Annotated in this window: 110 protein-coding genes, 2 tRNA genes and 1 riboswitch (2 of these 113 cut by a window edge); of the genes, 58 read left to right on the plus strand and 54 right to left on the minus strand. The window is 66.5% G+C overall.

What is annotated here, in order from left to right; genetic code table 11:
- Nucleotides 1-1,351, minus strand: the 5' portion of a protein-coding gene (gene thrS / locus E5P3_RS21285) for a threonine--tRNA ligase (protein WP_162587786.1). The gene continues 557 nt to the left of window position 1, outside the view; only the first 1,351 of its 1,908 coding nucleotides appear in the window; its start codon is at nt 1,349-1,351; its stop codon lies beyond the left edge, outside the window.
- A gap of 217 nt (nt 1,352-1,568) precedes the next feature.
- Nucleotides 1,569-1,880 (minus strand): putative quinol monooxygenase, encoded by a 312-nt coding sequence (locus tag E5P3_RS21290; protein ID WP_162587787.1) that lies wholly within the window; start codon nt 1,878-1,880, stop codon nt 1,569-1,571.
- Between the two features lie 114 nt (nt 1,881-1,994).
- Here E5P3_RS21290 and E5P3_RS21295 point away from each other — a divergent pair, with 114 nt between their 5' ends.
- Complete coding sequence (locus E5P3_RS21295; protein ID WP_162587788.1) at nt 1,995-2,957, plus strand: GlxA family transcriptional regulator; 963 nt, start codon at nt 1,995-1,997, stop codon at nt 2,955-2,957.
- Between the two features lie 59 nt (nt 2,958-3,016).
- Here the strand turns inward: E5P3_RS21295 and aceA are convergent, their stop codons facing one another.
- Both aceA and E5P3_RS21305 read right to left on the minus strand, forming a co-directional pair.
- Nucleotides 3,017-4,336 carry an isocitrate lyase gene (aceA, locus tag E5P3_RS21300; RefSeq protein WP_068675380.1) on the minus strand — a complete coding sequence of 440 codons (1,320 nt, stop codon included), beginning with the start codon at nt 4,334-4,336 and terminating at the stop codon, nt 3,017-3,019.
- Nucleotides 4,337-4,554: 218 nt separating this feature from the next.
- Nucleotides 4,555-4,968: a gamma-glutamylcyclotransferase family protein gene (locus E5P3_RS21305; protein ID WP_232073252.1), complete on the minus strand. Its 414-nt coding sequence runs from the start codon at nt 4,966-4,968 to the stop codon at nt 4,555-4,557.
- 29 nt (nt 4,969-4,997) lie between these two features.
- Between E5P3_RS21305 and E5P3_RS21310 the strand changes: the two genes are divergently transcribed.
- Together E5P3_RS21310 and E5P3_RS21315 are read left to right on the plus strand one after the other, a co-directional pair.
- Entirely contained in the window at nt 4,998-5,924 is a 927-nt protein-coding gene (locus tag E5P3_RS21310; protein WP_162587789.1) for a DMT family transporter, read from the plus strand.
- 193 nt (nt 5,925-6,117) lie between these two features.
- Nucleotides 6,118-6,534 (plus strand): SWIB/MDM2 domain-containing protein, encoded by a 417-nt coding sequence (locus E5P3_RS21315; protein ID WP_068675343.1) that lies wholly within the window; start codon nt 6,118-6,120, stop codon nt 6,532-6,534.
- Nucleotides 6,535-6,617: 83 nt separating this feature from the next.
- Here E5P3_RS21315 and E5P3_RS21320 read toward each other — a convergent pair whose 3' ends face one another.
- Nucleotides 6,618-8,342, minus strand: a complete 1,725-nt coding sequence (locus tag E5P3_RS21320) for a thiamine pyrophosphate-binding protein (RefSeq protein ID WP_162587790.1) — start codon at nt 8,340-8,342, stop codon at nt 6,618-6,620.
- Nucleotides 8,343-8,439: 97 nt separating this feature from the next.
- Here E5P3_RS21320 and E5P3_RS21325 point away from each other — a divergent pair, with 97 nt between their 5' ends.
- From E5P3_RS21325 to E5P3_RS21400, 16 genes are all read left to right on the plus strand, one after another.
- A complete protein-coding gene (locus tag E5P3_RS21325; RefSeq protein WP_162587791.1) occupies nt 8,440-9,090 on the plus strand; it encodes a TetR/AcrR family transcriptional regulator in 651 nt (216 codons plus the stop codon).
- Between the two features lie 133 nt (nt 9,091-9,223).
- Entirely contained in the window at nt 9,224-10,192 is a 969-nt protein-coding gene (locus E5P3_RS21330; RefSeq protein WP_443083291.1) for a tripartite tricarboxylate transporter substrate binding protein, read from the plus strand.
- Nucleotides 10,193-10,243: 51 nt separating this feature from the next.
- Nucleotides 10,244-11,407: a Gfo/Idh/MocA family protein gene (locus E5P3_RS21335; protein WP_162587792.1), complete on the plus strand. Its 1,164-nt coding sequence runs from the start codon at nt 10,244-10,246 to the stop codon at nt 11,405-11,407.
- Between the two features lie 7 nt (nt 11,408-11,414).
- Nucleotides 11,415-12,602: a dihydrodipicolinate synthase family protein gene (locus E5P3_RS21340; RefSeq protein WP_162587793.1), complete on the plus strand. Its 1,188-nt coding sequence runs from the start codon at nt 11,415-11,417 to the stop codon at nt 12,600-12,602.
- A 25-nt stretch (nt 12,603-12,627) separates the two neighbouring features.
- Nucleotides 12,628-13,650 (plus strand): NAD-dependent epimerase/dehydratase family protein, encoded by a 1,023-nt coding sequence (locus E5P3_RS21345; protein WP_162587794.1) that lies wholly within the window; start codon nt 12,628-12,630, stop codon nt 13,648-13,650.
- A gap of 3 nt (nt 13,651-13,653) precedes the next feature.
- Nucleotides 13,654-14,727 carry a dihydrodipicolinate synthase family protein gene (locus E5P3_RS21350; protein WP_162587795.1) on the plus strand — a complete coding sequence of 358 codons (1,074 nt, stop codon included), beginning with the start codon at nt 13,654-13,656 and terminating at the stop codon, nt 14,725-14,727.
- Between the two features lie 39 nt (nt 14,728-14,766).
- Entirely contained in the window at nt 14,767-15,777 is a 1,011-nt protein-coding gene (locus E5P3_RS21355; RefSeq protein ID WP_162587796.1) for a Bug family tripartite tricarboxylate transporter substrate binding protein, read from the plus strand.
- Complete coding sequence (locus E5P3_RS21360) at nt 15,774-16,349, plus strand: tripartite tricarboxylate transporter TctB family protein (RefSeq protein WP_162587797.1); 576 nt, start codon at nt 15,774-15,776, stop codon at nt 16,347-16,349. Before E5P3_RS21355 ends, E5P3_RS21360 begins: the two co-directional genes overlap by 4 nt.
- Nucleotides 16,350-16,365: 16 nt before the next feature.
- Nucleotides 16,366-17,892 carry a tripartite tricarboxylate transporter permease gene (locus tag E5P3_RS21365; protein ID WP_162587798.1) on the plus strand — a complete coding sequence of 509 codons (1,527 nt, stop codon included), beginning with the start codon at nt 16,366-16,368 and terminating at the stop codon, nt 17,890-17,892.
- Nucleotides 17,893-17,903: 11 nt separating this feature from the next.
- Complete coding sequence (locus E5P3_RS21370; protein WP_162587799.1) at nt 17,904-18,752, plus strand: sugar phosphate isomerase/epimerase family protein; 849 nt, start codon at nt 17,904-17,906, stop codon at nt 18,750-18,752.
- Nucleotides 18,745-20,169 carry an enolase C-terminal domain-like protein gene (locus tag E5P3_RS21375; RefSeq protein ID WP_162587800.1) on the plus strand — a complete coding sequence of 475 codons (1,425 nt, stop codon included), beginning with the start codon at nt 18,745-18,747 and terminating at the stop codon, nt 20,167-20,169. Before E5P3_RS21370 ends, E5P3_RS21375 begins: the two co-directional genes overlap by 8 nt.
- A gap of 40 nt (nt 20,170-20,209) precedes the next feature.
- Nucleotides 20,210-21,088 carry a sugar phosphate isomerase/epimerase family protein gene (locus E5P3_RS21380; RefSeq protein WP_162587801.1) on the plus strand — a complete coding sequence of 293 codons (879 nt, stop codon included), beginning with the start codon at nt 20,210-20,212 and terminating at the stop codon, nt 21,086-21,088.
- Nucleotides 21,089-21,112: 24 nt separating this feature from the next.
- Nucleotides 21,113-22,204, plus strand: a complete 1,092-nt coding sequence (locus E5P3_RS21385) for a DNA glycosylase AlkZ-like family protein (protein ID WP_162587802.1) — start codon at nt 21,113-21,115, stop codon at nt 22,202-22,204.
- 129 nt (nt 22,205-22,333) lie between these two features.
- Nucleotides 22,334-22,531: riboswitch (FMN riboswitch) on the plus strand.
- A gap of 89 nt (nt 22,532-22,620) precedes the next feature.
- Nucleotides 22,621-23,133 (plus strand): 6,7-dimethyl-8-ribityllumazine synthase, encoded by a 513-nt coding sequence (locus tag E5P3_RS21390; RefSeq protein ID WP_162587803.1) that lies wholly within the window; start codon nt 22,621-22,623, stop codon nt 23,131-23,133.
- 61 nt (nt 23,134-23,194) lie between these two features.
- Nucleotides 23,195-23,869, plus strand: a complete 675-nt coding sequence (locus E5P3_RS21395) for a glutathione S-transferase family protein (RefSeq protein ID WP_162587804.1) — start codon at nt 23,195-23,197, stop codon at nt 23,867-23,869.
- A 109-nt stretch (nt 23,870-23,978) separates the two neighbouring features.
- On the plus strand, nt 23,979-24,437 hold the full coding sequence (locus E5P3_RS21400) for a hypothetical protein (RefSeq protein WP_162587805.1): 459 nt from the start codon (nt 23,979-23,981) through the stop codon (nt 24,435-24,437).
- Here the strand turns inward: E5P3_RS21400 and E5P3_RS21405 are convergent.
- Together E5P3_RS21405 and E5P3_RS21410 are read right to left on the minus strand one after the other, a co-directional pair.
- Nucleotides 24,430-25,194, minus strand: a complete 765-nt coding sequence (locus E5P3_RS21405; protein ID WP_162587806.1) for a sulfite exporter TauE/SafE family protein — start codon at nt 25,192-25,194, stop codon at nt 24,430-24,432. The two genes, E5P3_RS21400 and E5P3_RS21405, sit on opposite strands and share 8 nt — an antisense overlap.
- 91 nt (nt 25,195-25,285) lie before the next feature.
- The gene (locus E5P3_RS21410; RefSeq protein WP_162587807.1) at nt 25,286-26,530 is read right to left on the minus strand and encodes an MFS transporter; all 1,245 of its coding nucleotides are present in this window, start codon (nt 26,528-26,530) and stop codon (nt 25,286-25,288) included.
- A gap of 89 nt (nt 26,531-26,619) precedes the next feature.
- On the opposite strand from E5P3_RS21410, the gene E5P3_RS21415 reads away from it, so the two are divergent.
- The gene (locus tag E5P3_RS21415; protein WP_162587808.1) at nt 26,620-27,492 is read left to right on the plus strand and encodes an AraC family transcriptional regulator; all 873 of its coding nucleotides are present in this window, start codon (nt 26,620-26,622) and stop codon (nt 27,490-27,492) included.
- Between the two features lie 133 nt (nt 27,493-27,625).
- Nucleotides 27,626-29,356 carry a SulP family inorganic anion transporter gene (locus tag E5P3_RS21420; RefSeq protein WP_162587809.1) on the plus strand — a complete coding sequence of 577 codons (1,731 nt, stop codon included), beginning with the start codon at nt 27,626-27,628 and terminating at the stop codon, nt 29,354-29,356.
- Here E5P3_RS21420 and arfB read toward each other — a convergent pair.
- The 7 genes from arfB to E5P3_RS21455 all read right to left on the minus strand — a co-directional run bounded on the left by arfB (nt 29,325) and on the right by E5P3_RS21455 (nt 37,770).
- Nucleotides 29,325-29,738 (minus strand): alternative ribosome rescue aminoacyl-tRNA hydrolase ArfB, encoded by a 414-nt coding sequence (gene arfB, locus E5P3_RS21425; protein WP_162587810.1) that lies wholly within the window; start codon nt 29,736-29,738, stop codon nt 29,325-29,327. The two genes, E5P3_RS21420 and arfB, sit on opposite strands and share 32 nt — an antisense overlap.
- Nucleotides 29,739-29,787: 49 nt before the next feature.
- A complete protein-coding gene (locus E5P3_RS21430) occupies nt 29,788-31,578 on the minus strand; it encodes an alkaline phosphatase D family protein (RefSeq protein ID WP_162587811.1) in 1,791 nt (596 codons plus the stop codon).
- 184 nt (nt 31,579-31,762) lie between these two features.
- A complete protein-coding gene (locus E5P3_RS21435) occupies nt 31,763-32,095 on the minus strand; it encodes a hypothetical protein (protein WP_443083258.1) in 333 nt (110 codons plus the stop codon).
- An 11-nt stretch (nt 32,096-32,106) separates the two neighbouring features.
- The gene (gene clpB / locus E5P3_RS21440) at nt 32,107-34,728 is read right to left on the minus strand and encodes an ATP-dependent chaperone ClpB (RefSeq protein ID WP_162587813.1); all 2,622 of its coding nucleotides are present in this window, start codon (nt 34,726-34,728) and stop codon (nt 32,107-32,109) included.
- A gap of 95 nt (nt 34,729-34,823) precedes the next feature.
- Nucleotides 34,824-35,726 carry an alpha/beta hydrolase gene (locus tag E5P3_RS21445; RefSeq protein WP_162587814.1) on the minus strand — a complete coding sequence of 301 codons (903 nt, stop codon included), beginning with the start codon at nt 35,724-35,726 and terminating at the stop codon, nt 34,824-34,826.
- A 78-nt stretch (nt 35,727-35,804) separates the two neighbouring features.
- Nucleotides 35,805-36,845: a Bug family tripartite tricarboxylate transporter substrate binding protein gene (locus E5P3_RS21450; protein WP_162587815.1), complete on the minus strand. Its 1,041-nt coding sequence runs from the start codon at nt 36,843-36,845 to the stop codon at nt 35,805-35,807.
- 10 nt (nt 36,846-36,855) lie between these two features.
- On the minus strand, nt 36,856-37,770 hold the full coding sequence (locus E5P3_RS21455; RefSeq protein ID WP_162587816.1) for a diiron oxygenase: 915 nt from the start codon (nt 37,768-37,770) through the stop codon (nt 36,856-36,858).
- A gap of 127 nt (nt 37,771-37,897) precedes the next feature.
- On the opposite strand from E5P3_RS21455, the gene E5P3_RS21460 reads away from it, so the two are divergent.
- Nucleotides 37,898-38,791, plus strand: coding sequence for a LysR family transcriptional regulator (locus tag E5P3_RS21460; protein WP_162587817.1), 894 nt, complete (start codon nt 37,898-37,900; stop codon nt 38,789-38,791).
- 109 nt (nt 38,792-38,900) lie between these two features.
- A complete protein-coding gene (locus E5P3_RS21465; protein ID WP_162587818.1) occupies nt 38,901-39,893 on the plus strand; it encodes a Bug family tripartite tricarboxylate transporter substrate binding protein in 993 nt (330 codons plus the stop codon).
- 5 nt (nt 39,894-39,898) lie between these two features.
- Here the strand turns inward: E5P3_RS21465 and E5P3_RS21470 are convergent, their stop codons facing one another.
- Nucleotides 39,899-40,375 (minus strand): molybdenum cofactor biosynthesis protein MoaE, encoded by a 477-nt coding sequence (locus E5P3_RS21470; protein ID WP_162587819.1) that lies wholly within the window; start codon nt 40,373-40,375, stop codon nt 39,899-39,901.
- 248 nt (nt 40,376-40,623) lie between these two features.
- Here E5P3_RS21470 and dapA point away from each other — a divergent pair, with 248 nt between their 5' ends.
- The gene (gene dapA / locus E5P3_RS21475) at nt 40,624-41,514 is read left to right on the plus strand and encodes a 4-hydroxy-tetrahydrodipicolinate synthase (RefSeq protein WP_174263087.1); all 891 of its coding nucleotides are present in this window, start codon (nt 40,624-40,626) and stop codon (nt 41,512-41,514) included.
- Here the strand turns inward: dapA and E5P3_RS21480 are convergent.
- Genes E5P3_RS21480 through E5P3_RS21505 form a run of 6 tightly spaced genes read right to left on the minus strand, consistent with a single transcriptional unit; the run spans nt 41,501 to nt 47,611 of the window.
- Entirely contained in the window at nt 41,501-41,752 is a 252-nt protein-coding gene (locus tag E5P3_RS21480; protein WP_162587820.1) for a MoaD/ThiS family protein, read from the minus strand. The two genes, dapA and E5P3_RS21480, sit on opposite strands and share 14 nt — an antisense overlap.
- 2 nt (nt 41,753-41,754) lie before the next feature.
- The gene (locus E5P3_RS21485; protein ID WP_232073253.1) at nt 41,755-43,002 is read right to left on the minus strand and encodes a molybdopterin molybdotransferase MoeA; all 1,248 of its coding nucleotides are present in this window, start codon (nt 43,000-43,002) and stop codon (nt 41,755-41,757) included.
- Nucleotides 42,995-43,618, minus strand: a complete 624-nt coding sequence (gene mobB, locus E5P3_RS21490; RefSeq protein ID WP_269474009.1) for a molybdopterin-guanine dinucleotide biosynthesis protein B — start codon at nt 43,616-43,618, stop codon at nt 42,995-42,997. The genes E5P3_RS21485 and mobB overlap by 8 nt, the downstream gene beginning before the upstream one ends.
- The gene (gene thrC, locus E5P3_RS21495) at nt 43,609-45,024 is read right to left on the minus strand and encodes a threonine synthase (RefSeq protein WP_162587821.1); all 1,416 of its coding nucleotides are present in this window, start codon (nt 45,022-45,024) and stop codon (nt 43,609-43,611) included. The genes mobB and thrC overlap by 10 nt, the downstream gene beginning before the upstream one ends.
- The gene (locus E5P3_RS21500) at nt 45,024-46,346 is read right to left on the minus strand and encodes a homoserine dehydrogenase (protein WP_162587822.1); all 1,323 of its coding nucleotides are present in this window, start codon (nt 46,344-46,346) and stop codon (nt 45,024-45,026) included. Before E5P3_RS21500 ends, thrC begins: the two co-directional genes overlap by 1 nt.
- Nucleotides 46,347-46,387: 41 nt before the next feature.
- Nucleotides 46,388-47,611, minus strand: a complete 1,224-nt coding sequence (locus E5P3_RS21505; RefSeq protein ID WP_162587823.1) for a pyridoxal phosphate-dependent aminotransferase — start codon at nt 47,609-47,611, stop codon at nt 46,388-46,390.
- 68 nt (nt 47,612-47,679) lie between these two features.
- Between E5P3_RS21505 and E5P3_RS21510 the strand changes: the two genes are divergently transcribed.
- From E5P3_RS21510 to E5P3_RS21530, 5 genes are all read left to right on the plus strand, one after another.
- Entirely contained in the window at nt 47,680-48,063 is a 384-nt protein-coding gene (locus E5P3_RS21510; protein WP_162589784.1) for an Mth938-like domain-containing protein, read from the plus strand.
- Nucleotides 48,064-48,243: 180 nt separating this feature from the next.
- The gene (locus E5P3_RS21515) at nt 48,244-48,714 is read left to right on the plus strand and encodes a peroxiredoxin (RefSeq protein ID WP_162575924.1); all 471 of its coding nucleotides are present in this window, start codon (nt 48,244-48,246) and stop codon (nt 48,712-48,714) included.
- A gap of 199 nt (nt 48,715-48,913) precedes the next feature.
- Entirely contained in the window at nt 48,914-50,653 is a 1,740-nt protein-coding gene (locus E5P3_RS21520; protein ID WP_162587824.1) for a PhoH family protein, read from the plus strand.
- 184 nt (nt 50,654-50,837) lie between these two features.
- Nucleotides 50,838-51,293, plus strand: a complete 456-nt coding sequence (locus tag E5P3_RS21525; RefSeq protein ID WP_162587825.1) for a GyrI-like domain-containing protein — start codon at nt 50,838-50,840, stop codon at nt 51,291-51,293.
- 101 nt (nt 51,294-51,394) lie between these two features.
- Nucleotides 51,395-52,105, plus strand: a complete 711-nt coding sequence (locus E5P3_RS21530; protein ID WP_162587826.1) for a helix-turn-helix transcriptional regulator — start codon at nt 51,395-51,397, stop codon at nt 52,103-52,105.
- A 3-nt stretch (nt 52,106-52,108) separates the two neighbouring features.
- On the opposite strand, the gene dnaB is transcribed toward E5P3_RS21530, so the two are convergent.
- The 7 genes from dnaB to ppsA form a co-directional block, all read right to left on the minus strand.
- Nucleotides 52,109-53,512 (minus strand): replicative DNA helicase, encoded by a 1,404-nt coding sequence (gene dnaB, locus E5P3_RS21535; RefSeq protein WP_068683066.1) that lies wholly within the window; start codon nt 53,510-53,512, stop codon nt 52,109-52,111.
- Between the two features lie 189 nt (nt 53,513-53,701).
- Nucleotides 53,702-54,154 carry a 50S ribosomal protein L9 gene (gene rplI, locus E5P3_RS21540; RefSeq protein WP_162587827.1) on the minus strand — a complete coding sequence of 151 codons (453 nt, stop codon included), beginning with the start codon at nt 54,152-54,154 and terminating at the stop codon, nt 53,702-53,704.
- A gap of 13 nt (nt 54,155-54,167) precedes the next feature.
- Nucleotides 54,168-54,449: a 30S ribosomal protein S18 gene (gene rpsR, locus E5P3_RS21545; protein WP_007830781.1), complete on the minus strand. Its 282-nt coding sequence runs from the start codon at nt 54,447-54,449 to the stop codon at nt 54,168-54,170.
- A gap of 18 nt (nt 54,450-54,467) precedes the next feature.
- Nucleotides 54,468-54,770: a primosomal replication protein N gene (priB, locus tag E5P3_RS21550; RefSeq protein ID WP_232073255.1), complete on the minus strand. Its 303-nt coding sequence runs from the start codon at nt 54,768-54,770 to the stop codon at nt 54,468-54,470.
- 4 nt (nt 54,771-54,774) lie between these two features.
- The gene (gene rpsF, locus E5P3_RS21555) at nt 54,775-55,149 is read right to left on the minus strand and encodes a 30S ribosomal protein S6 (protein WP_068683060.1); all 375 of its coding nucleotides are present in this window, start codon (nt 55,147-55,149) and stop codon (nt 54,775-54,777) included.
- Nucleotides 55,150-55,275: 126 nt separating this feature from the next.
- Complete coding sequence (locus E5P3_RS21560; protein WP_162587828.1) at nt 55,276-55,806, minus strand: hypothetical protein; 531 nt, start codon at nt 55,804-55,806, stop codon at nt 55,276-55,278.
- 218 nt (nt 55,807-56,024) lie between these two features.
- Nucleotides 56,025-58,418 (minus strand): phosphoenolpyruvate synthase, encoded by a 2,394-nt coding sequence (gene ppsA, locus E5P3_RS21565; protein WP_162587829.1) that lies wholly within the window; start codon nt 58,416-58,418, stop codon nt 56,025-56,027.
- Between the two features lie 191 nt (nt 58,419-58,609).
- Here ppsA and ppsR point away from each other — a divergent pair, with 191 nt between their 5' ends.
- The gene (ppsR, locus tag E5P3_RS21570; protein WP_068683054.1) at nt 58,610-59,431 is read left to right on the plus strand and encodes a posphoenolpyruvate synthetase regulatory kinase/phosphorylase PpsR; all 822 of its coding nucleotides are present in this window, start codon (nt 58,610-58,612) and stop codon (nt 59,429-59,431) included.
- Nucleotides 59,432-59,495: 64 nt separating this feature from the next.
- Here the strand turns inward: ppsR and ahpF are convergent, their stop codons facing one another.
- Nucleotides 59,496-61,085: an alkyl hydroperoxide reductase subunit F gene (ahpF, locus tag E5P3_RS21575; protein ID WP_162587830.1), complete on the minus strand. Its 1,590-nt coding sequence runs from the start codon at nt 61,083-61,085 to the stop codon at nt 59,496-59,498.
- Nucleotides 61,086-61,169: 84 nt separating this feature from the next.
- Entirely contained in the window at nt 61,170-61,742 is a 573-nt protein-coding gene (ahpC, locus tag E5P3_RS21580; RefSeq protein ID WP_162581782.1) for an alkyl hydroperoxide reductase subunit C, read from the minus strand.
- A gap of 239 nt (nt 61,743-61,981) precedes the next feature.
- On the opposite strand from ahpC, the gene bfr reads away from it, so the two are divergent.
- The 6 genes from bfr to hemP all read left to right on the plus strand — a co-directional run bounded on the left by bfr (nt 61,982) and on the right by hemP (nt 65,131).
- Nucleotides 61,982-62,458 carry a bacterioferritin gene (gene bfr, locus E5P3_RS21585; protein WP_162587831.1) on the plus strand — a complete coding sequence of 159 codons (477 nt, stop codon included), beginning with the start codon at nt 61,982-61,984 and terminating at the stop codon, nt 62,456-62,458.
- Nucleotides 62,459-62,605: 147 nt separating this feature from the next.
- Nucleotides 62,606-62,878, plus strand: a complete 273-nt coding sequence (locus E5P3_RS21590) for a (2Fe-2S)-binding protein (protein WP_162589786.1) — start codon at nt 62,606-62,608, stop codon at nt 62,876-62,878.
- Between the two features lie 98 nt (nt 62,879-62,976).
- A complete protein-coding gene (locus E5P3_RS21595) occupies nt 62,977-63,669 on the plus strand; it encodes an energy transducer TonB (protein ID WP_443083292.1) in 693 nt (230 codons plus the stop codon).
- A 19-nt stretch (nt 63,670-63,688) separates the two neighbouring features.
- Complete coding sequence (locus tag E5P3_RS21600) at nt 63,689-64,402, plus strand: MotA/TolQ/ExbB proton channel family protein (RefSeq protein WP_162587833.1); 714 nt, start codon at nt 63,689-63,691, stop codon at nt 64,400-64,402.
- 8 nt (nt 64,403-64,410) lie between these two features.
- Nucleotides 64,411-64,824 (plus strand): ExbD/TolR family protein, encoded by a 414-nt coding sequence (locus E5P3_RS21605; RefSeq protein ID WP_162587834.1) that lies wholly within the window; start codon nt 64,411-64,413, stop codon nt 64,822-64,824.
- 94 nt (nt 64,825-64,918) lie between these two features.
- Nucleotides 64,919-65,131: a hemin uptake protein HemP gene (hemP, locus tag E5P3_RS21610; RefSeq protein WP_162587835.1), complete on the plus strand. Its 213-nt coding sequence runs from the start codon at nt 64,919-64,921 to the stop codon at nt 65,129-65,131.
- A gap of 180 nt (nt 65,132-65,311) precedes the next feature.
- Here hemP and E5P3_RS21615 read toward each other — a convergent pair whose 3' ends face one another.
- Complete coding sequence (locus tag E5P3_RS21615) at nt 65,312-65,719, minus strand: GlcG/HbpS family heme-binding protein (protein WP_162587836.1); 408 nt, start codon at nt 65,717-65,719, stop codon at nt 65,312-65,314.
- Between the two features lie 177 nt (nt 65,720-65,896).
- On the opposite strand from E5P3_RS21615, the gene E5P3_RS21620 reads away from it, so the two are divergent.
- Nucleotides 65,897-66,598: a Bax inhibitor-1/YccA family protein gene (locus E5P3_RS21620; protein WP_162587837.1), complete on the plus strand. Its 702-nt coding sequence runs from the start codon at nt 65,897-65,899 to the stop codon at nt 66,596-66,598.
- 42 nt (nt 66,599-66,640) lie between these two features.
- Here E5P3_RS21620 and rlmD read toward each other — a convergent pair whose 3' ends face one another.
- From rlmD to surE, 5 genes are read right to left on the minus strand one after another with little or no spacing between them, the layout of a single operon-like run.
- The gene (gene rlmD, locus E5P3_RS21625; RefSeq protein WP_162587838.1) at nt 66,641-68,071 is read right to left on the minus strand and encodes a 23S rRNA (uracil(1939)-C(5))-methyltransferase RlmD; all 1,431 of its coding nucleotides are present in this window, start codon (nt 68,069-68,071) and stop codon (nt 66,641-66,643) included.
- A 43-nt stretch (nt 68,072-68,114) separates the two neighbouring features.
- The gene (locus E5P3_RS21630) at nt 68,115-69,146 is read right to left on the minus strand and encodes a sigma-70 family RNA polymerase sigma factor (protein WP_162587839.1); all 1,032 of its coding nucleotides are present in this window, start codon (nt 69,144-69,146) and stop codon (nt 68,115-68,117) included.
- Nucleotides 69,147-69,154: 8 nt separating this feature from the next.
- On the minus strand, nt 69,155-70,090 hold the full coding sequence (locus tag E5P3_RS21635) for a peptidoglycan DD-metalloendopeptidase family protein (RefSeq protein WP_162587840.1): 936 nt from the start codon (nt 70,088-70,090) through the stop codon (nt 69,155-69,157).
- An 11-nt stretch (nt 70,091-70,101) separates the two neighbouring features.
- Nucleotides 70,102-70,875, minus strand: coding sequence for a protein-L-isoaspartate(D-aspartate) O-methyltransferase (locus tag E5P3_RS21640; protein ID WP_162589787.1), 774 nt, complete (start codon nt 70,873-70,875; stop codon nt 70,102-70,104).
- 2 nt (nt 70,876-70,877) lie between these two features.
- Complete coding sequence (gene surE, locus E5P3_RS21645) at nt 70,878-71,642, minus strand: 5'/3'-nucleotidase SurE (protein WP_162587841.1); 765 nt, start codon at nt 71,640-71,642, stop codon at nt 70,878-70,880.
- A gap of 123 nt (nt 71,643-71,765) precedes the next feature.
- Between surE and E5P3_RS21650 the strand changes: the two genes are divergently transcribed.
- Nucleotides 71,766-72,752, plus strand: a complete 987-nt coding sequence (locus E5P3_RS21650; protein WP_162587842.1) for an NADPH:quinone oxidoreductase family protein — start codon at nt 71,766-71,768, stop codon at nt 72,750-72,752.
- Nucleotides 72,753-72,812: 60 nt separating this feature from the next.
- Here the strand turns inward: E5P3_RS21650 and E5P3_RS21655 are convergent, their stop codons facing one another.
- The 7 genes from E5P3_RS21655 to E5P3_RS21685 all read right to left on the minus strand — a co-directional run bounded on the left by E5P3_RS21655 (nt 72,813) and on the right by E5P3_RS21685 (nt 77,959).
- Nucleotides 72,813-73,151 (minus strand): H-NS histone family protein, encoded by a 339-nt coding sequence (locus E5P3_RS21655; protein WP_162587843.1) that lies wholly within the window; start codon nt 73,149-73,151, stop codon nt 72,813-72,815.
- 119 nt (nt 73,152-73,270) lie between these two features.
- Nucleotides 73,271-73,346: transfer RNA gene (locus E5P3_RS21660), tRNA-His, on the minus strand.
- A 31-nt stretch (nt 73,347-73,377) separates the two neighbouring features.
- Entirely contained in the window at nt 73,378-75,306 is a 1,929-nt protein-coding gene (locus E5P3_RS21665; protein WP_162587844.1) for a peptidylprolyl isomerase, read from the minus strand.
- Between the two features lie 62 nt (nt 75,307-75,368).
- Nucleotides 75,369-75,444: transfer RNA gene (locus E5P3_RS21670), tRNA-Val, on the minus strand.
- A gap of 16 nt (nt 75,445-75,460) precedes the next feature.
- Nucleotides 75,461-75,733: an HU family DNA-binding protein gene (locus E5P3_RS21675; RefSeq protein ID WP_007830705.1), complete on the minus strand. Its 273-nt coding sequence runs from the start codon at nt 75,731-75,733 to the stop codon at nt 75,461-75,463.
- Nucleotides 75,734-75,976: 243 nt separating this feature from the next.
- Entirely contained in the window at nt 75,977-77,065 is a 1,089-nt protein-coding gene (locus E5P3_RS21680; RefSeq protein WP_162587845.1) for a tartrate dehydrogenase, read from the minus strand.
- Nucleotides 77,066-77,083: 18 nt separating this feature from the next.
- A complete protein-coding gene (locus E5P3_RS21685; protein WP_162587846.1) occupies nt 77,084-77,959 on the minus strand; it encodes an alpha/beta fold hydrolase in 876 nt (291 codons plus the stop codon).
- Nucleotides 77,960-78,035: 76 nt separating this feature from the next.
- Between E5P3_RS21685 and E5P3_RS21690 the strand changes: the two genes are divergently transcribed.
- The 9 genes from E5P3_RS21690 to E5P3_RS21730 all read left to right on the plus strand — a co-directional run bounded on the left by E5P3_RS21690 (nt 78,036) and on the right by E5P3_RS21730 (nt 87,904).
- Nucleotides 78,036-78,998, plus strand: a complete 963-nt coding sequence (locus E5P3_RS21690; protein WP_162587847.1) for a LysR substrate-binding domain-containing protein — start codon at nt 78,036-78,038, stop codon at nt 78,996-78,998.
- Between the two features lie 212 nt (nt 78,999-79,210).
- Complete coding sequence (locus E5P3_RS21695) at nt 79,211-79,597, plus strand: type IV pilin protein (protein ID WP_162587848.1); 387 nt, start codon at nt 79,211-79,213, stop codon at nt 79,595-79,597.
- Complete coding sequence (locus E5P3_RS21700) at nt 79,591-80,142, plus strand: prepilin-type N-terminal cleavage/methylation domain-containing protein (protein ID WP_162587849.1); 552 nt, start codon at nt 79,591-79,593, stop codon at nt 80,140-80,142. The genes E5P3_RS21695 and E5P3_RS21700 overlap by 7 nt, the downstream gene beginning before the upstream one ends.
- Complete coding sequence (locus E5P3_RS21705; RefSeq protein WP_162587850.1) at nt 80,139-81,308, plus strand: PilW family protein; 1,170 nt, start codon at nt 80,139-80,141, stop codon at nt 81,306-81,308. Before E5P3_RS21700 ends, E5P3_RS21705 begins: the two co-directional genes overlap by 4 nt.
- A complete protein-coding gene (locus E5P3_RS21710; RefSeq protein ID WP_232073257.1) occupies nt 81,305-81,856 on the plus strand; it encodes a pilus assembly PilX family protein in 552 nt (183 codons plus the stop codon). The genes E5P3_RS21705 and E5P3_RS21710 overlap by 4 nt, the downstream gene beginning before the upstream one ends.
- 40 nt (nt 81,857-81,896) lie before the next feature.
- Nucleotides 81,897-85,010 carry a pilus assembly protein gene (locus E5P3_RS21715; protein WP_162587851.1) on the plus strand — a complete coding sequence of 1,038 codons (3,114 nt, stop codon included), beginning with the start codon at nt 81,897-81,899 and terminating at the stop codon, nt 85,008-85,010.
- The gene (locus E5P3_RS21720) at nt 85,007-85,555 is read left to right on the plus strand and encodes a GspH/FimT family pseudopilin (RefSeq protein ID WP_232073258.1); all 549 of its coding nucleotides are present in this window, start codon (nt 85,007-85,009) and stop codon (nt 85,553-85,555) included. Before E5P3_RS21715 ends, E5P3_RS21720 begins: the two co-directional genes overlap by 4 nt.
- Nucleotides 85,556-85,671: 116 nt before the next feature.
- Nucleotides 85,672-86,508 carry a DUF6502 family protein gene (locus tag E5P3_RS21725; RefSeq protein ID WP_162587852.1) on the plus strand — a complete coding sequence of 279 codons (837 nt, stop codon included), beginning with the start codon at nt 85,672-85,674 and terminating at the stop codon, nt 86,506-86,508.
- A gap of 10 nt (nt 86,509-86,518) precedes the next feature.
- Complete coding sequence (locus tag E5P3_RS21730; RefSeq protein ID WP_162587853.1) at nt 86,519-87,904, plus strand: DUF5666 domain-containing protein; 1,386 nt, start codon at nt 86,519-86,521, stop codon at nt 87,902-87,904.
- A 33-nt stretch (nt 87,905-87,937) separates the two neighbouring features.
- On the opposite strand, the gene E5P3_RS21735 is transcribed toward E5P3_RS21730, so the two are convergent.
- Genes E5P3_RS21735 through uvrC form a run of 3 tightly spaced genes read right to left on the minus strand, consistent with a single transcriptional unit; the run spans nt 87,938 to nt 91,398 of the window.
- Complete coding sequence (locus E5P3_RS21735; RefSeq protein ID WP_162587854.1) at nt 87,938-88,825, minus strand: DMT family transporter; 888 nt, start codon at nt 88,823-88,825, stop codon at nt 87,938-87,940.
- On the minus strand, nt 88,822-89,388 hold the full coding sequence (gene pgsA / locus E5P3_RS21740; protein WP_162587855.1) for a CDP-diacylglycerol--glycerol-3-phosphate 3-phosphatidyltransferase: 567 nt from the start codon (nt 89,386-89,388) through the stop codon (nt 88,822-88,824). Before pgsA ends, E5P3_RS21735 begins: the two co-directional genes overlap by 4 nt.
- Nucleotides 89,389-89,433: 45 nt before the next feature.
- Entirely contained in the window at nt 89,434-91,398 is a 1,965-nt protein-coding gene (gene uvrC / locus E5P3_RS21745; RefSeq protein ID WP_162587856.1) for an excinuclease ABC subunit UvrC, read from the minus strand.
- 64 nt (nt 91,399-91,462) lie between these two features.
- Between uvrC and earP the strand changes: the two genes are divergently transcribed.
- The 3 genes from earP to E5P3_RS21760 all read left to right on the plus strand — a co-directional run bounded on the left by earP (nt 91,463) and on the right by E5P3_RS21760 (nt 94,267).
- Nucleotides 91,463-92,533 (plus strand): elongation factor P maturation arginine rhamnosyltransferase EarP, encoded by a 1,071-nt coding sequence (earP, locus tag E5P3_RS21750; RefSeq protein ID WP_162587857.1) that lies wholly within the window; start codon nt 91,463-91,465, stop codon nt 92,531-92,533.
- Nucleotides 92,534-92,664: 131 nt separating this feature from the next.
- Nucleotides 92,665-93,219: an elongation factor P gene (gene efp / locus E5P3_RS21755; protein ID WP_068683006.1), complete on the plus strand. Its 555-nt coding sequence runs from the start codon at nt 92,665-92,667 to the stop codon at nt 93,217-93,219.
- A 181-nt stretch (nt 93,220-93,400) separates the two neighbouring features.
- Nucleotides 93,401-94,267, plus strand: coding sequence for a TIGR00730 family Rossman fold protein (locus tag E5P3_RS21760; RefSeq protein ID WP_162587858.1), 867 nt, complete (start codon nt 93,401-93,403; stop codon nt 94,265-94,267).
- 82 nt (nt 94,268-94,349) lie between these two features.
- On the opposite strand, the gene E5P3_RS21765 is transcribed toward E5P3_RS21760, so the two are convergent.
- The 5 genes from E5P3_RS21765 to pncB are packed head-to-tail and all read right to left on the minus strand — an operon-like array spanning nt 94,350 to nt 100,491.
- Nucleotides 94,350-95,510: an MFS transporter gene (locus tag E5P3_RS21765; protein ID WP_162587859.1), complete on the minus strand. Its 1,161-nt coding sequence runs from the start codon at nt 95,508-95,510 to the stop codon at nt 94,350-94,352.
- Complete coding sequence (locus E5P3_RS21770) at nt 95,507-96,856, minus strand: DNA recombination protein RmuC (protein WP_443083259.1); 1,350 nt, start codon at nt 96,854-96,856, stop codon at nt 95,507-95,509. The genes E5P3_RS21765 and E5P3_RS21770 overlap by 4 nt, the downstream gene beginning before the upstream one ends.
- Nucleotides 96,857-96,863: 7 nt before the next feature.
- Entirely contained in the window at nt 96,864-97,850 is a 987-nt protein-coding gene (locus tag E5P3_RS21775; protein ID WP_162587860.1) for a 2-hydroxyacid dehydrogenase, read from the minus strand.
- A gap of 2 nt (nt 97,851-97,852) precedes the next feature.
- Nucleotides 97,853-99,283, minus strand: a complete 1,431-nt coding sequence (locus E5P3_RS21780; RefSeq protein WP_162587861.1) for a sodium:proton antiporter — start codon at nt 99,281-99,283, stop codon at nt 97,853-97,855.
- Entirely contained in the window at nt 99,280-100,491 is a 1,212-nt protein-coding gene (pncB, locus tag E5P3_RS21785; RefSeq protein ID WP_162587862.1) for a nicotinate phosphoribosyltransferase, read from the minus strand. The genes E5P3_RS21780 and pncB overlap by 4 nt, the downstream gene beginning before the upstream one ends.
- A 189-nt stretch (nt 100,492-100,680) precedes the next feature.
- Here pncB and E5P3_RS21790 point away from each other — a divergent pair, with 189 nt between their 5' ends.
- Nucleotides 100,681-100,914, plus strand: a complete 234-nt coding sequence (locus tag E5P3_RS21790; protein WP_068682991.1) for a CsbD family protein — start codon at nt 100,681-100,683, stop codon at nt 100,912-100,914.
- 25 nt (nt 100,915-100,939) lie between these two features.
- Entirely contained in the window at nt 100,940-101,347 is a 408-nt protein-coding gene (locus E5P3_RS21795; protein WP_162587863.1) for a hypothetical protein, read from the plus strand.
- Nucleotides 101,348-101,398: 51 nt separating this feature from the next.
- On the opposite strand, the gene E5P3_RS21800 is transcribed toward E5P3_RS21795, so the two are convergent.
- Together E5P3_RS21800 and E5P3_RS21805 are read right to left on the minus strand one after the other, a co-directional pair.
- A complete protein-coding gene (locus E5P3_RS21800) occupies nt 101,399-101,848 on the minus strand; it encodes an acyl-CoA thioesterase (RefSeq protein ID WP_162587864.1) in 450 nt (149 codons plus the stop codon).
- A 67-nt stretch (nt 101,849-101,915) separates the two neighbouring features.
- Nucleotides 101,916-102,857: a histone deacetylase family protein gene (locus tag E5P3_RS21805; RefSeq protein WP_443083260.1), complete on the minus strand. Its 942-nt coding sequence runs from the start codon at nt 102,855-102,857 to the stop codon at nt 101,916-101,918.
- Nucleotides 102,858-103,042: 185 nt separating this feature from the next.
- Between E5P3_RS21805 and E5P3_RS21810 the strand changes: the two genes are divergently transcribed.
- On the plus strand, nt 103,043-103,603 hold the full coding sequence (locus tag E5P3_RS21810; RefSeq protein ID WP_162589791.1) for a phasin family protein: 561 nt from the start codon (nt 103,043-103,045) through the stop codon (nt 103,601-103,603).
- Between the two features lie 143 nt (nt 103,604-103,746).
- Entirely contained in the window at nt 103,747-104,505 is a 759-nt protein-coding gene (locus tag E5P3_RS21815; RefSeq protein WP_162587866.1) for a 3-hydroxyacyl-CoA dehydrogenase, read from the plus strand.
- Here the strand turns inward: E5P3_RS21815 and E5P3_RS21820 are convergent.
- Complete coding sequence (locus E5P3_RS21820; RefSeq protein ID WP_162587867.1) at nt 104,453-105,406, minus strand: YihY/virulence factor BrkB family protein; 954 nt, start codon at nt 105,404-105,406, stop codon at nt 104,453-104,455. The genes E5P3_RS21815 and E5P3_RS21820 overlap by 53 nt on opposite strands.
- Before the next feature lie 91 nt (nt 105,407-105,497).
- On the opposite strand from E5P3_RS21820, the gene dnaG reads away from it, so the two are divergent.
- The 4 genes from dnaG to E5P3_RS21840 all read left to right on the plus strand — a co-directional run.
- Nucleotides 105,498-107,378 carry a DNA primase gene (gene dnaG / locus E5P3_RS21825; protein ID WP_162587868.1) on the plus strand — a complete coding sequence of 627 codons (1,881 nt, stop codon included), beginning with the start codon at nt 105,498-105,500 and terminating at the stop codon, nt 107,376-107,378.
- 313 nt (nt 107,379-107,691) lie between these two features.
- Entirely contained in the window at nt 107,692-110,031 is a 2,340-nt protein-coding gene (gene rpoD / locus E5P3_RS21830) for an RNA polymerase sigma factor RpoD (protein WP_162587869.1), read from the plus strand.
- 114 nt (nt 110,032-110,145) lie between these two features.
- Nucleotides 110,146-111,384 carry a multidrug effflux MFS transporter gene (locus tag E5P3_RS21835; protein ID WP_162587870.1) on the plus strand — a complete coding sequence of 413 codons (1,239 nt, stop codon included), beginning with the start codon at nt 110,146-110,148 and terminating at the stop codon, nt 111,382-111,384.
- A gap of 2 nt (nt 111,385-111,386) precedes the next feature.
- Nucleotides 111,387-111,775, plus strand: partial view of an HPP family protein gene (locus E5P3_RS21840; protein ID WP_162587871.1) — the 5' end (the start) only. Its footprint extends 775 nt past the window's final position; the window shows 389 of its 1,164 coding nt (coding positions 1-389); its start codon is at nt 111,387-111,389; its stop codon lies beyond the right edge, outside the window.

A 111,775-nucleotide genomic window follows, 5' to 3' on the forward strand; every position in this document is an offset into this window, starting at 1 on the left:
ACTCCACGCCCGAGCGGCGCAGCGCCTCCATCAGTGCGCTCTCGGCCTTGTCCCAGAGCTCATCGGAGCCGATGCGGTTGTCGGGCCGCGTCGCCACCTTGTAGAGAATGTCCTTGAAGCCGAAATCGGCATACACCTTGAGCAGTTGGCCCGTGTAGGCCACGCACTCCTCAAGGATATGGTCTTCCGTGCAGAAGATGTGGCCGTCGTCCTGCGTGAAGCCACGCACCCGCATGATGCCGTGCAGGCCGCCCGAGGGTTCGTTGCGATGGCACTGCCCGAATTCGCCATAGCGGATCGGCAGGTCACGGTAGCTGCGCAGGTCGCTCTTGAAGATCAGCACATGGCCCGGGCAGTTCATGGGCTTGAGCGCGTAGTCGCGCTTCTCCGACTCCGTCGTGAACATGTTCTCGCGGTAGTTCTGCCAGTGGCCCGTCTTCTCCCACAGGCTCTTGTCGAGGATCTGTGGCCCCTTCACCTCCTGGTAGCCCGTGTCACGGTACACCTTTCGCATGTACTGCTCGACCTGCTGCCAGATGGCCCACCCCTTGGGATGCCAGAACACCACGCCCGGCGCCACCTCGTCGATGTGGAACAGGTCCAACTCCTTGCCGAGCCGGCGGTGGTCGCGCTTTTCGGCCTCTTCGATGCGCCGGATATAGTCGTCGAGCTGCTTCTTGTCGGCCCATGCCGTGCCGTAAACACGCTGCAGTTGCTCATTGTGAGCGTCGCCGCGCCAATAGGCGCCAGCCAGCTTCGTCAGCTTGAAGACCTTGAGAAAGCGCGTGTTCGGAACATGCGGGCCGCGGCACATGTCGACGTATTCCTGGTGGTAATACAGGCCCATCGCCTTCTCGTCGGGCATGTCCTCGACCAGTCGCAGCTTGTAGTCCTCGCCGCGGGACTTGAAGACCTCGATGACTTCGTCGCGCGGCGTCATCTTCTTGACCACGTCGTAGTCCTGCGCGATCAGCTCGCGCATGCGCGCCTCGATCGCCTCCATGTCCTCGGGCGTGAAGGGGCGCTCATACGAGATGTCGTAGTAAAAGCCCTCCTCGATCACCGGGCCGATCACCATCTTGGCCGTCGGAAAGAGCTGCTTGACGGCATGGCCGACCAGATGCGCCGTGGAGTGGCGGATGATCTCTAGACCTTCCTCGTCCTTGGGCGTGATGATCTGCAGCTTGGCGTCCTGTTCGATCAGGTCGCTCGCGTCGACGAGCCGGCCATCGACTTTGCCGGCCACCGTCATCTTCGCCAGGCCAGGGCCGATGGACTTGGCAACGTCGGCCACCGAAACCGGGCCGGGGAACTCGCGGCGCGAGTTGTCGGGAAGCGTGATCTGGATCATGAAAAAACCTCGGCGAGAAAACAAAAAGCGCGGTCGTCGGACCGCGCTTGGGCTGAGTGAGGGCGCTGGAAACTTCCAGCATGCGCGGCCTACCGGCCTTCTCCTTCAAAGAAAAGGCCGCTCGTTCCTTGTGGGGTAGTTCGCGGTGTCATAACCAGGATGCCTTTCTCGCCCTTGTTGCTGCTCTGACGGAAGCTTGCGATTCTAGCCGTTGAGTTCAAGATGCGAGCGCGGCGTTCTTGAGGCCCAGCACCTCGATCGGTTCGATGGCCGGCGGCTTGGCGAACAGTTCGGGCGCCTTGGCCATGAGGGCCTGGGCGATCGGGCCGTTCAGATGCGCCTGGCGACCGGCCTCGTCCTCGAAGGCATCGAAGACGCCGAAGGTGGTCGGCGACAGACGCAGGGCGAACCAGATCGGCGTGGTCTTCTCGTCGCGCGCCATCGCCAGGCCCGCCTCGAGGAACTGCTGCACCTCGGCTTCCTTGCCCGGCTTAGCTTCGAGGCGGGCGAACAATGCGTACTTGATCATGAGGGTCTCCAGTGAACCAGGCCGCGCGGGATTGCGCGTCCATGGTCGTAACTCTAGGCTTCCCCCGGGAATCGACCTATTGGCATTCTTGACATCTTCGCTATCGTTGTTGCCATGAAGGTCAACCTGCTCGCGCTCGACGGCGTGTTCGACACAGGCCTGGCCACGGTGCAGGACGTCTTCAGTACGGCCAACGAGCTCGCCGGCATGCTGGGCGTCGACATTCCGCCCTTCGAGCTCCGAGTCACGGGCGTTCGCAGAAGGGTTCACACCTCGCATCGCCTGCGCGTGCCGATCGTCTGCGCACCCGATGCAGGCCAGCCCGATTGGATCGTCGTGCCAGCCATCGGCGAAAAGATGCCCGAAGGTCTGCAGACCGCACTGCGGCGGCGCGACGTCGCGGAGGCCGCAGCCACGCTGCGCGCCCAGGCCGGCCAGGGCGTCCGCATCGCGGCCGCCTGCATCGGCACCTTCGTGCTGGCGGAGTCGGGCCTGCTCGACCAGCGGCAGGCCACCACCACCTGGTGGCTCGCTTCGCTGTTCCGCCAGCGCTATCCGGCCGTGAAGCTCGATGAGTCACGGATGTTGGTGAGCTCGGGCCCCTTCGTCACCGCCGGCGCGGCGCTGAGCCATATCGACATGGCGCTGCTGCTGGTGCGCCAGGCCAGCCCCGAGCTCGCGGCCACAGTGGCCAAATACCTGATCGTCGACTCGCGTTCCTCGCAGTCCGCTTACGTCATCACCGACCACCTCACCCACTCCGACCCCCTGGTCCAGCGCTTCGAACGCTGGGCGCGTGGCCGGCTGGCCGACGGCTTCTCGCTCGACGCCGCCGCCGTGGCGGCCGGTACCAGCAAGCGTACGCTGGCACGGCGCATACAGCAGGTGCTGGGCAAGACGCCGTTGTCCTATTTCCAGGATCTGCGCGTGGAGCGCGCCGTGCATCTGCTGAAGACAAGCGACAAGAGCCTCGAACAGATCGCCAGCCTGGTCGGCTATGCCGAGGGCGTGACGCTGCGCGCCTTGCTGCGGCAGCGGCTGGGCCGCGGGGTTCGCGAGCTGCGCATGGTCGACTGAGACGAAAAAAATCCCCGCGGATTGCTCACGCGGGGACCAAACTCAGTGACAGCGGGATATCAATGGAATTGCTCTTCCTCGGTGGAGCCGGTCAGCGCCGTGACGCTCGACTTGCCGCCCTGGATCACCGTGGTCACCTCGTCGAAGTAGCCGGTGCCGACTTCCTGCTGGTGCGACACGAAGGTGTAGCCGCGATCGCGCGCCGCGAACTCGGGTTCCTGCACCTTCTCGACATAGGCTGACATCCCGCGCTGAACGTAGTCCTGCGCCAAGTCGAACATGTTGAACCACATCGAATGGATGCCGGCCAGCGTGATGAACTGGTACTTGTAGCCCATGGCGCCCAGCTCCCTCTGGAACTTGGCGATGGTGGCGTCGTCGAGATTCTTCTTCCAGTTGAAAGACGGCGAGCAGTTGTAGGCCAGCATCTTGCCCGGATGCACCTTGTGCACGGCCTCGGCGAACTTGCGCGCGAACTCAAGGTCCGGCGTACCGGTTTCGCACCACACCAGGTCCGCGTAGTGAGCGTAGGCGATCGCGCGCGAGATGGCCTGGTCGATGCCCTTCTTCGTCTTATAGAAGCCCTCGGCCGTGCGCTCGCCGGTGAGGAAGGGCTTGTCGTTCTCGTCGTAGTCGCTGGTCAGCAGGTCTGCCGCCTCGGCATCGGTGCGCGCGATCACCAGCGTCGGCGTACCGCAGACGTCGGCCGCCATGCGCGCGGCGATCAGCTTCTGCACCGCTTCGGTGGTCGGCACCAGCACCTTGCCGCCCATGTGGCCGCACTTCTTGACCGAGGCGAGCTGGTCTTCGAAGTGCACGCCGCCGGCGCCGGCCTTGATCATGGCCTTCATCAGTTCGAAGCCGTTCAGCACGCCGCCGAAGCCCGCTTCCGCATCGGCCACGATGGGCGCGAAGTAGTCGACATAGCCCTTGTCGCCGGGGTTGGTGCCCTTGGACCACTGGATCTCGTCGGCGCGGCGGAAGGTGTTGTTGATGCGCTCGACCACCGTCGGCACCGAGTCCACGGGGTAGAGCGACTGGTCGGGGTACATGGCGGCGTAGCTGTTGTTGTCGGCCGCGACTTGCCAGCCGGACAAGTAGATCGCCTTGATCCCGGCCTTGACCTGCTGCATGGCCTGGCCGCCAGTGAGCGCCCCCAGGCAGTTCACGTAGGGCTCGTTGTTCACCAGGTCCCACAGCTTCTCGGCGCCGCGGCGCGCGATCGTGTACTCGATCGGGAAGGAGCCGCGCAGGCGCACCACGTCGGCCGCGCTGTAGCCGCGCTTGATGCCCTTCCAGCGCGGGTTGGTCGCCCACTCTTTTTCGAGGGCAGCGATCTGCTGTTCGCGGCTCAATTGTTCGGTGATGGTTTGAGGCATGGTCACTCCAAGGGTTGATTGAGATGTGGGCGCTGAGGCCTTGGGGGCAACTTTACGCCAGGGCCACTGTCTTATGTCTTATAGAAGACATATTTTTTGGCCCAGCAAATCAACCACTTAGCTGAGATTTTCTCAATGCGGAATGATTTTTCTCGTATCGAGAAAATATACTGCGGCGCAGCATGCGAGGATTCCGCAATGCGCAACGATCTCTTCGGTCATGAAAACCGGGCTGCCCGGTCAAACCAGTTGCCCGATGGGATCACACCCCGGCCTGCGATACGGTCCGGATGTATCTCGTACACCAGGCAAAGGAGTTCCGTCGTGCCCGCCTGCACCCGAACCTCCCGCTTGATGTACTCGCCGCTGCCGTCGGGCCGCACCTCCTCGAGCTGGTCGAGCTGCGCCTCGAGGGATGGCGCGATGGCGTAGACCTCGCCGACCAGCAGGCCGCTGCCGCCGAGCACCGCGCCCGGATAGCTGCCCAGGTCGTACAGCGTGCCTTGGATGCGCGCGTCGGCCACGTAGCGCGGCACCGGCCGGAAGCGTGCAATGTCGTTGCGCCCGCCGCGCCGCAAGGTACCGTAGACGAACACATGGCGGGGCTGGGAGGGGGAATGGGGCATCATCATCGGCTCGTCCTCGCAACAGCACCAGTCTATTGAACTCCGCCCTCGCTGCGCCCAGCCGCCTCGTTGCCTATGGGTGCCTGGCCCTCAGCATGTCGCTGGTCGGCAGCTACGTCGCCCTCTCCAAACCTCTGGTCGTCGCCTTCCCGGTGTTCCTGCTTGCCTGGCTTCGCTTCGGCATCGCCGCGCTCGCGATGCCGCACTGGCTGCGCCGTCCGCCCGACGAGCCAGCGATGACGGCGCGCACGCGCGGCCTGGTCTTCCTCGAGTCCTTCCTCGGCAACTTCCTGTTCTCGATCTGCATGCTGTTCGGCGTGAGCCTGACCAGCGCGGTCTCGGCGGGCGTGATCATGGCCTCGATCCCCGCCGTGGTCGCGGTCGGCAGCCGGGTCTTCCTGCGCGAGAGCATCACGCTGCGGACCGCGCTCGCCATCGCCTGCGCGGCCGGCGGCATCGGCCTGCTCGCGCTCGCGCCCGCGCAGCCCTCCGCGCACACGGGCGGCACCGCCGCCGTCTCCATGCCCTGGCTCGGCAACCTCCTGGTGTTCTGCGCGGTGCTCTGCGAGGCGGCTTACGCGGTGATCGGCAAGTCGCTCACGGGCAAGCTCGGGCCCAAGCGCATCTCGTCGCTGATCAACCTCTGGGGATTCGCGCTCTCGACCCCGCTGGGGTTGTGGTTCGCGCTGCGCTTCGACTTCGGCGCTGTTCCGACGGGCCTATGGGCCCTGCTGGTGGTTTATGCATTGGCCGCCAGCATCTGGACGGTGTGGCTCTGGATGACGGGCCTGAAGGGGGTGCCGGCCTCGCAGGCGGGCGTGTTCACCGTGATGCTGCCCGTGAGCGCGGCCATGGTCGGCGTGTTCGTCCTGGGCGAGAACCTGTCACTGCTGCAGGTGTGCGCCTTCGCGTTTGCGCTGCTCGGCGTGGTGCTCGCGACCTGGCCTTCACGCCGCGCCTGAAGCACGGCAGCGTGGCCCGAAGGCTCTCCAGAGTGCGAAGCACTCCCTTCTCTCCTCTGAAAAAACAACAGCTCCCAATGAAAAAGTCCCTTTTTCCCTTGGAAACGCGTTTCTTCTCCTTTAGCATCCGCAATGCCAGTGGAGACACCGTTTTCATTGGTGAAAAGTGACCAATCCAAAAAGGAAATCAACCATGGCAACTGCAAAGAAGGCTCCGGCCAAGAAAGCGCCTGCAAAGAAGGCTGCTCCCGCGAAGAAGGCCGCACCGGCCAAGAAGGCTGCTCCGGCGAAGAAGGCAGCACCGGCCAAGAAGGCTGCTCCCGCGAAGAAGGCTGCTGCGAAGAAGGCTCCCGCCAAGAAGCGCACGCCCAACGCTGCGTTCATGAAGGCCCTGACCCCCAGCCCGGCGCTCGCCGCCGTCGTGGGTTCGACGCCTCTGCCGCGCACCGCCGTCGTCAGCAAGCTGTGGGACTACATCAAGAAGAACAACCTGCAGGACAAGGCCAACAAGCGCAACATCAACGCTGACGCCAAGCTGAAGGAAATCTTCGGCAAGCCGCAAGTGTCGATGTTCGAGCTGGCCTCGCTGATCGGCAAGCACGTGAAGTGAGCCCCGGGGCGCCTCAGGTGCTTCATTGAAAAAGCCGGCGCAAGCCGGCTTTTTTCTTGCAGCGGCCCAGTGCTTGCGGCGGCTCAGTGGGCGCCTCGCGCCAGCGCCGCCTTGGTGATGACCGACAGCGTGCCGCGCGTCGTGATCACCTCGGGGTCGAGCGGGATCTCGATCAGCGTGCCCGTATCGGCCGCCAGCGCGCGCAGAAGCGCGGCCTCGAACTGCGCGGTCTCGGTGACGCGTTCGGCCGCATAGCCGTAGGCGCGGGCCAGCGCGCAGAAGTCCGGATTGGCCAGCGCCGTGCCGCTCACCTTGGCCGGGTACTCGCGCTCCTGATGCATGCGGATGGTGCCGAACATGCCGTTGTTGAGCAGCACGATGATGCTCTTGCCGCCATGCTGCGAAGCCGTGGCGAGCTCCTGCCCGTTCATCAGGAAGTCGCCATCACCCGCGATGGTGAAGGCGATGCGGCCGGTCGCGATGTTCGCCGCGATGCCCGCCGGCACGCCGTAGCCCATGGCACCGCTGGTCGGCGCCAGCTGCGTCTTGTGGCCCTTCGCGAGGCCGTGGTAGCGGAAATACCGGTGCACCCAGCTGGCGAAGTTGCCGGCCCCGTTGGTGATGGCCGCATCCGCGGGCAGGTGCTGCTGCAGGGTGCGAACCACCGCCGCCATGTCGACCGCGCCGCGCGGCGACTCGGCCGGCAGCCCGGCAAGTGCCTGCGGCTCCAGATTGGCGAGGTAGTCGGCATGCAACTGCGCGGCCCACGGCTCCCATGGCACTTCGGCCGGGGGGCTCAGCACCTCGAGGCTGCGGGCAGCCGCGCTCATGCCGGCGTTGATGGCGAGGTCGGCCTGGTAGACGCGATTGAGCTCCTCGGCACTCGCATGGATGTGAACCAGCGTCTGCACCGGCCGGGGTGCCTCCAGCAGCGTGTAGCCGCCTGTCGTCATCTCGCCCAGCCGCGGCCCGATCGCCAGTACGAGGTCGCTGTGCTTTACGTGCTCGGCCAGCTTGGGACTGATCGCGATGCCCACGTCGCCGGCGTAGAGCGGGTGATGATTGTCGAAGGTGTCCTGGAAGCGGAAGGCGTTTGCCACCGGCAGCTTCCAGCTCTCGGCAAAGCGCTGCAGCGCCTGCGCCGCCTGCACGGTCCAGCCGCCGCCGCCGGCGATCACCAGCGGGCGCTGCGCCTTCACGAGCAGCTCGCGCAATGCCCTCAGCGCACCGGGATCGCTCCAGGGCTGCACGGCCTCCACACGCGCAAGCGGCCGCGCCGTCGTCGTGCTGCGCAGCATGTCCTCGGGCAGTACCAGCACGACCGGGCCCGGGCGGCCGTTCATGGCCGTCGCGAAGGCGCGCGCTACGTACTCGGGAATGCGGTCGGCATCGTCGATGCGCTCCACGCGCTTGGCGAAGCCCTTGGTGCTGGGCCCGAAGAAGCTGCCGTAGTCGACCTCCTGGAAGGCCTCGCGGTCGCGGAAGTCGCTGCCGACGTCGCCGACGAAGAGCACCATCGGGGTCGAGTCCTGGAAGGCGTTGTGCACGCCGATCGAGGCATTGGTCGCCCCCGGGCCGCGCGTCACGAAGCAGATGCCGGGCCGGCCACTCAGCTTGCCGTGCGCCTCGGCCATGAAGGCGGCCCCGCCCTCCTGACGGTTGACGATGAAGCGGATGCGTTCGGCAAAGGTGTGGAAGCCGTCGAGCACCGCCAGGAAGCTTTCGCCCGGCACGCCGAACGCAAGCTCAACGCCTTGCTCGATGAGGCACTCGACGATCAGGTGGCCTGCGGGTTGCGACGAACTCATGGACGGGCGCCTCTCTGCTGCAATATCGAAGGAAGCGGCGATTATCCGCACACGCACGAACGCTTGCCTTAATTCTCCAATTGGTTAAATTGCACCCATGAAGACGCCGCCGCCGACCGCGCCCATCGAACCCCGCTCGCGCGACGCCGACCGGTCGCAGCTCGCGATCCTCGACTCGGCCCGCGAAGAGTTCGCGCAGCGCGGCCTGGCCGGCGCACGCATGGACAGCATCGCTGCGCGCGCCGGGCTCAACAAGCGCCTGATCTACTACTACTTCGGCAGCAAGGACGACCTGTTCCTGGCCGTGCTCGAGCGCACCTATGCCGACATCCGCGCTGCCGAGCAGCAACTGCACCTGGACGAGGTCGAGCCGGTGGAGGCGATCCGGCGCCTGGTCTCCTTCACCTGGCACTACTACCTCGACCACCCCGAGTTCATCACGCTGCTCAACAGCGAGAACCTGCATCGCGCCGCGCACCTCAAGCGCTCCGGGCGCATCCAGGAAATGAACTCGCCGCTGGTCCAACTGCTCGACGGCGTGCTCGAGCGCGGCCGGCGCGACAAGCTCTTCCGCGCCGGCATCGATCCGGTGCAGCTCTACATCTCGATCGCCGCGCTCTGCTACTTCTACCTGTCGAACAACGACACGCTGTCAGCCATCTTCGGCCGCGACCTGCGCGCACCCAAGGCGATGGCACAGCGCTTGTCGCACATGACCGACCTCGTGCTGGGCTACGTCCTGCACTGATACGGGTATCTCCTAGGGCCGAGCCGTTGACGAGCTCGCGAACGGCTTCCTAGAATCGACAATTCACTTTTCGGTGAATTGCAGTTCCAGCTCCGCCGTTCAGTCCACGCATTCAGGAAGAGACACCGTGCCCATCGCCACCCGCCGCCATGCCCTCGTCGCCACACTGGCCTTCTGCACCGCGCTCGGCGCGGTTGCGCAGGGCGCCTATCCGAACAAGCCTATTCGCGTGATCGTGCCCTTTGCGGCCGGCAGCACCACTGACATCATCGCCCGCGCCATCGCCGACAAGATGGGCGCCAGCATGGGCCAGACACTGGTGATCGACAACCGCGGCGGCGCCAGCGGCACCATCGGCCAGCAGGCCGTGGCGACGGCGGCGCCAGACGGCTACACGATCATGATCCACTCGTCCTCGCACACGGTCAGCCCCTCGACCTTCGCCAAGCTGCCCTTCGACACGGTGGGCGACTTCGCCGGCGTCACGCCGATCTCCTCGCTGCCCAACGCGCTGGTGATCTCGCCGTCGAAGAACATCAAGACGCTGAAGGACCTGGTCGCGAGTGCCAAGGCCAAGCCCGGCACGGTCAACTTCGCCTCCGCGGGCCAGGGCAGTGCGACGCACCTGAACGCGGAGAAGTTCAAGATGGCCGCCAACATCGATGCCACCAACATCCCCTTCAAGGGCTCGGCCGAGGCCGTGACGGAGGTGCTGGCCGGCCGCGTCGACTACTACTTCTCGCCCATTGCCCCGGTGATCGGCCAGATCAAGGAGGGCCAACTGCTGGCGCTGGCCGTCGGCTCGCCCAAGCGCGCCGCCGCCCTGCCTGACGTGCCCACCACCGCCGAGGCCGGCGTGCCCGGTTCGGAGTTCAACTTCTGGATCGGGATGATGGCGCCGGCCAAGACGCCGCGCGACATCGTCAACCGCCTGCACGACGAGGTGGCGAAGGCACTCGCCAGCCCCGAGGTCAAGGAGCGCTTCCTCAAGCTGGGCGCCGATGCCTGGACGCTCAAGCCGGAACAGTTCGACGCCTACATCAAGGAAGAGATCGCCAGCAACGCCAAGCTGGTGAAGGCCGCCGGCCTGGCGCCCCAATGAGCTCCCGCGCATTTCCCTCGACCCCCTTCTTCAATCGGCAGACCTTCTGACATGGCTACGCAACGACTCGGACTCATCATGCACGGCGTCACCGGACGCATGGGCATGAACCAGCATCTCATCCGCTCCATCTGCGCGATCCGCGCGCAGGGCGGCGTCACCCTTGCCAATGGCGACCGCGTGATGCCCGACCCGATCCTGATCGGCCGCAACGCCGAGAAGATCGAGGCGCTGGCCAGGGCGCACGGCATCGAGCGCTGGGGCACCGACCTGGACGCCGCGCTGGAGAACAAGGACGACACCCTGTTCTTCGACGCCGGCACCACCCAGATGCGCCCTACCCTGCTGGCCAAGGCGATCCGCGCCGGCAAGCACGTCTACTGCGAGAAGCCGATCGCGACCAACCTCAACGAGGCGGTCGAGATCGCGCGGCTGGCGCAGGGCTCGGGCCTCAAGCACGGCGCCGTGCAAGACAAGCTTTTCCTGCCCGGCCTGCGCAAGCTCGACATGCTGCGCCGCGCCGGCTTCTTCGGACGCATGCTCTCGGTGCGCCTGGAATTCGGCTACTGGGTGTTCGAGGGCGACCTGCAACCGATCCAGCGCCCCTCGTGGAACTACCGCAAGGAAGACGGCGGGGGCATGATCCTGGACATGATGTGCCACTGGCGCTATGTGCTGGACAACCTGTTCGGCGAAGTGCAATCGGTGTCATGCATCGGCGCGACGCACATCCCGAAGCGCTGGGACGAGAACGGCCAGCCCTACGAGGCCACCGCGGACGACGCGGCTTATGCGACCTGCGAACTGCGCGGCCACGCCGGCGAGCCGGTGATCGCCCAGCTCAACATGAGCTGGGCCACGCGGGTTCGGCGCGACGACCTGGTGACCTTCCACGTGGACGGCACCGACGGCTCCGCGGTCGCGGGCCTGTCGTCATGCCGGGCGCAATCGCGCGTCGCCACGCCGCGGCCGGTGTGGAACCCGGACGAGAAGCAGACCATGAACTTCTTCGACCAGTGGCAGGACATCCCGGACTCGCAGGTCTACGACAACGGATTCAAGATCCAGTGGGAGCACTTCATCCGCCATGTGGTCGAGAACGCGCCGTACAAGTGGACGCTGCCTGAGGGCGCCAAGGGCGTTCAGCTGGTCGAAGCCGCGCTCGAATCGTGGCAGGACCGCCGCTGGGTCGACGTGCCGGAACTGAACATCTGAGGCGCCGATGTCCCTTTCGCTGACCCTCCCCGCCGCCGGCGGCACGCTCGCCACCTACACGTTGCGCGGCATGACGCCCGTCAAGCCGCCACGTGGTGTCAGCTTCAACCGCATCGCCTACTCGGCCGCGCACGTGGTGGCCGACCCGCTGGCCGCGATCGACCCGTGGCTGCAATGCGCCATCGATTGGGACACCACCATCGCCTACCGCCGCCATCTCTGGTCGCTCGGGCTGGGCGTGGCCGAGGCCATGGACACGGCGCAGCGGGGCATGGGCCTGGACTGGCCGACCTCGCTGGAGCTGATCCGCCGCTCGCTCGACGCGGCCAAGGACGTGCCCGGCGCCCTGGTCGCATCGGGCTGCGGCACCGATCACCTCAGCCTCATCGATGCGAAGAGCGTCGACGACGTGATCCGCGCCTACGAGGAGCAGATGTCCGCCATCGAGGCGCTGGGCGGCAAGCTGATCGTGATGGCCAGCCGCGCACTGGCCCATGTGGCAAGAAGCCCGGGGGACTACGAACGCGTCTACGACCGGATCCTCTCCCAGGCGAGGCAGCCCGTGGTCCTTCACTGGCTGGGCGACATGTTCGATCCGGCGCTGGCGGGCTACTGGGGCACGACGGATGTCGACGCCGCCATGGACACCGCGCTGGGCATCATCGCGGCCCATCCCCACAAGGTGGACGGCATCAAGATCTCTCTGCTGGACAAGGACAAGGAGATCGCAATGCGCCGCCGGCTGCCGGCCGGGGTGCGCATGTACACCGGTGACGACTTCAACTATGCCGAGCTGATCGCCGGCGACGGGCATGGCAGCGAGCCGACGCACGGCAGGAGCGACGCGCTGCTGGGCATCTTCGATGCCATCGCGCCGGCGGCCAGCGCCGCGCTGGGAGAACTGGCCCAGGGAAACAACGAGAAGTTCCACGCCATCCTCGGCCCCACCGTGCCGCTGTCGCGCCACATCTTCGCGGCGCCCACGCGCTTCTACAAGACGGGTGTGGTCTTCATGGCCTGGCTCAACGGCCACCAGAAGCATTTCACGATGGTGGGCGGGCAGCAGAGCACGCGCTCGCTGCAGCATCTGGCCGAGCTGTTCCGGCTGGCTGACGCGGCCAATCTGCTGGAGCAACCGGAGCTCGCGGTCGCGCGCATGAAAACGCTGCTGGCCTTGCACGGCATCGCGGACTGAAGCACAAACCCAGGGAAATCGCACCATGCAGTTGCCCGAACGCATCGAAGACCTCGAACACCTCGAGGAACTCCTGTCCCGGCCCTCCGAGGCGCTGGTGCAGACCCTGGAACGGGTCGAGGGCGACGTCCTGGTACTCGGCGTGGGCGGCAAGATGGGCCCGACGCTGGCGCGCATGGCCAAGCGCGCGAGCCCCGGCCGGCGCGTGATCGGCGTGGCGCGCTTTTCCGAGGCGGGCTTGCGGGAGCGCCTGGAAGCGCAGGGCATCCACTGCATCGAGGCCGACCTGCTGTCGCGCGAAGCGCTGGCCGGCCTGCCGGATGCGCCCAACGTGGTCTTCATGGCCGGGCGCAAGTTCGGTTCCTCGGGCAGCGAATGGCTGACCTGGGCCATGAACGCCCACGTGCCGGCGCTGGTGGCAGAGCGCTTTCGACGCTCGCGCATCGTGGCCTTCTCCACCGCCTGCGTGTACCCCTTTGCCGATGTGCGAGGCCCGGGCGCGCGCGAAGAGGTGCCGCCCACCCCGCCGCCCGGCGAGTACGCGAACTCCTGCGTCGCGCGCGAGCGCCTGTTCGAGCATTTCTCGCACCTCCACCAGACGCCGGGCCGGCTCATCCGCCTTTCCTACGCTATCGACATGCGCTACGGCGTGCTGCACGACCTTGCGCAGAAGCTGGTCGCGCGCGAGCCCATCGACCTGACGATGGGCCACGCCAATATCATCTGGCAGGGCGAGGCCAACGACTGGACGCTGCGCGCGCTGGCGCACTGCGACACGCCCACTTCTGCTCTTAACCTCAGCGGCCCGCCCATTGCGATCCGGGAGGCAGCGCAGGGGCTGGCGCATCGCCTCGGTGTCGAAGCGGTCTTCACCGGCCGCGAGGCCGACACGGCCTGGCTGATCGATTGCACCCGCGCGTTCGAGCTCTTCGGCCCGCAACAGGTCACGCTGCCGCGCATGCTGGACTGGACGGCCGACTGGGTACAGCGCGGCATGGCCAGCCTGAACAAACCCACCCACTTCGAAGCCCGCGACGGCAAATACTGAGCCATGCGCCACTCGGAAATCCCGCTCGCCTCGCTCGCCCTGCTGCGCCGCGGCGCGGCGATTCCTGCGCACTTGCTCGCGCTCGACGCCGGCCGGCGGCTGGACGAGCGCCGCCAGCGCGCGCTGAGCCGCTACTACCTCGACGCAGGTGCGGGCGGCATGGCCGTCGGCGTGCATTCGACCCAGTTCGCGATTCGCGAAGCCGGCCTCTACGCGCCCGTGCTCGAGCTCGCGATGCACGAGGCCCTGACCTGGAAGCCGCTGGATGGCCGCCGTCCTCTCTTCATGATCGCCGGCCTGGCCGGCCCGACCGCGCAGGCCCGGGCCGAAGCCGAGACCGCGCAGTCACTGGGCTACCACGCCGGACTGCTGAGCCTGGCAGCGATGAAGGGCGCCGGCGAGGACGCGCTGATCGACCACTGCGCCGCCGTGGCCGAGGTCATGCCGCTGGTGGGCTTCTACCTGCAGCCTGCCGTCGGCGGCCTCCACCTGCCGGCCAGCTTCTGGCGCCGTTTCGCTGCCATCGACAACGTGGTCGCGATCAAGATCGCGCCCTTCAACCGCTACCGCACGCTGGACGTCGTCCGCGGCGTGGTCGAGGCCGGCGCCGAAAGCCGCGTGACGCTCTACACGGGCAACGATGACCATATCGTGCTGGACCTGCTGACGCCCTTCGTCCTCTTGCGCGAGGGCCTGCCCGTCACCGTGCGCATCAGGGGCGGGCTGCTCGGCCATTGGAGCGTGGGCACGCGGCGCGCGGTGCAGCTCCTCGCGCGCATCCATGAAGCCGTTGCCGCCGACAAGGTGCCGACGGACCTGCTGGCCCTCGATGCGCAGGTGACCGACTGCAACGCCGCCCTCTTCGACGTCGCCCACGACTTCCACGGCTGCATCGCCGGCTGCCACGAGGTGCTGCGGCGCCAGGGCCTGCTGGATGGCACCTGGTGCCTGGACCCGCAAGAGGGCCTGAGCCCGGGCCAGGCCGACGAGCTCACGCGGGTGCACGACACCTACCCCGAACTCCACGACGATGCCTTCGTCGCCGCCCATCTCCCGCGCTGGCTCAGCCAGCACTAGGGGCCCGTTTCCCAGTCCAACGCATCACAAGGAGACACCATGCAGAAGCGCCACTTGATCCGAAGCATCGCCTTCGCTGCCGCCCTCGCCGCGCTGGGCGCGCCCGCCCTCGCGCAGGAATGGAAGCCTTCGCGCCCTGTCACCATCATCGTGCCCTGGGCGGCCGGCGGCTCCACCGACCAAGTGACGCGCGTGACCGCGGCGGAGATCGAGAAGACGCTGGGCCAGAAGGTGGTGATCGTCAACCAGCCCGGCGCCTCGGGCTCCATCGGCAGCAAGAGCGCCCTGGACGCACCCAAGGACGGCTACACCTGGACCGCCGGCGCGGCGCAGGACCTGGGTTCCTACGAGACCCTGGGCATGCTCAAGACCAGGATCAGCGACTGGCACCTGTTCCTCAACGTCGCCAACGTGCAGGTCATCGGCGTCAACGCGGCGGCCCCCTACAAGAACGCGAAGGAACTGCTGGATGCGATGAAGGCCAAGCCGGGCCAGATCAGCGTCGCCACGGCGGGCGTCACCTCGGCCGGCCACAACGCAATGGAACTCATCGCCAAGAGCACCGGCGTCAAATATCGGCACGTCACCTACGACGGCGGGAACCCGGCCGTGGTGGCCACGGTGGCCGGCGAAACCGAGGTCACCACGCAGCTCGCGGTCGAGCAGGCCGACATGATCCGTGGCAAGCGCATCCGCCCGCTTGCGACGGTGAGCGACAAGGCTTTGGAACTGGAAGGCTTCGGCACCATCGAGCCCCTGTCCAAGACGCTCGAAGGCTTCAAGGCGCCGACCAACTACTTCGGCATCTTCATTCCTAAGGGCGTGCCTGACGAGGTGGTGAAGACGGTCGAGAAGATCTGGGTCGACAACATCGCCAAAAGCGAGGTGCTGCAGAAGTACGCCACCAGCCGCGGCGCCCTGTTCGCGCCGCTGTACGGAGCCGAGGCGCAGGCGGCGGTGACGCCGGCCATCCAGGCCAACGCCTGGCTGCTCTTCGACAGCGGCAAGGCCAAGGTGTCGCCCGAAACGCTGGGCATCGCACGGCCGTGACGACCACGAGCACGGACGCCGACCTCGAGGCGGCCGAGGCGCAGGCCGACGCCGCTGCGTTCGAACGCAGGACTTCGCCGCGCTCGGACCTGAGGCAGGCGCTTGGATGGATTGCGCTCGGGATCGTGACCACCATCGGCGCCCTGAACATGGACCGGCTCGAGAAGCAGGACATCAACCCGTACACCGCGCCGGGCCTGCTGCCCGGCCTGCTCGGCGGGGTGATCGTCTTCTTCGGCCTGCTGCTGCTCTATCGGTCCTGGCGGCGTTTATCGGGCTCTACCCAGGTCCTGCACACGCGCACCGCGGCCGACCGCACGGAAGCGCGCCGGATAGGAACCGTGCTCGCACTGTGCATTGGGTTTGCCGCAGGCCTGGTCGGCCATGGGCTGCCTTTCTGGCTTGCCACCACATTGTTCGTTTCGGTGACCATCGCCATCCTGCAGTTCACCGAGCGCACTGCGAAAAACCGGCGCCTGCGCGGCTTCGCCTTCGCGTTGGCGGTGGGGCTGGGGACAGGCGTAGCGACCACCTTCGTCTTCCAGGAGCTTTTCCTGGTCCACCTTCCCTGAGTTCGCGGGAGCGCACATGTTTGACGGTCTGCGGATGCTGGGGGAGTCCTACCTGGGCTTCCTGAACTTCTGGTCGCTGGTCTACGGCCTGGGCGGCGCGTTGCTGGGCATCATCGTCGGCGTGCTCCCGGGGTTGTCCGCCACGTTGTGCATCGCGCTGCTGACCACGCTCACGATCAAGCTGGCGCCGAACGACGCCATCCTGATCCTCATCTGCTCGTACGTCGGCGCCATCTATGGCGGCAGCCGGACCGCGATCCTTCTGAACATTCCCGGCACCGCCGCCAACGCGGCGTCCTGTGCCGACGGATTTGCGCTCGCGCGCAAGGGCGAAGCAGGTCGCGCCATCGGCATCGCAACCTCCGGCGCTTTCACCGGCACGCTGTTCGGCGTGCTGTGCCTGGCGATGTTCACCCCTGCGCTCGCGGAGCTCGCACTGTCCTTCGGCGCCTTCGAGTTCTTCTGGCTGGCACTGTTCGGCGTAGCCATGTCGGGCAGCATCGTGGGCGAAGACCCGCTCAAGGGCTGGCTCATGGGCCTGCTCGGCCTGCTGGTTGCCCAGATCGGGCAAGAGGGGCTCTACGCCTACGATCGCTTCACCTTCGGCTGGGACGAGCTCTCGGGCGGCATCGCGCTCATTCCAGCGCTCATCGGCGCCTTCGGCTTCGCCGAAGTCCTGACATCGCTCGCCGATCCGATCGAACGCAAGCTGATCGACATGCGAGACTCGGTGCTGCCGAGATTCCGGGAGGTGGTGAGGTACTGGCGAACGGTGCTGCGCTCGGGTGTGATCGGCGTCGTGACGGGCATCCTGCCCGGCGTCGGCGAGGACTCGGGTGCATGGATGTCGTATGCGGCTGCCAAGGCGGCCAGCCCGGAGCGCGATCAGTTCGGCAAGGGTTCCATCGACGGCCTCATGGCCGCCGAGACGGGCGACATGTCCGCCATCCCTGGCGGCATCATCCCGGCGCTGGCGCTCGGCATCCCCGGTTCTGCACCTTCGGCGGTGCTGATGGCGGCCATGATCATCCACGGGATCCAGCCGGGCCCCATGCTGATGATCAAGACGCCGCATTTCATCTACGACGTCGTCGCGATGACCACGCTCGCAACCCTCAGCATCCTCTTCTTCGGCCTGTTCCTCGTCCGTCCGCTGATGCTCGTGCTGCGCGTGCGCCGCTCCGTCCTGATGCCGATCGTCTTCGTGCTGTGCACGGTCGGCGCCTATGCGATGGCCTCGCGGCTCTTCGATGTCTACGCCATGCTCGCGATCGGCGTGGGCGCCTTCTTCCTGCGGCGGCGCGGCTACGAAATGGCGCCTTTCGTGCTCGGCCTGGTGCTGGGCGACCTGCTGGACAAGAGCCTGCGCCGGGGACTTGTGCTGTCGGATGGAAGCCTGGCGCCGTTCTTCACGCGGCCCATCTGCGCCGCGCTGGCCGCCGTCACCATCCTGACCATGCTGATGTACATCCCCGCTGTCAACGTGCGCGTACGCCGGGCCTGGGCAGGGGCGAAGCGCTTCGTGTTTCATCGCAGTGCCTGAGGAGCCGGCCCGTGAAGTTCGCTCTTTGCAACGAGGTGCTGAAGGACCTGCCCTTCGTGGAGCAATGCCGCGTCGCAGCCGCGCTCGGCTACGACGCCCTGGAGGTGGCGCCCTTCACTCTGGCCGACGATCCGATGACCCTCGACGACGCGCAGGCCCGCACGTTCGGCCGCATCGCGCGCGAGCATGGAGTCGAGATCAGCGGCCTGCATTGGCTGCTGGTGGCGCCGGCCGGCCTCTCGATCGTGAGCGCCGACGCCGCCCTGCGCCAACGCAGCACGGCGGTGATGCAGCGCCTCGTGGAGCTCTGCGCCTTGATGGGCGGGCGTTACCTGGTGCATGGCTCCCCGAAGCAGCGCTCGGTGCCGCCGGGCGAGACGCGCGCGGCAGCGCTGGAGCGCGCGCGCGAATGCCTGGCCGCCGCGGCACGGAGCGCGGAACAATGCGGCGTGGTCTATTGCATCGAGCCGCTCTCCACCGCCGAGACGGACCTCCTCAACACGGTGGAAGAGGCCGTCGAACTGGTGCAGGCCGTCGGCTCGCCGGCGTTCAGGACCATGATCGACTGCAGTGCCGCGGGCCAGATGGAGCGCGAGGACATCCCCGCGCTCATGCGCCGATGGATCCCCACCGGGCAGATCGCCCATGTGCAGGTCAATGACCCCAATCGCCGCGGCCCCGGACAGGGCAACATGCGCTTCGCCCCAATCCTCGCGGCGCTGCGCGAGATGCAGGCGACCGGGAACTACCACGGCATCGTCGCGGTGGAGCCCTTCGACTATGTGCCCGACGGCATGGGTTCGGCGGCGCGGGCCATCGGCTACCTGCGCGGGCTCGAGGAGGCTTCAGGACATGCATGACGCACCACGCTTCGCCGTCCGCGAGATCGCCCTATTCGAGCGGCCGGTGGTGCTGCGCCTGCCGTTCCGCTTCGGGGTGGTCACGCTGACCGAATGCCCGCAGGCCTTCGCGCGCGTACGAATCGAATTCGCCGACGGATCGAGCGCCTGGGGCGCCGCTGCGGAGCTGATGGCGCCGAAGTGGTTCGACAAGAACCTCGCGCTGAGCAACGAAGACAACTTCGACCAGTTGCGCCGCGTCACCGCGCTCGCGCGCGAAGCCTACCTGAGCGACGCCGCGCCCGCGACCGCCTTCGGCCACTTTGCGCGGCACCACGATCCGCACCGTGTGGCCGCAGCAGGGCTCGGCTTCAACCCCCTGCTGGCGAGCTACGGACCCGCGCTGCTCGACCGGGCAGTTCTCGATGCACTGTGCCGTGGGCTGCAGGCATCCTTCTACGCCGTCATGCGCAGCAATGCCGCGGGCATCGGTCCGGTCCGGCCCGAGTTCGATGGGCTGGGGATGGACGAGTTCCTGGCGAGCCTGGCTCCCGCCGCAAGCATCGAGGCGCGCCACACGGTCGGCATGCTCGACGCGATCACCGCGGCGGACCTGAAGCAACCCGTGGCCGATGGCCTGCCGGAGACGCTCGAAGAGGTGGTGCGCGTCTACGGCCACCGCTACTTCAAGCTCAAGGTGGGCGGCGACATCGCGTCGGACCTGGCACGCCTGCGCGCCATCGAGGACGTGCTGGACCGCATGGGCGGGCCCTACTTCGTCTCGCTCGACGGCAACGAGCAGTACGCCGACGCTGCCGGCATCGCGGAGCTGATGGCGCGCATGCGCGAAACGCCCTCGCTGGCGCGCCTTTATGCGTCGATCCTCTTCGTCGAACAGCCGATCGCGCGCAGTTTCGCGCTAGAGCGCGACCTTCGCGACGTGCGCAGCGCAAGCATCGGCAAGCCGGTGATCATCGACGAGTCGGACGGCGAGCTCGACAGCTTCGTGCAGGCGCGCGCGCGCGGCTACGCCGGCGTGTCCTCGAAGACCTGCAAAGGCTTCTACAAGTCGGTGCTCAACGCGGCGCGCTGCGCGAAGTGGAATTCGGAGCAGGCGCAGACGCGCTACTTCATGTCGGCCGAAGACCTGACCACGCAGGCCGGCCTGGCCGTGCAGCAGGACCTGGCGCTGGTCAGCCTGCTGGGCATCGCCCACGTCGAGCGCAATGGCCATCACTACGTCAATGGCATGGCCGCGCTGCCACTCGCGGAGCAGCAGGCCTTCCTCGAGGCGCACGGCGATCTCTACGAGCGTTCGCACGGCGCGGTGCGCCTGCGCATCCGCGAGGGGCGCATCCGGCTCGCCTCGCTGGATTGCGCCGGCTTCGCGAGCGCCGCCATGCCCGATTTCGATGCGATGCAGCCGATGGCTTGCTGAGCTCTTCCTTCGTCTTTTCGTTCTCCTCAACTCCAGTTCCATGCGCGATTTCACCCAAGGCCACGAGTGGCTCTCCATCAACACCGCCACCATCCGCAAGCAGCAAGGCGCCGAGGTGCCGCTGGACCGCCTCATCGATCAGTGCGCAGCGCAGGGCATCCGTGCCATCAGCCCCTGGCGCGACCAGGTCGCCGCGGTCGGGATCGAGCGCATCGGCAAGCAGTTGCGTGCCCACGGCATCGGCCTCTCGGGCTACTGCCGCGGCGGCTTCTTCCCGGCACCCGATGCCGCCGGGCTGAAGGCGGCGCTGGAGGACAACCGCCGCGCCATCGACGAAGCCAAGACGCTCGAGGCGCCCTGCCTGGTGCTGGTGGTCGGCGCGCTGCCCGGCGCGCTCGAGGGCCGGGCGCACTACAAGGACATCGGCCGCGCGCGCGGCGAGGTACGCGACGGCGTCGCCGCTTCGCTCGAATATGCGCGCGAGGTCGGCATGCCGCTCGCGATCGAGCCCCTGCATCCCATGCAGGCCGCCGACCGGGCCTGCATCAACACGCTCGAGCAGGCGCTGGACCTGTGCGACGCGCTGGACGCGCAGCGTTCGGGCATGCTGGGCGTGGCGGTCGACATCTACCACGTGTGGTGGGACCCGAAGCTGCAGCAGCAGATCGCGCGCGCGGGCAGGGAGCGCCTGCTGGCTTACCACGTGTGCGACTGGCTCACGCCCACGCGCGACCTGCTGAACGACCGCGGCATGATGGGCGACGGCGTGGTCGAGCTGCGCAAGATCCGCGGCTGGGTCGAGGCCGCGGGCTTCGCCGGCTTCAGCGAGGTCGAGATCTTCTCCGCGCTCGACTGGTGGCAGCGGCCGGGCGAGGAAACGCTGGCCACCTCCATCGAGCGCCACCGCAGCGTGGTATGAGCCGGCTGTGCTGCAATTCGCCGCATGGCTGACCCGACCCTCGACGACCTGCGCCGCTATGCCGTGGCGCGCACCCTCTTCAAGGCCACGACCTTGCCGGGTGCGATCCGGCGCCTCGGCTTCGTGCAGGCCGATCCCATCCGCGCCCCGGCGCGCGCACAAGACCTGACCCTGCGCCACCGGGTGAAGGACTACCGCGCGGGAGATCTGGAGCGCCGCTACGCCAGGCTGGCAATCGAGGAGGACTGCCTCGTCAACTACGGATTCCTGCCGCGCGAACACCTCGCGCTGATGCATCCGCGCGAGGCCCGCCGCGCGTGGGACGCCGAGACCCGGCGCAAGGCGGCCGAGGTGCTGGCCTTCGTCCGCGAGCACGGGCAGGTGCATCCGCGGCAGGTCGAGGCGCATTTCGCGCATGGCCGGGTGAAGAACTACTGGGGCGGCTCGAGCAACGCCACCACGCACCTGCTCGACGGCATGCACTACCGCGGCCTGCTGCGCGTGGCGCGGCGCGACAGCGGCACGCGCATCTACGAGGCGGTGGCCCATGCGCCCGGCGACGACAGCCCCGCCGGCCGGGCGCGGCGTGCCGCGGCGCTCGTCGACCTGGTGGTGCGCAAGTACGCGCCGCTGCCGGCCACGAGCCTGACCTACCTCGTGCGCCTGCTGGGCTACGGCGCGCCACAGCTCGCGCCGCAGGCGCAGGCGGCCTTGCGCCACGCACGCGAGCAACTCGCCAGTTGCCGGATCGAGGGCACGACCTGGTACTGGCCCGCCGATGAGAACCCGGCTTCGCGCCGCCATGCCCCCGACGAAGCGGTGCGCCTGCTCGCGCCCTTCGACCCGGTGGTGTGGGACCGCCGGCGCTTCGAGCTGCTCTGGGGCTGGCGCTACACCTTCGAGGCCTATGTGCCCGCGCCGAAGCGCCGGCTCGGCTACTACGCGCTGCCCCTGCTGTGGCATGACCGCGTGATCGGCTGGGCCAACGTCTCGGCGCGCGAAGGCCGGCTGCAGCCGGCCTTCGGCTACGCGCAGCGCAAGCCGCGCGACGCGGCCTTCGGCGCGGCGCTGGATGACGAGCTGGAGCGCATGACGCAGTTCATTGCCGGTCGTTGAGCATCGTGCTTCTCGGTGCTGCTGTTCACGCGGAAGCCCCGTGTGCCGCGAGGTCTGCCGCCCGCGCGACAACGGCCGTGCCGCGGCAGTCCTAGAATCGCTGGGCCGCCGCGCGAAAGCGCAGCGGCAAAGCGTTCTCAGGGCGGGGTGGAATTCCCCACCGGCGGTGATGGCGACCTGTTCGCACGAGCCCGCGAGCGCCCGCGGCGCGCCATGCGCCGCGGGGTCAGCAGACCTGGTGAGATCCCGGGGCCGACGGTTCAGGGCTTGTGTTGCCGTCAGTGGCGGCAAGACAAGACCTCATAGTCCGGATGAAAGAGAGCGCGGTCCCGTCGCCGGGCGGGCGCATCCACATGCGCCTGGCTGCTGCGGGCTCGTGCGCCCTGATTCAGGCAACCCTTCTTCAAAGGCAAACCATGAGTCAGATCAACGACCTTCCCCTCTCCGCCGTCGGCACGCCCGGCGACTCGCGCGGCCGGCGCATTGCCTTCGTGCAGGCGCAGTGGCATTCCGACATCGTCCACCAGGCGCGCGACGCCTTCCTCGAAGAGATGGAACGCCAAGGCGTGCCGCGGGCCGACATCGACATCTTCGACGTACCCGGCGCGTTCGAGATCCCGCTCCATGCCAAGCGGCTGGCCCGGTCCGGGCGCTATGCGGGCATCGTCGGCTGCGCGCTGGTGGTGGACGGCGGCATCTACCGCCACGAGTTCGTCGCCACCACGGTGGTCAACTCGCTGATGGCCGTGCAGTTGGAAACCGATGTGCCCGTCTTCTCGGCGGTGCTCACGCCGCACCACTTCCACGAACATGTGGAGCACCGCAAGTACTTCCACCGCCACTTTGCGGTCAAGGGCACCGAGGTGGCCGAGGCCTGCGTGAAGACGCTGGAGGCGCTGAAGCGCGTCGATGCGCTGGTGGCCGCCTGAAGAAAGCTTGAAGGAGGGCCCGGCCCTTCATCGCCGCGCCCCACGGGTGTAGGCTTGCGCGATGGACAACCACGCTCCCGCCTACACCCTGTACGGCGCGCCTGGTTCGGGCGCGACGACCGTCCATGCCGCGTTGACCCTGATCGGCGCTCCCGCGAAGGCGATCGACATCGCGCCCTGGGAAGGCGAAGCCGAGCGCGAGAAGCTGAGCGCGGTGAACGCCATGCGGCAGGTGCCGGTGCTGGTCCTGCCCTCGGGCGAACTGATGACCGAAAGCGCCGCGATCCTGATCTGGCTGGGCGACCGCTACCCTGAGGCCGGGCTGGCACCCGGCATCGACGACCCGCGCCGCGCACAGTACCTGCGCTGGATGAGCTTCATCCCCGCGGCCATCTATTCGATGTACTGGGTGCGTGACGAGCCCTCGCGCCTGGCGGCCGATGCCGCGGCGCAGGCCGTGATCCAGGAACGCACGGCCGAGCGCATCGCCGAGTGCTGGCGTCGGATGGATGCGCAGATGCCGCGCGGCACGGCATGCCTGCTCGGCGAGCGCATCGGCATGCTGGACCTCTACGTCACGGTAGTCTCTCGCTGGACGCCGGGGCGCACGCGCTTCTACCGCGAGGCGCCGCGCATGGCCGAAGTGGTCCGCCGCGTTGATGCCGAGCCGCGCTTGGCCGAGTTCTGGGCTGCGCGCTACCCGTTCACGCCGGGGTGGGAGGACTCGAAGTCCTGAAACTCACCGAGGCGACCAAGGGTTTGCGCTGACAAATTGGGGGTCGAACCGGCGTCCAGGGGCCGTAAGAATTTCGTAAGATTCGCGCCCCACGCCATTCAGAATCTTCATGCTCGACATCGATTTGCCAGCGCCTGCTGTGGCGGTTCGCAGCGTTCTAGCCAGCCGCGGGGTCGCCCCGGCGCTGGCCTTGCTCAACGACCGGACCGACTACCGGTTCACCGCGATCTACAAGCTCGACGGCGAGGTGATGCACGCGGCGCATGCCTTCGACCGCACCTCCGAATACCGCACCTGGCTGAAGGTCGTGCCGCTCGGCAGGAGCTTCTGCCAGTACGCCATTGAGCATGGCGAGTTCGTGACCCGCCACGCGTCCCAGGACCAGCGCCTCACGAATCGCCCGTACGCCGGCTTCGTCGAGTCCTACTACGGCCAGTTGCTCACGCGCGAAGATGGCACGCCTTACGGCACCTTCATTCATTTCGATCTGGAGCCGTGCGGAATCCCGGCGTCCGAGATCGCCTTCCTCCGGGAAGTGATTCCGACTTTCCTCGACTACCTCAATTGACCGGCCCCCGCGCCAGCAATACCGGCACCGAGGACACCAGCAGCGCCACGCCCGAGAGCGTCAGCAGGCCCAGCACGATCTGGCGAAAGGCCGCCTCGCTGATGCCGACGTAGAGCCGCGCGCCGAGCAGTACCGGCACCAGCACCGCGAGAGCGACGATGCCCAGCAGCGGCAGCATCGGCACCCCGACGAGGCCGGTGCCGAGATAGACCGAGAAGGTCACCACCAGCATCGAGAGATTGAAGTTCTGGATCACCGAGCGCTGCACGTCCTTCTGCAGCCCGCGCAGCGTGCACCAGAGCGTCGGAATGGCGCCGGTGAAGCCGCCCAGGCCGCCGCAGATGCCGCCGACCATGCCGACCGCGGCATCGGCCGCGCGGCCGCCGGCCCTCACCCGCGGCAGGTTGCGCGCCATCAGCATGGCCGGGCACCAGAGCACGAGCAGCCCGCCGAGGCAGGCCTTGAACAGCGGCACGTCCAGGCGCGGGAGCAGCCATACGCCCAGCGGCACGCCCACCAGGCCGCCGAGCACGAAGGGCAGCAGCAAGGCGCGGTCGAAGCCGCGCCGCACCGTGACGGCCGCGATCACCTGGCCGGTCAGTCCGCCGAAGGTGGCGAGCACCGCGGCCAGCCTGGGGTCCACGGTCCAGGCCCAGAAGGACATCGCGACCAGGCTGAAGGCGAAGCCCGACAGGCCCTGCACGAAGCCGGCCACGATCGCGCCGAGCGCGACGATCAGGTAGAGCGACGAATCCAATGCGGAGGCCGGACGCCGCAGGGCCGCCCCAAGGCGACCGCAGCCCCCTCGGGGGGCAGCGAGGACACGCAGTGCCGAGCGTGGGGGCGCATCAGGCTGACGCAGGCACGAGTGCCTCGCGCCGCACCCGCCGCACGTTGAAGGCGCTGGCGATCAGCACCGCCTGCACCACCGCCAGGCCGATGATCACGCTCATGTATTGGCCATGGTCCATCAGCCGGCCGAAGATGAGCGGCGCCACGGCCTGCCCGATGTCCAGGCCCGCATACACCACGCCGTAGACGCGACCTGACGCGTTGGCCGGCGTCGAGCGCTTGACGAGCAGGTCGCGCGAGGGCCCGGCGATGCCTGACGCGAAGCCCATGGCACCGAACATCGCCGGCACCAGCACCGGCGGGAAATCCACCAGCGCGAGGACCAGCGCCAGCATCGCCGCGATGCCGAAGGCGAAGCCTACGATGCGCTCGCACCGGCTAGGGTCGGAGGCGAGGAACCCGCCCACCAGCATCCCGCCCGAGCTGGCCACCATGTAGACGGTGAGGCAGATCGCGATCAGGGCCACCGGCACGGCATGCAGGTGGCCGGCGGCAGCAGGCGCGAAGGTCTGCACCACGCTCAGCACCATCGCGTACACAAAGAAGAAGCCGAAACACATCCAGACCGCCGGGATCTTCAAGAAGGCCAGCTCGCCGCCGGCCGCCGCGTCCGCGCCGGTGGCCTTGCGAACGGCCTGCACATCCAGCGCCAGCACGGCGCGGTTGAGCCACAGCACGAGCAGGACGACCAAGGCCAGCGCGCCGGCGGAGGCCAGGGCCACGCGCCACGAGAAGGCGATGGCCAGCGGCACCACGAAGGCCGGTGCCAGCGCCCACCCCAGGCTGCCGGTGATGCCGTGCACGCTGTACGCATGGCCCAGGCGCGTCGGCGCGACCTTCTGGTTGAAGAGCGTGTAGTCGACCGGATGGAACACGCCATTGCCGATACCGGCCACCACCGCGCTCGCCAGCAACATCCAGTAGCTCTGCGCCAGCGCGTAGCCGATCGCCGCCAGCGCCAGCAGACCCAGGCCTGCGAAGAGCACCGGTCGCGGCCCCAGGCGGTCGACCAGGAAGCCCGAGGCGGCCTGCACCACGCAGGAAACCACGAAGAACACGGTCAGCACCGCGCCCAGCTCGGTGTAGCTGACGTTGAAAGCGTCCTTGAGCCAGGGGAACAGCGGCGGCAGTACCAGTTGCGCGAAATGGCTGATGGCGTGCGCCAGGCCGACAAGGCCGATCAGCTTGGCGTCGGAGCGCAGGGTGTTGCTGGGGGCGGGGGAAGCGGCGAGCGAAGACATGAATTGCAACAAGAAACCGGACGAGGCTTGGATCGTATGCCCAGAGGCCGCGGCAGAATGGCGATACAGAGACAACATTTGTCGGAATCATGCCGTCCACCGTTCATGCGCCCGTCACGCCCGTGCGGCGGCGCCCCGTGCAGCCGGAAGCTGCAGCGCCGACCCATGTCGTGGTCCCGCTCACGCCTGATCGCTACGCGCCCGATGCGCTGCGGCCGCTGCGCGCCAAGGAGCATTTCCTCAAGGCCGACACCTTCGTCGAGCTGCACACCCATCCCTGGCCGCAGCTCACCTTCTCGACGCGGGGCGTGATCCGCCTGAGCACCGAGGACGGCAGCTACATCGTGCCGCCCTCGCGCGCGCTCTGGGTGCCGGCCGACATGGCGCACAGCATCACGCTGATCGAGGATGCGGAGCTGCGCACGATCTACCTGCACAGCTGGCTCGGCCCCGGCTGGGAGAAATGCGAGGTGCTGGAGATCAGCCCCCTGCTGCGCGCGCTGATGCTGGCGCTGGACACCACGCCCGACGGCGTGCCGCCGGCCGATCCGCATGCGGCGCAGCGCGAACGCTGGATTGCACCACTGTTGGTGGACGAGCTGGAGCGCGCGACGCAGATCCGCATCGACGTTCCACTGCCCGCCGACAAGCGCCTGCGCCAGCTGTGCGAGACGCTGCTGCGCAACCCCGCCGGCCGCGCCACGCTGGCCGAGCGCGCACAGTCCATTGGCGCCAGCGAACGCACTGTGGCGCGCCTGTTCCGCGACCAGCTCGGCCTGAGCTGGCAGCAATGGCGCCAGCAGGCGGTGCTGGCCCATGCGCTGCCGCTGCTGGCGCGCGGCATGGCCGTGAGCCAGGTGGCCTCGGCCAGCGGCTACGCGACCGACAGCGCCTTCTGCGCGATGTTCAGGGCTGCGACGGGGAAATCGCCAACGGCCTTCCAGCACAAGAGAAAGCCATAGCGAGCGGTTGAAGCGGTTGAGCGCGAGCTGCCACAAGGCCACGCAAGACCGCCGCGGCACCGCCAAGACTTGAGCCCCCGGGGCTTTCGTATCATCGGCGGGTGCACCCAGAACCAATCCCCGCGGTGAAGGCATGGCCTTGAACCGCGACCAGCTCGCGCGCTGGCTCCCCTTCCTCGGCTGGCCCCGCCCCAGCCGCGCGCTTCTCACCGGCGAGGCGCTGGCCGGCATCACGGTCGCCCTGATGGTGATCCCGCAGGGCGTCGCCTACGCGGCGCTCGCCGGCATGCCGCTGGTCACCGGCATCTACGCCTCGCTCCTGCCGGCGCTCATCGGTGTGCTGTTCAGCGCATCGACCCGGCTCTCGGTCGGGCCGACCGCCCTGTCGAGCCTGCTCGTGGCGGCCTCCCTCGGCCCTCTCGCGATTCCCGGCAGTGCCGAGTGGGTGGCCCTGGCGGTGTGGCTGTGCTTCATGTCGGGCGCGATCCAGCTGCTGCTCGGCATGGGCGGCTTCGGCTGGGTGTTGCGCCTGGTCAACTCGCCGGTGCTGATGGGCTTCACCCAGGCTGCCTCGGTGCTGATCATCCTGTCCCAGCTGCCGGCGCTCTTCGGCTTCACCGGCCGCAGCATCGGCCAGCTGTGGCAGGGACCGCCGCCCGATTTCCTGGCAATCGCCTTCGGGCTCGGAAGCATGGCCGCGCTCTGGGTCGCCAAGGAACGCTGGCCCCGCTTTCCGGCCGCGATGGTGGTGGTGGGCGTGTGCGCGGCGATCAGCGCTGCCATCGGCTACGCGCTGCGCGGCGGCGCGGTGGTCGGCACCCTGCCCTCGGGCCTGCCGGCCTTCTACTGGCCCGGCACACAGCCGCTGGGCACCTTCGGGGCGCTGCTGCTGCCGGCGCTGATGATCACGCTGGTGAGCTTTCTCGAAACGGCCTCGAGCGCCAAGGTCGACAACGCCCGAGCCGGCAAGCTGTGGAACGAGAACCAGGACCTGATCGGCCAGGGGCTCGCCAAGATCGCCTCGGGCTTCTCGGGCGCCTTCCCGACCAGTTCCTCCTTCTCGCGTTCGGCCATCAATCTCTATGCCGGCGCCCAGACTGGCTGGGCCACCGTGTTCTGCGTGCTGCTGATCGGCGCCGCCCTTCTGTGGGCGATGCCGCTGCTCTACCACGTGCCGCAGGCGGTGCTGGCCTCCATCGTGGTGATCGCGATGCTGGGGCTGGTGCGGCCCGGGCAGTTCGTGTCGCTCTGGCGCATCTCACCCGTGGAGGCGGTCACGGCGCTGGTGACCTTCGTTCTCACCATCGCCACCTCGCCCTCGATCTACTGGGGCGTGCTCGCGGGCCTGCTGATGAGCCTGGGCCACTACATGTACCGGCACCTGCATCCCCGCATCATCGAGGTGGGCCTGCATCCCGACGGCAGCCTGCGCGACCGCCACCTCTGGAACCTGCCGCCGCTGGCGCCCCAGCTGCACGCGATGCGCATGGACGCCGAGCTCGACTTCGCCACCGCCAGCACACTGGAGCGCGCCATCACCGTCACGCTGGCGATGCGGCCCGAGCTCACCGACATCTGCCTGTTCGCGCAGCCCATCAACCGCATCGACGTGACCGGCGCCGAGGTGTTCGGCGCGATCCGCCGGCTGCTGGAATCGAAGGGCGTGCGCCTGCACTTGAGCGGGCTCAAGCTGCCGGCGCAGCAGGTGCTGGAGCGCGCCGGCCTGCTGGCGCCCGGCCCGATGATGTTCATCTACCGCACCGACGCCGATGCGCTCGCGGCACTGGGCGCCATCCCCGGGATGGCGGGCGCCGGCGGGGCGCCCGCAGAAGTCAATCCTGCACCGGCCCGCGCAGACGCTTGATCTCTCCGCGCTGGCTCTTGCCCTCGAGCCGGCGCTGCCTGGCCCCGTAGCTCGGCTTGGTGGGCCGGCGCACGCGCGGCGGCAGGGCCACGCTGTCGACCAGTTCCTGCAGCCGCGCCAGCGCGTCGGCACGGTTCATGTCCTGGCTGCGGTGGCGCTGCGCCTTCAGGACCAGCACGCCTTCCTGGGTGATGCGGCTGTCGCGCAGGGCGAGCAGGCGCTCCTTCACCGCCTCGGGCAGCGAGCTCGCGTGGATGTCGTAGCGCAGGTGCACGGCGCTCGACACCTTGTTGACGTTCTGGCCGCCGGCGCCTTGCGCGCGCATGGCACTGAACTCGACCTCCGAGGGGTCGATGGGGGCGAGCGGACGCGGCGCGGGCATGCGACATTCTGACGCTGCCGCCGAACCGGTGCGGGTGGCGGCGCCAACGCTAAACCGGCAGCACGTCCAGATTGTTCGCGCCCGGCAGGGCATGGAGGCTCATCGCGAGCCGCGCGGTGTACGAACGGCTCAACACCGTGCTGACCTCCGTCCAGTCGGCACGGGCCTCGGACGGCGTCAACGTGAGAACGAGATAGCCGCGCTTGCTCGTCTCCGCATAGCGCAGATCCCTCACCATTCTGGGGAAAGCGTCTGTCAGGACCGGCCCGGAGATCAACGGCAGCAGGATCTCGAGTCCCGGCGAGCTGACCGAGGGCGTCGCGAACTCGACCCCGACGCGCTGACCAGCCGCATCGGTCAGGTTGCTGGCCCACGCGTTGTGGGTGTCCCCGGCGAGCGAGACCAGGTTCTTGCCCATCGAACGGGCCGCGGCCAGCACGGATTCGCGTGCGGCGGGGTAGCCGTCCCAGGCATCGAGGTTGTAGGGGACCCGGCGCTGGGCCAGCAAGGCGCGCTGGCTGTCGCTGCGCAAGTTTTCCGGCGTGGACTGCGCGAGCACGAATTCGCTCACCGTCTCCAGCGTGAAGGCGCTTGCGACGCTGAGCGGGATCTCCATGCGCGCCATCAGCACCTGCTGGCCCAGCACCTGCCAGGTCGCGCTGGAAGCGGCCATCCGCGCAGACAGCCATTCGGATTGCTCTGCGCCCAGCAGCTGGCGCGAGGGACTGTCGGCCGCTCCATCGAGGTAGGCATCGAGGTCGACCTGGACATCCCGCCCGATGATCCGCGTGTCGAGCATGTGCAGCGACGCGAGGGTGCCGAAATCGAAGGACCGATAGATCTTCAGCGGATTGGCAGGATCGGGCATCCTGACCGGAAGCCATTCGCGATAGGCCTGCACGGCGGCCAGGCGCCGCGCGGCGAACGCGCCTTCGGTATCCGGATCGTGGTTGGTCGCGCCTGCGGACCATGCGTTGTCGGCAAGGTCATGGTCGTCCCACACCGCGATCATCGGCATCCGTGCGTGCAGCGCGCGGAGGTCGGCATCGGACTTGTATTGCGCGTGGCGGCGGCGGTAATCGTCGAGTGTCAGGATCTCGTGCGCCGGCTGCGATTCGCGATCGAGCGCGATCGCCAGCTGCGAGGCGAAGCCCACCACGCCGTACTCGTAGATGTAGTCGCCCAGGTGCAGGACCAGATCGACGTCGCTGCGCTTGGCGAGTTCGGCGCACACGTTGAAGTAGCCGGCCGGAAAGTTCGTGCAGGACACCGCCGCGAGCCGCACCTGCGAAACGTTGCCGGTCGGCAGGGTCTTCGTGCGTCCGGTGGGCGATGGCTCCGAACCGACGTAGAAGCGGTAGTAATACTCGCTGGCCGGCAGCAGCCCGGTGGCGTCTACCTTGACGGTGTAGTCCTGCTCGGGCCCGGTGCTGGCCGTGCCGCGTGCCACGATGGCGCCGAAGTTGGCGTCGCTCGCGACTTCCCAGCTCAGGTTGAGCGTGCCGGGACTTGCCGGAGTGACGCGGGTCCACAGGATCACGCGATCGGACAGCGGATCGCCGCTCGCGACGCCGTGCGAGAACAGCGGCGGCGCACCACCTGGCGTGCCGCCGCCGCCCCCACCGCCCCCACCGCCCCCACCGCCAATACCACCGCCGAACCCGCCTCCACCACCACCGCCTCCGCAGCCGGACACGCTGACGCCGGTGCCGACGAACATGGCATAGAGGACGGCTCCTCGAATGAAGGATCGGCGCGATGGCTCGGGAGCGAGTCGGGTTGCCTCGTCCGGCCCCAGGGTGGGTCCAGGCGTTTCCGTGCCTTCGTGGGCTTCGCGCATGTCTCGCTCCTTGCCCGGCACGGCAGCCGCACGATGCGGCTTCGTCCCGTCCGAGAGTGGCGCAATTGAAGACCGATCCCAACAAGCGCGCCGTCAGCTGAGGTCATGCCCGGAAGTCGGCGAACAACTTACATCGCGTCACATGCAGTTGCGCCCCGATACGTGCACGGGCTCGCCAGGAGGGCTACTCGCCGCGCGAGACCGGCCGCGCCTGCACGTCGGTCACGTTGTCGCTGCGCTCACGCAGGCGCACCGGGCTGCTGGCCGCCTCGCCGCGCGCCCGGGCACCTGCGACGTCAGCCGCCGTCGGCTCGGCCGGCCGCGTTGCGGCGCGAAACCGATCGAAACCGTGGCGTGGATCGAAGCGCATGACCCAGGGCCGGACCGGCTGCCCCGTGAGGCGGGCCCAGCCGTAACGCAGGCCCCAGACCGCCGCCAGCAGCATCACCGCGACAGCAAGGCTGGCCGCGAAGACCAGACCCAGCAGGAACAGGACAACGCGCAGGAGGAAATTCATCATCATCCGGATTAGGCCACGGCCTCCGTGCGAGGTTCCCCGGCCTTCCGGAATTCGAACTGCCCCGGCGTGCGGATCGGATCGGTGGTGACCACGATCGTGTCCTTCGGCCCGAAGCTGCCGTCGAGCAGCAGCTTGGACAGCGGGTTCTCGATGCGATGCTGGATCGCCCGCTTGAGCGGCCGCGCACCGAACACCGGGTCGAAGCCGACCTTGGCGATCTCCGCCAGCGCCGCCGGCGACACCTCCAGCGCCAGGTCCATCTTCGCCAGGCGCTGCTGCAGCACCTTCAGCTGGATCGCCGCGATCGCCTCGATGTTCTTCGCGTCCAGCGCATGGAAGACCACCGTCTCGTCGATGCGGTTGAGGAACTCGGGGCGGAAGTAGTTCTTCAACTCGTCCCACACCGCGTCCTTGATCTCCTCGGCCGGCCGCCCCACCATCGACTGGATGATGGGCGAGCCGATGTTGCTGGTCATCACGATCACCGTGTTCTTGAAGTTCACGGTGCGCCCCTGCCCGTCGGTCAGGCGGCCATCGTCGAGCACCTGCAGCAGCACGTTGAACACGTCCGGATGCGCCTTCTCGACCTCGTCGAGCAAGAGCACGCTGTAGGGCTTGCGCCGCACCGCCTCGGTGAGGTAGCCGCCCTCCTCGTAGCCGACGTAGCCGGGCGGCGCACCGATCAGGCGCGCCACCGAATGCTTCTCCATGAACTCGCTCATGTCGACGCGAATGAGGTGATCCTCGCTGTCGAACAGGAAGCCCGCCAGCGCCTTGCACAGCTCGGTCTTGCCCACGCCCGTGGGGCCCAGGAAGAGGAAGGAGCCGGTGGGGCGGTTGGGGTCCGCCAGGCCCGAGCGCGAGCGGCGGATGGCGTTGGCGACAGCGCCGATGGCCTCGTCCTGGCCGACCACGCGCTCGTGCAGCTTGTCCTCCATCTGCAGCAGCTTGTCGCGCTCGCCCTGCATGAGCTTGGAGACGGGGATGCCGGTGGCGCGCGCCACGACTTCGGCAATCTCCTCGGCGCCGACCTGGGTGCGCAAGAGCGTGGGGGCGCTGGACTTGCCCTTGGTGGCCTCGGTGTCCTGGGCCTCCTTGAGGCGCTTTTCCAGGCCGGGCAGCTTGCCGTACTGCAGCTCGGCAACCTTGTTGAAGTCGCCCTTGCTGGTGAATTCGGCGATCTGGAACTTGATCTTGTCGATCTCCTCGCGGATCTGCGCGCTGCCCTGGGCCTGGGCCTTCTCGGCCTGCCAGATCTCGTCGAGGTCGGCGAGCTCCTTCTGCACGCGGGCGATGTCCTCCTCGATGAGGCCCAGGCGCTTCTGGGAGGCCTCGTCCTTCTCGCGGCGCACGGCCTCGCGCTCGATCTTGAGCTGGATGAGGCGGCGGTCGAGGCGGTCCATGACCTCGGGCTTGGAGTCCATCTCGATCTTGATCTTGGCGGCGGCCTCGTCGATGAGGTCGATCGCCTTGTCGGGCAGGAAGCGGTCGGTGATGTAGCGGTCGGAGAGCTCGGCGGCAGCGACGATGGCGGGGTCGGTGATGTCGACGCCGTGGTGGACTTCGTATTTCTCCTGCAGGCCGCGCAGGATGGCGATGGTGGCCTCGACGCTGGGCTCGCCCACGAGGATCTTCTGGAAGCGGCGCTCCAGGGCAGCGTCTTTCTCGATGTATTTGCGGTACTCGTCGAGGGTGGTGGCGCCCACGCAGTGGAGCTCGCCGCGCGCAAGGGCGGGCTTGAGCATGTTGCCGGCGTCCATGGCGCCCTCGGCCTTGCCGGCGCCGACCATGGTGTGGAGCTCGTCGATGAAGACGATGGTGCGGCCCTCGTCCTTGGCAAGTTCGTTGAGGACGCTCTTGAGGCGCTCCTCGAATTCGCCGCGGTACTTGGCACCGGCAAGCAGTGCGGCCATGTCCAGGGAGAGGACTCGCTTGCCCTTGAGGGACTCGGGGACCTCGCCGGCGATGATGCGCTGGGCGAGGCCTTCGACGATGGCGGTCTTGCCGACGCCAGGCTCGCCGATGAGCACGGGGTTGTTCTTGGTGCGGCGCTGCAGGACCTGGATGGCGCGGCGGATTTCCTCGTCGCGGCCGATGACGGGGTCGAGCTTGCCCAGGCGCGCGCGCTCGGTGAGGTCGAGGGTGTATTTCTTGAGGGATTCGCGCTGGCCTTCGGCCTCGGGGCTGTCGACGCCCTGGCCGCCGCGCACGGCTTCGATGGCCGCTTCGAGGGACTTGCGCGTGGCGCCGTGGCTGCGCGCGAGGTTGCCGATCTCGGCCTTGCTGTCGGCCAGGGCCAGCAGGAAGAGCTCGCTGGCGATGAACTGGTCGTTGCGCTTGATGGATTCCTTCTCGGTGGCCTGCAGCAGCTTGGCCAGCTCGGGTCCGACCTGGACCTGGTCGTGGCCCTGGACCTGCGGCAGCCGCTTGATGGCCGCCTCGGCCGCGTTCAGCAGGCCCGGCACGTTGGCGCCGGCACGCTCCAGCAATGCACGCGGGCCCTCGCCCTGGCGCAGCATGGCCACCAGCAGGTGGACCGGCTCGATGTAGGCGTTGTCGTTGCCCAGCGCGAGCGACTGCGCATCGGCGAGGGCTTCCTGGAACTTGGTGGTGAGTTTGTCTTGGCGCATGAATGACTCCGAATCCCCCGGAGGTAGGGGCTGGGATGGGCATTTCAAGCGAGCCGCAGGCGAAAGCGGGCTCGACAGGCCCCCAGTATGGCGCCCTACGGGGGACAGGAGAGTGACGAAAAGAACTCCAGGATCTCCCGGCCCAGCTGCTCCTCGCCGCTGTTGAAATGGGCCACGATGGACATGTGGTTGTGGCCCCGCATCTGCAGGAAGCGCGGCGCCCGGCCGCGCGCCGCGGCCAGCCGATGCGCGAACTCGAGGCCATACACATCCAGCAGCGGGTTCTCGAATTCCGCGATCGCGATGAGGGTGGGGATCTCGCTGCGGCCTGCCAGGCGCATCGGAGCCCGTGCCTCGTGCAACGCGATGTCCTCGCCGAAATAGGCCCTGACGGCCGCCGCATTCGGGTTGCGCGGCGACTGGTCGGCCTGCAAGCGCGCCGAGATCAGGACGATGGCCTGCGCATGGCAGGCGCCGGGCCGCAGCGATGGGTCCAGGGCATGGCTGGCCACGTGCGTGCCGCCCGCCGAATGGCCGATCAGCAGGATTCGTTCCGGATCGCCGCCGTAGCGCGCCACGTTCTCGTGCATCCAGGCCATGGCCCCGGCCACGTCGCGCGCGCCGGCCGGGTACTTGGCCTCAGGCGCCAGCCGGTACTCGATGTTGGCGCCGACGAAGCCCTGGCGTGCGAACCAGTGCAGGACGTTGTCGTAGAGCTCGGTGCTGACGCACTTGTCACCGCGCACGAAGGCGCCACCATGGACGAAGGCGACGACCGGCGCGCGCGTCGCGCCGGCCGGGCTGAAGAGATCGAGCACCTGGCGCGCATGGCCGCCGTAGTGGATGTCGCGCGTCACTGTCAGCGCCGCCCTGGGCGCGGCGGCCAGCAGCGGTGCATAGGCCTCCTTGACCCGCTGGCTGTGGCCCGGCAGGTCCATCGCCCAGCGCGGGCCGATGTCGGCCATCAGGGCGCGCAGCGCCTCGGGGCCTTCGATCATCGGGCAGGCGCCGCGCTCATCGGGCAAGCTCCGCGCTAGGCGCTGCGGTGCCATTCGACTTGGGAGCGGCCCGGCGCCTCATTGCACCAGCCCCGCCTTCTTCACCACCGCGGACCATTTGGCGGCCTCGCTGCGCGTGAATTTCGCGAAGACTTCCGCGCTGCCGTGCTCGGGTTCCGCGCCCAGCTCCTGCAGACGCTTCTGCATTTCCGGCGCCTTGAGCACGGCGTCGATTTCGCTGTTGAGCCGCTCCAGCACCGGCGCGGGCAGCCCGGCCGGCGCGAAAACGCCGAACCATGCACTCACCTCGTAGCCCGACACGCCGCTTTCGATCACGGTGGGCACGTCGGGCAGCAGTGCGCTGCGGGTCCGGCCGGTCAGGGCCAGCGCCTTGAGCTTGCCGAACTGCACATAAGGCAGCGCCGTGGCCTGCAGGTCGAACATCAGCGGCAGATGGCCTGCCACGACGTCGTTGAGCGCGGGCGCACTGCCCTTGTAAGGCACATGCAGCAGCCGGATGCCGGCGGCCGAAGCCAGCAGTTCGCCGGCCAGGTGGTTGGAGGTGCCGGGCCCGGCCGAGGCGTAGCTCAGCTCGCCCGGCTTCGCCTTGGCCTGCGCGATCACATCGGCCACGCTCCTGCCCGGGAAGGAGGGATGGGCCACCAGCACGAAGGGAATCGAGGCCAGCGGCGCGACCGGCGTGAAGTCCTTGACCGGGTCGTAGCCCACCTTGTTCATCGCGGGGTTGATGGCCTGCGAGCTGACCGTGCCCATCAACAGCGTATAGCCGTCGGCCGGCGTGCCCGCCACATGCCTGGCGCCGATCGCCGTGCCGGCGCCGGCCCGGTTGTCGATCACCACCGGTTGCCCGAGTCGCTCGGCCAGCTTCTGGCCCACGGTGCGCGCGAGGATGTCGGCCGACCCGCCGGCGGGGTAAGGCACCACCATCGTGACCGGATGGCTCGGATAGGCACCCTGCGCGCTCGCGAGCGGCGCGAGCGGGATCGCGCCGGCGATCGCCAACGCGCAGCAGCTCAAGATCTTCAGCAGGCGGGTCACTGGAGTACCTTCGCCTTCGGCTACGGTGCTATTCGCCTTCGCAGCGGCCGTGCGGCTCATGGCGTGCTCCTCAGTGCATTGCGACGGCGGCACGGTCGACTTCCGGCACTTCCGGAATCTCGACGCCGTAGGGCGCGACATCGGCGCGGATCTGTTCCAGCGCACGGCGGATGATCGCGATCTCCTCGTCGGGATGGGTGGCGCCCAGCCCGTGCTCGGCGGCCAGTGCGCGATTGCGGCCAGCCCGTGCGCGCTCGTCGTCCGGCAGATTGACCACTGCGTAGACGCCGTTGAGCAGGCTGCCGCGCAACTTCTTGGCCACCTTTTCGCCCAGCAGCCGGCGGTCGTCGGCCGAAAGCTCCGAGAAGAAACGGCGCATGATGATGCGGCCGAACTGGATGTGCCGCGCCTCGTCGCGCAGGATCAGCTGGCAGGCGCTGCGGATCGATTTGAAGCGCGCGTTCTCGTAACGCGCCTGCAGCAGCTCGCCCGAGAGCTGCTCGAACAGCGTGTTGACCGCCAGGCCCGCGAAGAAAGACATCGCCTTCTCGTCGCGCTCGTCGTGGAATCGTGGGATCACGGCCTTGAAATAGTCGGCGCGCGGCTCGTCCTGGTAGCCGGCCAGACCTCGCGCCACCAAGAACGATGCCTCGTGGTGGCGCAGTTCCTCGGCGATGAAGTTGACGATGTGCTGCTTGATCTCGAAGGGCTGGTGCGCGAACACCGCATCGCGCAGGCGCTCGGTGCCGTAGGGGATGGCCCCGTGCTCCATCCAGGCGCGCAGGCTCCACCACTCGGCGCCAGCCTCGCGCACTTCGGCCGGAAGCTCGGCCTCGCGGAGGTCGGAAAAGTCGATGGCCGCCGGGTTCCAGGCCAGCTCGCGCGACTGCTCGCACAGGCGCCAGACCTCCGGGTATTCGATCTCGGACTTGATGGGGTACGGGTTGGGAACGGGCGTGAGTTCTTCGAGAAGGGATGGCTGCATCGTGGGGCTTTCGTGCGGGAATTGAAGGCTTGTGCGACGCATGCTCCGGCATCGGGCGTGTTCCGTCCAATACCGTTTTCATGGCCTGGTGATAGGGCAATGCGATCACGATCCCTAGAATGGCCCGATGGATCTCCGCCAGCTCCGGCAGTTCGTCGCGGTCGCTGAAGAGCGCAGCTTTCGGCGCGCGGCCGAGCGCCTGCATGTCTCGCAACCGCCCCTTTCCGTGGCCGTGCAGCGGCTCGAGGCCGAGGTAGGTGCGACGCTGTTGGACCGCACGCGCCACCACGTACGGCTGACGGTGGCCGGCGAGGCCTTCCTGCGCGAGGCCCGGCGCACGCTGGCCCACGCGCAGCTTTCGGTGGAGATCGCGCAGCGCGCCGCCGCGGGCAAGCTCGGCACCCTGCGCCTGTCCTTCGTGCCAAGCGCGGCACTGGGCGTGGTGCCACAACTGCTGCGCGCCTTTCGCGAGGGCTACCCGGACGTCAAGCTCGTCCTCACCGGCGACACCACCGCGCATCAGATGGCCGCACTGCTCAGCGGCGCAACGGACGTGGGCATCGTCGTGCCGCCGCTGCACGACGCAAGGGACTTCCGGGTCCAGCCCTACTGCGAGCAGGAACTCATGCTGGCGGTGCCCGACACGCACCCGCTGGCGCAGCAGCAGCGCGTGCAGCTGCGCGACCTCGCTTCCGAGAGCTTCGTCGGCTTTCCCTTCAAAGAAGGCCCCGGCTTCGAGAGCGTGGTGATGGCGGCCTGCCAGGCCTGCGGCTTCATCCCCCACTTCGTCGAGGTGGCGGCGCAGATGCAAACCATCCTCGCGCTGGTGGGCGGCGGTATCGGCATCGCGCTGGTGCCGCAAGCCATGCAGGCCGTGCAAACGGAGCACGTGAACTATCTCCAGGTGCGCCGGCGCCATGTGCCGGTGAAATACCAGCTGGGCCTGGCCTTCCGCCCATCCAACAACAACCCGGCGCTGGCCGCCTTCGTCTCGATGGCGCACCGGCTGCGCCGCCGTTGAAGGCCGATTCCACTCGCTCGGCTCGTTCAGAATAGCGCCCTGCCGGAGGCGGGCACGCCAGTTGCTCGTCCCCTCGTCACGTTCCCTTTCATATCGACTGGAGTCGCTCATGTTCTCTACAAGGATGCCGCGCGCGTCACGCCGTGTTTTCGCGCTCGGGCTGGCCGCAGCGGTGGCCGGCCTCGCAGGCCTCGCGCAGGCGCAGCAGCAAGCACCGATCAGGCTGCTGGTCGGCTTCCCGGCCGGCGCCGGCACCGATGCGATTGCCCGCACGCTGGGCGAGAAGCTCAAGGACCAGTTGGGTGCACCGGTGGTGGTCGAGAACCGGGCCGGCGCCGGCGGCCAGATCGCCGCCCAGGCACTCAAGGCGGCGCCGGCCGACGGCCACACGCTGCTGCTGTCGCACGACCACACCATCTCGATCCTGCCGCAGGTGGTGAAGAACCCCGGCTACAACTCGGCCACCGACTTCGTGCCCGTGGCCGGCTTCGCGACCTTCGCCAACGTGCTGGCGGTGTCGGGCGGAACACCGGCGAAGAGCCTCGACGAGTACCTGAAATGGGTGCGCACCCAACGCGGCGGCAAGGAAACCATCGGCGTGCCCGCGCCGGCCTCGATCCCCGAATTCCTGGTGAAGATGATCGGCACCAAGTACAAGATCGACGTGCAGGCGGCACCCTACCGCGGCAGCGCGCCGATGACTGCGGACATGCTCGGCAACCAGATCAGCGCCGGTATCGCCTCCGTGCCCGACTTCATCGAGAACCACCGGGCCGGCAAGCTGCGCATCGTGGCCACCATCGGCGCCAAGCGCCAGGCGCTGCTGCCGCAGGTGCCGACCTTCACCGAACTGGGCTTCGCCAACCTGGAAGACCTGCCGTACTACGGCGTGTTCGCGCCGGTGGGCACGCCGCAGCCGGTGATCGACCGCTTCGGCGAGGCGCTCGCGAAGGTGCTGGCCATGCCCGACGTGAAGCAGAAGCTCACGACCATGGGGTTGACGGTGGCGTACGAACCGCAAGGGCAGTTCGCAGGCCGGGTGCGCAGTTATACGCAGACCTGGGCGGGCATCATCAAGGCAAGCGGCTTCACGCCGCAATAGGCTGCCTAGGCGTTGCCGGCCTGGATGCCCCAGCGCGCCAGGGCCGCATCGTCATCGACGCGCGCATCGACCCAGCGCGCGCCCGCGGGCGTCTGCTCCTTCTTCCAGAACGGCGCCTGGGTCTTCAGGTAATCCATCAGGAACTCGCAGGCCTGGAAGCTCTGGCCGCGGTGGGCGGATACCACGGCCACCATCATGATCTGGTCGAGGGGCTGCAGCAGCCCCACGCGGTGGATCACCCGCGCGCCAAGAATGTCGAATCGCCGGTGGGCCTCGTCGATCATCGATTCGATGGACTTCTCGGTCATCCCCGGGTAGTGCTCGAGCTCCATCGATGCGACCGCATCGCCGTCGTTGCGGTCGCGCACGGTGCCGACGAAGCTGCAGACCGCACCCACGCGCTTGTCGTCCGCGCGCAACGCAGCGACCTCCCTGGCGAGGTCGAAATCGGCTGTCTGGATGAAAACGCGCGGGCCGCTCATGGCGGGATTGTGGCACCGCGCTAGACTGCTGCGCATGCCTTCCCTCGCGCACCGCCCTCTTCCATCGCTCGCCGCGATGGTCCGCGTGCGCCTGGGCGGCAAAGCCAAAAAACCCGAGCTCGTCTGACCGGAGCTTCGGTTCCGTCGTCGGATGAGCGACGGAACTGCAGGGTTCGACATCCAGCCTCGTTTCGCGCGCGCTTCCGACGGTGGTTCATCCATCGGTCTGGTCTCCAAGGAAAAACCGCGTGCCTTCCACTTCTTCACCCTCTCCTGATTTTTCGGGTCTCTGGATTCCGCTTGTCACCCCCTTTCGCGATGGTGCGGTCGACCATGCCGCGCTGGCCGCATTGACCGAGGGGCTGGCATCTTCCGGCATCGCCGGCTTCGTGGTCTGCGGCTCGACCGGCGAAGCCGCGGCGCTCGATGCCAACGAACAGCTGGCCGTGCTTGCCACCGTTGCGAAGACCGCGCCCGCCCTGCCGCGCATCATGGGCCTCTCGGGCTACCACCTGGGCAAGACCATTGCATGGGTGCGCGAGTTGAACGACCAAGGCCTTGCCGGACTGCTGGTGCCAGCGCCCAGCTACGTCCGGCCTTCGCAGGCGGGCTTGCTGGCCTGGTTCGAAGCGATCGCGGATGCAAGCGCTGCGCCGCTCCTCCTCTACGACATTCCCTACCGCACCGGCGCCACCATCGCGCGTGAGACCCTGCTCGTGCTTGCGGCCGACCCGCGCATTTGCGGCCTCAAGGACTGCGGCGGCGACATGGCCAAGACGCGAGCGCTGATCGCCGATGGCCGGTTGCAGGTGCTCGCCGGCGAGGATGCACAGATCTTCTCGACCGTGGCAGAGGGCGGCGTGGGCGCCATCGCGGCCAGCGCGCACTTGCAGACGGCGCGCTTCGTCCAGATGATCCGTCTGCTTCGCGAAAGCCGGCTGGCCGAGGCGCGTGTCCAGTGGCAACGGCTGCTGCCGCTGATCGAGGCCTTGTTCGCCGAGCCGAATCCGGGACCACTGAAGGCCGTGCTTGCGCAGCAAGGCCTGATGCAGGACGAGTTGCGGGCGCCGATGACTCACGCCGGCGACGCGCTGCGCGAGCAGCTGTCGCAGTTGCAGGACGCGCTCAGCCGCCCGTGACCGGTGGAAAGAAGGCCACTTCCTGGCCTTCGCGCAGTGCGGCGCCTTCGGCGCTCATGACCTGGTCCAGCGCCATGCGCACCGCCTTGCCGCGGGCCAACGCGCTGGCATGCGGCTCGCCGCGTGCGATCAGTTCGTCGCGCAGCGCGCCGAGATCGGCGGCGCGCGTCTCGACCGTTTCGCTGCCGGTCCCGAGGGCCTCGCGCACCGAGGCGAAGTAGCGCACGGTGACCTTCATGCTCAGTACAGCAAGGAAGAGAAGGGGATGAACTGCACCATGTCGCCGGCCTTGAAGGGCTGGCCGGCGGGCGTGTCGATCACGCCGTCGCCCCAGACCATGGAGGTCAGCACGCCAGAGCTCTGGTTGGCGAACAGGTCCAGGCCGCCGGTAGCGTTGCGGCGCGCGCGCAGGAACTCGCGGCGGCGGTCGGCACGCGGCCAGTCGAAGTCGGCGCGCATCGCGATTGGCGCCGGCGCCACGCGGGCAGCACCCTGCAGCGTCAGCAGGAAGGGACGCACCAGGAGCAGGAAGGTCAGGAAGCTGGAGACCGGGTTGCCGGGCAAGCCGGTGAGATGGGCATTGCCAATCCGGCCGTAGGCAAAGGGCTTGCCCGGCTTCATCGACAGAGACCACAGGTCGAGCTCGCCCAAGGCCTGCACGGCAGCCTTGATGTGGTCCTCCTCGCCGACCGAGACGCCGCCGGTGGTGATGATCAGGTCGCTGCGCTCCGAGGCGCTGCGCAGCGCCTCGATGGTCGCGTCGCGGCGGTCGGGCACGATGCCCAGGTCGTGCACCCCGCAGCCCAGCCGCACGAGCAGGGCCCGCATGAAGAAGCGGTTGGAGTTGTAGATCGAGCCCGGCTTCATCGCCTCGGGCGCCACCTCGCCGGGCATCACGAGTTCGTCGCCGGTGGAGAGCAGCGTGACGTGCGGGCGCTTCGCCACCTGCAGCCGGTCGAGGCCAACGCTGGCGGCCAGCCCCAGCCCCGCGGGGGTGAGGCGCTCTCCGCGCGCGAGCACCAGATCACCGGCGGCCACATCCTCGCCGGCGCGGCGGATCCACTGGCCCGCCGCCGGCACGATCTCGATGCGCACGCTGCCCAGCCCGCCCTCTTCCGGCAGCGCGGCGGCGTCTTCCTGCATCACGACCGCATCGGCGCCTGCGGGGATCTGCGCGCCGGTGAAGATGCGCGCAGCCGTGCCGTCAGCCAGCGGCGTGCCCACGGCGCCGGCAGGGATGCGCTGGGCCACGCGCAGCACCACGCCGGGCGCGGCGCAGTCGGCACTGCGCACCGCGTAGCCATCCATCGCGCTGTTGTCGCGCGGCGGGACGGTCAAGCCCGAGCGCACGTCCTGCGCGAGCACACGCCCGTCGGCCTCGAAGGTGGACACCGATTCGATGCCCATCTGCGGCGTGGCGGCGGCGAGCAGCCGCGCCAGCGCCTCATCGAGCGGCATCAAGGGAGGGCGTCTGGAAGTCTCAGCCATGGCGATCCACCTTGTACTCGAAACGGCTGGCGTTCTGCAGGAGCCAGGCGCCAATGCCATCGACGTCGTTCAGGTCGAACACCGGCAGCGTGGTCGCGCGCGGCAGGCGCTCGGGGGTGTCGGTGGCGATCGCGACGATGAAGGCGTCATCGGCATAGCGCGCGGGCCGGGGCGCCTGGCCTTCCTCGGGCTCGCGCCAGATCTCGATCTTCTGCAGGTCGCTGTGCTTGAAGCCTTCGACCAGCACCCAGTCCACACCCGCGTCGAGCTCGGCGACGAGCTCGTGCACACCGAGCTGCGTCGGCCGTTCGAATTCGCGAATCAGCGCCAGCCGCTTGTCGGAAGCCACGACCACCTCGAAGGCCCCGGCCTCGCGATGGCGGTAGGTGTCCTTGCCCGGATGGTCGATGTCGAACTTGTGGTGGGCATGCTTGACCACCGAGACGCGCTGGCCGTGCAGCCTGAGCACGGGGATCAGCCGCTCGACCAGCGTGGTCTTGCCCGCGCCCGAGAAGCCGGCGAAGCCGATGACCTTCATGCGCGGCTCGTCGGCTCGGAAAGCGTGAATGAACTCGGCGCGGGCATGATGGGTTCGCTCATGGCTTCTCAGGCGCAGTGCCGGGCGATGTAGGCCTTCACGGCCTCGGCATCGGCTGGCAGCTTGACCACGCGCCGCGGCAGCGCCTCGATGCCTTCGAACCGAGCGGGGCGCTCGGGCGCGCGGCCCAGGGCTTCGACGATGGTCTCGGCGAACTTGATGGGCAGCGCGGTCTCGAGCACGATCATCGGCACGCCGGGCTCCAGGTGTTCGCGCGCGGCCTTGAGGCCGTCGGCGGTGTGGGTGTCGACCAGGGTGGCGAAGCGCTTGTCGGTGTCGCGGATGATCGCGAGGCGATCGGCATGGGTGCTGCGGCTGCTTGCGAAGCCGAAGCGCGTGGCCGCCTCGGCGAAGACAGGGTCGGCGCTCAGGTCGAAGCGGCCCGTCCTGCGCAGATCTTCTTCGAACAGGCCGCGCGTCCTGGCCGCATCGCGGCCGACCAGATCGAACACGAAGCGCTCGAAGTTGCTGGCCTTGGAGATGTCCATCGAGGGGCTGGAGGTCTCGTGCGTGTCGGCGGCCGAGCGCACGCGGTAGATGCCGGTGCGGAAGAACTCGTCGAGTACGTCGTTCTCGTTCGTGGCCACCACGAGCGTGCGGATGGGCAGGCCCATCGAGCGCGCCACATGGCCGGCGCAGACGTTGCCGAAATTGCCTGAGGGGACCGTGAAGCTGACTTGCCTGTCGTTGCTGCTCGTCGCCTGGAAATACCCGGCGAAGTAGTAGACCACCTGCGCCAGCAGCCGCGCCCAGTTGATCGAGTTGACCGTGCCGATCCTGTACTTGCGCTTGAAGTCCAGGTCGCTCGACACCGCCTTCACGATGTCCTGACAATCGTCGAACACGCCGTCGATTGCGATGTTGTGGATGTTCGGGTCCTGCAGGCTGAACATCTGGGCCTGCTGGAAGGGGCTCATGCGTCCGTCGGGCGAGGTCATGAACACACGCACGCCCTTCTTGCCGCGCATCGCGTATTCGGCCGCGCTGCCGGTGTCGCCGCTGGTGGCACCGAGGATGTTGAGCTCCTCGCCGCGGCGCGCGAGCTCGTATTCGAACAGGTTGCCCAGGAGCTGCATCGCCATGTCCTTGAAGGCGAGCGTCGGGCCGTTGGACAAGGCCTCCAGGTACACGCCGTCCTCGAGTTCGCGCAACGGCACGATGTCGGGCGTTCCGAAGATCTCCGCGGTGTAGGTCCTGGCGGAGATCGCCTTCAGGTCCGCGGCGGGGATGTCGTCGATGTACAGCGAGAGGACCTCGAAGGCCAGCTCTGCATACGGCAGTCCACGCCACCTGGCGAGCGTGGCGCCGTCCACCTGCGGGTAGCGCTCGGGCAGGTAAAGGCCTCCGTCGGGCGCCAGGCCCTCGAGCAGGATCTCGCAAAAGCGGCGGCGCTCCGGATGGCCGCGCGTGGACAGGTAGCGCATCAGGACAGCTCTTCCTTGCGGATGCGCACGATCGGGGCGAGCACGGTGGGCAGCGCCTGGAGCTGGACCAACGCGTCGTCCAACGTGCCCTCGCGCGTGTCGTGCGTGAGGATGATGAGGTCGGTCTGGGTCGAGCCTTCGCCGCCGACCTCGTCGGCCTCGCGCTGCAGCACCGCGTCGATGCTGATGCCGGCCGTGGCCAGCAGCCCCGTCACCTGGGCCAGCACGCCGGCCTCGTCGGCCACGCGCATGCGCAGGTAGTAGCTGGTCACCACCTCGGACATCGGCAGTACCTGCAGGTCGCTCATCGCGTCGGGATGGAAGGCCAGGTGCGGCACGCGGTGCGCCGCATCGGCCGTGTGCAGGCGGGTGATGTCCACCAGGTCGGCGATCACCGCACTGGCGGTCGGCTCGCTGCCGGCGCCCTTGCCGTAATACAGCGTGGTGCCGACGGCATCGCCATTGACCACTACCGCGTTCATTGCGCCTTCGACGTTGGCGAGCAGACGCTTGGCCGGCACCAGGCTCGGATGCACGCGCAGCTCGATGCCCTGGGCCTTGCGCTTTGTCACGCCCAGCAGCTTGATGCGGTAGCCCAGCTGCTCGGCGTATTTGATGTCCTGTGCCGCCAGCTTGGTGATGCCCTCGACATGCGCCCTGTCGAATTGCACCGGGATGCCGAAGGCGATGGCGCTCATCAGCGTGACCTTGTGGGCGGCATCCACACCCTCGATGTCAAAGGTCGGGTCCGCCTCGGCGTAACCCAGGCGCTGCGCCTCCTTCAGCACGGTGGCGAAATCCAGGCCCTTGTCGCGCATCTCGGAGAGGATGAAGTTGGTGGTGCCGTTGATGATCCCGGCGATCCACTGGATGCTGTTGGCGGTGAGGCCCTCGCGCAGCGCCTTGATGATCGGGATGCCACCGGCCACCGCGGCCTCGAAGGCCACCATCACGCCCTTGGCGTGGGCTGCCGCGAAGATCTCGGTGCCGTGCACCGCCAGCAGCGCCTTGTTGGCGGTGACCACATGCTTGCCGGCGGCGATCGCCTCCAGCACCAGTTCGCGGGCGATGCCGTAGCCGCCGATCAGCTCGATCACGATGTCGATGTCCGGGTTGGCGATAACGGCACGCGCGTCGTTCACCACCTGCACGCCCTCGCCCACCGCCGCCCTGGCACGCGCCAGGTCGAGGTCGGCCACCATGGTGATCTCGATGCCGCGCCCCGCACGGCGCTTGATTTCTTCCTGGTTGCGCTGGAGCACCTTGAAGGTGCCGCTGCCTACCGTGCCGATGCCGAGCAGGCCTACTTGGATGGGTTTCATTCGATTCGTCTGGCTGTGGAACTGGGGCAGAGGCGAGTCTGTTAGGCGTTGCGGCTGCGGTAGCGCTCGAGAAAGGCAGCGATGCGCTGGATCGCCTCGCGCAGGTCTTCCTCATGGGGCAGGAAGACGATGCGGAAATGGTCGGGCGTGGACCAGTTGAAGCCGGTGCCCTGGACCAGCATTACCCGGGTCTCCTTCAACACCTCGAGGAAGAACTGGCGGTCGTCCTCGATCGGGTAGACCTTGGGGTCGAGCCGGGGGAACATGTAGAGCGCAGCACTCGGCTTGACGCAGCTGACGCCCGGTATTGCGGTGATCAGCTCGTAGGCCAAGTCGCGCTGGTGACGCAGTCGGCCGCCCGGGCCCACGAGGTCGTTGATACTTTGGTAGCCGCCGAGCGCGGTCTGGATGGCCCACTGTCCTGGCACGTTGGGACACAGGCGCATGTTCGAGAGCATGTTGAGGCCCTCGATGTAGTCCTGGGCCATCTTCTTGTCGCCCGAGACCACCAGCCACCCGGCGCGGTAGCCGCAAGAGCGGTAGCTCTTGGACAGCGAGTTGAAGGTCAGCGTCAGCACGTCCTTCGACAAACTCGCGATGGCGGTGTGCCTGACGCCGTCGTACAGCACCTTGTCGTAGACCTCGTCGGCCAGGATCACCAGGCCATGCTCGCGTGCGATCGCCACGATGCCCTTGAGCAGTTCGTCCGAATACAGCGCGCCCGTCGGGTTGTTGGGGTTGATGACGACGATGCCCTTGGTGCGCGGCGTGATCTTGGCGCGGATATCGGCCAGGCTGGGCATCCAGCCGTTCTCCTCGTCGCACAGGTAGTGCACCGGCTTGCCGCCCGAGAGGCTCGCGACCGCCGTCCACAGCGGGTAGTCGGGGGCGGGCAGCAGCAGCTCGTCGCCGTCGTTGAGCAGTGCGTTGGCGGCCATCGCGATCAGTTCGCTCGCCCCATTGCCCAGGTAGATGTCGTCCAGGGTGACGCCGGCGATACCCTGCTTCTGGGTTTCGTGCATCACGGCCTTGCGAGCCGCGAAAATGCCCTTGCTGTCTGAATAGCCGGAGGAGCCCGCGATGTTGCGGATCATGTCCTGCTGCACCTCTTCAGGTGCGTCGAAGCCGAACGGGGCGAGGTTGCCGATGTTCAGCTTGATGATCTTCTGGCCCTCTTCCTCCATCTGCTTCGCGGCATCCATGATCGGACCACGGATGTCGTAGAGCACGTTGGCCAGCTTGGCCGATTTCTTGAGCGGTTTCAAAGTCCCTCCAGGGGCGGGGTGCACGGGGGAAAACCTATAATTTGACCACAGTTCCCACCCCCTCCCCGATGAAGCTCCAGCCCGACAAATCCGACGCCCAGACCCTGACTGCGCATGGTCCTGGCTGGGTGGCCGTCAACAACGAGCGGATCGAGAACAGCGTGGTGGTGGGCTCGCGCGGCGAGCGCTTCGCCTGGGACTGCAGCCGTTTCGAGGAGCTGGGCGCCGAGCATTTCGCACAGTTGGCCTCGCTGGACGCCGAACTGGTCATCTTCGGCAGCGGTGCGCGCATCCGCTTTCCCCAGCCCGCTTGGATCCAGCCGCTGATGGCACGCCGCACGGGCGTCGAGACCATGGACACGGGGGCGGCCTGTCGTACCTACAACATCCTGGCGGGCGAGGGCCGCCACGTGGTCGCGGCTCTGCTGGTCGAGAGACCCGAGGATGGTTAATAGGGGCGTTTCGGGATAAAATACCGGGTTGCGAACCGGGGCCCCGCCCAGTCATCGTCCAGGGAGCCGCCCAGTCAAGCAACGACCAATCTCCATCGTATCGAGCGCTCGAGGCCTGAGCCGCGAGCGAGTGCCAAAAGCCCGACTCGAACATGGAATCAAACGGAGAAAACAAGTTTCATGGCGATCGTTGTCAACAAACCCATCCCTGAATTCGACGCCAACGCCACCGGCGGCATCAAGGTATCGAACACCTCGCACCTCGGGCAAGTGCTGGTGATGTATTTCTATCCCAAGGACAATACGCCCGGTTGCACAACCGAAGCGATGCAATTCCGCGATCGCTACAAGGATTTCGTCAAGGCCGGAGCCACCGTGTTCGGCGTCTCGCGCGACAACATGAAGTCGCACGACGAGTTCAAGGCCAAACTCGAACTCCCCTTCGAACTGATCGCCGACACCGAGGAAAAGATGTGTCACATGTTCGGTGTCGTCAAGAACAAGATCATGTACGGCAAGAAGGTCAAGGGTATCGAACGCAGCACCTTCCTGATCGGCGCCGACGGCGTGCTCAAGGCTGAATGGCGTGGTCTCAAGGTGCCCGGCCATGTCGACGAAGTCCTCAAGGCCGTCAAGACCCTCAAGAAGTAGTCGCCTGGTAGGCAACATTCGTGAGCTTGTGCCAGCACGCGTTGGCGATGCGCAACGATCACGGAACCTGTCACAGCCGATGTGCATAATGATTCCATGCCGTTGAGCTCCGCGACCGCATCCACCGAACAAAGCCGCTTGGGTCTTCAGGCGGCTTTTTCGCTTTCTGGCCCCTTCTTTCCTGCGAGCGAACCGCCCTATGCCCCTGCCCCCCGCCCCCACGAAACGCGCCGCGCTGCTTTCGCCGGACGCACACGACGCGCCTGCCCGCTCCCTGCACGGGAAGGGCGGCCGCCGCTCCTCCGATCGGCAGGCTGAAGAGACTCGGTCCAGCGGGCCTCAGCCGCTCGAACTGTTCGACCGGCGCGCCGCGGAAGGCAGCGCTCCTATCGAGGCGCCGCCCCTGCCGAGCGTGAAAGCCCCACTGCCTGTCACACCGGTCGCGCGCAGCAGCGAGGAGCGCCGCCCGGCAGCGGTAGCCAAGGAAGTGGCCAGCCCGGTCAAGGGGAAGCGCAACAAACCCAACGGCCCGGCCAAGCTGTTCGTGCTGGATACCAACGTGCTGCTGCACGACCCGATGTGCTTGTTCCGTTTCGAGGAGCACGACATCTTCCTGCCGATGATCGTGCTGGAAGAACTCGACGGCCACAAGAAAGGCACAACCGAAGTCGCCCGCAACGGCCGCCAGACCAGCCGCACGCTGGACGCGCTCGCCGCCGCGCAAGGTGCCGACATCGGCAAGGGTCTGAAACTCGATACCACCGGCCACCGCGAGGCCGGCGGCAAGCTGTTCTTCCAGACCGACCCGCTGGACTATTCGCTCCCTACAAGCCTGCCGCAGGGGAAGGCCGACAACCAGATCCTCGGTGTGGTCCACGCATTGCGCGACCTCTACGCCAAGGACGGGCCGGGCCGCGCGAGGCAGGAGGTAGTGCTGGTGTCGAAGGACATCAACATGCGGGTGAAGGCCCGCGCCCTGGGCTTGGCGGCGGACGACTACCAGAACGACAAGACACTGGAAGACGGCGACCTCCTCTACTCCGGCGCGTTGGCACTGCCGGCCGACTTCTGGACCCGCCAGAGCAAGCCGATCGAGAGCTGGCAGAGCGGCAGCAGCACCTTCTACCGGGTCAGCGGTCCGCTGGTGCCCAACCTCTACATCAACCAGTTCGTATATTTCGAGGCACCGGGCGAGCCCAGCATGTATGCCCGCGTGACCGAGATCCGCGACAGGACGGCAGTCCTCAAGACGCTCAAGGACTATGGCTCGATCAAGAACGCCGTCTGGGGCGTGAACACCCGCAATCGCGAGCAGAACTTCGCGATGAACCTGCTGATGGACCCCGAGGTGGACCTCGTCACCCTGACCGGCACCGCTGGTACCGGCAAGACGCTGATGGCGCTGGCTTCGGGCCTGACTCAGGTGCTGGACGATCGGCGCTACACCGAGATCATCATGACCCGCGCGACCGTGAGCGTCGGCGAGGATATCGGCTTCCTCCCTGGCACCGAGGAGGAGAAGATGGGCCCATGGATGGGCGCGCTCGACGACAACCTCGAGTTCCTGGCCAAGGGCGACGGCGGCGGCGCCGGCGAGTGGGGGCGCGCAGCCACCAACGAGCTGATCCGCAGCCGCATCAAGATCAAGAGCATGAACTTCATGCGCGGCCGCACCTTCCTCAACAAGTACGTGATCATCGACGAAGCGCAGAACCTCACGCCGAAACAGATGAAGACCCTGGTCACGCGCGCAGGCCCCGGCACCAAGATCATCTGCATGGGCAACTTGGCGCAGATCGACACGCCCTATCTCACCGAAGGCTCCTCCGGCCTGACCTTCGCCGTCGACAAGTTCAAGGGGTGGCCGCACAGCGGCCATATCACGCTGGCACGCGGCGAGCGCTCGCGGCTGGCTGATTTCGCGAGCGAGGTGTTGTAGCCGGCCCCCGGCTTCCAAGCCGGCTTTTCTTGCGCGCTGCAGCAGGGCTGCTGACAGGACGTTGTCAGCAGCCGGCGCGCAGCATGGCGTCTCGACTTCACGCAACCAGGTCTCCGACGCGCTCAGGAGCGTCTGGGGACCGGCGCTCAACCTCGAGCGACGAGATGAACCTGGAGAGAGAACCATGCAACCTCAGCTTCAACGCCATCAAGGCTTCAACATCGCCGGTCTCACCGTGCGCACCAGCAACCACACCGAGCACAAGCAGCACTCAGCGCGCATCGGCAAGCTCTGGACGCGCTTCTTCGACGAGCGCGTCTATGCCGTGACGCCTAACCGCGTCAACGACATGCGGCTCTACGGCGTGTACTCCGCTTACGAGTCCGACGCGCATGGCGCCTTCGACCTGACGACCGGCGTCGCGGTCTCGGGCGGCCCTTCCGCCGTGACGGTGGAAGCCGGCGACTACCTGGTCTTCACGGGGCAGGGCCAGATGCCGCAGATGGTCCTCTCCCTCTGGGAATCGATCTGGCAGTACTTCGAGCAGCACCCCGAGATCTGTCGCAGCTACCGCAGCGATTTCGAGGCCTACAGCGGCCCCGACCAGGTCGCCATCCACGTCGGCGTGATCATTGGCTGAGATCGCGAGCACGAGAGTACCAGGGCCATGGGGTAACGCGGGCGGCACTATTTCGTGGAAGACTTCGAGAACAAGCTCGTCCGACTTGACCGTTCATCCTTATGCGCCGTGCCGACCGCCTGTTCCAGATCGTCCAGCTGATTCGCGGACGACGCCTCACGACCGCCGCCTTCCTCGCACAGCGGTTGGAGGTTTCGGACCGCACCATCTACCGCGACGTGGCCGACCTGCAGCGCCAGGGCGTGCCGATCGAGGGCGAGGCGGGCGTCGGTTATCGCCTGGGTGCAGGCTTCGACCTGCCGCCACTCATGTTCACGCAGGATGAGGCCGCGGCGTTGGTGGCCTCGGCACGCCTGGCTCAGAGCTGGGTCGATCCGGCCATGGCGAAGGACATCCAGACCGCGCTGGGCAAGATCCTGTCAGTGCTCCCGCCGGCTGCACGAGTGTCGGCCGAGAGCCTGGCGCTGTTCGCGCCAGCGCTCGCGCTCGACGATGGAACGCGGCTGCGCCTGCAAACCCTGCGCGAAGCCGTCCAGTCGCGCAACAAGCTGCGCATGGACTACCACGACGTCAGCGGAGCGCCGAGCCAGCGCGTGGTGCGACCGCTGGGCTGTTTCTACTGGGGCCGGGTCTGGACCTTCTCGGCGTGGTGCGAGCTGCGGGAGGACTTCCGCGGCTTCCGCATCGACCGCATCGATCGCATCGAGGTCCTGCCGGATCGCTTTCGCGACGAGCCCGGCAAGACCCTGGCCGAGATGCTGCGGCAGCTGCAAGAAGATCCGGCAGAACCTCGGCCGTCGCGGCTGCAGTAGCCTTTAGAAATCGTCGCCGCTGCTGGCCAGGTTTTCGAACTTGGTGAGCGGCTTGAGAAAGGCCAGCTTGACGGTGCCGGTCGGTCCGTTGCGATGCTTGCTGATGATCACCTCGGCCACGCCGGGCTCCTTGCTGTCCTTGTTGTAATAGTCGTCGCGGTAGATGAACATGATCAGGTCGGCATCCTGCTCGATGGCGCCAGACTCGCGCAGGTCACTCATCATGGGCCGCTTGTCGGTTCGGCTCTCCACGCCGCGGCTGAGCTGCGACAAGGCGATCACCGGGCACTTGAGCTCCTTGGCGAGCATCTTTAGGCCGCGCGAGATCTCGCCCACCGCCGTCGCTCGGTTCTCGTCGTTCATGCTGCTGGACACGCTCATCAGCTGAAGGTAGTCCACCACGATCAGGCCGAGCCGTCCGTACTGGCGCGCCAGCCGGCGCGAGTTCGCCCGCAGCTCACTGGTGGTCAGCCCCGGTGTCTCGTCGATGTGCAGCGACACGTTGCGCAGCTTCTCGATGGCCTCGGTCAGGCGCGGCCATTCCTCGTCGCTGAGCTTGCCGGTCCGCAAGTGGCCCTGATCAATGCGGCCGATCGAGCCGACGATACGCACCGCCAGCTGGGACGCGCCCATTTCCATCGAGAACACCGCCACCGGCAGCCCCTCGTTGAGCGCCACATGCTCTGCGATGTTGATCGCCAGCGAGGTCTTGCCCATGGAGGGGCGCGCGGCCAGCACGATCATGTCCCCCGGCTGCAGGCCCGAAGTCATCTTGTCAAACTCGTAGAAGCCGGTGCGCACGCCCGTAATGTCGTTCGGGTTCTCCGCCATCTCGCTCACGCGGTCGAGCAACTCGACCACCAGGGATTCCATGCTCTGGAACCCCTGCTTCATGCGCGAGCCTTCCTCGCCGATGTTGAAGATCTTCTGCTCGGCCTCGTCGAGAATCTTGTCGACGGACTTACCCTGCGTGTTGAACGCGTTGGTGGCGATCTCGTCGCTCGCGCTGACCAGCTTGCGCAGGATCGAACGCTCGCGCACGATCTCGGCGTAGCGGCGGATGTTGCTGGCGCTGGGCACGTACTGGGCCAGCGAATTCAGGTAGCTCAGGCCGCCGACCTCCTCGGCCTTGCCCAGGTTCTGTAGCTGCTCGAAGACGGTGATCACGTCGGCCGGCTTGCTGGCATTGATCAGCGCGCCGATGGCCGCGTAAATCAGCTTGTGCTCATGGCGATAGAAGTCACTGTCCACCAACAGATCGCCCATACGGTCCCAGGCGCCGTTGTCGAGCAGCAGGCCGCCGAGCACGCTCGACTCGGCCTCGATCGAATGCGGGGGAATGCGCAGTTGCGCGATTTGGCGGTCGGCCGACGGGTCGTTGTCGGCATAGGAGAAGACGGCGGACATGAACTTCCTTGCAGCCGCACATGCTAAGGCGCATGACGAGCCGCGTCACTTGATAAGGCTGTGGATAAACAGTGACTTATCGGTGCAGCGCGCGGGACAACTGCGGCTGCAAAAAACAAGGGCCGCCCGAAGGCGGCCCCACAAGGACAAGGTCGCAGCTGCGACCTTGTTTTCTCCTCGCCGAAGGCGTTAGGCGCTCTCGCCGTACACCGTGACAGTGATGTCGACCACCACGTCGGTGTGCAACGCGACGTTGACGGTGCTGTCGCCGACGGTCTTGATCGGGCCGCTGGGCATGCGCACCTGCGACTTCGCGATCTTGTATCCCTGCTTGTTGAGCTCGTCCGCGATGTCCTGGTTGGTGACCGAGCCGAACAGGCGGCCGTCGACGCCGGCCTTTTGCGTCAGCTTGACAGCGGTGCCGCCAAGCTTCTCGCCCTGGGCCTGCGCTTCAGTCAGCTTGGCAGCCGCGGCCTTCTCGAGTTCAACGCGCTTGGCTTCGAACTCGGCCTTATTGGCCTCGGTAGCACGGCGCGCGCGGCCCGAGGGAATCAGGAAGTTGCGCGCGTAGCCGTCCTTGACCTTGACGATCTCGCCGAGCACGCCGAGGTTGACGACCTTGTCCAGAAGAATGACTTGCATGGTGTTCGCCTCCTTAGACGCGGTGTTGGTCGCTGTACGGCACCATCGCGAGGAAGCGGGCGCGCTTGATCGCGGTGTTGAGCTGGCGCTGGTAGATCGCGCGTGTGCCGGTCAGGCGCGCGGGGATGATCTTGCCGTTCTCGCTGATGAAATCACGCAGGGTGTCGATGTCCTTGTAGTCGATCTCTTCGACACCGGCAACAGTAAAGCGGCAGAAGCGCTTGCGCTTGAACAGCAGCGATTGGGTGTTGCGCTTCGGACGCTTGTCCTTGTTGAACTTCTTGAACGTGGCCATTGTGGGACCTCTCGAAAATTAATCTTGCTGAAAATCCTGGATGTGCAGCACTGGGTGCTTGCCGTTGCGCGGTGTGGCAAGGAAGCCCTGGAAACGCCAGAGACTTCCCAATGCCTGCCTCGCGAGCCGCTCGGCCACCGCGCCGAACGCAACGGCCTTGAGGGCCGCCCTGACCTGCCGGGGCTGGGCCGCTTCGGTCATCGTCGACTCGTGTTCGAGCCGCAAATCGATGGCGGGCAGGCCGGCAGGCGTGAAACGCAAGGCACCGAGCTCGGCGACGCAGGCAGTCAGCACCAGCTGATTGACTGCGGCAGTGCTCACGCCATCAGTTGTTGTTGGCGGCGTACTCGGCCTGCTGGGCCTTGCGGGCTTCTTCGCGCTCTACCGTCTTCATCATTGACGAGGGGCCGGTCTCCGCCTTCTTCTTGACGACAGTGAGGTGGCGCAGAACGGCGTCGTTGAACTTGAAGGCATGCTCCAGCTCGGCCATCACGGCCTGCTCGGCCTCGATGTTCACGCAGAGGTAGTGCGCCTTGTTGAGCTTGTTGATCTGGTAGGCCAGCTGGCGACGTCCCCAGTCCTCGACCCGATGGACCTTGCCGCCGCCGGCAGTAATCATGCCCTTGTAGCGCTCCAGCATGGCCGGAACTTGCTCGCTTTGATCCGGATGGATCAACAGAATGATTTCATAGTGACGCATGGCACTCCTTGTGGATCTTCCGTGGAAGGGATAAAGCCACCCGCAGCGTCAGTCGCAGTGTGGCAAGGCAAAGCCGGCTATTGTAGCAGGCCATCGCCGTCCTGGAGTGTTTCGGCGCGGCCGACCTCAGATGCCCAGCGCGCGATCCAGCGCCACGGCCTTGTCCGCCCCCACGGCGGCGCGGATCTTTGGCGCCAGGGCAAGCAGGTCCTCGTAGGTCGAGCTGCCTTCGACCGACAGGTTCAATCTGAAACCGCGCAAGCCGAGGCTGCCGGTGAGTTGCGTCGCAATTGGATAGGCGTCCTTGTAGCGCTGCTGGCTCGAACGCTCCAATAGGGCCACGGATGAGGCAGAGATCTCCGGCTGCGATTGCAGGGCTGGCATGTCCACGGCCTGTGTCAGAGCGGGCGCAGGAGTCAGCGGCATCGCTACCGTCCCGGCATTGGCTGCGTCGGCCGAGCCCCCCACTCGCCCGAGCAGGCCGAGCTCGACCATCTGGTCGATGTCCGCGCGTGCAATCCCCATGCCGGCCTCGAGCACCTCACTCACTGAACGCTTGCCGTCAAACAGGATGAAGGCGGAGCGCTGACGCGGTGTGAGCCGGACCGAGCGATCCTTGAACACCTGCTGGCCGGCTTCTGTCTTGACAAGAATCATGGCGTCCTCATGCGAAATCAGGGCGCTCTCAGGCTCAAAGCGGCCCTTGTCGAACAATCCCCGGGGTGACTGCCTCCCACTGGGCGCCAAGTTTGACATCAAAGAAGCATTCGCTTGCAATCCGCTTAAGCTGACAGCGAAATTACAGCCTCGAGCTGTGACGAAAGTTGTAATGCGGCGGGACAAGACCAGCCCCGCCGCGCCCTTCAACGGCCGAATCAGCGCCGCGCCAGCTGCTGCCAGGTATCGATCACGCTATCCGGATTGAGCGAGATCGACTCGATGCCCTGCTCGGCCAGCCAAGCCGCGAAGTCGGGGTGGTCGCTGGGCCCCTGTCCGCAGATGCCTACGTACTTGCCCTTTTCCTTGCACGCCTTGATCACGCGCGCCAACAGGGCCTTGACGGCGGGGTCGCGCTCGTCGAAGTCTGCCGCCAAAAGCTCCAGGCCGGAATCCCGGTCCAGTCCCAGCGTGAGCTGCGTCAGGTCGTTGGAGCCGATCGAGAAGCCATCGAAGAATTCCAGGAACTCCTCAGGCAGGATCGCGTTGCTGGGGACCTCGCACATCATGATCAGCTTGAGCTCGTTCTCGCCGCGTTTGAGGCCGTGGTCACCGAGCAATCCGGTCACGCGCGCCGCCTGGCCCAGGGTGCGGACGAAGGGCACCATGATCTGCACATTGGTCAGGCCCATCTCGCCGCGTACGCGCTTGAGCGCCTCGCATTCCATCGCGAAAGCCTCGCCGAAATCCTCGCTGAGGTAGCGTGCCGCGCCGCGGAAGCCGAGCATCGGGTTCTCTTCCTCAGGCTCGTAGCGGCTGCCGCCAATCAGCTTGCGGTATTCGTTGGACTTGAAGTCCGAGAGGCGCACGATCACCGGCTTCGGCCAGAAGGCCGCGCCGATGGTGGCGATGCCCTCGGCCACCTTGTCGACATAGAAGGCGCGCGGGGAAGCATGGCCCCGAGCGACCGATTCGACGGCCTTCTTGAGGTCGGCATCGACATTCGGGTAATCGAGGATCGCCTTGGGATGCACGCCGATGTTGTTGTTGATGATGAATTCGAGCCGCGCCAGGCCCACGCCGTGGTTCGGCAGTTGGGCGAAGTCGAACGCCAGTTGGGGGTTGCCCACGTTCATCATGAGCTTGATGTCGATCTCGGGCATCTCGCCGCGCTGGACCTCGGTCACTTCGGTCTCGAGCAGGCCGTCGTAGATGAAGCCGGTATCGCCCTCGGCGCAGCTCACCGTGACGAGCGTGCCATCCTTGAGCAGATCGGTGGCATCGCCGCAGCCGACGACCGCCGGGATGCCGAGCTCGCGCGCGATGATCGCGGCGTGGCAGGTGCGCCCGCCGCGGTTGGTGACGATGGCAGACGCACGCTTCATCACCGGCTCCCAGTTCGGGTCCGTCATGTCGGTCACCAGCACGTCACCGGGCTGGACCTTGTCCATCTCGCTGATGCTGTGCACCAAGCGCACCGGGCCGGTCCCGATTTTCTGGCCGATCGCGCGGCCCTCGGCCAGCACGGCGCCCTTGGCCAGCAGCTTGTAGCGCTGCTCGGCCTTGCCCTGCTGCTGGCTCTTCACTGTCTCCGGGCGGGCCTGCAGGATGTAAAGCAGGCCGTCGGTGCCGTCCTTGCCCCATTCGATGTCCATCGGGCGGCCGTAGTGTTCCTCGATCACCAGCGCGTACTTGGCCAACTGCTCCACCTCGGCATCGGTGAGCGAGTAGCGGTTGCGCTGCTCGGTCGGCACGTCGGTGGTCTTTACCAGCTTGCCGCTGGCGGCCTTCTCTGCGGCACTGGCGAATTCCATCTGGATGAGCTTGGAGCCGAGGTTGCGGCGGATCACTGCGCGCTTGCCCGCCTTGAGCATGGGCTTGTGCACGTAGAACTCGTCCGGGTTCACCGCGCCCTGCACCACCGTCTCGCCCAGGCCATAGCTGGAGGTGATGAAGACCACCTGGTCGAATCCAGACTCGGTGTCGATGGTGAACATCACGCCAGCGGCACCCAGGTCGCTGCGCACCATGCGTTGCACGCCGGCGGAGAGCGCCACGACATCGTGGGCGAAGCCCTTGTGGACGCGGTAGCTGATGGCACGGTCGTTATAGAGGGAGGCGAACACTTCCTTCATCTTGTGGAGCACGTCCTCGATGCCCACCACGTTGAGGAAGGTCTCCTGCTGGCCGGCGAAGGAGGCGTCGGGCAGGTCTTCCGCCGTCGCAGAGGAGCGCACGGCGAATGAGGCCTCGGGATTGCCGGCACTCAGCTTGGCGAAGGCTGCCTTGATCGCCTGCTCCAGGTCGGCGGGAAAAGGCTGGGCCTCGACCATGGCCCGTATCTCGGCCCCGGCTGCAGCCAGGGCGCGGACGTCTTCCGTATCCAGGCTCCTGAGCTTTTCGCTGATGCGGTCGGCCAAGCCATCGTGGGCCAGGAACTGCCGGAACGCGTGCGCCGTGGTGGCGAATCCGGTGGGCACGCGCACCCCTTGCGGCAACTGGGAAATCATCTCGCCGAGGCTGGCGTTCTTGCCGCCCACCGACTCGACGTCGGTCATTCTCAGGTTTTCAAACGGTACGACCAGGGCGGTCGCTTCGAAGAGTGCAGACATGGGAAAGCTCCAGAAGTTGAAACCGGGGCAACATGCAGGCGGCGCGGCGCGATCGTTCTGATTGCTCTGGGCGCAGTGGCGATGTGCATGGATGAAAGCATTGGGGCGGGAGCGGACGGCCGCATTCCCGATAATGGGCCGGATTGTAGGCGCCGAGTGGGTCGGCGCGCCGCAGGACAAGGCCGCCAAGCATGCACACACGCACCGTATTCTTCGTCTCCGACGGCACCGGCATTACCGCTGAAACCTTCGGCAACGCCGTCCTGGCCCAGTTCGAGATCAAGCCTCGCCATGTGCGGCTGCCCTTCACCGATACGGTGGACAAGGCGCACCAGGCGGTGCGGCGGATCAACCACACGGCCGAGGTGGAGGGGTTGCGGCCGATCGTCTTCACGACGCTGGCGAACATGGACGTGCTGGAGGTCATCGAGACCGGCTGCAAGGGCATGCTGCTCGACATGTTCGGCACCTTCGTGCGGCCCCTCGAGATCGAGTTGGCGATGAAGTCCAACCACCGCATCGGCCGCTTCAGCGACGTCAGCAAGAGCAAAGAATACAACGCCCGCATCCAGGCCATCGACTTCAGCCTGGCGCACGATGATGGCCAGAGCAACCGGGACCTCGAAAATGCCGACGTGATCCTGATCGGCGTCAGTCGCAGCGGCAAGACACCCACCTCGCTCTACTTGGCGATGCAGCACGGCCTGAAGGCGGCCAACTATCCGTTGATTCCCGAGGACTTCGAGCGCCGGCAGCTGCCGCCAGCGCTGATGCCGCATCGCAAGAAAATTTTCGGGCTCACGATCCAGCCCGAGCGCTTGAGCGAAATCCGCAACGAGCGACGGCCGAACTCGCGCTACGCCAGCATCGAGAACTGCAGGCACGAGGTGAGCGAGGCCGAAGCCATGATGCGCCGGGCCGGCATCCGATGGCTGTCGACCACCACCAAGTCGATCGAAGAGATCGCGACGACCATCCTGCAGGAACTGAGGCCCGAGCGGCTGACCTACTGAACGACGGACGCACCGGCCGCGCCTGCTGATGCAGGGTCGCGAGCCTCGTGCGTCGAGCCGGTTGCTAAGCCATCGCTTCGGCGGTTGCGGCTTTTTCTGCCGGCGCCGAAGTACGGATCAGGTGGTCGAAGGCACTGAGCGCTGCCTTCGCGCCGTCGCCGGCCGCGATGATGATCTGCTTGAACGGCACCGTCGTCGCATCGCCCGCCGCGAAGACGCCAGGCACCGAGGTCTGCCCCTTCGCGTCGACCACGATCTCGCCGTGCTTCGAGAGTTCGAGCGTACCCTTCAGCCAATCGGTGTTGGGCACGAGGCCGATTTGCACGAACACCCCTTCCAGCGGCACCCGGCGGGTCTCTTCCGTCACGCGGTCCTTGTAGATCAGGCCGTTGACCTTCTGCTGGTCGCCGGTGATCTCGGTGGTCCGGGCGTTCGTGATGATCTCGACGTTGGCAAGGCTCTTGAGCTTGCGCTGCAGCACCGCGTCGGCACGCAGCTGGGTGTCGTATTCGATCAGCGTGACATGCCCGACGATGCCCGCCAGATCGATCGCGGCCTCGACGCCCGAGTTGCCGCCGCCGATCACCGCAACACGCTTGCCCTTGAAGAGCGGTCCGTCGCAGTGCGGGCAATAGGCCACGCCCTTGTTCTTGTACTCCTGCTCGCCCGGCACGTTGATGTTGCGCCAACGTGCCCCAGTCGAGATCACGACCGAGCGACTCTTGAGCGAGGCACCGCTCTCGAGCTTGATCTCGATCAGGTCCTTGCCGGGCACCAGCGCCGAGGCACGCTGGAGATTCATGATGTCGACGTCGTAGTGACGCACATGCTCTTCCAGCGCCAGCGCGAAGCGGGGGCCCTCGGTTTCCTTGATCGAGATGAAGTTCTCGATGCCCAGTGTGTCGAGCACCTGGCCGCCGAAGCGCTCTGACGCAACGCCCGTTCGGATGCCCTTGCGCGCGGCGTAGACGGCCGCCGCTGCGCCGGCGGGGCCGCCACCGACGATCAGGACGTCGAAGGGGTCCTTGCCGGCGATCTTCTTCGCCTCGCGCTCGACGCCACTGGTGTCGATCTTGGCGAGAATCTCTTCCAGGCTCATGCGGCCCTGGCCGAACTCGGTGCCGTTCAGGAAGACGGTGGGGACGGCCATGACCTGGCGTTCCTTCACCTCGTCCTGGAACAGGGAGCCGTCGATCATCGTGGTCTTGATGCGCGGGTTCTGCACTGCCATCAGGTTGAGCGCCTGCACCACGTCCGGGCAGTTGTGGCAGGTGAGCGAGATATAGATCTCGAACTCGAAGTCGCCGTCCAGCGCACGGATCTGCTCAAGCACGGCCTGCTCCACCTTGGGCGGGTAGCCGCCGACCTGGAGCAGCGCCAGGATGAGCGAGGTGAACTCGTGGCCCATTGGCAGGCCGGCGAAACGGGGGCCGTGGCTCTGGCTGGGCCGGTTGATGGAGAACGAGGGCTTGCGATGGTTGTCGTCGCGGCTCTCGATGACCTTCACCAGCGACGACGACTCCGCCACGTCCTTCAGTAGCGACTGCAGGTCCATCGACGCCTTGCTGTCATCGAGCGAAGCGACGATTTCGACCGGTTGCGTGATGCGGTCGAGATAGCTTTTCAGTTGTGCTTTGGTGCCGGCGTCGAGCATGGTGAACTCACCTCTATGAAATCGGAAGACAGAAATGGAAAGGCCCGGGTGCGAATGCGCCCGGGCCTGGCGCGAACGGGCTGCTTAGATCTTGCCGACCAGGTCGAAGGAAGGCTTGAGCGTCTCGGCCCCCTCGGTCCACTTCGCCGGGCAGACTTCACCCGGATGGGCGGCGACGTACTGGGCAGCCTTCACACGACGCAGCAATTCGGCGGCGTCGCGGCCGATGCCGTTGTCGTGCACCTCGACGGTCTTGATCTTGCCCTCGGGATCGATCACGAAGGTGCCGCGATAGGCAAGGCCGGCGTCTTCGCCTTCCTCGATCAGGACCTGGAAGGCGCGTGCGAGCTGCTGGCTGGGGTCGCCGATCAAGGGGTACTTCACCTTGGCGATGGTGTCGGAGGTGTCATGCCAGGCCTTGTGGGTGAAGTGGGTGTCGGTCGACACGCCGTAGATCTCGACGCCGAGCTTCTGGAATTCGGCGTAGTGGTCGGCCAGGTCGCCGAGTTCGGTCGGGCACACGAAGGTGAAGTCGGCCGGATAGAAGACGACGACGGACCACTTGCCCTTGAAGCTCTCGTTGCTGACCGGGACAAACTTGCCATTGTGATAAGCGGTGGCCTTGAACGGGACGATTTCGGTGTTGATCAGGGACATGTACAGGTTCCTAGGTGAGACAGATGAAAAAGCGAGCCCTCAGTATAACTAATGATTCGAATAAGTTGATAGCAATGAGCTATGGAAAATATTGCGGTGCACTATGAGTCGGTGTGGCACCCGGTCAATGCGAACACCTATCAGCCTCACCCGCATGCAGACCGCTGCAACGTGGGCTCTCTTGCCTCCGCTTGCGCGCCGCTCACACAATCGATGCTTTCAAGAACAAGGAACAAACCATGAAGGGCGATCCTCAAGTCATCGACCATCTGCAGGCGCAGCTGAAGAACGAACTGACCGCGATCAATCAGTATTTCCTGCACTACCGCATGCTCAAGCACTGGGGCTTGGACAAGCTGGCCAAGAAAGAATACGAAGAATCCATCGGCGAGATGAAGCATGCAGACAAGATCATGGATCGCATCTTCATGCTGGACGGGCTGCCGAACCTGCAAGACCTGGCCAAGCTCCGTGTGGGCGAGGACGTCCCCGAAATCCTGCAGTGCGACCTGGCTTCCGAGATGGGCGCTCAGGCCACCATCAAGGACGGCATCGCCCACTGCGAGGCGGTTCGCGACTATGTCTCACGTGATCTCCTGCAAGGGATCCTGGACGACACCGAAGAGCACATCGACTTCCTCGAGACCCAGCTCGATCTGGTCGGCAAGGTCGGCCTGCAGAACTACCTTCAGTCACAGATGGGCGAGGTCCAGTAGGACAGTTCACCACCTCAATCCGGCGGGGCCCACAGGGGCCCCGCTTTTTTTTGGCCATCCCGGCCCTCATAGTTATTGCAAATGCGAGGAATTCGTATTTATAATCGTGTCTCCTACCAACAGCCAGCCAGACTGCCGCCCACCGCCATGATCGTTTGCGTATGTCGCCGAGTGTCTGACCGTGAGATCGCGCGCCACGTGCGGGCCGGGATGACTTTCGACGAAGTGCAATTCGAACTCGGCGTCGCCACCCAGTGCGGCCAATGCGAGAGCTGCGCACGCGACGTAGTCGCACAGTGCAGCGCCTCCCACCCGATCGCCGCGCTCAACCGCGAATCGGAAACGAGTTCGATCCAGCTTGCCAGCGCCATCACGGAAAGCAGGATATGGAACTCTTCTCGGCCCTCGGCATCAGCCTGATCATCGTCAGCGGCTCCGCCTGGTGGATTTTTCATAGGTAACAGCCAGCGGTTTGCCGCACCCGGCGCCTTGGACGGTGTCCGGCACATGAATGTTCGATCGTGTCTGACCGCTTCTCCCCGTCGCCTCCTTCCGTTCTGGGCCTTTCACGCAATGCGCTCATCGCAGGCAGCGTCGTTCTGTTCCATGTTGCGGCGCTCTGGGCGTTGCAGAGCGGCCTGCTGCGGCGGGCCGCCGAGGTGGTCATACCGGTGGAGATCCTGAGCGAATTCATCGAGCCGCCCAAGCCGAAGGAAGTGCCTCCTCCTCCGCCGCCACCACCACCAAAGCCTCGGATCACAAAGGCGCCGCCCCCGCCGCGGCCCCAAGCGATTCGCGAGCCCAAACCCACGCCCGCGCCGAATGCCCCCGTCGGGACGGTCCAGCCTCCCCCGCCACCGGCCCCAATTGCGCCGCCTGCGCCGCCTGCGCCGCCTGCACCGCCCCCCGCTCCGCCGGCACCTCCCGCTGTGCAACTGCCTTCCGCGGATGCGGAGTACGCGCAAAGCTGCAAGCCCAACTACCCCGCCATGAGCAGGCGCCTCGGCGAGCAGGGCAAGGTCATTGTCAAGGTCGTCGTGGGCGCGGATGGTTTGCCCAAGCAGGTCGATATTCGCAAGTCCAGCGGTTTCGACCGCCTGGATGAGGCTGCAAGAGAGGCCATGCTGAGGTGCCGCTTCTCACCCGGCAAGGTCGGCGGCGTCGCGCAAACGATGTCCTACGACGCTCCTGTCAACTTCGTACTGAACTAAATCTTCCCTTGGAGTGTTTATGGATTCCCACTTTGGCCTGATGAACGTCTGGAACCAGGGCGACTTCGTCACCCGGGCCGTAGCCCTGCTTCTGATCGGCATGTCGCTCGCGTCATGGATCGTGATCCTGATCAAGGCGCTGGACATCATCCGATACAAGCGCCTCGCCAGGCATTCGCAGGACTTCTGGCACAGCGAAGACTTTGCCACCGCGCTGAACAAGCTCGGCAAGGATGACAGCAACCCCTTCCGCGCGCTGGCGCTGGAAGGTCGCGAGGCCGCGGCGCACCATCGCAATACCAAGGCGCATCTGCACGACGCGCTCGACGTCAGCGACTGGATCACCCGCGCGCTGCGCAACGGCATCGACGAATTCACCGCACGCCTGCAGACGGGCCTTGCCATCTTGGCCTCCGTCGGCTCGACGGCGCCGTTCATCGGGTTGTTCGGCACGGTGTGGGGCATCTATCACGCCCTGATGAGCATCGGCTCGGCCGGTCAAGCCACCATCGACAAGGTGGCCGGGCCGATCGGCGAAGCACTGATCATGACAGCGCTGGGCTTGGCGGTCGCCATTCCCGCCGTGCTGGGCTACAACGCATTGGTCCGCGGCAACAAGTTCGTGCTGACCAAGCTCAACAGCTTCGCGCATGACCTGCATGCGTACTTTGTCACCGGCGCGCGGGTGCAAAGCGGCGTCGAGGCCACCGTGGTCCCGCTCAAGAAAAGTTGAGGAATACCATGGCTTTTGGTACCCAGGACGAACCCGACGAGGTAATGAACGAGATCAACATGACGCCGCTGGTCGACGTCATGCTGGTGCTCCTGATCATCTTCATCATCACTGTCCCCGTGATGAAGCATGCCGTGAACATCGATCTTCCCCGCGCCAGCAGCGAGCCGGAGCAGACCAAACCACAGAACATCCTGTTCACGGTGACGGCCGACGGCAGCTACTACTGGAACGAGCAGAAGATCGACGACAGCGAATTGAAGACGCGCCTGGCTGCCGAGGCCACCAAGGACCCGCAGCCCGAGCTGCACATCCGCGGCGACAAGGCGGTGCGCTACGAGCGCGTGGCGCAAGCCATGTCCGCGGCACGCGAAGCCGGCGTGCGCAAGATCGGCTTCATCACCGAACCCGAAGCCAAATAGCGGCAGCGTGCGAGCGGGAAAAACTTATCGCGCCGATTGACTTTTTGTTGAGAATCATTATCATTCACTCATCGTTTCGATGAAGGGAATACCGATGCAAGCCGTGCCCAACGCGTTCAATGTCCTGAGCCATCCCTCGCTCGATTATTCGGGCGGTGGCCGCGCAAGCAGCGAGCCTCCCCGGCCGGCCCCCCTCTTCGAGAGCGCGGAGCTTCTCAAGGGCGGCAAGAGCGTGGGCATCATGCACAACGGCTCGCTGTATCGGCTCCAAGCCACCAAACTCGGCAAGCTGATCCTGACGAAGTAGGTCATCAGCTCGCCCCTCGCGCAAGTTTCATCGTGGGGCGACTCGAGGAGATCTGATCTCCGAAGGGTCGTTTTTTGCTAGCCAACGGCTTCTTGCCGACTAGCCAAGCTTTTTTTCCACCTTGAACCCCTCCAAGAAAACGCCGACGCGAGGTCGGCGTTTTGCTTGGAGGCCTTGCCGTCAGAGACCGAGCGCGGCAATGCCCGCCCTGGCGATCTGTGCGTCTTCGTTGGACTTGACGCCGCTCACACCGACCGCCCCGATCACCTGGCCATCCTTGACGATCGGCACCCCGCCCTCGAGCAGGCCGTCCATGCCGGGCGCCGACAGGAAGGAAGTACGGCCGCCATTGACCATGTCTTCATACACCTTGCTCTCACGCCGCCCCATGGCTGCCGTATGGGCCTTGGCGGGCGCGATATGCGACGAGATGGCGGCGGCGCCGTCCAGTCGCTGCAGCCACAGCAGGTTGCCGGCATCGTCTGCAATGGCGATGGTCACGGCCCAGTTGTTCTTGAGCGCTTCGGCCTCGGCCGCGGCGGCGATCGCCTTGACGTCGGCGAGTTCGAGAAAAGACTTGGTCTTCATGGGTCTTGCGAATAGTGAGCAAACAGCAAGCATAGCGCCCGAACCTGCCTGATCGCCGACGAAATGCAGGATGCGCTTTAGCGCCATGCCGAGGCGGGTCTTTTCTCAGATGGATCCTTGCAGCCCCCTAGAATGGCCCCAACTGCAGCTTCGCAGCCAACATCAGGAGTTTCAGCAATGAACGACCGCGTCAACACCCTTGCCACTTCCGTCGGCTACGGCCAGGCGCTGCCGCAAGCAGAGCGGCAGCGCGTCCTGCGCAACACCTACTGGCTGCTCGCCCTGAGCCTGCTGCCTACCGTGCTGGGTGCTTGGCTAGGCGTCGCCACCGGCATCACCCGCTCCCTCAGCGGCGGCATTGGCCTGATGGTATTCCTGGGCGGTGCCTTCGCCTTCATGTTCGCCATCGAGAAGACCAAGAACTCAGCCGCCGGCGTTCCCGTGCTGCTGGGCTTTACCTTCTTCATGGGGCTGATGCTTTCGCGCCTCATCGCAATGGTGCTGGGCTTCAAGAACGGCTCCGAGCTGATCATGACTGCCTTCGGCGGCACCGCCGGCGTGTTCTTCGTAATGGCTTCACTGGCCACGGTGATCAAGCGCGACCTGTCGGGTATGGGCAAGTGGCTGTTCGTCGGTGCCTTGGTGCTGATGATCGGCGCAATCATCAACGTGTTCGTCGGCTCCAGCGCGGGCATGCTCGCAATCTCGGTCGCGGCGATCGGCATCTTCTCGGCTTTCATGCTCTATGACCTCAAGCAGATCATGGACGGAGGCGAGACCAACTACATCAGCGCCACACTGGCGCTCTACCTGGACATGTTCAACGTGTTCCAGAGCCTGCTCGCCCTGCTGGGCATCTTTGGCGGCGAGCGGGACTGATCGCCGACTCCTCCGCTGAAAAAGGGCCTTCGGGCCCTTTTTTCATGGCCGATCGAACACCGCGATCGACTCGACGTGTGCCGTGTGCGGGAACATGTTGACCACGCCCGCCAAAGTGCAGCGATAGCCCGCCTGATGGACCAGCAGGCCCGCATCGCGCGCCAGCGTCGACGGATTGCAGCTGACGTAGACGATCCGCTTGGGCGGTGTCCAGCCCTCCCTTGTCGGATCGGCCTCCTGGTGCAGATCGGCCAGCGCCTTGGCCAGCGCGAAGGCGCCCTCGCGCGGCGGATCCACCAGCCATTTGTCTGCTGCGCCGTCCGCCATCAGCATCGCGGGCGTGATCTCGAACAGGTTGCGCGCGACGAAGCGGGTCGGGGCCAGCGCCCCCCGGCCGGCCGCCGGGGCCTGGTTGCGCGCCAGGTTCTCCGTCGCCCTGGCCACCAGCGTGGCGCTGCCTTCGATGCCCAGTACTTCCCGCGCGCGGGTCGCGAGCGGGAGCGTGAAATTGCCCAGTCCGCAGAACCAGTCGATGACGCGCTCCTCCGCCTGCACATCCAGCAGGCGCAATGCACGGCTGACGAGCGCGCGATTGATATATGCGTTGACCTGCGTGAAATCGGTCGGCTTGAAGGGCATCGTGACGCCGAACTCCGGCAACCGGTAGGCGAGCACCGGCCCGTCGGATTCAAGCAGCCGAACCGTCTCTGGCCCTTTCGCCTGCAGCCACCACTGCACCCCCTCGTGCGCGGCGGCAAAGACCTTGAGCCGTGCGATATCCCCGACCGACAGGGGCTCCAGGTGGCGCAGTACCAGCGCGATCACCCCGAGCCCGGCGCCGTCAGGCGCATCGCCGCAGGCCAGCTCGATCTGCGGGCAGGTATCGCGTGCATCCATCGATCCGATGAGCTCGCGCAGCGGCATCAGCATGGCACTGACGCGCGCCGGCAGCACGGGACACACCTGCATGTCGGCGAGATAGCGGCTCTTGCGTTCGTGGAAGCCGATCAGTACTGTCCCCTTCTTGACGACATGACGCACCGACAGGCGGGCGCGATAACGGTAGTGCCAGGCTGGACCCTCGAGCGGCCGCAGCATGTTCTCAGGCCGCACCTTGCCCAGATGCCACAGGTTGTCTTCGAGCGCACGCTGCTTCACCGCCACCTGTGCCGCGGCGTCGAGGTGCTGCATCTTGCAGCCGCCACAAGCACCTGCATGCAGCCCGAAATGCGGACATCCGGGACGCACGCGCTGCGAGGATTCACGGCGAATCGCAGTCACCGTGCCCTGCTCCCAGTTGTTCTTCCTGCGCTGCACCTTGAGCTGCACTTCCTCGAAAGGCAGGGCGCCCTCGATGAACACCACCATGCCGCTGGCCTTGTGCGCCACGCCCTGTGCGTCGAGGTCGAGCGACTCGACATGCAGCCATTCATCGTGAAGCTGCGCCTCGTTCTTTTCTATCGAATCCGTCATGCATGGATTGTCTCAGGGCGGCATGCCCCCGCCCGAGGAGCGCCTATAGGAGCGCGTCACGCTGCACGCCCGCTCGTGCAAGCTGGCGGCGCATCTTGGCAAGGGCTTCGTTCTGGATCTGCCGCACGCGCTCGCGCGTGAGACCCAGGCGCACGCTCAATACTTCGAGCGTCTCCGGATCGCGGTCGTGCAGGCCGTAGCGTCCTTCCAATACCTCGCGCTCGCGCTCGCTCAACGCCAGGATCCACTGATCGAGCAGCTTCTCGACTTCATGGGTCTGGGTAATGCCCGTCGGATCACTGTGCTCGTCCTCCGAAGCGACCGTGTCTGCCAGGCTGAAGCTGTCCTCACTGCGTTCGCTGCCGGCATCGAGCGAACGCGGCGCCTCGGCCAGCGCCATCAGATCGGCCACCGCCTGCACCTCGAGGCCCAACAGCGCCGCGACGTCTTCCACCCGCACGCCGTCGGGGCGGCGGGCGATGAAGTCGGCATCGCCTTCCAGCGTGCGCCGGGCGCGCATCACCTGCTGCAGTTCGCGCACCACATGCACCGGCAGGCGAATCGCGCGCGCCTGCATCATGGCTGCGCGCTCGATCGACTGGCGGATCCACCAGGTGGCGTAGGTCGAGAAGCGAAAGCCGCGTTCGGGCTCGAACTTGTTGATCGCATGCATCAGGCCGAGGTTGCCCTCTTCGATCAGGTCCGCCAGCGGTACACCGCGGCCGAGATAGCCCTTGGCGATATTCACCACGAGCCGCAGGTTGTGCTCGATCATCGACTGCCGAGCCGAGAAGTCCCCGCTGCGCGCGGCGCAGGCCGTGCGATATTCTTCGTCGGGAGTGAACAACTCGGTGCGCCGGATCTCACGCAGGTAGAGCGTCAACGAATCGCCGCCCTCGCCGCCGATATCGAGCGACACGCCGTCACGCGAAATCTCTCGTGCAGCCTCGCTGTCAGGGCGCTCGGCCACCTCATCCGCAGGAACGGCCGGTCCGAAGGCGCTGAAGGGTGCGGCACCACCGTTGCCCGCCGCGCGCCGCACGATCTGAACGCGACGCAGGCGAGAGGTGGCCATGCATGCTCCTACCGAGCGGGCAGATAGCGCGCCGGATCGACAGGCTTGCCCTGCCGGCGGATCTCGAAGTGCAGCTTTACGCGGTCCGCGTCACTGTTGCCCATCTCGGCAATCTTCTGGCCCTTCTGCACCGACTGGTCCTCCTTCACCAGCAGCGTCCGGTTGTGGGCGTACGCGGTGAGATAGGTGTTGTTGTGCTTGAGGATGATCAGGTTGCCGTAGCCGCGCAGCCCCGCCCCGGCGTAGACGACGCGCCCATCGGCCGCGGCGAGCACCGAGTCGCCGGCCCTGCCGCCGATGTCGAGCCCTTTGTTCTTCGCCTCGTCGAAGCCCGCGATCAACGAACCCTGCGCAGGCCAGATCCAGCCCACGTCTTCGTCCCCCGAGCCCGTCGCGGCCGGTGTCGCAGGCGAGGCGGTCACGATGGACGGCGTCGGCTTGGCGGCCGCGCTCGCAGCAGCAGCGGGAGCTGGCGCGGCAGCAGCTGTTGGTCCCGGAGCGGCCGAGGGCGCGGTGGTCCGGACTGCATCAGAGGCAAGGGGTGTAGGCGTCGCTGCCGGTGTCGTGGCCGCGCCCGCAGGCGGAATCACGCGCAGCACTTGACCCACTTCGATCAGGTCGGGATTCTCGAGATTGTTCCAGCGCGCGATGTCACGCCAGTTTTGACCCGTCTCCGTGCCGATGCGGCGAATGGTGTCGCCGGGACGCACCGCGTAGTAGCCAGGCTTGCCGTAGTTCTCGATGCCCGGCAGCGGCTTGCCCGATGCATCGGTGGTGATGGGAGGTGCGCCTGGCGCGGTCGACGCAGCAGCAACTGGCGCACCGATCATCGTGCCGCGGTCTTCGACCGGAACGGGCCCGCGCTTCGCGGCACACCCCGCAATCAAGAGTGCGACCAGCAGCGTCACGCCAGCAAGCCAGCCCCGATTGCCAATACCCTGCATGTGTTCTTCCTTCAAGCAATTCCCGATTTTAGGGGGACAAAGTGAACCGCCTCAAGAACGCGGCGCTCCAGTCCGCGTGCTGTCTTGTCGATGACGACGAGGGCCTGTCCACCCGTCGACGACTGTGTCGGCGCGACGATGCGGCCACCGACGGCGAGTTGCGCAAGCCATGTCTCCGGCACCGCATCACCGCCGGCAGCGGCAATGATGCCGGCATAGGGCGCGCCCTTCGCATAACCCACCATGCCGTCGCCAAGGAGGAGGTGAACCGTGGCCAAGCGGAACGGGCGCAGATTGGCGCGAGCCCGCTCATGCAGGCCGCGCAGGCGCTCGATGCTGTAGACCTCCGTCGCGACATGGCTCAGCACGGCGGCCTGGTAGCCGCAGCCGGTACCGATCTCGAGCACGCGCCCCAGTCGCTCGCCGGGCTTGTTCGCCAAGGCGGGCGCACCGAGCAGCAACTCGATCATGCGCGCCACCACGCTGGGCTTCGAGATGGTCTGGCCCAGTCCGATCGGCAGACTCGTGTCTTCATACGCCTGGTTGACCAAGGCGCTGTCGACGAATCGATGACGCTCGACCGTGTTCATGGCACGCAGCACGCGCGCGTCGGCGACGCCCTGCGCAGCGAGCCGCTGGACCATGCGGGCGCGCACCGCCTCCGATGCCATGGATGGCGTGTGATGAACGAGCGGCTTCACAGGAACGGCCGAGGGCCGGCCGCGCGTCGCCGCCGATGCGGTGGGCGTGAGCCGCACGGGGAACCCTGGCCGTTGACTTGCCATGATCAGGAAGGCCCGCCCAGCCGTGCCACCGTCTGGCGCCACTGTTCCAGATTGGCGTGGTCGGTCAGATCGATCTGCAGCGGCGTCAGGGCGATGTGGCCGGCGGCCGTCGCATGGAAGTCGGTGCCTTCACCGCTGTCCTTCGCGCCGCCCGCGCCGGCGATCCAGTACATGGTCTCGCCGCGCGGACTGTCCTGGGTGATGACCTTCTCCGCGGCGTGACGGCGCCCCAACCTGCAGACCCTGATGGGCTTGAGCTCCTCGAAGGGCAGGTTCGGCACGTTGACGTTGAGCAGGAATGCAGGACCCCCGAGCATGCGATCGCGCTCGATCTGTTCGACCAGCCTTCGCGCCGCGCGCGCCGCCGCGTCGACATGTGCCCAGCCCTTCTCGATTTGCGAGAAGGCAATCGCCGGAATGCCGAAAAGGTACGCCTCCATGGCGGCTCCGACGGTGCCCGAATAGATGGTGTCGTCGCCCATGTTGGCGCCGTTGTTGATGCCGGACACCACGAGATCGGGCCGATAGTCGAGCAGGCCCTTGAGCGCGATATGCACGCAATCCGCCGGCGTGCCGGTCACATAGCGAAAACCGTTGTGCGCCTTGTGCACGTAGAGCGGTGCCGCGAGCGTGAGCGCATTCGACTTGGCGCTGTTGTTGTGCTCTGGCGCAACCACCTCGACTTCCGCTACATCCTTGAGCGCATCGTGCAATGCCACGATACCGGGAGCCTGGAAGCCATCGTCGTTCGAAATCAGTATCTTCATGGCTTTGGTAGTGCGCGCGATTGTAGGCGGCGGACGCGTCACGACAGGGACAATGCCCACCCGCAGTCCGTCCTATCATGAACCCGATCCGTTGCCCCCAGATTCACCCAAGGAGACCCGAGCATGCACGCATGGCTCTGTGAGAACCCGACCGGCGTCGATGCGCTGACCTGGAAAGAACTGCCAACGCCGGCGCCTGGCCCGGGCCAGGTGCTGATCGAGATCAAGGCAGCCAGCCTGAACTTTCCCGATCTGCTGATCGTGCAGAACAAATACCAGATAAAGCCGCCGCTGCCCTTCGTACCGGGATCGGAGTACGCCGGTGTGGTCTCGGCCGTCGGCGAAGGAGTCACCCAATTGCGCGTGGGCCAAAGTGTTGCTTGTCTGTCGGGCACGGGCGGCTTCGGTACCCACACACTGGCTCCCGCGGCCCTCTGCATGCCCCTGCCCGAGGGCTTCGGCCATGTCGATGCGGCCGCCTTCATCATGATCTATGCCACTTCCTGGCACGCGCTGATGGACCGGGCGCAGCTCAAGCCCGGCGAGACCGTGCTGGTGCTCGGCGCAGCCGGCGGCGTCGGCACTGCCGCCATTCAGATCGCCAAAGCCGCTGGCGCCAAGGTGATTGCCGCGGCGTCGACGGACGAGAAATGCGAACTGTGCAAATCCATCGGCGCGGACCTCGCGATCAACTACACCACGCACGCGCTTCCCAACGGGTTCCGCGATGCAATCAAGGCGGCGACTGACGGCAAAGGTCCCGACGTGATTTACGATCCCGTCGGCGGGGAATTCGCAGAACCCGCGTTTCGTTCGATCGGCTGGCGGGGACGCTATCTGGTGGTGGGTTTCGCCTCCGGACCGATTCCTTCGCTGCCGCTCAATTTGATGCTGCTCAAAGGCGCATCGCTGGTTGGTGTGTTCTGGGGCGATTTCGCCAAGCGCGAGCCCAAGGCCAATGCGCAGATGATGGCTGAATTGGTGAAATGGTATGGCCAGGGCAAGATCAAGCCGGTGATTGACAGCACCATGCCAATGGCCGAACTCAAGACGGCCTATGCCCACATGGGCTCGCGTGGCGTCAAGGGTAAGCTCGTCATGGTCAACTGAGCGCCGACGCCACCATAAAAAAGCCCGCATCGCGGGCTTTTTTTATGGAGAGAAGACGCCTCAGTGGATCTCGAACTCGGACAGCGATTTGCCGGCGGCCAGTGCCTCGGTGATCCAGCGCGGCTTGCGGCCGCGTCCGCCTGACCAGGTTTCTCCCGTCGGGCTGCGGTACTTCGCAGCGGACTTCGGCGCGGCCGCCGGAGGTCCCCGCCTGGTGCTGCGCGCCCCGAGTTTCAAATCGGCCGCCGTCAGGCCGTATTCGGCGATCTTCTTCCGCAACTCCTCGATCACGCTCGAGCGCTCCTGATTGCGCAGCTCCTCGGCTTGCTTGCGCAATTGCGCAATCTGCTCGTCGTGCTTCTTGATCTGGGAATTGATGTCGGCAAGTGTTGAGGCCATTGGTGCAAAGTTCCTCCGAATTAGGAAGTCGGAATTCTAATTCAAGTCCGAATTGCTGCAAGCACCGCGTGTGCCAAAAAAAACGCCGGTCGAATGACCGGCGCTTTGCATCAATGGGTTGGGGTGGCTGATGGGACTCGAACCCACGACGACCAGAATCACAATCTGGGACTCTACCAACTGAGCTACAGCCACCGCAGAGCCGGCAATTGTAGCCGGAAAAAAGCTAGCGTCCGATGGCAATGCCCGCATCGACCGGTTTCGGCACCAGGATCTCAGCCTTGAACCGGCTCTTGAGCAGCTCGTAGTAAGCGGCAGCCTCCGCGGCGGACGTGGCCAGCGCGACCTGCTGGGTTTCCTGCTGCGCCATCTCGGCGGCGGGCGGCGTGCGCGGCACGGTCTTGTTGACGCGAACGACGGCATATCCTTGCGCGCCGAGGTCCACTCCCACTAGCGCGGGCAGCTTGGCCGGATCGGCGCGCAGTGCTGCCTCGATGACCGGCATCGGCTGCGACTGCGCGTCCAGCCGCGAAACCGTCAGCGCCGCGCCGAAGGTCGCACCGGCCGCGTTGGACTGCCAGGCTGCGAGCTTGGCTTCGCCTTCGGTTTTGGCCAGCGCCCCCGCGCGTTCGGCGACGAGTTGCGCCCGAACCTTGTCCTTGACCTCTTCGAAAGGCTGCGCCCGCGCCGGGGCGTATTGCGTCACTCTCCCGGACGCGAGCTGGTTCGGACCGATCTCGATCGCCTCCGTGTTGTGCTTGCGCTCCAACGAATCGGCCGCAAACAGGGCATTCAGGAAATTGCGGCTGGCCAGGGCCCCCGTCGCACCGGGCGCTGGCGTGCGTGCCACCTTGTCGGCTGTGCGGATCGCCAGCTTCAGCTTCTCGGCGGCCGGCTTCAGGCTGTCGGGCTGTTGGTAGACGGCATCGGTGAAGGTCTCGGCCGCCTTGGCGAACTCCTGCGTGGCTTGCTGGCTGCGAACCTCATCCTCGATCTTCGCGCGCACCTGCTCGAACGGCGGCACCACTCCCGGCTTGATGTCGTTGAGCTGGATGATGTGGTAGCCGAACTCGGTCTCGACCAAATCGCTGATCTCGCCCTTCTTGAGCGCGAACATCGCTTCCTCGAACGGCTTCACCATCGCCCCGCGCGCCACGAAGTCGAGATCGCCGCCCTTTTCTGCCGAGCCAGGGTCTTGCGAATTTTTGCGCGCGATCTCGGCGAAGCTGGCGGGCGCCTTCTTGACCTCGGCGAGCAATCCCTGCGCCTTCTCGCGCGCCTTTTCGCGCTCCGCGGCCGGGGCGCCCGAGGGCACGCTGATCAGGATGTGGCTGGCACGGCGCTCCTCCTTCGTGCCGAGGCGTTCGCGATTCTGTTCGTAGTAGGTGCGTACGTCGGCCTCGTTGACGGCGATGTTCTTCTTGGCAGCCTCGAGGTCCAGCACGAGGTATTCGACACTCGCCTGCTCCGGCACCTGGAACTGAGCGACATGCTGTTTGTAATAGGCCTCCAGGTCCGCATCGCTGACAGTGACCTTGGCCGCGAACTCACCGGGAGCGAAGCGCGCCACCTGGATCTCGCGCCGGTCATAGAAGGCGTCGAGCATGACGGCGGTCTGCGCCGGTGTCGCGAGGGCCGTATCGGTAATGCCCTTCAGCACCTGCTGGCGCACCATCTGCGCAGCGAGTGCGGCCTGATGCTGCTCGGGTGTCATGCCCGTGGCGCGCAAGAACAGATCGCGGTCGAACTGACGCTTGCCATCCTTGACGACGACGAAGCTCGCCAGGCCCGGATCGTTCTGGAAGATCTCCAGTTGGCGCTGCTCGGTCACCACGAAGTGATCCTGGGCCGCGGCGGCGGCCAGCACGCGGTCCCGCACCATCCGCTCGAGCGTCCCGTAGCGCTGCGCATCCGTATCGAATATCGCGGGATCCACATCCGACCTTTGCTGGCGAATGCGATCGACATCAATGCGATGCTGCGCATCCCACTCCGGACGACGAATGCTCTCGCCCGCCACGCTGGCGACCTTCTCGCCCTTGTCGCCGGAACCGCTGTAGCGGTCCAGCACGCCGACCACCACGAATGACGGCACGATCAACAGGAACAGGACAACCATCAGGATTTTGTTGTGCTGTCGGATGAAATCGAACATGGATGGGGGTCTCTCCAGCGAAAAACAAAAAAGGCGAACTGACTGTTCGCCTTTGCATCGGTTGGTGGGTGCTGAGGGGCTCGAACCCCCGACCTACGCCTTGTAAGGGCGCCGCTCTACCAGCTGAGCTAAGCACCCCACCGGGATCCGACTCTCAGTTCAGCGCATCTTTCAGCGCCTTGCCGGGCCGGAACTTCGGGATCTTGGCGGCCTTGATTTTAATCGCGTCGCCGGTCCGCGGATTGCGGCCCGTGCGTGCAGCGCGTTTACCCACAGCAAAAGTGCCGAAACCGACGAGCGAGACCGAGCCGCCCTTCTTGAGCGTGGTACGAATGGCGCCGATCGTCGATTCCAGTGCGCGCGTTGCAGCGGCTTTCGAGATGTCGGCGTTTTTTGCGATGTGCTCAATCAGTTCGGTTTTGTTCACAAGGACCCCTTGCAGAATAAATAGTTGATCGGGTAGCGTCAGAAGCGGTGCCGGCCCCGTGACGAAGCCACGGGGTTCGTTTAAGAAGAAGGATGGCAGTTCTGATGCGCCGGCAGCGCACTGCCGACAAGGATTACAACCACTGGTCCACGGGGTGTCAATACGACACGACGCCGTGCAATCCAGCGAGGCCCGCGATTCTAGTGATGTTTTGCGCGGTCCCTTTTTCCCATGCGGCTGCGTTCAGAGCGCTTGCGCAATCGCGCGCCCCAGGTCGATGGTGCCCGCGCTGCCGCCGATGTCCGGCGTGCGCGGCGCCCCGCTCTCCGGCGCCAGCACCTTTTCGATCGCGGCCAGGATCGCGTCGTGCGCGTTCCTGTGGCCCAGGAACTCGAGCATCATGGCGCCGCACCAGATCTGGCCGATCGGATTGGCGATGCCCTTGCCCGCAATATCCGGCGCCGAGCCGTGCACCGGCTCGAACAGCGACGGCGTGCTTCGCTCAGGGTTGAGGTTGGCGCTCGGCGCGATGCCGATCGTGCCGGTGCAAGCGGGGCCGAGGTCGGACAGTATGTCGCCGAACAGGTTGCTGGCCACCACCACGTCGAAGAAGTCGGGGCGTTGCACGAAATGCGCCGTCAGGATATCGATGTGGAACTTGTCGAGCTTGATGTCCGGATAGTTCTTCGCCATCTCCGCCACGCGCTCGTCCCAGTACGGCATGGTGATCGAGATGCCATTGGATTTGGTCGCGCTGGTCAGGTGCTTGCCGGGACGCGACCGCGCCAGCTCGAAGGCAAACTTGAGAACCCGGTCCACGCCCGTGCGCGACATCACCGTCTCCTGGATCACGATCTCGCGCGCCGTTCCCTCGTACATGCGCCCGCCGATGCTCGAGTACTCGCCCTCGGTGTTCTCGCGCACGATGTACATGTCGATCTCGCCGGGCTGCCGCGCCGAGCCGTCGCGCCGCACCACGGGCGCGACGATGCCGGGCATCAGGCGCGCAGGCCGCAGGTTGATGTACTGGTCGAACTCGCGGCGGAACAGCAGCAGAGACCCCCAGAGCGAAACATGGTCCGGAATCTTCTCGGGCCAGCCGACCGCGCCGAAATAGATCGCGTCGTGACTGCCGATCTGGTCCTTCCAGTCGTCCGGCAGCATCTTGCCGTGCTTCTCGCAGTAGTCCCAGCTCGAGAAATCGAAGTGGTCGAAATGCAGATCGATCCCGAACTTGCGGGCCGCCGCATCGAGCACGCGCAGCCCCTCGGGCATGGTTTCCTTGCCGATGCCGTCCCCGGCGATCACGGCGATACGCTTCCTGCCGCTCATGATGTCTTCCTCTATATATCAAACAAAAAACTGAAGCGCTTCCTCGGCCAGCGCCTCGGATGCCTCTTCGGGAATGTAGTGGCCGCAAGCCAGCGCAGCACCGGATACTCGCTCGGCGCGCTCGCGCCAAAGGCTCGGCACATCGAAGCAGCGCCCCACCGCGCCATGCTCGCCCCACAGCACGCGCAGCGGCTGCACAAGCTTCAGCCCGGCGGCGACATCGGCGCGGTCATGCTCGAGATCGATCGTGGCCGAAGCACGGTAGTCCTCGCAGATGCCGCGCGCCGTACCGGCGATTGCGGCGCAGCGCTCGTACTCGGCCAGCGCCTCGGGAGCGAAGGGCGCCAGGCCGGCATGTCGGCTGCCCATCACGCTACGCACGTAGCGCGCCGGGTCGGACTCGATCAGAGCCTCGGGCAGCGGCGACGGCTGGATCAGGAAGAACCAGTGCCAGTACGCACGAGCGAAGGCGTCGGACGTCTGTTCGTACATGGCGAGCGTGGGCGCGACATCCAGCAGCATCAGTCGCTCGACGGCCTGAGGATGATCCACGGCGAGCCGGTGCGCAACGCGCGCGCCGCGATCGTGCGCCAGAACCTGGAAGTGGTCGAAGCCGTGATGGCGCATCACGGCCATCGCATCCCTTGCCATCTCGCGCTTGCTGTAGGCGAGGTGCGCGGCATCGGCCGCCGGCCGATCCGAGTCGCCATAGCCGCGCAGATCCATCATGACGAGTGTGAAGCGCGTGGCCAGCGCAGGCGCCACGCGATGCCAGATGGCGTGTGTCTGCGGATGGCCGTGCAGCAGCAGCAAGGGCGCGCCCTTCCCGCCCATGCGCCCGTGCAGGCGGACCCCGTCGCGAAACACGTGGAAGGAGGAAAAGCCGTTCTGCATCCCCGACATTGTGCGTTGCGCTTCTGACGCTCATCAAGAAACAATGAGCAAATTGACTCTTTCCACCAAGGAACGAATGGAACGCAGTGACCTCGAGTTGGTTCTTTCCGTTCGCCATGCGGGCAGCCTGGCTGGCGCGGCCGCGGCATTGAGCGTGGTGCCCTCGGTCGTTACCAAGCGGCTTGCACAACTTGAAAAAGAGCTGGGGCATCGTCTTTTCGAACGCACCACTCGCCGACTGAGCCTCACCGCCGAGGGTGAGGCCGTCTGCGCGCACGCCCAGCGCCTGCTCGAAGGCTTCGCGGCGCTCGAGTCCGAGTTGCGCGAGCGGCAGAAAGAGCCGAGCGGCGCGCTGCGGATCGCCGCCACCTTCGGGTTCGGACGACGCTGGCTAGGCCCCGCGCTTGCCCAGTTCGGGCAGCAATACCCCGCCTTGCAGATCGAACTTCACCTGACAGAACGGCTCCCGGATCTTGGTGCCGATGGCTACGACGGCGCGGTATGGCTCTGGTCCGCGCCGGCCCGGCACGCGGGAGACTGGGTCGCACGCCGGCTGGCGCGGAACCAGCGCGTGCTGGCCGCGTCGCCGGCCTACCTGCGACGACGCGGAACCCCTGAGGATGCGCAGGCCCTGGCCGGGCACGATTGTCTGGTCGTGCACGAAAACGAGGCTGCGCCGGCCCGCCCCTCCGATGTGTGGGCCTTGAGCGACGCGAAGAATCGCACCTCCACGCGCGTTCAGGTCCGCGGCCCCCTGTCCAGCAATTCCGGCGAGCTGGTGCGCGACTGGTGCCTCGCCGGCCACGGCATCGTGCTGCGCAGCCTCTGGGACATCGCGCCGCAGTTGAGCTCGGGCGAACTCGTTCGCGTGCTGCCGGAGTTGTCGATGCCGGATGCCGACATCCAGTGGATCGCCCCCTGGCGCGCCAGGACGCCGCGCCGCGTCCGTCTGCTGGTCGACTTCCTGGCCGAACAGTTTCGCCCGGAGCCATGGAAGCCGGCGGCGCTTCCGCTGGGTGCCAGGCATCACAAGGTGTAACGAACTTCCGACGCCTTTCCGGGTTGCGGCTCGCGTTTGTGTGCTTCTGGCCACGCCTGGGAGCCGCTTATCGGCCGAAACCGACCATTTGTCGCGCTTTCTGACGGCTCAATGTGATAACTTCACATTCTTAACATATCGTCACATTTCTCAGGCTCGGTGGGCACCGGTACCCTGAACAGCTCGCTTCGAGCAAGGCAGTTGGAGAGTTGATGCGCAAACAGCACGGGTTCACATTGATTGAACTGGTCATCACGATAGCGGTCGTCGGGATCCTGGCCGCCATCGCCCTGCCCAGCTACCAGCAGTACATCATTCGTTCCAAGCGGTCGGCGGCACAGGCTCAGATGATGGACATCGCCAACCGGCAGCAGCAGTACCTGCTCGCCAACCGCGTCTATGCGGACAAGACCGCGCTGCAAGCCGGCGGCTACAGCCTCCCGGCCGAGGTGAGTGCTGGCTACGACTACAGCATCACCTTGGGCACCGGCGCCGTTCCGGGCTTCACTGTGACGTTCACGCCGAAGGGCAGCCAGGCCAGCGACGGGGCGCTCACGCTCAACAACGAGGGCCTCAAGGCGCCCGCCGGAAAATGGTAAAGCTTCACTCACAGCGCGGCGCGACCCTGCTGGAAGCGTTGGTCACGCTGGTCATCATCGCCTTCGGCCTGCTCGGGCTGGTAGGCCTGCAATCGCGCCTGCAAGTGTCAGAGATGGAGGCCTACCAGCGTTCGCAGGCGCTGATCCTGCTGAACGACATGGCCAACCGGATCGCCATCAACCGCCGAGCCGCCGGCAGCTACGTTACCGGCACGCCGGTGGGCACCGGCAACTGCCCCTCCGCCACCGGCAGCCGCCAGCAGGTCGACGCCGCCGAATGGTGCAACGCGCTCCAGGGCGCGGCGGAGACTTCCGGCACCAGCAAGCTGGGCACCGTGATCGGCGGCCGCGGCTGCGTGGAGGACCTGGGCAACAACGAGTACCTGATCACGGTCGCCTGGCAGGGCCTGGTGCCGATCTCCGCGCCGCCCGAGGGCGTCGCCTGCGGCAAGGACCTCTACAACGGCGACGCAGCATCGCGCTGCCAGAACGACCTGTGCCGCCGCACGGTGACGACGCTGGTGCGCATCGGATCGCTCACATGAAAGCGCCGTCCCGTGATCGCTTCCTGCGGCCGCATGCCGCCGCCGCGCAGCGGGGCCTGACGCTGATCGAGCTGATGGTGTCGATCGCCATCACGCTGATCATCGTGGCGGCTCTGATCACCCTGTACCTCAACGTGTCGCGCTCCAACCGCGAGATGGTCAAGGTCAACCGCCAGATCGAGAACGGGCGGCTTGCAGTGCATGTCCTGGAGAACGAGGTCGCGCACGCCGGCTTCTGGGAAAACTACATGCCCCAGTTCGACGACCTGACCCTGACCACCGTGCCCGCCGACGTGCCGGCCGGCGCAGCGCCCGATCCCTGCCTGGCCTATACGGCCGCCAACTGGACCGATGCCTACAAGCGCAGCCTGCTCGACATTCCCGTGCAGATCTACGAGGACGTCCCCGCCGGCTGCGCCGCAATCGTGACCCACAAGAAGGCCGATACCGATGTGCTTGTGGTGCGTCATGCCGAGACCTGCTTCCCGTCGGCGGCGCCATCCAACTGCGAAGCGGAAGTCGCCGGCAGGCTCTACTTCCAGTCGTCGCTGTGCGCGACGCAGACGCCCTCGACTTTCGAGCTGAACATCGCAGGCTTCAACGGCATCCTGCGCAAGGATTGCACCGCGGCCGCACCCAAGCGCAGGTTCATCTCCGACATCTACTATGTACGGGACTACGCCGAAGCCGAGGGCGACGGCATCCCGACACTGGTGCGCTCGCGCCTGGACGCCGCGGGCGGTACGCCCGCCTATACGGAGCCGGTGGCGCTGATCGAGGGCATCGAGGGCCTTCGCGTGGAACTGGGGCTGGATACGCTGGGCAAGACCGGCCTGGCCGTCAACTACACGCAGGCCATCAACTGGCTCGATGCCAGCAACAAGACGACACCGACCAATCGAGGAGACGGCAGTCCCGACGGCGCCTTCGTGCGCTGCACCACCGGCACGCCGTGCACGGCAGACCAGTTGATCAACACGGTCGCCGTGAAGCTCTACCTCCTGGCACGCAGCATCGAGCCCTCGCCAGGCCATGCCGACAACAAGACCTACAAGCTCGGCAGCGCCGCGACCCTTCCTGCGTACAACGACCCGTACAAGCGGCACGTGTTCTCCACCACCGTGCGCCTGACCAACGTCGCAGGCCGAAGGGAGACGCCGCCGTGAGAACCAACCGCCCGAGCCGGCAGCGCGGCGCCGCGCTGATCGTCGGCCTCATCATGCTGGTGCTGATCACGCTGACCGTGGTCGTCGCCTTCAACGTCAGCATCACCAACCTCAAGTCGGTGGGCAACATGCAGACGCGCAACGAGGCCGTCGCCGCAGCCAACCGCGCGATCGAGGAAGTAGCCGCCTCGTTGTTGCCGCCCAACGCGGACGGCAGCCCGTCGATGGTGGCGCCGACGGCGACCGTCAGCCTGGTCGACATCAACAACGACGGAAAGACGGACTACACCGTGCAGATCGCAGCACCGACCTGCGCACGGGTAACCAAGGCCTCGGGCGGAGGCGGCGGCACGACAACCGGCCCAGGCGGCATCACCGGGGGCGGTTCCTCCAGCGGCTCGGGCCTGACCACGCTGCCGGATCAATACAACGCTGTGTGGGACATCAGCACCACCGTGACCGACGCCGCCACCGGCGGCTCGACCGCGGTCCGTCAAGGCGTGCGCGTGCTGATGAGCCAGGCGCAGTTCGAAGCTTTCTGCCCCTGAGGGGTTCTTTCTGCGATCAGACGATGAACAGGTTCGACAAATGAAAAAGAACTTTCTCAACCCTTTGTGGACCGCTGCCCTGCTGGCGCTGCAGCTGGCGGCACCAGCGCGGGCGGAGGACATCGACCTGTTCACCGGCTACACGCCGGCCGTGACGGATCTTCCCAACGTGATCTTCGTGCTGGACAACACCGCCAACTGGAACCAGCCCTTCGACGCTGAGATGACGGCCCTGGCGAGCGCCTTCGCAAGCCTCAAGCCCAACAGGTTCCGTGTCGGCCTGATGATGTTCAGCGAAACAGGCAACGGCAATTCCAACGTCGACGGGGCCTATGTGCGCGCCGCTGTCCGCACGCTGGACGACGGTACCAAGCTCAAGTACGGCGAACTCTTTCGCCAGGGCAGTCCCGGCAGGCTCGACAAGCTCGACGACAAGTCCAATGGCGGCAAGGTCGGCAAGACCATGGTGGAGATCCACCGCTACCTCACCGGCGGCGAGCCGATGGCCGGCAACAACAAGCTGAAGACGGACTACACCGGAAACGTCACGGGCACCGCGGCGTCGAGGGCCATCTACGCATTGCCTGGCAACGCCCTGAGCGCATTCAACGGTACGGCCTACAACAGCCCGAACACGGCCCACTGCACCGGCACCTACGTCATCTACATCAGCAACGGCGCTCCGCAGGACAACACCAGCGACACCAAGACGGCAGCCGATGCGCTGCGGGCTGCCGGCGGCACGACGACCACCATCACCCTGAGCCCCAGCGGATCGCAGGACAACATGGCGGATGAATGGGCCAAGTTCCTGAACACCAGCCTCGGCGTGAAGGTCTACACCATCGAGGCCGCCGCGGCAGCCGGCGGCCAGGGGCCCGGCTGGACCGCGCTGCTCAAGAGCATGGCCGGCCAGAGCAAAGGCGAGTATTACGACCTGACCACAAAGCCCGACCTGGGCGCGGCACTGGGCGACGCGCTCAACGACATCTTCAGCAAGATCCAGTCCGTCAACAGCGTGTTCTCCTCGGTGAGCCTGCCCGTGAGCGTCAACACGCAAGGCACCTACCTGAACCAGGTGTTCGTCGGCATGTTCCGCCCCGACCAGGATGCCTTGCCGCGCTGGAACGGCAACCTCAAGCAGTACAAGCTGGGCCTGGACGGAAACAAGCAGCTGATCCTGCAGGACGCCGACGATGCCAACGCCATCAACACCGAAACCGGCTTCATTGCTCCCTGCGCACGCAGCTTCTGGACCCCCGCGCGCAGCGACACCGACAAGTACTGGAGTTTCCGTCCGGCCGGCGACTGCATCGGCAAGGAAGTCGCCGACAGTCCTGACGGCAACATCGTGGAAAAGGGTGCCCAGGGCTATCTGTTGCGACACATGACGGTGGCCGCTCGTAACGTCAAGACGTGCGCGCCTGGTGCCTGCACCGGCTTGATCGACTTCAGCACCGGCAATGTGACGCGCTCGGCCGTCGGCGTAGCGACCGACGCCGACCGCAACACCCTGGTCAACTGGGTCCGCGGCGAGGACAACAAGGGCGACGAGAGGCTGGACAGCAGCGGCAACCCCTTGAAGGATTCCAACGGCAATCCCCTGACCTACCCCGACATGCGCCCATCGGTGCATGGCGACGTGGTCCATTCGCGCCCGGTGGCCATCAACTACGGCACCGATGCAGCGCCGCAAGTGGTGGTGTTCTATGGCGGCAACGATGGCGCCCTGCGCGCGATCAATGGCAATCGCAGCACCACGAGCACACTGTTCGGTTCGGCCCCTGCCGGCAGCGAGCTGTGGTCGTTCATCCCGCCGGAGTTCTACGGCAGCCTGAAGCGGTTGCGCGACAACACCGTCCGCATCAACTATCCCCAGACCGCGGCCACGACCACCGGCGCCGCTGCACCCAAGCCCTATGGCATGGATGGCCCGGTTTCCGCCTACCGGCAGGGCAGCGATACCTGGCTGTTCGCAACCATGCGCCGCGGCGGTCGCGCGCTTTATGCATTCGACGTGTCGAGCCCGACGGCGCCCACGCTCAAGTGGCGCAAGGGCTGCCCGAACCAGGACAACGACACCGGATGCGACACCGGCTTCGAAGGCATCGGCCAGACCTGGTCGGCGCCGAAGGTCGTCAAAGCCTCGGGCTACAGCAGCGGACCGCTGCTGGTCTTCGGCGGCGGCTACGACAAGTGCGAGGACGTCGACACGAACGACCCCGCAAAAGCCTGCAGTTCGAGCACCAAGGGCAACAAGGTCTATGTGCTCGATGCCAACCAGGGTACGGTGCTCAAGACCTTCACCACGAACCGCGCGGTGTCCGGCGAGGTCACGATCGTCACCGATGCCACGGGCCTGGCGAAGTACGCCTACGCGGCCGACCTGGGCGGCAACGTCTACCGCATCGACATCAAGGACGCGGCACCCGGCGCCTGGACCATGATGACGCTCGCCTCGCTGGGTTGCGACGATGCCGTGGGCTGCACCCCCAACCGCAAGTTCATGTTCGGCCCGGACGTCGTCGAGGACAACGGCGTGTACGTGCTGCTCCTGGGCTCGGGCGACCGCGAGAAGCCACTCCAGTACTACAGCAATGCCTTGTCCGTTGCCAACCGCTTCTACATGCTGGTGGACAAGCCCTCCGACGACACCTGGCTGAACGCCGAACCCGCACGCTGCGGCGCCGTCAAGGTGCTGTGCCACCAGTCGCTGGTGGCGATCACGGGCACGTCGACGCCGACCGGCACCGAACTGGCGGCCAAGAAGGGCTGGTATCTGGCGCTGGCGGCTGGCGAGCAGGTCGTGACCTCGTCCGTCACGGCCTATGGCACCACCACGTTCAGCACCCACATACCGACCGACCCCTCCAGGCAGAGCCAGACCTGCCGCGCCGACCTCGGCACAGCCAACGTCTACAACGTCTCCTATCTCGACGCCTCGCCCCCGCAGGGAGGGGCGCGTTCCGACGTGATCGTCGGTGGCGGTCTGGCCCCCTCTCCTTTCGTGGGCCGGGTCAGGGACGACAACGGCGGCCAGCGCGACGTGGTCATCGGAGGCAGCCGGGACTCCGTGCTGAGCCCCAAGGAGGCTGTCGGCAAAGCCGCCTTCCGCCAGCCCAAGGGCCGGGTCTACTGGTTCATCCAGAAGTGAGCGCTGCAGACGTCCATCGCTCGCGCGCGGGGAGGCTCGGACACCGTTCGGGCAGGCGCCCGCGCGGCTTCACCCTGATCGAGCTGATGGTCACGATCACGGTGCTGGCGATTCTGCTCGCAGTGGCCGTGCCCTCCTTCGATGGAATCCGCCTTTCCAGCCGACTGACTTCGTACGCCACCGATCTGATGGCCGGCAGTCAGTTGGCACGCACGGAGGCGATCAAGCGCAACGCCCCAGTCACGATGTGCGCGTCGGCCAATGGCACCAGCTGCAGCACCTCCGGCGGCTGGGAGTCCGGCTGGATCGTGCTCAGCGGCGCGACGGTCATCCACCAGCAGCCGGCGGCCGCCGCGGGCTACAAGCTCACGGAAGGCGGCGGCACCACCTCGCTGACCTTCGAGTCCACCGGCGTCGGCGCCAGCCAGGCCACCTTTACCATCTGCCGCGCAAGCCCCAGCGTGGGCGGCCAGGAACGCGTGGTCAAGATCAGCGCCACCGGGAGGGCATCGATCACGCGGACGGCGCTCGGCACCTGCGCCTGAAGGCGGGCGAGGGATTTTTCATGCGATGCTCGGCGACATGCAAAATCGGCCGGCCGAGTCCCCTTCGGCGCCACAACAACAACGGAGCTTAGGCATGGGGCGGGCCCCTCACTGACATGGAAAACCAGCTCGCCTGGGCACTTGCAGCCTGCGCACGCGTCATGCGCCCGGTGGTCCGGCTCGCATTGGCCATGGGAGTCAAGCATCCCCATCTCGAGGAAATGCTGCGCGACCTGCTGCTGGACGAGGCGCGCCGTTCCTGGCAGGCCCAGGGCGTCAAGAACCCCAACATCAGCCAACTCTCGGTATCGACGGGGCTCAACCGCAAGGCCGTCACGGCCAAGGTCCGCGAGCTGGGTGAAACCCTGCCCCATACCGAAATGTCGGCGGCCGCCAAGACCTTCACCCTGTGGCTGCAGATGCTGGCCGAGCATCCCGAGCACCGGCGCCTGCCCGTCGTGGCCGGAGCCGGCGTGCCTTCCTTCGAAACGGTGGCCAGGCAAGCCAGCCGCGGCAACATGCACCATCGCGCCATCCTGGACGAGCTGGCCCGCCTGAACATGGTGGCCGAGCACGAAGGCCACGTCGAGATCACGGCCGACGCCTTTGTGCCCGCGAAGGATCTGCAGTCCATGCTGGCCTTCTTCGGCGACAACGCCCGAGATCACCTGCTGGCCGCCGTCTCCAACACCCTGGGCGAACGGGCGCCCATGCTCGAGCGCGCGGTCTACGCCAACGGCGTGACCCTGCAGGACTGCCAAGGTATCGAGCAATTGGTCCGGCAACGTTGGAGCAGCCTGCATCACGAGCTGACGCACGAGATGACACGAGCCGTCGCCTCGGTCGCCGGAAACGCATCGGGCCGAATCCGCGTCGGCATCTACACCTACTACGAGGCCGAATCGGCCACGCCGGCCGAGCCGGGATCCGGCGTGCCCGGGACGGCGCAATAGGGGACAAAGAATGAAGAACAGCCTCGTGCGAAGCTGCCTGATCGCAGCATCGATGACCCTGCTGCTCTCGTGCGGAGGTGGCAGCGACGGCGGCAGCTTCGCTCCCGTCGGCGCAAGCGGCGTGTCGTCGGGTACCGCATTCCGAGGCCTGTACCGCGACGCCTCGGGTGGCGACGGCAGGTCGGCATCCGAAGGCGGGTCGACATCCGCAGATGGAGCGAGCGCACCGGATGGAACAGATGCCGCAGATGGATCGGGCACATCGGACGGTTCCACGACGACCGCTGCCGGCGGCGAGGACTCGGGCGTCGGATCGGGCGGCACCGGCGTGAGCACCGCGGACGCCGTGGGCATCGGCGGGGTCGACGGCCTGGGCAGCATCATCGTCAATGGCCTGCGCTACGACACCGACAGCGCCATCTTCAGCGTCGAGGACGCCCCGGCCCTGCAGATCGGCATGACCGCCAAGGTCACCGGCCCCTTCAACGCCGACTTCACCAGCGGCGTCGCGAAGCATGTGGCATCCGCCGCGGAACTGCGCGGACCGATCGCCGGCGTGGACCTTGCCGGCGGCAGCTTCTCCCTCATGGGCACCACCGTGACCACGGACGAAGCAACGGTGTGGGCCACGGCGACGGGCCTGACCGGGCTGCTGCCGGGCGCAGCGGTTCAGGTCTGGGGCCTGCCCGCCGCACCCGGCGTGCTTCGCGCCACGCGGGTCGAGCAGCATCCGGCGAACTCGGCGCCGATCGCCACCGGCACGGTGCAAAACCTGAACACCGGCTCGCGCGTCTTCACGCTGGGGAGCCTGAGCGTCGACTACGGCACGGCCTCCTTCAGGGGCGGCATCGACGCCAGCACCCTGGCGAACGGCGCCATCGTGCGCGTGCGTGCCGCCGCCCAGGCAACGCCGGGCGTGCTGTCGGCCATGGTAGTGGAAGCGTGGCACACGGTGCCGCAGGCGAGCAGCACGCCGGTTCAGCTGGCCGGCATCATCACCGACTACGCGGCACTGGCCTCGTTCCGGCTGCTGGGCACGACGGTCGATGCCGCCTCGGCGCAGATCACCGGTGGCCCTGCCAATGCCATCGGCAACGGCGTGAAGGTGGAAGTCGGCGGCACCATGACAGGCGGCGTCCTCGTCGCGACGAAGCTCATGATCAGGCATGTTCCGGGGACTGGCGGGCCGGCATCGTTCAAGGTCATCGGCCCGGTGGCCGGCTACAGCTCCCCGGCGAGCTTCCTGGTGCGCGGCCAGCAGGTGGACGCCAGCGGCCCAGGCGTCGCTTTCGTCAACGGCACCGTGGCCAATCTGTTCAACGGCGCAAGAGTGACGGTATCGGGCTCGCAGATCGTCAACGGCGTGCTGGTCGCCCGGCAGGTCAGCTTCGATTGAGGATGACCCGCCGGCGAATGCGCCCGAGGGGCTTCAGCGCTCGCCGCGCACGACCAGGCTCACGCCCACCGCCGTCATCGCGATGCCCACCAGCGTGGCCACCGTGATCGGCTCGGCAAAGAGAAGCCAGGCCATCAGCGCGGTGCAGGGCGGCACGAGGTACAGCAGGCTGGTGACGGCCGTGGCGGTCCCGCGCTGGATCAGCATGTACAACAGCGAACTGCCGCCCAGCGACAAGGCCAGCACGGACCAGGCCATCGCCCCGCCCGAATAAAGGTTCCACTGGATGCTGTCGGCCTCCAGGGCCGCGAAGGGCAGCGTGACCAGCAGCGCCGCCCCGAGCTGTATCGCGCCCGCGATGCGCACGTCGCACGGTGCGACGAAGCGCTTCTGATACAGCGTCCCCGCGGTGATGGAAAGGAGCGCCATCAGCGCCAGCCCCATGGTCAGCGCGCTCACTTCCCCGCCCTGCCCGAGCTTGCGCAGCACCACCAGCACGAGGCCGGTGAAGCCCAGTGCGAGGCCGGCCCATTGGCGGCGCGAGATCGCGCCACCGTGCATCGACAGCCAGACGGCCGTGAGCACGGGCTGGATGCCGACCAGCAGGGCGACCAGCCCCGAGCCCATGCCGGCGCGGACCGCGGCCCACACGCCGCCGAGATAGCCCGCCTGCATCAGGATGCCGGTGACCGCCAGATGCGCCCACTGCGCACGCTCGAGTGGCCAGCGCACGCGCGCTGCCCACACCCAGGCCAGGAAGCAGAGCACAGACAGCGCATAGCGCACCGCCAGGAACTTGAGCGGCGGGGCATAGGGCATGCCGTAACGCGCCACGATGAAGCCGGTGCTCCAGATCAGCACGAAGACCACGGGCATGGCCCGCACCCATCCCGAAGAAGCCGGCGCCTCGGCCGCCGTCATTTGGCGCGGGCCCGGATCTCCGGAACGGCCTTCTGGAGGTAGTAGACCATCGACCAGACCGTGAGCACGGCCGAGATCCAGATCAGCCACTGGCCCCAGGTGCCGGTGTCGATCACGCCGAACAGGACGCCATCGAAAAGCAGGAACGGGATCGCGACCATCTGCACGACGGTCTTGATCTTCCCGATCATGTGGACCGCCACGCTCTTGGCGGCGCCGATCTGCGCCATCCATTCGCGCAAGGCAGAAATGGCGATCTCGCGGCCGATGATGATCAGGGCCACGAACACGTCGGCGCGGTTCAGGTGCACCAGCACCAGCAGCGAGGCGCACACCAGGAACTTGTCGGCCACCGGATCGAGGAAGGCGCCGAAGGCAGAAGTCTGGTTGAGCCGCCGTGCAAGGAAGCCGTCGAGCCAGTCGGTGGCGGCGAACACGATGAACAGCACCGTGGCCACGATGTTGCGCATCGGCTCGCTCAGGGGCAGGTAGAACACCCCCACGATCAGCGGGATCGCGACGATGCGCGTCCACGTCATGATGGTGGGGAGCGTCCAGAACATGGCGAGGAGTATATGGCTCGCCCCGGGGCCTGCCCGCTTCGCGGGCTAGTGCAGCGCCCTGTAGATCTCCTGCGCCAGTTCGAAGGCGATGCCGTCGACCGATGCGATGTCCTCCACGCTCGCGGCCGCCACGCCGCGGATGCCGCCGAAGCGCTGCAGCAGCCGCGCCCGGCGCTTGGGCCCGATGCCGGGGATGTCCTCGAGCTGGCTGCCGCCGACCCGCACCTTGGCGCGCTTCGCACGCATGCCGGTGATGGCGAAGCGATGCGCCTCGTCGCGGATCTGCGCGACCAGCATCAGGGCCGCCGAGTCGCGGCCGAGGTACACCTTGTCGCGCCCGTCGGCAAAGACCAATTCCTCCAGGCCCACCTTGCGCCCCTCGCCCTTCTCCACCCCGACGATCAGCGACAGCGGCAGCCCCAGTTCGCCGAACACCTCGCGCGCCATCGACACCTGGCCCTTGCCGCCGTCGACCAGCACCAGGTCCGGCATGCGCGCTCCACGCGTGCCCGGCCGGGCATCGCTGCCGGCGCCGGCCGCATCGCCCGCCGGCGGCGCATCGGTCTCTGCTGCCATCGCCTCGGCCAGCTTGCCGTAGCGGCGATGAAGCACCTGGCGCATCGCGGCATAGTCGTCGCCCGGCGTGATGCCCTCGATGTTGTAGCGGCGGTACTCGCGGTTCTGCATCGCGTGATGCTCGAAGACCACGCAGGAAGCCTGCGTGGCCTCGCCCGCCGTGTGCGAGATGTCGAAACACTCGACGCGGAAGTTGTCGAGGTTGTCCGGCGCGAGCTCCAGCGCATCCACCAGCGCGCGCGTGCGCGCCTGTTGCGAGCCTTCCTCGGCCAGAAGGCGCGCGAGCTGCAGGCCCGCGTTGGTCTGCGCCATCTCCAGCCAGTGCCGGCGCTGCTCGCGCGGCTGGAACACGGCCGTCACCCGCGTGCCGGCCTGCTGCGAGATGGCTTCGATCAGCTCGCGGTTCACCAGCTCGCTCAGCACCAGCGTGGGCGGCACCGGCACGTCGATGTAGTGCTGGGCGACGAAGGCCTCGAGCACCTGGACCTCGACCGACCCGGCAAAGGCGCCCGGGGCCTCCTCGCCTTCGACGTCCTGGGCACCCTGCTCCATCTGCGCCGCATCCTCGATGTGAACCGGAAAGTAGGCGCGGTCGCCCAGGTGCCGGCCGCCACGCACCATCGCGAGGTTGACGCAGGCCTTGCCGCCCTGCACCTTGACCGCGAGGATGTCCACGTCCTTGTCGGAGGCGATCTCGATCGACTGCTGGTGCAGCACGCGCGACAGCGCCGACATCTGGTTGCGCAGCTCGGCCGCCTGCTCGAACTCCAGCTTCTCGGCATGCGCCGTCATGCGCGCCTCGAGCTGGGACAGCACCGCCTGCGTGTCGCCCAGCAGGAAGGCCTCGGCATTCGCCACGTCCTGCGCATAGGCCTCGGGCGTGATGTAGCCCACGCACGGGCCGGTGCAGCGCTTGATCTGGTAGAGCAGGCAAGGCCGCGTGCGGTTGGCGTACACCGTGTCCTCGCAGGTGCGCAGCCTGAAGACCTTCTGCAGCAGCTGGATCGATTCCTTCACCGCCCAGGCGCTCGGATACGGGCCGAAGTACCGATGCTTGCGGTCGACGGATCCGCGGTAGTACGCCAGGCGCGGGAAGGCATGCGACGCGATCTTCAGATAGGGGTAGCTCTTGTCGTCCCGGAACAGGATGTTGTAGCGGGGCTTGAGCGTCTTGATCAGGTTGTTCTCGAGCAGGAGCGCCTCGGCCTCGGAGCGCACCACGGTGGTCTCCATGCGGGCGATCTTCGAGATCATGTGGCCGATGCGCGTGCCGGCGTGGTTCTTCTGGAAATAGTTGGCCACGCGCTTTTTCAGGTTGCGCGCCTTGCCCACGTACAGCACCGCGCCCGCGGCGTCGAAATAGCGGTAGACGCCCGGCAGTTGCGGAAGCGCCGCAACCTCGCTGAGCAATTGGTCGGAATGCGTGTCTGACATCGGGCGCTATTGTGCTGGCGCGAGCGCGGCCGGTTGCGGGGAACGGGCTGTAGAGTATCCCGCGATGCGCTGGGACATTTTCTGCAAGGTCATCGACAACCATGGCGACGCCGGCGTGTGCTGGCGGCTGGCCTGCGGGCTCGCGGCCGCCGGCGACGCGGTCCGGCTGTGGATCGACGACCCGTCGGCACTGGCATGGATGGCGCCGCAGGGGCACGAGGGGGTCCGCGTGGTCACGTGGACCGAGGCCGGCGCAGCGCGGGAAGCCGGCGCCGAGCCCCCGCCGGACGTGCTGATCGAGGCCTTCGGCTGCGACCCCGCGCCGGAGCTCGTCGCGCGCTTCGCGGAACCCGTCCCGCAGGGCACGCCGCGGCGGGTCTGGCTCAATCTCGAATACCTTTCCGCGGAGCCCTACGTCGAACGCCTGCATGGACTGCCTTCGCCCGTGTTCAAGGGCCCAGGCGCGGGCCTGACGAAGCACTTCTTCTATCCCGGCTTCACCCGCGCGACGGGCGGGCTGCTGCGCGAGGAAGACCTGCCGGCGCGCCGCGCGCGCTTCGACCGCGCCGCCTGGCTCGCGCAGCAGAACATCCTCTGGAACGGCGAGCGCCTGGTCTGCCTCTTCTGCTACGAACCGCCGGCGCTCGGGGCCCTGCTGGCACGCTTCGAGCAAGCGGGCGAGCCCACTCGCCTGCTGGTGACCGCCGGACGCGCATCCCGTGCCCTGCCGCCCGGACCCGCCCAGCGCGGCGCGCTGTCGATCCACTGGCTGCCCTACCTGTCCCAGGCCGATTTCGACCACCTGCTGTGGGCCTGTGACCTGAACTTCGTGCGGGGCGAGGACTCGCTGGTGCGCGCACTCTGGGCCGGCGCGCCCTTCGTGTGGCAGATCTACGCCCAGGACGACGACGCCCACCACACCAAGCTCGACGCCTTCCTGGACTGGCTGGAGGCTCCGCCCGTGCTGCGCCGCCTTCACCACCTCTGGAACGGCATGGCCGAGGGGGAACTGCCGGACCTCGGCCCGTCGGCCCTGGCGCCGTGGCAGGCAGCCACGGCCGCCGCGCGCGATCGGCTGCTCGAACAGGACGGCCTTGTGACTCGATTGCGGCGGTTCGTCGCCCAAAAAAGTTAGAATTGCGGGCTTTGCGGATTTCCGGCCGGCCTAGCCCAGGTGCCGCTGCATCCGCTGAACCCGCCGCGGTGAATGTGTCAGAGGATCCAGGCCCAGACACACCGAGCGGCCAACATCCAGAGACCCTGACTATGAAAATCGCTCAAGAAATCCGCGCCGGCAACGTGATCATGCACGGCAAGGACCCAATGGTCGTGCTCAAGACCGAGTACAGCCGCGGCGGCCGCAATTCCGCCACCGTGCGCATGAAGCTCAAGAGCCTGATCGCCAACTTCAACACCGAAGTCGTGTTCAAGGCAGATGACAAGATGGAACAGATCGTGCTCGACAAGAAGGAGTGCACCTACTCCTACTTCGCCGACCCGATGTACGTCTGCATGGACAGCGAGTTCAACCAGTACGAGGTCGAGGCCGAGAACATGGGTGACGCCCTCAACTACCTCGAGGACGGGATGCCGGTCGAAGTGGTGTTCTACGACGGCAAGGCCATCTCGGTCGAACTGCCCACCAGCGTCGAACGCGAGATCACCTGGACCGAGCCGGCCGTCAAGGGCGACACCTCGGGCAAGGTGCTGAAGCCCGCCAAGATCGCCACCGGCTTCGAGGTCCCCGTGCCGCTGTTCGTCTCCCAGGGCGATCGCATCGAGATCGACACCCGCACGGGCGAATACCGCAAGCGCGTCTGAGCGGCTCCCGCATTCGCGTCAAGGGCTCCTTCGGGAGCCTTTTTTGCGTACGCTAGACCTCATGGACACCGCCCCTTCTCGAAGGTGACGGGCGTCACGGACGCTTCTGACCGAGCTGCTCCAGGAATGCAGGCCGGGTCGTGCAGCGCGCACAATCCTAGGCCGATCTCCGCACCAGACCATGCCCAACAACGCACACGACCTCCACAACAAGCGCCTCGCCGACGCCTGGGCCACCCTCCAGGCCCATGCGGACAAGGGCCTTCCTCTCAATGCCGATCCCTCGCGACTCGCCTTTGCCGACCCCGAGTTCCTGTTGCGGCGGGAAACGCGCGGGTTGCGCATGCAGCTCGAGCTGATGAAACCCGACCTCGAGATGCGTGCCCACGGCATCGAGAACACCGTGGTGGTGTTCGGCAGCGCGCGTTTCCGCAGCGAGGAGGAATCCGGTGCCCTGATCGCCCAGGCCGACGCCGCCGGCGACGCCGTGGCCGCCGCGCGCTGGCGCAGGCTGGCGCGCAGCTCGCACTACTACGAGAAGGCGCGCGCCCTCGGAAAGCTGATCGCCCAGTACAGCGACGACAAGGACCCGGAAGACAAGCTCTTCGTCTGCACCGGCGGCGGCCCCGGGATCATGCAGGCCGCCAACCGCGGCGCCTACGAGGGCGGCGGACTCTCGGTCGGCCTGGCCATCGCGCTGCCGATGGAGGAGGAAGCCAATCCGTACGTCACGCCGGCGCTGAGCTTCAAGTTCCACTACTTCGCGATCCGCAAGATGCATTTCATGATGCGGGCGAAGGCGCTGGTGGCCTTCCCGGGCGGCTTCGGCACCCTGGACGAGCTGTTCGAGGTGATCACGTTGGTCCAGACCCGCAAGGCCCGGCCGGTACCGATCGTGCTCTTCGGCTCTGACTACTGGAAGCAACTGATCAACTTCGACTTTCTGGCCGAGGAAGGCGTCATCTCCCCCGAGGACGTGAAGCTCATCGAGTACGTGGACACGCCGCTGGACGCGTGGGACGCGATCAAGCGCTTCTACAAGCTCTGAGCGGGACTGGCGCGCGCGGGCTCACTGGAGTACCTCGCCCTGGCTGCGGTACGCGCCCCTTCGGAACGGCAGGGGCGGGGGCTCACGCCTTCAGTCCCCAGACCGCCCGCGTCCCCAGCGCCACCACTCCGCCTGCCAGCCAGAACACGCCGCCGACGCCGATCAGCGCACCGATCGACCCGAAAAGCATCGGCATGGCGACGCTGGAGGCGTTGATGGCCATGAGCCGCAGCCCGAGCGCTTCGCCGTGCCGCTCGTGCGGGGTGATCTGGTGCAGCATGCTCATGACCATCGGCTGCACGGCGCCCAGCGCGAAGCCCAGCACCACCGAGCAGATCCCCATCGCGAGCGCCGAGGACAGCAGCGGGTAGACCGAGAACACCAGCGCCGTGATCACGGACGACGTGGCGATCACGCTTCGCTCCGACGCGCGGGCGGCGATCAGCGGCAGCACGATGCGGATCACCGCCGCAGCGATGGCAAAGGCGCCGAGGATGGACCCGATGACCGATGCACCGAGCCCGCGCTCGTGGCCCAGGATGGGCAGCAGGAAGGCATGCACGTCCCAGCTGGAAGATTGCAGCCAGTTCACGAACAGCAGGCGCCGGAACATGCCTTGGCGCAACAGGTCCCAGGCACGCGGCCTGGCCCCGCCTTCCGCCGGAGCGATGGGGGGCAGCTCCTGCGTGCGCCGCGCAAAGAACCAGCCGGCGAGTGGCAGCAGTGCCAGCGCGGCGAACGCAATCCGGAAACCCGGCAGATCGGCGGGACTGCGGCCCGCATGGTCGATCAGCAGGCCGGCGCCGAAAGGGCCCACGAAATTGGCCACCGCCGGGGCGATCGCCAGCCAGCTGAACACCTGCTTGAGCTGCGCCGGGTTGCTCGCCGCGCGCCCGACATGGCGCTGCAGCGCGATGACAGCCGCGCCGGTCGCGCCGCCGGTGAGCAGCGCCGACAGGCACAGCACCGGGAACGCGGGCAGGACGGCCGCCAGCGCGGCTCCCGACGAGGCAGCGATCACCGACAGCATGAGCGGACGCTTGAGCCCGTGCCGGTCGGCAAAGCGCCCGGCCGGCAGCGCCAGGAACACCTGGGTGAGCGCAAACAGCGCGATCAGCAGGCCCACAGCCGCCGCGCTGTAGCCCTGTTGAAGCGCCAGCAACGGCGCGCCGAGACGCATGCCGGTCATGGCCGCGTGCAGCAGGATCTGCGCCGCGATCAGGCGCAGCAGTTCACCGCTCACGTGGCCAGCTCGCCGTCGTCGGCGGCCGGCAGCAGTGCCTGCGACTGCGCCTCCGGGAGCGCCTCTACCTTGCGCAGGGCCAGGCGCATCTGCTTGGCGCGGGTGTCGGCCTTGTCGAGCGTGTCGGAGGCCTTGGCCACCTGCTCCTTGATGCGCGCCACCCATTCGCCGTAGCGCTCGAACTCGGTCTTGACCGCGCCGAGCACCTTCCACACCTCGGAGGCCTGCTGCTCCAGCGCGAGCGTGCGAAAGCCCATGTGAAGGCTGTTGAGCATCGCCAGCAGCGTGGTCGGCCCCGCCAGCGTCACGCGGTGCTGGCGCTGGATGGCGTCCATCAGCCCGGGACGGCGCAGCACCTCGGCATACAGGCTCTCGACCGGCAGGAACAGGATCGCGAAGTCGGTGGTGTGCGGCGCCGCGAGGTAGTTCTCGGCGATCGAGCGCGCCTCGGTGCGGATGCGCGCCTCCAGCGCGCGAGCCGCGAGCTCCGCAGCGCCGGCGTCGATGCGCTCGTGGGCGTCGAGCAGTCGCTCGTAGTCGTCGCGCGGGAACTTGGCATCGATGGGGAGCCAGACCGGCGCGCCATCGCTGCCGCGGCCTGGAAAGCGGATCGCGAAATCCACCCGCTGGCCACTGCGCGGCTTGGTCTCGACCTGCCGGGCGTACTGCTCGGGCGTGAGCACCTGCTCGAGCAGGGCCTCGAGCTGAACCTCGCCGAACACGCCCCGCGTCTTCACGTTGGTCAACACGCGCTGCAGGCTGCCGACGCCGACCGCCAGCGTCTGCATCTCGCCCAGGCCCTTGTGCACCTGCTCCAGGCGGTCGGCCACCTGCTTGAAGCTCTCGCCCAGCCGGGCTTCAAGCGTGCTCTGCAGCTTCTCGTCGACGGTCTTGCGCATCTCGTCGAGCTTGGCGGTGTTGCTCTGCTGGAGCTGCGCAAGCTGGGTCTCCATGGTCGCGCGCACCTCGGCCAGCCGTCGGGCATTCGACTCGGACAGCCCCTGCAGCTGGGTATTGAGCGTGTCGGCCAGTGTCTTCTGCAGGAGGGACAGCTGCTGCGCGAAGGCATCGATCTGCGCGTTCTGCGTGCGCGTGGCCTCGGCCCCCTGCTGCACCAGCGCCTGCTGGAACGTGGCAAAGGCCTGGCTGGTCTCCTGCCGCGCGCCACGCGAGGACTCACCGATCTCGTGCCGCAGCTCACGCTCGATGCGCTCGTTGGCCGCGCCGAGCGTGGCGACCAGGGTGCTGTGGTCGGGAGCTGGCGGCTTGCGCAGCAGCAGCCAGAGCAGCAGGACGATGTTGAGCGCCGCGAGGCCGATCAGGATCCAGGTTTCCGGCACAGGCATGACGGGTCTATTTGCCTCCCAGTACTGCGGGATTGAGGGGGGTGACCGGCTTGCCGTGGACCAGGAATCCGACCAGGTTGTCCGCCGCCAGCTCAGCCATCGCGCGCCGCGTCGGGATGGTGGCGCTCGCGATATGGGGCGTGAGCACGACGTTCGGGACCTGGAGCAGCGCCGGATGCACCTTGGGCTCGCCCTCGAACACGTCCAGCCCCGCCGCCGCGATGCGCCTGTCGCGCAGCGCCTGCGCCAGTGCCGCATCGTCCACGATGCCGCCGCGGGCGATGTTGACCAGCGTGGCCGTCGGCTTCATCAGGGCCAGCTCGGCGGCGCCGACGGTGTGATGCGAGGCGGGCGAGTAGGGCACCACGAGCACCACGTGGTCGGCCGTCTTCAGCAGCTCTTCCTTGCTCACGTAGCTGGCCTTGCACTCGGCCTCGAGCCGCGCGTCGAGCCGCGAGCGGTTGTGGTAGATCACCTTCATGCCGAAGCCGTGCGCGCCGCGCCTGGCAATGCCCTGGCCGATGCGCCCCATGCCGATGATGCCCAGGGTGGCGCCGTGGATGTCAGAGCCGGCGAACATGTCGTAGCTCCACTTCTCCCACTTGCCGGCGCGCAGGAAATGCTCGCTTTCGGTGATGCGGCGCGCGGTGGCCATCATGAGCGCGAAGCCGAAGTCGGCCGTGGTCTCGGTCAGCACGTCGGGCGCGTTGGTGGCGAGCACGCCGCGGGCGGTCATCGCGTCGACATCGAAGTTGTTGTAGCCGACCGCCATGTTGGCGCAGATCTTCAGCTCGGGGCAGGCGGCCAGCACCTCGGCATCGATGCGCTCGCTGCCGGTGGTGAAGGCGCCCTGCTTGCCCTGGAGCTTCTGGATCAGCTCGGCCTTGCTCCAGCTCTGGTCGTCCTGGTTGGACTCGACCTCGAAGTGCGCTTCCAGCCGGGCGATGGTTTCGGGAAAGACCGAACGGGCGACGAGGATCTTGGGTTTGCTCATGATCAACGAAAGAAGATGAAGGTGGAGAGGATGAACAGCGGCACCAGGATGGCGCCCGACCACATCATGTAGCCGAAGAAGCTCGGCATGCGCACGCCGCGGCTTTCCGCGATGGCCTTGACCATCAGGTTGGGCGCATTGCCGATGTAGGTGTTCGCGCCCATGAACACGGCGCCGGCCGAAATCGCGGCCAGGGTCGACCCATAGGTGTTCATGAGTGCCTGCGCATCACCGCCCGCCGTGTTGAAGAACACGAGGTAAGTGGGTGCATTGTCGAGGAAGGAGCTGAGCGCGCCGGTGGCCCAGAAGTACATCGCGGGATCGGGCTGGCCGTCGGGCCGCGTCACGGCCGAGACGACGGCGCCGAAGGGTCCCTGGACGCCCGCCTTGAGCATCGCGATCACCGGGATGATGGTGAGGAAGATCCCGGCGAAGAGCTTCGCCACCTCCGCCATCGGCGCCCAGCCGAACTGGTTGTCGGCATGCACCTGGGGCGCGGTGATCCTGAGCGAGAGCAGCGTGGTCGCGACCAGGCCGATGTCGCGCACGATGCCCGGCAAACCCACCCGGGTCCCGTGAACGTCGAAGCTGATGGGCGATTTCCAGAGGCCGCTCATCAGCACCAGGCAGACGATTCCGCCCAACAGCCAGAAATTGGCCGCGCCATCGAAGCCGAGGCGGCGCGTGTCGGGAGTGGGATCGAAGGGCAGCACGCCCTCCTTGCGGTAGTACCAGCGGTCGAGCGCATGGAACAGCGCCAGCAGGATCCCGACGATGAACAGGGTTTCGGGCAGGATGTTGCGCGCCGTCCAGAAGAATTCCACCCCCTTCAGGAAGCCCAGGAACAACGGCGGATCGCCCAGTGGCGTCAGCGAGCCGCCCACGTTGGAGACGATGAAGATGAAGAACACGACCACGTGCACGCGGTGCCGCCGGTTGTCGTTGGCGCGGATCAGCGGCCGGATCAGCAGCATGGAGGCGCCGGTCGTGCCCATCAGGCTCGCGAGCACCGCGCCGATCGCCAGGATCGCGGTGTTGAGTCCTGGCGTGCCGTGGAGGTTGCCGCGGATGTGGATGCCGCCGGCGACGACGAACAGCGCGGTCAGGAGAATGATGAAGGGGACATACTCGGCCAGCAGCGCATGCAGCAGCTGGGCGGCGGCCAGGCTCACACCGTGGATGGCCGCGAAAGGCAGCAGGAAGGCCAGCGCCCAGCCCGCGGAAACCTTGCCGTAGTGGTGGTGCCAGAACGAAGGCACCAGAAGTGGCATCAGCGCGATCGACAGCAGGATGCCGGCGAAGGGCAAGCCCCACCATGCAGACAAACCGCCACCGTCGAACTCGGCTGCGAAGGCGGTGACAGGTAACAGGGCAGGAAGCGCAACGGAGACCAGCAGGCGGAGGAATCTGGTGGGCGCGTACGAAGCTGTCATGCGGGCTGGGCAATCTCGAAGACCTGGCGCAGGTAGGCCAGGTAGCGCTCGTCGTCGCACATGTTCTTGGAAGGCGTGTCGGACAGCTTGGCCACGGGCTGGTCGTTGCAGCGAACCATCTTGATCACGATCTGCAGCGGCTCGTACCCCAGGTCATTGGTGAGATTGGTGCCGATGCCGAAGGCGAGCTGGCAGCGGCCGCGGAACTGCTGGTAGAGCTCGATGGTGCGCGGGACCGTCAGGCTGTCGCTGAAGATCAGGGTCTTGGTACGCGGATCGACGCGGTTGGCGGCGTAGTGGGCGAGCATGCGCTCCCCCCACTGGAAGGGATCGCCGCTGTCGTGCCGGGCGCCGTCGAACAGCTTGCAGAAGTACAGGTCGAAGTCGCGCAGGAAGGCGGTCATGCCGTAGACGTCCGACAGCGCGATCCCCAGGTCGCCCCGGTACTCGCGCGCCCAGGACTCAAAGCCGAAGACCTGGCTGTCGCGCAGGCGAGGACCCAGCGCCTGGCAGGCCTGGAGGTACTCGTGCGCCATGGTGCCCAGCGGGATCAGGCCGAGCTTCATGGCATAGAGCACGTTGCTGGTGCCGGCGAACTGCGGCGATCTCTCGAGGCTGCGCTGCGGCGGCGAGGTTACTGGGCCGAGCCGGGCGCTGAGGGTACGCAGCACCTCCTCGTGCCAATCCTTCGAGAACCGGCGGCGGGTGCCGTAGTCGGCGATCTTCAGGTCCTGCAGCCCCTGTTCCTGCAACTGCGTCAACTTGGTCTCGAGGCGCCGGCGGCCCTCGGCGATATCGGGCCTGGGCTGGGTGCTCCGGAAGTAGACCTCGTTGACGATCGCCAGCACCGGAATCTCGAACAGGATGGTGTGCAGCCAGGGCCCCTCGATGCGGATGTCGAGCTCCCCTGAGGCCAGCGGAGTGATCTTGATGTATTTCTCGTTGAGGCGGAACAGCCCGAGAAAGTCGACGAAGTCGCTCTTGATGAAGCGCATCGATCGCAGATAGCTCAGCTCCGCATCACGGAACTGCAGCGAGCACAGGTGGCGAACCTCCTCGCGGATCTGCGAGGCGAACTGTGCCAGATCGATGTCTGCATTGCGGCACTTGAAGCGGTACTCCACGCGCGCGCCCGGAAAGTGGTGCAGCACCACCTGCATCATCGTGAACTTGTAGAGGTCGGTGTCGAGCAGGCTGTGGATGATCATGATGATGCGGCGCGCTGGTGTCCTGTTGCTGCGTGCGTCCGATTATCACGGGGCACGTCGGCATGTGCCTACGGCCCCTTCCCCGAGCGTCCTACCGCTGGATCCGGACCTGCAAGCCAGAGTCATTCCACGCCGGCCAGCAAGCAATCGGTCAGCGACAAAAACCCCTCATTTGAAGGAGATAGGTCAATGAACAAAGACACCATCGAAGGCAACTGGAAGCAGCTCAAAGGCAAGGTCAAGGAGCAGTGGGGCAAGCTGACCGACGACGACTTCGATGTCATCGCTGGGAAGCGCGACCAGTTGCTCGGACGCATCCAGGAACGCCACGGCATCAGCCGGGACGAAGCCGAAAAGCAGGTCAAGGACTGGGAGACACGCGAGGGCCGCACGCCCGAGGCGCTCTGGTTCGAGAAGTATTGATCTGGCAACACCAAGGAGCAAATCCATGAAAAAACATCTGCTTATGCTCGCAATTGCCTCGTCATGCCTGGTGGCGACGCAGGCCAGCGCGATGACCCAGGACGAATACAAGGCCGCCAAGGAAAGGATCGAGGCGTCCTACAAGGCGGACAAGGCCAAATGCGACCCCATGAAGGACAACGCGAAGGACGTCTGCCAGAAGGAAGCCAAGGGCAAGGAGAACGTGGCCAAGGCTGAACTCGAGCAGCAATACAAGCCCAGCGACTCCAACGCCCGCAAGGTCGAGGAAGAAAAGGTGAAAGCCACCTACGAGGTCGCCAAGGAAAAATGCGACGACCAGAAGGGTGACGCCAAGAGCGCTTGCGAGAAGCAGGCCAAGGCCGACGAGACCAAAGCCAAGGCGGATATCAAGGCGATGCATGCGAAGAAGTGACGGGCGCCCGGCGCCACGTTGACAAGAACGGCGCCCGAGGGCGCCGTTTTTTCATGCCCGGTCGATGACGAGAAGCTCGCCGACCACTGCCTGCAAGGCCGGCGGCAGCGTCACCGGCCGCTGCGTCGCCCGGTCGACATAGACATGAATGAAATGGCCCTGCGCCGCCGCGGTCTCCGCGCCCTCGGCGAAGAGGGCGATCTCATAGCGCACGCTGGAGCGGCCGACATGCACGACGCGCAAACCTGCTTCGACCGTCTGCGGAAAGGCGAGCGGCGCGAAGTAGTTGCATCCCGTCTCGACCACGAAGCCGATGATGTCCCCGCGATGGATATCGAGCGCGCCGCGCTCGACCAGAAGCGCATTGACCGCGGTGTCGAACCAGCCGTAGTAGACGACGTTGTTGACATGCCCGTACACGTCGTTGTCGGCCCAGCGCGTCGGGATGCTTCGGAAGACGCGAAAGGCGCTGCGGGGATAAGGGGTGGGTTTGGCGTTCATACGAGTGCTCACTGGAGTACCTCGCCTCCGGCTACGGTCCTATGAGCCTTCGGCGCGGCCGTGCGGCTCACGGGTGTCCTCTGGCCGCGGCATTCTGCCATCGCCGCCAGTAGTCGAAGGCCACGCGGAAGGTGGCGAGCTGCACCTGCACCGTCTCGGCGATGTCGCTGGCGTAGCCGCCGGCCATCGCGAACGCGAGCGGGATCCGGCGCTGCCAAGCGAAATCGAAAACACGCCTGTCGCGCGCCTCCAGGCCATCGAAGCTCAGCTTGAGGCGTCCCAGCCGGTCGCGCTCGAAAGGGTCGGCGCCCGCCAGGTAGATCACCAGGCCAGGGGAGAAGCGCCGGTCGAGCTCGTCGAGCGCATGTTCGAGGGCCGCCAGGTAATCGGCGTCGCCACAACCGTCTGGCAGTTCGACATCGAGGTCGCTCGCCTCCTTGCGGAAGGGAAAGTTCTTCTGTCCATGGATCGACAACGTGAACACGCTCGGGTCCTCGCGAAAGATGCGCGCGGTACCGTTGCCCTGATGCACGTCAAGATCGATCACGGCCACCTGCAACGCCGCGCGGCCGCGCCGGCCCTGCTCCGCCTGCATGAGGCGCGCCGCGACGGCGGCATCATTGAACACGCAGAAGCCGCCGCCCCGGTCCGCGCCCGCATGGTGGGTGCCGCCGGCCATATTGCCGGACACGCCCTCGGCCAGCGCGGCGCGGCAGGCGGCGATGGTGGCGCCGGTCGAGCGGCGCGAGCGCTCCACCATGGCTTCGCTCCAGGGAAAGCCGATCTCCCGCATGGCTTGGGCATCCACACTGCCGTCACTGATGGCCGCGATCCATTGCGGCGTGTGGGCCAACGCGAGCTCGCCATCGCTGGCACGTGGCGCCTCGAGCATTTCGACGCCGGGCAGGTGCCGCTCGATCTGCTCGCGCAGCAACACGTAGCGCCCCATCGGAAACCGATGCCCGGGCGGCAGCGGCAAGACGAAGTGGCCCGAATAAAAAGCACGCATGGGGAACATTGTCGGGGACTGTTTTAGAAAGCCGCTTCTAAATTGCTGCATAGCAACAAAAACCTCTTGGAGAGGGGCGCGCCGCTGCCTATACTTTCACCATGCTGCGCCGCAACATAAATATGAATGAAGGGGGGCAGCTCACCCCGGGGACCGTCCCCTTTTCATCTACATGGAGCTTCCACATGGCACTGACCTCTGACCAAATCATCGCCTCCCACAAGGCAAACGTCGAAACGCTGTTCGGCCTCATGACCAAGGCCTTCGAAGGCGTCGAGAAACTGGTGGAACTGAACGTCACCGCCTCCAAGGCTGCCCTGACGGAAGCCGCCGGCACCACGCAAGCGCTGCTGAGCGTCAAGGACGCGCAAGAACTGCTGGCCCTGCAAGCCAGCCTGTTCCAGCCCCTCGCCGAGAAGACCGCCGCCTACAGCCGCCACCTTTACGAAATCGGCCAAGGCACCAGCGCCGAATTCAGCAGGGCGTTCGAAGTCAAGGCCTCTGAAGCCCAGCAAGCGTTCGTCGGCCTGGTCGACAGCGCCGCGAAGAACGCCCCCGCCGGTTCGGAAACCGCCGTTGCCGTGATGAAGAGCGCCGTGGCCGCCGCCAACAACGCCTTCGAGTCGGTCCAGAAAGCCGTCAAGCAAGCCACGGACGTCGCCGAAGCCAACTTCCAGGCCGTCTCGAACACGGCCGTGAACGCCGCCAAGAGCACCGCCCAGACCGCTGCTCGCAAGCGCGCCTGATCATCGAAGAGCCCGCCTCGAGCGGGCGACGATTGTCTCCTTGGGTCCTTCGGGATCCAATTCCAGGGCCCCATCTTCGGATGGGGCTTTTTTTTTGGCCCCTATGATCGCCGGACGAAACGCACTCTTGAGGAGCTGAGCACATGCAGATCGAAGGCAAGGTTTTTATCGTCACCGGAGGAGCTTCGGGCCTCGGCGAAGGCACGGCGCGAATGCTGGCGGCCAACGGCGGCAAGGTGGTGATCGCCGACATGCAGGCGGACAAGGGCGAGACGGTCGCCAAGGACATCGGCGGCGTCTTCGTCAAGTGCGACGTGAGCCAGGAGGCCGACGGCCAAGCCGCGGTGGCCGCCGCCCAGAAGCTGGGCAAGCTGGTCGGCCTGGTCAATTGCGCCGGCATCGCACCTGCCGAAAAGACGGTCGGCAAGAACGGCCCGCATGCACTGGCTGTGTTCAGCAAGACCGTCACCGTAAACTTGATCGGCAGCTTCAACATGATCCGCCTCGCGGCCGACGCCATGAGCCAGAACGAGCCCGAGGCCACCGGCGAGCGCGGCGTGCTGATTTCCACCGCCTCGGTCGCGGCCTACGACGGCCAGATCGGCCAGGCCGCGTACAGCGCTTCGAAGGGCGGCGTGGTCGGCATGACGCTGCCGATCGCCCGCGACCTCGCGCGCAACGGCATCCGCAACATGACGATCGCCCCGGGCATCTTCGGTACGCCGATGCTGTTCGGCATGCCCAAGGAGGTCCAGGACGCCCTCGCCGCCAGCGTGCCTTTCCCTTCGCGCCTGGGTACGCCTGAGGACTACGCCAAGCTGGCGAAGCACATCATCGAGAACGACATGCTCAATGGCGAGGTGATCCGACTCGACGGCGCGATTCGGCTGGCGCCGCGCTGACCGCCGCGATCTCGCCCGGAATCGGCGCCGCGCTGCCCGTGCGCTCGAGGCGCTCGTACTGCGCGATCACCTGGGCGCCGAAGAGCACCAGCGTGGCGGCGATCTCCAGGCTCAGCAGCACGACGATCGCGGTGGTCAGCGAGCCGTACACCACGTTGACCTGCGACAGCGTGGCGAAGTAGAGCACCAGCACGCGACGCGTGATCTCCCAGAGCAGCGCCGCGGTCACGCCGCCCAGCAACGCGTGCCGCAACCGCAGCCGGCCCACGGGCATCACGAGGTAGAGCGAGGTGAGCATGAAGATCTCGCCGCCCAGCCCGAGCAGATACAGCAGCGCCCCCGACACGCCCGAAAGCGACCAGCTGCGGCCGAACAGTTCGACGCTTTCCTGGCCGATTACCTGCAACGCACCCGCCACCAGGGTGACCAGCAGCAGGCCGACGCACAGGCAGAGGATGTAGACATAGGGCATCACCGCCGAAATCAGGAAGTGCCGTGAATGGTCGGCCTTGCGGTGATGAAAGATCACGGCCATTGCGCTTTCGAGCACGGTGAATGCGAGCGAGCTGAAAAAAATCATCGTCACCAACAACACCGGCCCCATCAGATCGCGATGGGCCAGGAAGTTCGACAGCTCGCCCACGATTGCCCGTGACTGGCCGGGAAGCAGCCACTCGAGGTAGCGGCCCACCGAACTCAGCAGTTCCGCCTGGTCGACGAAGTGCGACATCGCGATCACGCTGAGGATCAGGATCGGCACGATCGACAGCAGCGCGTAGTAGGCGACCGCCCCCGCGAGCAGCAGGCCCTGGTTGGCCCGGAACGCCTTGACTGCCTCCCAGGCGAAACGCAGGGGATGGCGCAGCAAGGGCACTGCGTGGCGGACGTTACGGCGAATCATGCAGATGAGGCCCGGGATCCGAAGCGGCCAGTATGCCGCCCCGGGCGCGTTGACATGCGGTCTTGCGTATGATTTGCCGCTCTCCGCCTACATGACCATCCCCTCCTCTTTCATCCAGGAACTGATCGCGCGCGCCGACGTGGTGGAGATCGTCGGGCGCTACGTCCAGCTGAAGAAGGCCGGCGCCAATTTCATGGGGCTGTGCCCCTTCCATGGCGAGAAGTCGCCCTCCTTCTCGGTCAGCCCGACCAAGCAGTTCTATCACTGCTTCGGCTGCGGGGCGCACGGCAACGCGATCGGCTTCCTCATGGATCATGCCGGCATGGGTTTTGTCGAGGCAGTGAACGACCTCGCCGGGCAATACGGCCTGCAAGTGCCCGAAGACGACGCCTCGCCGGAGGAGCGCGCGCGAGCCGCCGGGCAGCGCCAGAAGCAGGCGACGTTGTCCGAGGTGCTCGAGAAGGCGGGCGAGGCCTATCGCAAGCAGTTGCGCCAGTCGAAGACCGCCATCGATTACCTCAAGGGCCGCGGCCTCTCGGGCGAGATCGCCCGGCAGTTCGGCATCGGCTACGCGCCGCCCGGCTGGCGCACGCTGGCCAGCGTGTTTCCCGACTACGACGACCCGCTGCTGGTCGAGAGCGGCCTGGTGATCGCCGGCGAGGCCGACGAAAACAGTGAAGGCAAGCGTTATGACCGCTTCCGCGACCGGGTGATGTTCCCGATCCGCAACGTCAAGGGCGAATGTATCGGCTTCGGCGGCCGGGTGCTGGGCGACGAGAAACCCAAGTACCTCAATTCGCCTGAGACCCCGGTCTTCAGCAAGGGCCGCGAACTCTACGGCCTCTACGAAGCCCGCGTCGCCTTCCGCGAGCACGGCTATGCACTGGTGACCGAGGGCTACATGGACGTGGTGGCGCTGGCCCAGCTGGGCTTCCCGAACGCGGTCGCGACACTGGGCACGGCCTGCACCTCGGATCATGTCCAGAAGCTGTTCCGCTTCACCGAGTCGGTGGTGTTCAGTTTCGACGGCGACGCCGCCGGCAGGCGCGCGGCCCGCAAGGCGCTTGACGGCGCCCTGCCCTACGCGACCGACGTGCGCAGCGTCAAGTTCCTGTTCCTGCCGACCGAGCACGATCCCGACAGCTTCATCCGCGAATTCGGGGCCGACGCCTTCGCGCGTTTCGTGAGCGAGGCCACGCCGCTGAGCCGCTTCATGGTCGAAGTCGCGCGCGAGGGCTGCGACCTCGGCAGCGCCGAAGGACGTGCCCATATGGCCAGCAACGCCCGGCCGCTGTGGAGCACCCTGCCCGAGGGCGCGCTCAAGCGGCAGTTGCTCACCGAGATCGCCGAGATGGTCCAGTTGAGCGCCCAGGAGCTGGGCGAGCTGTGGCTGCCCCCCGGGGCGGCCCGCCCCGCCGGGTCCAGTCCGCGCGAGCGCCGCGAAGGCCGGACCCGGTCGCGGGAAGACCGCTACGAGTTCCGCGCTTCGGCCCCACGTGCCCCTGCCCGCGGCCGCACCCTGCCGCCCGGCCGGCCCGATGTGGCCGCGCGCCTGCTGCTGTCGAGCATGGCGGAATGGGAGGCCCTGCCCCACGAGCTCCATGACCTGCTGTGCGAGCTCCCCGGCGAGCACGGACAGCTCTTCGCCTGGCTGGACAGCCAGTTGCACGAACACGGAGTGCAGCCATGGGCGGCACTGCGCGAGGGCCTGCGCGGCCTTGACTTCGAGGCGCTGGCGCTGCGCGTCATGACCGGCCCCGACGGCGGGCCGCTCGGCGACCCCGAGGGCGAGCACGCAGCGGAGGCCGCGCGCGAACTGCGCAACGTGCTCGACTTCATGCTGGACGATCGCCTCAAGGCTCAACAGAGTGAGGCCATCGCCGCCGTCGGGAGCGATCCGCGGGCCCTGGAGCGCTACAAGGCCCTGGAATCGCGGCGGCTGGAGCTGCGCGCCCGCCTGCATCCTCGATAGGATTGCTTGAAAAATGCGCAGCGCGCTATAATTTAAGGCTTCGCATACAAGCGAAATAAAGGCAAGAGCGACAGCAGCACCTCCGGGCCGACTCGATGCGCAACGCAATTTCCGATGAATACACGTCGGAATACGGGTCAATAACCGCAAGGACTGCACACCAAATGTTCGCCCGACATCTTGTCTTTTGACGCGCGTTCGAGGGGTCGCCAGCGGCCTTTTGTTCGCCCCTTTCCGTTTTTTGTGCTCCCGCCTGCGCCGGGCTGTTGGCGCCTGTGATTCTGTTGGTTCAATTCTTGTTGTACGAGGTCTTATGCCCAGTTCAAAGAAGCCTGCCGTGTCCGCCGCCAACAAACCGGTTGCAGAGAAACCGTTGAAAGCTGCGGCCCTGCCGGCAACTAAGACGGGTACCGCCGCGTCCAAGGCCACAGCCGCAACGAAAGTGAAAACCGTGCCCACCAAATCGTCCCCCACCGCTGAACCCAAGAAGACCGCCGCAGCAGCGGTTGCCGCCGCTCCCGCCACCGCCGCCCGCAAGGTCGGCCGTCCGCCCAAGGCGGCCGGTGCCGCACCCGCCGCCGGCGGCGCCAAGCGCGGCCGCAAGCCCAAGGCTGCCGCCCAGGCGCCCGCCAGCGACGTCGACCTGTCCGACATCGAAGACGAGCTGGTCGGTGACGAACCCGCGGCGACCGAAGAGAAGGTCAAGCCGCTGCGCATGAAGATCAGCAAGGCCAAGGAACGCGCCTTGATGAAGGAGTTCGGGCTCGACGAGACCGTACTGTCCGAGGAAGACCTGGCCAAGCGCCGCTCCCGCCTCAAGACCCTGATCACCCTGGGCAAGACCCGCGGCTACCTGACGCACGGCGAGATCTCCGACCACCTGCCCGACAAGCTGGTCGACGCCGAAACCATGGAAGTCGTGGTCACCATGCTCAACGACATGGGCGTGGCGGTCTACGAGCAGACGCCCGACGCCGAGACGCTGCTGCTTAACAACACGGCGCCTACCGCCACCACGGTGGAAGAAGCCGAAGAGGAGGCCGAAGCCGCCCTCTCGACGGTCGACAGCGAATTCGGCCGCACTACCGACCCCGTGCGCATGTACATGCGCGAGATGGGCACGGTCGAGCTGCTGACGCGCGAGGGCGAGATCGAGATCGCCAAGCGCATCGAAGGCGGCCTGATGGCCATGATGGAGGCCATCTCGGCCTCGCCCGCCACCATCGCCGAGATCCTGCGCCTGGGCCAGGAGATCCGCGACGGCAAGGTCGTCATCTCCACCATCGTCGACGGCTTCTCGAACCCCAACGAGGCCGATGACTACGTGGCCGAGGAAGACTTCGACGAGTTCGACGAGGAAGACGACGACGACGGCAAGGGCGGCTCCAAGGCGCTGACGAAGAAGCTCGAGGAGCTCAAGAACGAAGCGCTCGCGCGTTTCGACCGGATCGCCGTGCTGTTCGAGAAGGTCCACAGGGTCTACGACAAGGAAGGCTACGGCACGCCGGCCTACCAGAAGGCGCAGCATGCGCTGTCGGAAGAGCTGATGACCATCCGCTTCACGGCCCGCACCATCGAGAAGCTGTGCGACCTGGTGCGCACCCAGGTGGACGACGTGCGCAAGAAGGAGCGCGAGCTGCGCCGCATCATCGTGGACAAGTGCGGCTTCCCGCAGGAAGAGTTCATCCGCGACTTCAGCGGCTACGACAAGAACGGCCACCGCGTGGCGTCCAATCTGCTCAATCTCAAGTGGGTCGAGAAGCAGGCCGCGTCCGGCAAGCCCTGGAGCGCCGTGCTGGCCCGCAACATCCCGCCGGTGCAGGAACTGCAGCAGAAGCTGACCGACATCCAGTCCCGCGTGGTGGTGCCGCTGGCCGAGCTCAAGGACATCAACAAGCGCATGAACGAAGGCGAGTCATCCTCGCGTGATGCCAAGAAGGAAATGATCGAGGCCAACCTGCGCCTCGTGATTTCCATCGCCAAGAAGTACACCAACCGCGGCCTGCAGTTCCTGGACCTGATCCAGGAAGGCAACATCGGCCTGATGAAGGCGGTCGACAAGTTCGAATACCGCCGCGGCTACAAGTTCTCGACCTATGCGACATGGTGGATCCGCCAGGCGATCACGCGCTCGATCGCCGACCAGGCGCGCACCATCCGCATCCCGGTGCACATGATCGAGACCATCAACAAGATGAACCGCATCAGCCGCCAGCATCTGCAGGAGTTCGGCTTCGAGCCCGACGCGGGCATCCTGGCCGCCAAGATGGAGATCCCGGAAGACAAGATCCGCAAGATCATGAAGATCGCCAAGGAGCCGATCTCGATGGAAACCCCCATCGGGGACGACGACGATTCGCACCTGGGCGACTTCATCGAGGACAGCAGCAACACCGCGCCGATCGAGGCCGCGATGCAGGCCGGCCTGCGCGACGTGGTCAAGGACATCCTCGACAGCCTGACGCCGCGCGAGGCAAAGGTGCTGCGCATGCGCTTCGGCATCGAGATGTCCACCGACCACACGCTGGAAGAAGTGGGCAAGCAGTTCGACGTGACGCGCGAGCGCATCCGCCAGATCGAGGCAAAGGCATTGCGCAAGCTCAAGCATCCCTCGCGTTCCGACAAGCTGCGCAGCTTTATTGATACGCTCTGATCCCCAGCGGATCCTCGAGCCCGAACGCCCGCTTTGCCTTCACAGGCGGCGGGCGTTCTCTTTGGCCGCGACACAAAGACCAAAACCAAGAACGGAAGAACGGAGACTGGCCGCATGAACCCCGACGCCAACAAACTCTGGCACGCGCCACGCTGGGCGCTGGCCGTGCTGCTGGCGGTGCTGGGCATGCTCGGGCCCTTCTCGATCGATACCTACATCCCGGCCTTCGCAGGCATCGCCCAGACCATCGGCGCAACGCCTGCCGAGATGCAGCAGACGCTCTCGGCCTACCTGTTCGGCTTCGCCTTCATGAACCTGTTCCACGGCGCGCTGTCCGACAGCTTCGGCCGCCGCCCGGTGGTGCTGTGGGGCCTGGCGGTGTTCACCATCGCCTCGCTGGGCTGCGCGCTCTCCCAGACCATCGGCCAGCTGGTGTTCTTCCGTGCGCTGCAGGGCCTGTCGACCGGTGCCGGCATCGTGGTTTCGCGTGCGGTGATCCGCGACATGTTTCCGCCGGCCGACGCACAGCGGGTGATGAGCCAGGTCACGATCTACTTCGGCGTCGCGCCGGCGATCGCGCCGATCATCGGCGGCTTCCTGTTCGTGCACCTGGGGTGGCACAGCATCTTCTGGTTCCTGGTCGCGGTAGGCGTGGTGCTGTTCGGCGCCAACTGGAAGCTGCTGCCCGAAACGCTGCACCACAGCCAGCGGCAACCCTTCGAAGTGCGCCACCTGATGCGCGGCTACTGGAACCTGTGCTCCGACCCGCGCTTCCTGCTGCTGGCGCTGGCCAGCGGCGTGCCCTTCAACGGCATGTTCCTCTACGTGCTCGCAGCGCCTGCCTTCCTCGGCGACCACCTGGCGCTCGCGCCCACGCAGTTCTTCTGGTTCTTCCTGCTGACCATCGGCGGCATCATGGCCGGTGCGTGGGCCAGCGGCCGCATGGCGGGCAAGGTGGCGCCCAAGCGGCAGATCCGCGACGGCTTCCTGATCATGTTGCTGACCTCGATCGCCAACGTGATCGCCAACGCCCTCTTCACGCCGCACGCAGCCTGGGCGCTGTGGCCGCTCGCGGTGTTCGCTTTCGGCTGGGCGCTGATGGTGCCGGTGGTCACGCTGCTGGTGCTCGACCTGCATCCCGAGCGCCGCGGCATGGCCTCTTCGCTGCAGGCCGTGATCGGCTCGACCGCCAACGGCATCGTGGCCGGCTTGGTCGCTCCGCTGGTCATGCATTCGACGCTGGCGCTGGCGCTGACCTCGATCGGGATGATGAGCATCGGCCTGGTGGCCTGGGGCTGGCTGCACGGCCGCTGGCCCGAGATCGGACGTCGGGTCGCCGGCGAGGTCGCCTGAGCATGGGACGCGAGGCGCTGCGCACCTTCGCCCGCTCCTGGCTGCCGGGCCGCACCAATGTCAATACGCGCGAACGCCTGCGCGCTGTTGCCGGTGCCGGGCTGGGCCTGCTGCTCACAGTGCTGATCCTGCAGCTCGCGGGGTTGGACTCAGGCGGCCACTGGCTGATCGCACCGCTGGGCGCCAGCGCCGTGCTGGTGTTCGCGCTGCCGGCAAGCCCCCTCGCCCAGCCCTGGCCGGTGATAGCGGGGAACATGTTCTCGGCACTGGTCGGCGTCGCATGCGCGCGCTGGATGCCGGACGCCGCCTGGGTCGGCCCCGTCGCGACTGCGCTGGCTATCGCGCTGATGTTCGCGCTGCGCTGCCTGCATCCGCCCGGCGGTGCGGTGGC

Origin of the sequence: Variovorax sp. RA8, from assembly GCF_901827175.1 — a bacterium.
Lineage (GTDB): Bacteria > Pseudomonadota > Gammaproteobacteria > Burkholderiales > Burkholderiaceae_C > Variovorax.

Coding starts and splice junctions, on each gene's coding strand:
- E5P3_RS21290 (WP_162587787.1), bottom strand. CDS start 1,880: ATGATCAAGTACGCATTGTTCGCCCGCCTCGAAGCTAAGCCGGGCAAG.
- E5P3_RS21295 (WP_162587788.1), top strand. CDS start 1,995: ATGAAGGTCAACCTGCTCGCGCTCGACGGCGTGTTCGACACAGGCCTG.
- aceA (WP_068675380.1), bottom strand. CDS start 4,336: ATGCCTCAAACCATCACCGAACAATTGAGCCGCGAACAGCAGATCGCT.
- E5P3_RS21305 (WP_232073252.1), bottom strand. CDS start 4,968: ATGATGATGCCCCATTCCCCCTCCCAGCCCCGCCATGTGTTCGTCTAC.
- E5P3_RS21315 (WP_068675343.1), top strand. CDS start 6,118: ATGGCAACTGCAAAGAAGGCTCCGGCCAAGAAAGCGCCTGCAAAGAAG.
- E5P3_RS21320 (WP_162587790.1), bottom strand. CDS start 8,342: ATGAGTTCGTCGCAACCCGCAGGCCACCTGATCGTCGAGTGCCTCATC.
- E5P3_RS21325 (WP_162587791.1), top strand. CDS start 8,440: ATGAAGACGCCGCCGCCGACCGCGCCCATCGAACCCCGCTCGCGCGAC.
- E5P3_RS21335 (WP_162587792.1), top strand. CDS start 10,244: ATGGCTACGCAACGACTCGGACTCATCATGCACGGCGTCACCGGACGC.
- E5P3_RS21340 (WP_162587793.1), top strand. CDS start 11,415: ATGTCCCTTTCGCTGACCCTCCCCGCCGCCGGCGGCACGCTCGCCACC.
- E5P3_RS21345 (WP_162587794.1), top strand. CDS start 12,628: ATGCAGTTGCCCGAACGCATCGAAGACCTCGAACACCTCGAGGAACTC.
- E5P3_RS21350 (WP_162587795.1), top strand. CDS start 13,654: ATGCGCCACTCGGAAATCCCGCTCGCCTCGCTCGCCCTGCTGCGCCGC.
- E5P3_RS21355 (WP_162587796.1), top strand. CDS start 14,767: ATGCAGAAGCGCCACTTGATCCGAAGCATCGCCTTCGCTGCCGCCCTC.
- E5P3_RS21365 (WP_162587798.1), top strand. CDS start 16,366: ATGTTTGACGGTCTGCGGATGCTGGGGGAGTCCTACCTGGGCTTCCTG.
- E5P3_RS21375 (WP_162587800.1), top strand. CDS start 18,745: ATGCATGACGCACCACGCTTCGCCGTCCGCGAGATCGCCCTATTCGAG.
- E5P3_RS21380 (WP_162587801.1), top strand. CDS start 20,210: ATGCGCGATTTCACCCAAGGCCACGAGTGGCTCTCCATCAACACCGCC.
- E5P3_RS21385 (WP_162587802.1), top strand. CDS start 21,113: ATGGCTGACCCGACCCTCGACGACCTGCGCCGCTATGCCGTGGCGCGC.
- E5P3_RS21390 (WP_162587803.1), top strand. CDS start 22,621: ATGAGTCAGATCAACGACCTTCCCCTCTCCGCCGTCGGCACGCCCGGC.
- E5P3_RS21395 (WP_162587804.1), top strand. CDS start 23,195: ATGGACAACCACGCTCCCGCCTACACCCTGTACGGCGCGCCTGGTTCG.
- E5P3_RS21400 (WP_162587805.1), top strand. CDS start 23,979: ATGCTCGACATCGATTTGCCAGCGCCTGCTGTGGCGGTTCGCAGCGTT.
- E5P3_RS21410 (WP_162587807.1), bottom strand. CDS start 26,530: ATGTCTTCGCTCGCCGCTTCCCCCGCCCCCAGCAACACCCTGCGCTCC.
- E5P3_RS21415 (WP_162587808.1), top strand. CDS start 26,620: ATGCCGTCCACCGTTCATGCGCCCGTCACGCCCGTGCGGCGGCGCCCC.
- E5P3_RS21420 (WP_162587809.1), top strand. CDS start 27,626: ATGGCCTTGAACCGCGACCAGCTCGCGCGCTGGCTCCCCTTCCTCGGC.
- arfB (WP_162587810.1), bottom strand. CDS start 29,738: ATGCCCGCGCCGCGTCCGCTCGCCCCCATCGACCCCTCGGAGGTCGAG.
- E5P3_RS21430 (WP_162587811.1), bottom strand. CDS start 31,578: ATGCGCGAAGCCCACGAAGGCACGGAAACGCCTGGACCCACCCTGGGG.
- E5P3_RS21435 (WP_443083258.1), bottom strand. CDS start 32,095: ATGAATTTCCTCCTGCGCGTTGTCCTGTTCCTGCTGGGTCTGGTCTTC.
- clpB (WP_162587813.1), bottom strand. CDS start 34,728: ATGCGCCAAGACAAACTCACCACCAAGTTCCAGGAAGCCCTCGCCGAT.
- E5P3_RS21445 (WP_162587814.1), bottom strand. CDS start 35,726: ATGATCGAAGGCCCCGAGGCGCTGCGCGCCCTGATGGCCGACATCGGC.
- E5P3_RS21450 (WP_162587815.1), bottom strand. CDS start 36,845: ATGAGCCGCACGGCCGCTGCGAAGGCGAATAGCACCGTAGCCGAAGGC.
- E5P3_RS21455 (WP_162587816.1), bottom strand. CDS start 37,770: ATGCAGCCATCCCTTCTCGAAGAACTCACGCCCGTTCCCAACCCGTAC.
- E5P3_RS21460 (WP_162587817.1), top strand. CDS start 37,898: ATGGATCTCCGCCAGCTCCGGCAGTTCGTCGCGGTCGCTGAAGAGCGC.
- E5P3_RS21465 (WP_162587818.1), top strand. CDS start 38,901: ATGTTCTCTACAAGGATGCCGCGCGCGTCACGCCGTGTTTTCGCGCTC.
- E5P3_RS21470 (WP_162587819.1), bottom strand. CDS start 40,375: ATGAGCGGCCCGCGCGTTTTCATCCAGACAGCCGATTTCGACCTCGCC.
- E5P3_RS21480 (WP_162587820.1), bottom strand. CDS start 41,752: ATGAAGGTCACCGTGCGCTACTTCGCCTCGGTGCGCGAGGCCCTCGGG.
- E5P3_RS21485 (WP_232073253.1), bottom strand. CDS start 43,002: ATGGCTGAGACTTCCAGACGCCCTCCCTTGATGCCGCTCGATGAGGCG.
- thrC (WP_162587821.1), bottom strand. CDS start 45,024: ATGCGCTACCTGTCCACGCGCGGCCATCCGGAGCGCCGCCGCTTTTGC.
- E5P3_RS21500 (WP_162587822.1), bottom strand. CDS start 46,346: ATGAAACCCATCCAAGTAGGCCTGCTCGGCATCGGCACGGTAGGCAGC.
- E5P3_RS21510 (WP_162589784.1), top strand. CDS start 47,680: ATGAAGCTCCAGCCCGACAAATCCGACGCCCAGACCCTGACTGCGCAT.
- E5P3_RS21515 (WP_162575924.1), top strand. CDS start 48,244: ATGGCGATCGTTGTCAACAAACCCATCCCTGAATTCGACGCCAACGCC.
- E5P3_RS21520 (WP_162587824.1), top strand. CDS start 48,914: ATGCCCCTGCCCCCCGCCCCCACGAAACGCGCCGCGCTGCTTTCGCCG.
- E5P3_RS21525 (WP_162587825.1), top strand. CDS start 50,838: ATGCAACCTCAGCTTCAACGCCATCAAGGCTTCAACATCGCCGGTCTC.
- E5P3_RS21530 (WP_162587826.1), top strand. CDS start 51,395: ATGCGCCGTGCCGACCGCCTGTTCCAGATCGTCCAGCTGATTCGCGGA.
- dnaB (WP_068683066.1), bottom strand. CDS start 53,512: ATGTCCGCCGTCTTCTCCTATGCCGACAACGACCCGTCGGCCGACCGC.
- rplI (WP_162587827.1), bottom strand. CDS start 54,154: ATGCAAGTCATTCTTCTGGACAAGGTCGTCAACCTCGGCGTGCTCGGC.
- rpsR (WP_007830781.1), bottom strand. CDS start 54,449: ATGGCCACGTTCAAGAAGTTCAACAAGGACAAGCGTCCGAAGCGCAAC.
- rpsF (WP_068683060.1), bottom strand. CDS start 55,149: ATGCGTCACTATGAAATCATTCTGTTGATCCATCCGGATCAAAGCGAG.
- E5P3_RS21560 (WP_162587828.1), bottom strand. CDS start 55,806: ATGATTCTTGTCAAGACAGAAGCCGGCCAGCAGGTGTTCAAGGATCGC.
- ppsA (WP_162587829.1), bottom strand. CDS start 58,418: ATGTCTGCACTCTTCGAAGCGACCGCCCTGGTCGTACCGTTTGAAAAC.
- ppsR (WP_068683054.1), top strand. CDS start 58,610: ATGCACACACGCACCGTATTCTTCGTCTCCGACGGCACCGGCATTACC.
- ahpF (WP_162587830.1), bottom strand. CDS start 61,085: ATGCTCGACGCCGGCACCAAAGCACAACTGAAAAGCTATCTCGACCGC.
- ahpC (WP_162581782.1), bottom strand. CDS start 61,742: ATGTCCCTGATCAACACCGAAATCGTCCCGTTCAAGGCCACCGCTTAT.
- bfr (WP_162587831.1), top strand. CDS start 61,982: ATGAAGGGCGATCCTCAAGTCATCGACCATCTGCAGGCGCAGCTGAAG.
- E5P3_RS21590 (WP_162589786.1), top strand. CDS start 62,606: ATGATCGTTTGCGTATGTCGCCGAGTGTCTGACCGTGAGATCGCGCGC.
- E5P3_RS21600 (WP_162587833.1), top strand. CDS start 63,689: ATGGATTCCCACTTTGGCCTGATGAACGTCTGGAACCAGGGCGACTTC.
- E5P3_RS21605 (WP_162587834.1), top strand. CDS start 64,411: ATGGCTTTTGGTACCCAGGACGAACCCGACGAGGTAATGAACGAGATC.
- hemP (WP_162587835.1), top strand. CDS start 64,919: ATGCAAGCCGTGCCCAACGCGTTCAATGTCCTGAGCCATCCCTCGCTC.
- E5P3_RS21615 (WP_162587836.1), bottom strand. CDS start 65,719: ATGAAGACCAAGTCTTTTCTCGAACTCGCCGACGTCAAGGCGATCGCC.
- E5P3_RS21620 (WP_162587837.1), top strand. CDS start 65,897: ATGAACGACCGCGTCAACACCCTTGCCACTTCCGTCGGCTACGGCCAG.
- rlmD (WP_162587838.1), bottom strand. CDS start 68,071: ATGACGGATTCGATAGAAAAGAACGAGGCGCAGCTTCACGATGAATGG.
- E5P3_RS21630 (WP_162587839.1), bottom strand. CDS start 69,146: ATGGCCACCTCTCGCCTGCGTCGCGTTCAGATCGTGCGGCGCGCGGCG.
- E5P3_RS21635 (WP_162587840.1), bottom strand. CDS start 70,090: ATGCAGGGTATTGGCAATCGGGGCTGGCTTGCTGGCGTGACGCTGCTG.
- E5P3_RS21640 (WP_162589787.1), bottom strand. CDS start 70,875: ATGGCAAGTCAACGGCCAGGGTTCCCCGTGCGGCTCACGCCCACCGCA.
- surE (WP_162587841.1), bottom strand. CDS start 71,642: ATGAAGATACTGATTTCGAACGACGATGGCTTCCAGGCTCCCGGTATC.
- E5P3_RS21650 (WP_162587842.1), top strand. CDS start 71,766: ATGCACGCATGGCTCTGTGAGAACCCGACCGGCGTCGATGCGCTGACC.
- E5P3_RS21655 (WP_162587843.1), bottom strand. CDS start 73,151: ATGGCCTCAACACTTGCCGACATCAATTCCCAGATCAAGAAGCACGAC.
- E5P3_RS21665 (WP_162587844.1), bottom strand. CDS start 75,306: ATGTTCGATTTCATCCGACAGCACAACAAAATCCTGATGGTTGTCCTG.
- E5P3_RS21680 (WP_162587845.1), bottom strand. CDS start 77,065: ATGAGCGGCAGGAAGCGTATCGCCGTGATCGCCGGGGACGGCATCGGC.
- E5P3_RS21685 (WP_162587846.1), bottom strand. CDS start 77,959: ATGCAGAACGGCTTTTCCTCCTTCCACGTGTTTCGCGACGGGGTCCGC.
- E5P3_RS21690 (WP_162587847.1), top strand. CDS start 78,036: ATGGAACGCAGTGACCTCGAGTTGGTTCTTTCCGTTCGCCATGCGGGC.
- E5P3_RS21695 (WP_162587848.1), top strand. CDS start 79,211: ATGCGCAAACAGCACGGGTTCACATTGATTGAACTGGTCATCACGATA.
- E5P3_RS21700 (WP_162587849.1), top strand. CDS start 79,591: ATGGTAAAGCTTCACTCACAGCGCGGCGCGACCCTGCTGGAAGCGTTG.
- E5P3_RS21705 (WP_162587850.1), top strand. CDS start 80,139: ATGAAAGCGCCGTCCCGTGATCGCTTCCTGCGGCCGCATGCCGCCGCC.
- E5P3_RS21715 (WP_162587851.1), top strand. CDS start 81,897: ATGAAAAAGAACTTTCTCAACCCTTTGTGGACCGCTGCCCTGCTGGCG.
- E5P3_RS21725 (WP_162587852.1), top strand. CDS start 85,672: ATGGAAAACCAGCTCGCCTGGGCACTTGCAGCCTGCGCACGCGTCATG.
- E5P3_RS21730 (WP_162587853.1), top strand. CDS start 86,519: ATGAAGAACAGCCTCGTGCGAAGCTGCCTGATCGCAGCATCGATGACC.
- E5P3_RS21735 (WP_162587854.1), bottom strand. CDS start 88,825: ATGACGGCGGCCGAGGCGCCGGCTTCTTCGGGATGGGTGCGGGCCATG.
- pgsA (WP_162587855.1), bottom strand. CDS start 89,388: ATGTTCTGGACGCTCCCCACCATCATGACGTGGACGCGCATCGTCGCG.
- uvrC (WP_162587856.1), bottom strand. CDS start 91,398: ATGTCAGACACGCATTCCGACCAATTGCTCAGCGAGGTTGCGGCGCTT.
- earP (WP_162587857.1), top strand. CDS start 91,463: ATGCGCTGGGACATTTTCTGCAAGGTCATCGACAACCATGGCGACGCC.
- efp (WP_068683006.1), top strand. CDS start 92,665: ATGAAAATCGCTCAAGAAATCCGCGCCGGCAACGTGATCATGCACGGC.
- E5P3_RS21760 (WP_162587858.1), top strand. CDS start 93,401: ATGCCCAACAACGCACACGACCTCCACAACAAGCGCCTCGCCGACGCC.
- E5P3_RS21770 (WP_443083259.1), bottom strand. CDS start 96,856: ATGCCTGTGCCGGAAACCTGGATCCTGATCGGCCTCGCGGCGCTCAAC.
- E5P3_RS21775 (WP_162587860.1), bottom strand. CDS start 97,850: ATGAGCAAACCCAAGATCCTCGTCGCCCGTTCGGTCTTTCCCGAAACC.
- E5P3_RS21780 (WP_162587861.1), bottom strand. CDS start 99,283: ATGACAGCTTCGTACGCGCCCACCAGATTCCTCCGCCTGCTGGTCTCC.
- pncB (WP_162587862.1), bottom strand. CDS start 100,491: ATGATCATCCACAGCCTGCTCGACACCGACCTCTACAAGTTCACGATG.
- E5P3_RS21790 (WP_068682991.1), top strand. CDS start 100,681: ATGAACAAAGACACCATCGAAGGCAACTGGAAGCAGCTCAAAGGCAAG.
- E5P3_RS21795 (WP_162587863.1), top strand. CDS start 100,940: ATGAAAAAACATCTGCTTATGCTCGCAATTGCCTCGTCATGCCTGGTG.
- E5P3_RS21800 (WP_162587864.1), bottom strand. CDS start 101,848: ATGAACGCCAAACCCACCCCTTATCCCCGCAGCGCCTTTCGCGTCTTC.
- E5P3_RS21805 (WP_443083260.1), bottom strand. CDS start 102,857: ATGCGTGCTTTTTATTCGGGCCACTTCGTCTTGCCGCTGCCGCCCGGG.
- E5P3_RS21810 (WP_162589791.1), top strand. CDS start 103,043: ATGGCACTGACCTCTGACCAAATCATCGCCTCCCACAAGGCAAACGTC.
- E5P3_RS21815 (WP_162587866.1), top strand. CDS start 103,747: ATGCAGATCGAAGGCAAGGTTTTTATCGTCACCGGAGGAGCTTCGGGC.
- E5P3_RS21820 (WP_162587867.1), bottom strand. CDS start 105,406: ATGATTCGCCGTAACGTCCGCCACGCAGTGCCCTTGCTGCGCCATCCC.
- dnaG (WP_162587868.1), top strand. CDS start 105,498: ATGACCATCCCCTCCTCTTTCATCCAGGAACTGATCGCGCGCGCCGAC.
- rpoD (WP_162587869.1), top strand. CDS start 107,692: ATGCCCAGTTCAAAGAAGCCTGCCGTGTCCGCCGCCAACAAACCGGTT.
- E5P3_RS21835 (WP_162587870.1), top strand. CDS start 110,146: ATGAACCCCGACGCCAACAAACTCTGGCACGCGCCACGCTGGGCGCTG.